This is a genomic window from Rhodospirillales bacterium, assembly GCA_023898805.1.
Taxonomy (GTDB): Bacteria; Pseudomonadota; Alphaproteobacteria; order Micavibrionales; family UBA1664; genus UBA6145.
In genome coordinates this window covers 1,709,181-1,819,185 of the sequence record CP060260.1, presented here as the reverse complement: position 1 = coordinate 1,819,185, position 110,005 = coordinate 1,709,181, and the positions used below count along the sequence as shown (strand labels likewise).

Below are 110,005 nucleotides of genomic sequence, written 5' to 3'. Positions count from 1 at the left end.
TTCATCAAGCCGGCTTTCATGGACCAGAAGGCGTTTGAGGCCGCAGCATATCTGGCCGTTATTGATGAATTTGGCGCCGTAAATCGCCTCGGCATTCGCCTGAACATCCGCATCCTCGCATACAATACCGGCATCGGACCCGCCGAGTTCCAGATGCGCCGGGATGAATTTTTCCGCCGCGATGCGATAAAGTTTTTTGCCCACCGCGCTGGAGCCCGTAAAGCAAATCAGGTCGATATCGGCACGGACCAGCGCCTCGCCCACCTCTCCGGCGCCGTAGACCATGTTGATCACGCCCTCCGGCATGCCGGATTCCCTGATCACCTCGTTCAGGCGGCGGTAAAACAGCGGCACTTCCTCGGACCCTTTCAGGACCACGGTGTTCCCGGCCAAAAGCGGCTGAAACGCCCCCATCACGAAATTGGAAAGCGGGAAATTCCACGGCACGATAACCGCCGCGACGCCATAAGGCTCGAACACCGTCTGGTGACGCTCGGTTTCGTTTTCAAAGGTGGTTTCCGGAGCAAGACACGCGGCCGCGTTGTCGAGATACCAGCGCATATGCCACATCGACCAGTCATGCGTGCCGCGCGCGCCCTTGACGGGCATACCCATTTCCTGCGCCGTTGCCTGAATCAGGTCTTCGGCATGGTTCTCGATCGCCGCAACCAGACGGCTTATGGCCTTGAGGCGGCCATCAACGCCCAGTGCCTGCCATCCGGGTTGGGCCGCGCGCGCCTTTTGCACGGCGGCGGCGATATCGGCGGGAGTGGAAACCGCGACCTCGCCCAGAACCGCGTAATCGCACGCGGGGTTGGTCGATACCAATGTCGCTTCGTTCCTGATTTTCTGTACCGGGTTTGCCATGGCGGACCTCGTGTGCTGGTATCCGTCTTTTTCGCATATTCCGGCCGTCGCCGTCAAAGCGGCAATTTACGGCTATTTCACCGCCGTAAAGCGCAAGTCGGGGTATTTGTCCTGCGTGTCGCCCAGATGCCACGCGTTGCGTGCCAGAAAGACCGGGTCGCCGTCGTGGTCGTCGGCCAGCGCCGACTGGTTTTTATCAAGAAACTCCTTGAGCTTTTTCGCATCGTCCGCCGCGACCCAGCGCGCGGTGTACAGGGCCACGTCCTCGAACTTTACCGGAATGTTGTATTCGGTGCGGATGCGGTCGGCGAGGATTTCAAATTGCAGCGCACCCACCACGCCCACGATCCAGCCGGAATCGAGTTTGGGTTTGAAGACGCGGGCCACGCCTTCCTCGGCCAGTTGGACGAGCGCGGATTCCAGATGCTTGGCCTTCATCGGGTCAATGGCGCGCACGCGTTGAAGCAGTTCGGGCGCGAAAGACGGGATGCCGGTAAAGACCAGTTCCTCGCCTTCCGTCAACGCATCACCGATGCGCAGGCCGCCATGGTTGGGCAGGCCCACGATATCGCCGGGAAACGCGGTTTCCGCCGTTTCGCGCTCGTTGGCGAAGAACATCAGCGGGGTATGGATGGTCAGTATCTTGCCGGTGCGCACGTGCTTGAGCTTCATGCCCTTTTTGAAAACGCCCGAAGCGATGCGCGCAAAGGCGATGCGGTCGCGGTGCTTGGGGTCCATGTTCGCCTGAATTTTAAAGACGAAGGCGGAAACGGATTTTTCGCCCGGATCGATACTGCGGTCCCTTGTCGGCTGCGCGCGCGGCGTGGGCGCAAGGTCGCGCACGCCGTTGAGCAGCTCGCGCACACCAAAATTGTTGACCGCCGAGCCAAAAAACACCGGGGTCATGTGGCCTTCGAGATAGCTTTGACGGTCGAAGGGCTTGCACGCGCCGCGCACCATCTCCACCTCCTCGCGCATCTGTTCGGCCAGATGCGCGGGAACCAGCGTGTCGATGCGCGGGTCGTCGAGGCCCTGCATCATCACGCCCGCGTCGGTGCCGCCGCGTTCAAACAATTGCAGGCGATCATGCGCCAGATCGTAGGTGCCCTTGAAATCGCGCCCGCCGCCGATCGGCCATGTGGCCGGGGTCACGTCCATGGCAAGGCGCTTTTCGATGTCGTCGATCAGGTCGAAGGGGCCCAGCGTGTCGCGATCCATCTTGTTGACGAACGTGATGATCGGAATGTCGCGCAGGCGGCAGACCTCGAACAGTTTCAGGGTCTGGCTTTCGATCCCCTTGGCCGCATCGAGGACCATGATGGCGGAATCCACGGCGGTCAGCGTGCGGTATGTATCTTCGGAAAAATCCTCGTGCCCCGGCGTATCAAGCAGGTTGAAGATCGTATCCGCGTATTCAAACGTCATCACCGAGGAGACGACGGAAATGCCGCGCTCCTGCTCCACCTTCATCCAGTCGGACTTGGCGCGGCGGGCATCGCCGCGCGCCTTGACCGCGCCGGCCATCTGGATCGCGCCCCCGAAAAGCAGCAGTTTTTCGGTCAGCGTCGTCTTGCCCGCGTCGGGGTGCGCGATAATGGCGAAAGTCCGCCTGCGGGCGATTTCCTGTTCCGGGGTCATGGTGTGGCGGTTTTACAGGCTTTGCTGGAAAAAGAAAACTACGTTATCGCGAGCGCCTCGCGGATGGAGGGCGCGGGCGCGGCGCTGGTTTTGCCTGCGTGCCAAAGCGCCAGATAAAGCGGCCCCCAGGCGGCCTTGGCCCCCTCCGGCGTGTGCAGGCGCGCGGTCAGCGCCGCCATTTCGCGGGCGGTCAGCAGCTCGCGCAAAACGGGCTGCCGGGGCAGAAAATCCGCTAGGTCGCGCGCCATATCCGCGATCCAGCCGCCTACCGGCACGGTAAAGCCGCGCTTGCGTTCAAAGGCACGGGCCTGCGGCAGGGCACCGTCAAGCCAGTGTCTGAGCAGGTATTTTCCATCCCGTCCGCGCAGTTTCAGGGCATCCGGCAGGCCGAAGGCGAATTCGGCCACGCGTTCGTCAAGAAAGGGCGTCCGCCCCTCCAGCCCGTGCGCCATCAAGCAGGTGTCCAGTTTGACCAGCAGGTCGCAAGGCAGGTAACCTGCGATGTCGCGGGCCTGCAGGCGTTGCAGGCGCGACCATGCGCGCGGCAGATCCACGCCGTCCTGCGCAAACCAACGCCGCCAGTCCTTCCACGGGCGGGAACGATAGCGGCCATAACCCGCGAAGAGTTCATCGCCGCCTTCGCCCGAAAGCACCACTTTTTGTTCGCGCGCGGCCACGGAGGCCAGTTTCCATGTCGGCAGGATCGCGTAATCGGTCACCGGATCGTCCATATAGGCGGCGATGGCCGGCAGCATGGCGTCGAAATCGGCGGCATCGAACAGCACGTCCACGCCTTGCGCGCCCACGGATTCGCGCACGGCGCGCGCGTAATCGCGTTCGTCGCCCGCGCCCGGCACGTCGAAATACGCCGTATAGGTGCGGATCTGCGCGACATCGCCGCGCAGCGCCAAGGCCGCCATGATCGCCGAGGAATCCACCCCGCCCGAAAGAAACACGCCATACCCCACGTCCGAACGGCAATGCAGATCGACGCTATCGCACAGAATGTCGTTGAGTTCGAGCAGTGCCTCGGCCCGGTCATCCGCGCGCGCAGGCTGGAGCGCCAGAAAGCTGCGGATCGACGACGATACCAGTTTCCCGTGTTCGTACAGGCGGCTTTCGCCGGGCTGCATACGCGCGATCGCGGGATAGGGCGTGAGCGTTCCGCCGATGAAATTGTGCCGCAGCACGGCGCGCAGGCGCATGACATCGATATCCGGCGCGGCGAAGCCGCCCGCAACCAGCGCCTTGGGTTCGGAAGCGAAGGCAATACCCGCGGCGGTTTCGGCCAGATATAGCGGCTTGATGCCGAACGGGTCGCGCGCGAGCAGCGTGCGCCCTGCGCCCGGGTCGTAAATCGCAAAGGCGTACATGCCGCGCAGGTGGTGCACGCAATCGACGCCGTGCGCGTCATAGGCGGCCAGAATGGTTTCGCTGTCGGAATTGGTGCGGAATGTATAACGGCCCGAAAGCGCCGCGCGCAATTCGCGGTAGTTATAGATTTCACCGTTAAAGACCAGAACGCGGCCCTTGTAATCCGCGATCGGCTGGGCCCCGCCCGCCAGATCGATGATCGAAAGGCGGGTATGGACCAGCCCCACCGCATCGTTTACGGCCATGCCGTTTCCATCCGGCCCGCGCGTGGCCAACGCATCGCGCATCGCCGCCAGCGCCGGTTTTTGCGGCGCGTTCCCCGCGTGCGCAATAAACCCGCCGATGCCGCACATTATTTTCCGCCTTTGATTTTGCGGCCGTACAGTTCCAGCGTGTGGTGGACCAGATCATAGCCCAGATCGCGGGCGATTTCGGCCTTGAGGCGTTCGAGATTTTCGTTCTGGAATTCGATCACCGCGCCGCTATCAAGATCGATCAGGTGGTGGTGATGGTCGGCATTTACCTCAAACCGCGCAAAATTCTGGCCGAATTCGCGGCGATCGACCAGATCCATTTCATCCAGCAGGTTGAGCGTGCGATACACCGTAGCCATGGAAATGGACGGGTCGATGGCACGGGCACGGTCAAGCACGGTTTCAACCGAGGGATGATCGGTCGCATCCGTCAGGACCTGCAGGACGGTGCGGCGCTGGCCGGTCATCTTGATTCCGGCGGCGGCGCATTTGGATTCGAGTTTTTCGAGCGTGTCGCGATTTACAGGCATGGCGGAAGATTAACGGGGAACCGGACAATGTTCAATCAGCACAGCATCAGCATAGAGGCAGGCGGCAGATGGCGGTGGTGCCTTTATCCTGCACCGAAGCCAGTTCAAACACTCCGCCCTGCAATTCGGTCATGGCGCGGGCCAGCGGCAGGCCAAGCCCCGTCCCCTGCCCCTTGGCCACGCGCGGATCGGCGACCTGTCCGAACGGCTCCATCACCGTGGCAAGCTTGTCTTGCGGAATGCCGATGCCTTCATCGACGACGGCGATGACCAGCATGTCGCCCTCGATCGCGGCGCGCAGGCGGACTTGCCCGTTCGCATGCGAAAACTTGACCGCGTTGGAAAGAAGATTGAGCAGAACCTGACGCAACATGCGCGGATCGACCGGCACGGGCGGCAGGCCGGGTGCGATATCGAGATCGATGCGCACGTTGCGTTCGGCGGCGTGGGGATGCATCAGGCGGGCCGCCTCCTCCAGCAGCGCCGGAATATCGGCGGGGCGTTTTTCGACCTTCATGTGCCCGGCTTCGATCTTCGACATATCCAGCACGTCGTTGATGATCGTCAGCAAATGGGTCGCGGAGAAATGGATGTCGCCCAAATATTCGCGGTACAGGTCGTTGTCGATACGCCCCAGCGTGCCTGAAAGCATCAAATCGGAAAAGCCGATGATGGCATTAAGGGGCGTGCGCAGTTCATGCGACATATTGGCCAAAAACGCGGATTTTGCCTGATTGGCGGTATCGGCTTGTTCCTTGGCGCGGCGCAAATCGCGTTCGACCTGTTTTAGCTGGGTGATATCGACCAGCGTCGAGATACGGAATTTGCGGCGGCCCGAAAGTTCGATCACGCCCGAAGTCGCGATGATGTTGGCCAGCCCGCCGTCGCCGCGCAGGATTTTGAGTTCGCGCGATTTTTCGACATTAACGTTATTTATAAAATCGTCGTGACGTTTGCGCGCGATATCATGTTCATCCTCGGGCACCATGACGGTAAATTCCTCGCCCACCAGATCGACCGCGCGCCAACCAAAGTTGCGGCAAAGCGTGTCGTTCACCCGCACGACGCGGCGGTTGTGGTCGGTGACCAGAATGCCGACGTCGCTGGCGTCGAAGATGCTGGTGAAGATGGAGAGCGCGTCGTCACGTTCGCGGCGCAGCGCGTCCTCGTTCGGCGACGGCAGGCGGGCGGTCATGTCGATCGCGATCACGCGGCCTTCGTCGTCTTTAAGCGGGTTTAGGAAGAAGGGACGCAGCTTGACGCCGTCGGGCGCCAGCGGAATGCACTGGACGGATACCGGCATGCCCGACGAAAAACACACGCCGAAGGACTGGATCACATGGGTCTTATTGGCGACTTCCAGCAGGTCGTCGATCAGCCGTCCGTCCAGCCCATCCTGTTTCTGGCCGAAATATTCGCAGGCCGAAGGGTTGGCGCGGTGGACACAGAAAAACCCGTCTTCGCGCCGCTCGATCAGCAGGCGCGGCTCAGGCCAGCCCGTGAACAGGCGCTCGTAAATGCTTTTATCCGGCATTTCAGTATTTTACGCGATTTTTGCCTTATTTCAAAGCGTGCCGAACATGCGGTCGCCCGCATCGCCCAACCCCGGCACGATGAACGCGTTGGCGTTCAAGTGGCTGTCGAGCGCCGCCGTATAAATCGGCAGGTCGGGATAAAGGCCGTGCACGTATTCGACGCCCTCGGGCGCGGAGATCAACGTCACCACCCGGATATCGGCCAGTTTCGCGCCAGCGTTCAGCAGGATTTCAACCGCCTTGGCCGTCGAATGGCCGGTCGCCAGCATCGGATCGACCAGAAAGATCGGACGGTCGAGTTCCCTTGGCAGGCGGATCAGGTATTCGACCGGCAGTTTCGTTTCCTCGTCCCGGTACAGGCCGATATGGCCCATATGGCAATCGGGGAACAACGCCTCGAACCCCGAAACCAGTCCCAGTCCCGCGCGCAGGATCGGCACCACCAGAACGGATTTTGCGGCGGCCAGCATGCGTCCCGGCGTTTTTTCCAGCGGGGTTTCGACCGTACATTCGCGGGTAGGCAGATCCGCCGAGGCCTCGTAAGCCAGCGCCATGGAAACCTCGTGCACATAGGCGCGGAAAGCGTGAACGGAGGCGTTTTTATCGCGCAGGCGCGCCAGACGGTCAGCGACTACGGGATGGGCGGAAACAATCAGGTTTTTCATGCCCTAACCAAGCCATTCCTTTTCGCAGGCGTCAAGCGTGTCGGTGCGGATGGCGGCGCGGATTTCGCGGAACAACTGCATCATCACCGCAACGTTGTGCATGGACAGAATGTGTTCGGCCAACGGCTCCTTGGCCTGCACCAGATGATGCAGGGTGCCGCGCGTGTATTGGCGTGAAATGTGGAATGCGCTGTCGGCATCCAGCGGCGTGGTATCGCCACGGTATTTCGCATTGCGCAGGTTGATGCGCATCCTTGGCTGGCCCTTGAGCAGCATCGTGCCATGTCCGGCCAGCCGCGTGGGTTCGACGCAATCAAACGTGTCGATGCCCGCGCGGACGCCGGCAAAAATATCCTCGACATGGCCTATTCCCAGCATGTGCACGGGACGGTCACGGCGCACGCATTCCATGGTCGGCGCGACGATGTCGTGCAATTCGTCCTTCGATTTGCCGAAATAGCCGCCGATCGCCATGCCGAAGAAATCCTGTTCGTTCACGCGGGCGGCGCTTTCCGTGCGCAGATCCATGTAGTTGCCGCCCTGAACGATGCCGTACAACGCCTGTTTGCCATCGCCTGTTTCGGCAAAGCGTTTGATGCAGCGATCACCCCAGCGCAGCGACATGCGCATCGATTGCGCGTGGTAATCCTTGCCATGGGCGGATGAGGTACATTCGTCGAGCTGGTAGATCAGGTCCGCGCCCAGCGCACGCTGGACATCCATGGATTTTTCCGGCGTCAGGTGCAATTTTTCGCCATTGAGGTAGGAATAAAACCATGCCCCTTCCTCGTCGATTTTGATCAGTGATTTGCGCGGGGCCTTTTTGCCGCGCATCTTGATTTCGTCGCTGCCGCCCTCGTAGCCCATGATGAAAATCTGAAAGCCGCCGGAATCGGTCATGATCGGTCCGTCCCAGACCATCATGCCATGCAGGCCGCCCAGTTTTTCCACCACCGCCGGCCCCGGACGGACCAGCATGTGATAAGTGTTGGCCAAAACGATTTCGGCGCCTGCAGCCTTCGCTTCCTCACCCGTCATGCAGCGCAGCCCCGCATGGGTGCCGCAGAAGATGAAATTGGGGGTTTCGATCGCGCCGTGCGGGGTGGTTAGACGACCAAGCCGCGCACGGGATTGCGTGCACGGCTTGAGAATGTCGAATTTGAAATTCGGGTAAAGCGACACTTAGCTGGCGGCTTTGGCCGCTTCCTTGACCTGTTCGCGGATTTTGCGCAGGCGCGCGTCGAGTTTCGAGGGCGTCTGTTTAAGCAGCCACGCATCCAGGCCGCCATTGTGTTCGATGGTGCGCAGGCCCGCCGCCGTGACCTTCAGCGATACAAAACGCTTCAGGCTTTCGGAATAGGCGCGCGCATCGCGGATATTGGGGTTGAAGCGGCGCTTGGTCTTGTTGTTGGCGTGGGACACGGCGTTCCCGACCTGGCGCATTTTTCCGGTAATCTGACAACGGCGCGTCATGGCGGCCTTCCTTTTCATTCAAAGCAAAATGTTCAATTCGGGGCGGACCTTAGGGGATTTGAGGCGAAAAGGTCAAGCCTTTTTACGCCCCATCCCGAGCCCTACCAGATGTTCGAGCGCGGGGTCGCCGCGATATCCCGGCACAACAGCCTGTAAATGGCGGATGACCGAGGCATCGTCGCCCCGGCGGGCGGCTTCCTCCAGCGTCGTGACGGAACGGCGGAGAAGCGCCGAATCTCCGGCTTGCGACACGGCGGCCAGAATTTCCGGCGAATCCGTACCCACGCGGCGTTCGGCGGCGTCGAACAGCTCCTCGTACATCTTCTCGCCGGGGCGAAGGCCGGTGAATTCAATTTTTATGTCCAAATCCGGACGCAACCCCGCCAGCCGGATCATCTGGTGCGCGACGTCGAGAATGCGCATCTGTTCCCCCATGTCGAGGACGAGAATGCGTCCGCGTTGGTCCGGCGCGCGCAGCGCGTGGGCGGAGGCCTGAAGGACCAGAGAAACCGCTTCGGAAATCGTCATGAAAAAGCGACGGATGTCCGGATGGGTCACGGTCAGCGGCCCGCCTGCGGCGATCTGTTTTTTAAACAGCGGTACAACCGAACCGGACGAGCCCAGCACGTTGCCAAAGCGCACCGTGATAAAGCGGGTGGTTCCACCCGCATCGTCCAGCGAACGGGCCAGCATTTCGCCCACGCGCTTGGTCGCGCCCATGACGTTGCACGGATTGACCGCTTTGTCGGTTGAAATCTGGACCATGGTGCCGACACCGAATTCGGCGCAGGATTCGGCAACGATACGGGTGCCGGAAATATTGGTCAGGACACCTTCAGACGGGTTCGCCTCAACCAGCGGGACATGTTTGAGGGCGGCGGCGTGAAAGACGATGTCGGGCTGGAATTCGGCGAAGACCTTGCGCACCTGTTCGGCCACGCGAACGTTGCACAACAGGCAGCGCCACGGAAAATCGAGGCGCAGATCCTTCATGTCGAGTTCAAGCGCGTACAAATTATATTCGCTGAAATCCAGCAAGGCCATCGCCGCCGGACCCAGCCGTGCGATCTGGCGCGAAAGCTCGCCCCCTATGGTGCCACCCGCACCGGTGATGGCGACGCGGCGGCCCGCAATGAGTTCACGCATCGAGTTAAGGTCCAGATTGGCCTGCGGACGGCCCAGCAGATCCTCGATCGCGATGGGGTTGATCGGCGGCGCTTCGTCCACGCTCTCAATCCCCTCGTGAAAGGCCGTCATGTCGCCAAGACGCGAAAGGCGCAAGCCGTATTTTTCCGGCGCTTCCAAAATCGCGGGCGGCACGTCCATCAGATCGGCCCCGCCGCCCGGCGCGTTTTCGGTAAAGACAAGGCGCTGGACCGGGCGTCCGTTGTCTGTCAGGTCCCGCAGGATGGTTTCAAGATGCTTGGGTTTGCCCAAAATCGGCACGCCGTGCAGCATTTCGCCGAACAGCGTGCGGGATTCATCGACCACGCCCGCGATATTGTAACCGAAATAGGGGTTGAGGCGCGACACCCGGATATAACGTTCAGCCAGCGGCCCCGCCCCCACCAGCACCACACGCGGGCGCGCGACGCCCGACGCCTCGGGGTGGCGGGTCGGCATCCCTTCGTACACCAGGCGGTGCAGCAGGCGCTGGCCCACCACCATGGCGCTTAACACCAGCCCTTGCACGACGATGAAGCTGGGCGCAAACAAAAAGGCGGGCCAGAGAAAATGCTGGAACAGGCCAAAGGCAAACAGGGTCGCCAGAACCGCACGCCCGATATCAAGAAGGTCGCGCATCGAGGTATAACGCCAGACATTGCGATGGGTGCCGAACACAGCCGAGGAAAAGACATAAAATATAGCGAATACCAACGCCTGCCGCACCAGTGCGTCGAGCGAACCAAGGTCGCCACGGTTATAAATCGCCACGGCCGCAGCGACCGATGCCATCGCGAGAATGGAATCGAACCCCAATTTGATGATTTTGCCTTTCAGTCGGCGCATGGTATCCCTTTAAGAACCGCGCAATCTTAGGGGCTATGGCCGGGCATGTCATCTGAAATCACCATCTTTCCCGCCGACATTCTGGCCGTTGTCGACGGACTGGCGCCACAGCCGCCAGGACCGGACAACCCGATCGAGGCCGCCATGACGCTGATGGACGCGCGGCCAGAACCGGCACAGTTGGTGCGCGTGGTGATCTACCGGTTCGACGACGGTCCCACAGCGGAAGCCGATCAATATCAGGCCGCATTGCAACAAGGCCGCCTGCCGCTGCACGGCGCCGCAGCCGCGCTGGATTGCGACTTACAGGTCATCGAGCTTGGCTCGGGCGGCGTGAACGCCACCGACAACGCCCGCGCCGCCGCCTTCGGCATGATGGCGGCGGAACAGGATACGGGTCTGCTGGCCGTCGCCGGGTTCGGCGCCGAGTCCGCCGCGCGCGCCGCATCTTGCGATCCGGCGCGATTTTTTGCCACCGCCACGCCGGAAACCGCGGCGATTTTTGGCGCGATCATCGCCGCCGCGCGCGCAGGCATTCCCATCATCGTCGAAGGTGCGCAAGGGCGTGCCGCCGTCCGCGCGCTACGCCAGATACGCCCGGATACCGCGCGGCATGTCTTTTTATGCGGCGTCGATGCCGACGAGGCCGGGGTCCATGTCTTCGGCGAAAACGAACCGAACGAAACCGGTTATGCCGCGGTGATGCTGGCCAGCGTCCTTCAGGGCGAACACCGACGCAGAAAGGCGGCGGTCTGATGTCCATCGACATTCACGCGCGGGTCAGCAACGTCGTCACCACGCCGATGATCATCCTGCGTTGGATCATTTCGGTCGCGCAGCTTCTTGTGGTTTTAGGGTCTGACGCGCTGTTCGGCATCCCCCTGCCAGCACCCGCGCTTTCCTGCCTGATCGGCGCCAGTTTCGCGATCAACATCTATGCGATGAAAAAGCAGCAGCGCCGCCAGCTCTCGGAAAACATCGTGTTGTGGTATTTCATTTTCGACATCTCGCAATTTTGCGGCTTTCTGTTCTTCACCGGAGGCACTGAAAATCCGTTCAGCGTGTTCCTGCTGGCGCCGCTGGCGATGGCGGCGTCGCTGCTTTCGCTGTTCAGCCTGTGTCTTTTGATCATGCTGACGGTGCTGGGGGTGAGCATTTTGTCCTTCGCCTACATCCCGCTGGAATGGCCGGATCCGCAGCCGGTATTTTCGCCCGCCTACCAGCACGGCACATGGGTCGCGCTGATGGTATCGCTGGTGTTCATCAGCTTTACCGTCTGGCGACTGGCCATGGAAACGCGCCGGGTGACCGAGGCTTTGGTGACCACACGTTCAATCCTTGAGCAAAAGCGCCGTATGTCCGCGCTTGGCGCGCTGGCGGCAGCGGCAGTGCACGAGCTGGGCAGCCCGCTTGGCACCATCGCGGTGGTTACGAAGGAAATGGAGATCGACCTTCTGCCGGACGATCCGCTGGCCGAGGATGTCGCGATTTTGCGCGACCAGACCGAGAAGTGTAAAAAAATCCTGGCCGACCTTGCCAGCAACCCGGACCGCACGCTGGCGGAAACCACCGCACCTATGCGGTTAGACCGAATGCTGATGGAAATCGCCAGCGCCTTCGACCCCGGCGACGGGCGGGTGCGTTGCACCGTCGTATCGCGCATCCCTGAAAACCTTCCGGTGATCGGCAAGACGCTGGCGCTGGAATACGGCATCGGCAATCTGATCGGCAATGCCATGTCCTATGCCCGCAGCGCGGTCGAGGTGGAGGTGGAGGGCGATGCCGATGCCATCACATTGAACGTGCGCGACGACGGGCCGGGGTTTGGCGCGCAAATCCTCCAGACCGTCGGCCAGCCTTATATCTCCACCCGCGACGACGACGGCACCGGGCATATGGGATTGGGCATCTTTATTTCCATCAACCTGCTGGAGGGGACCGGGGCGAAGTTGCGATTCAACAATGCGCTGCCGCCGAAAACCGGTGCAACGGTCCAGGTCATCTGGCCGCGATGGGTGCTTGAAGGCAACGAAGAGCAAGGATAAACTGGGCCGATGAGCGATCTGTCCGCCCCCGCCAGCAAGGGTCATTTATTGATCGTCGACGACGACATGGTACTTGCCGACCGCATGGGCAAGGCGATGGAGCGGCGCGGATTTCGCGTTACTGTTTTCTATGCCGTCGCGGACGCGCTTGAGTGGGTCGACGACCATGCGCCCGATTACGCGCTGGTCGATTTGCGGCTTGCGGATGGCAGCGGCCTCGACATCACCCAGAAAATCAAGGACACCGTGCCCGATTGCCGGGTGGTCATGATGACCGCGTACGGGAATATCGCAACGGCGGTGGCCGCGGTGAAGGCCGGGGCCGTCGATTACCTGACCAAGCCCGCCGACGCGGATGCGGTGGAAGCCGCGCTTTTGGCCGATGGCAGCGGCGGCGCCGCCCTGCCCCCGCCGCCATCCCGCCCGATGAGCGCTGAACGTGTGCGCTGGGAACATATCCAGCGAATTTACGAACAGTGCGAGCGCAACGTATCCGAAACCGCCCGGCGGCTGGGGATGCACCGGCGGACGCTGCAACGCATTCTTGCCAAATACGCGCCGCGCGAAAACGCGGATTCCTAGACTACAGCCAGCAGGAACAGAATCGTGCCGGTCAGCAACAGCGTGACCGCCTGAAGATAAAGCACACGCCCGATGTCGCGGCTTTCCAGCCGCGCAGTGCCACGATCCGGCCCGACCCACGGCGCCATGATGCCCGCGCCCGCACGATCCTGCCGCGGGCCGCCAAGGGCCAGACGCATCGCATAGGCCGCAACCAACAGCGGCAAACCGCCCTGAAGCAGCCTGGGCCAGCGCGTGACCCGGAAGAAACCGGGCAGTGCGCGAAAAAACGACGACCCGGCGGAAAAGAACAGCGCCACCAGCACGACCGGAAAAATCAGCAACGTAGGCACCAGCAGCAGCAAGGTCGCAAGGGCGTTGGTCACCGCGGCGAAAGCGCGCGAGGTGCCGTCCTGCCCGGTCGCGAGCGCGAGCGCCATGACCGGCCAGTACAGCGCCAGAACCTGCCATCCGAACAGGATAAACAGCACAAGCGGCGCGGCCAACCGTATGGCGAGCGAGCGGATCGCGGCGGTGCATGCGACGCGGATGATGCCGCTTTCGTCCAGCGAGATCATGTTGGTATAGGTCGCCCGCGCCAGCACCATATAAGGACGCGGCGCGCGGGAATCGGACAGGATGCGCGAAAGCGCGCGCAGCGGCGCGAACCATCCCACCGTGCCGGTGGATAACGCGACCAGAAGCGTCAGCGCCGCGCCCCCTTGTCCATAGCGGTGCGCGAAATGCAACAGCGCGGCGACACCACCGAAAAATGCCATACAGCCCAATGCCAGCACCATCACGCCGCGCAAGGTCAACGCGCCGTCTGGCCGCCCCGCGCGATTGAGGCGCGCGGCCATCGGGTAAAGCAGCATGTCGGCGAGTTTTTCCATCAACGGACGCGGGTCGGCACGGTGTCCAAAGGCAAGGCCGCGCCCCATATCGAATAAAAGCGCGAGCGCCAGACCCGCGAGCGCCAGAAAGGTGCGGTTCTGCAACTGGGATACGTAAACTGTCAGATCCATCCCGGCATTAGGACATGGCGGGCGTAAAAAGTCACAGACTTTTAAATGGTTTGAGGCTATATTAACCTTGGTTAACATCCATGGACGCCCTGCCATGCTTTATCATTTATACGATCTTTATCACGCCTCGATGACCCCTGCCCGCGCGACGGCGGAGATGATCCGCACCACGTTGCAAAACCCGTTCGTGCCGATGTCGTACACGCTGGCCGGACGCACCATGGCGGCGTCGGCCGAGTTGTTCGAGCGCGCGACGCGCAAATTCGGTCGCCCCGAATTCGGGCTGGGCAGCACCACGATCGACGGACGCAACGTCGAGGTGATGGAGGAAGACGTCATCGTCAAACCGTTCTGCACGCTGATGCATTTCCGGCGGCGGATCAAGCGCCGCGACCCCAAGGTGCTGGTGGTCGCGCCGATTTCAGGGCATTTCGCGACGCTTTTGCGCGGCACGGTCGAAGCGTTGCTGCCGCATCACGACGTCTATATCACCGACTGGGAGGATGCGCGTCAGGTGCCGCTGGCCGCCGGGCGTTTCAATCTGGACGATTATATCGCCTATGTCCTTGAATTCATCCGCCACCTTGGGCCGGACGTGCACGTCATCGCGGTGTGCCAGCCCGCCGTGCCGGTCTTCGTTTCGGCCTGCCTGATGAATAAATGGAAGGATGCGAAGGCACCACGCTCGATCATCCTGATGGGCGGACCGATCGACCCGCGCGTATCGAAAACCGCCGTGACGGAGCTGGCCGAACAACGTCCATTGAAATGGTTCGAGCAAACCGTCACCACTGACGTGCCGTTCTATTACCCCGGCGCGCATCGACGGGTTTATCCGGGCTTCCTGCAACTGGGCGGGTTCATGTCGATGAATCTGGACCGGCATATCGGATCGCATCTCAAATTCTTCCAGCATCTTGTGCAAAGCGACGGCGAAAGCGCCGATGCGCACCGCAGATTTTATAACGAGTATCTGGCGGTGATGGACCTGCCCGGCGAGTTTTATCTCCAGACCGTCGAAATCGTGTTCCAGAAACATCTGCTACCCAAACGGCAGATGAAATGGAAGGACCCCGAAGACGGCCGCCTGCACGACGTCGATCCGCACGACATCACTCATACCGCGATTTTGACCATCGAGGGCGAGCTGGACGACATTTCCGCACGCGGCCAGACAGAGGCCGCGCACGGCCTGACGCCCAACCTGCCGGCTGCAAAACATTACCATCATTTACAGGCGCAGGTCGGGCATTACGGCATTTTCAACGGGCGCAAATGGCGCGAGCAGATCATGCCGCGCGTACGCCATTTCATCCGCGCACAGGATCGCAGCGTCGATAAAATTCCTGCCGCGGACCTTGATGTCATTCCCGATCTACGCGCCGAGCACTGGCAGAGCGCGGCGCCAAAAAGTCCAAAACCGAAAAGCGCGAAGCCAAAAACCACAAAGCCGCGCAAGCGCCGCTGATCTTTTTTCAAGTGGTTGACGGGGGCAGGCTTGCGCCCGCACAGGTGTTGACGGAGGCGGGCTTGCGCCCGCACAGGTGTTGACGGAGGCGGGCTTGCGCCCGCACAATGAACGAACGTCATGTTTTTTCGTTCGACCACGCCCAAGCCGCCGCACATCCCGCCAGAGGGACTTGAAAACGTGCGCGTCGTGCGGTCCGGCACGGCACGGCGCGTGGCGCTGCGCGTCGACCCGGCGCGGGGGGAAATCTGTCTGGTCGTCCCCAAGCGCGCATCGGAAAAAACCGCGTGGCGTTTCGCCGATGCCAACCGCGAATGGATCGACGCGCATCTGGCGAAACTTGAAAAACCCGTTCCGTTGGCGCACGGTTCGGTCCTCCCCGTGTTCGGGCGGGACCGGTTGATCGTGGTCACACTAGGTACGGGCCGCGTTACGCATTGTACACTGAACGACACGACTCTTGCGGTGTCCACGCCACGTCCGGACCCGGCCAGCAATATCCGCCGTTATCTATACAGGATTCTTGAAACACGGTTACGTCCGCTGGCCGAAACCAAGTCGCAACGCATCGAACGCAGCGTACAGGGCATCCAGCTGCGGGACACGCGCGCGCGCTGGGGCAGCTGTTCGCCGGACGGACGTTTGATGTTCTGCTGGCGGCTGGTGTTCACGCCCGACCATGTCATCGATTACGTGGTCGCGCATGAATGCGCGCATCTGCGGTACATGAATCACTCGCAACGCTTCTGGGATTTGTGCCAGTCGCTTTGCGAGGATATGGACGGCGCGCGCGCGTGGCTTAGCGCGAACGGGGACCGGCTTCTGTGTTACGGTTCGCCGTCATGAAATCGAGCGCGGACTGAAGAATCGTCTGCGCGGCCAGCGCATCGACCGCCTGTTTGCGGCGGGCAAAGCTCAGGCCCATATCCTCGGCCATCAGGCGGTGTGCATCGGCGGTGGACAGGCGTTCGTCCCACACCGCCCACCATAAATCCAGTCTGGGGGCCAGCATCGCCATATAGTCGCGCACGGACTGGCAGCGTGGGCCTTCGGCGCCGTGCGCCTCCAGCGGCCAGCCGACGATCAAGCCCCGAACCCCGTAATCCGCGATCACGGTTTTCAGGGCGGCGACATCAGCCTCGAATTTGGCGCGGCGAATGGTCTTAAGCGGCGTTGCCAGCGTCTGGCCGGGGTCGCACAGGGCCAACCCCAGCGTCCGGGTGCCGTGATCGATGCCCAGAAGCCGCGCATCGCGCGGGCAATCGGGCCACGCATCTTCAAGATATTGCAGTGCGGGCGGTTTCATTATAGATGTTGTGGCGCATGAGCATCGACAACGCAACCGTGACCAAGATCGCCTCTCTCGCCCGCATCCGGGTGGCGGAGGACGAAAAAGCCAAATACGCCAATCAGATCAACGGCATCATGACATGGATCGAGCAGCTTAACGCCGTCCCCACCGACGGGATTGAGCCTTTGGCCAGCGTCAACAACATTCCCCTGCCTCTGCGCGCTGACGTCGTGACCGATGGCGATAAACAAGCGGACATTCTGGCCAACGCACCGGAAACGACCAGCGGCTTTTTCGCCGTGCCCAAGATCGTCGAATAAGCCGGTTTTTTCTTAAATCGTAGTACGGAACTTTTTTTCTCTCTGTCTGTTGGAAGCGGCACAACCAACAGGGGGTATTCCCATGAAACTGCAATCCATTCTTCTGGCCGGGATTTCGGCCCTTTGCCTGACCGTATTCGCCACCGGCGCTTTTGCCGCCGATAAGGCCATGCCGCACAGGATGCATCATTATCAACATAAAAACTGTGCACCCGGCATGGTCGTCGATCAGGAAGTCATCAAGGAAAACTATAACGTCATCGGCACGCGCAAGGTGGGCATGGTGGGCGATCGCCCCTATCCGATCATCGCGGCGCATGTGAATGGCGAGTTCGTGGGCGATTTTGCCGCGATGAAACATGGTCGTGTCAAGACGATGATCAAACACGAGCCGATTGATTACACCACCGGCGGCGGAAATTATTACACCAGCAGCGGAGGCGCCTATTATGCGGACAACGGCCTGAACATCCATGTCCACGACATGGGCAACTTCAACAACTAAGCACGGAACCGACCTTGCCGCGCCCCCGCCTGAAAAGCGGGGGCGTTCGCCATTGCCGTGAAATTTTCCCGGAACAAGTTACGGCCCACGCGCATTGGCAATGCGTAATTCAAACCGATCGCATGGAGATTTCATCATGAAACGCACAATGCTTTATTCCACCATTCTGGCCGGCGTCATGGGCGTTGGCACGCTGGTCCTGTTCAATCAGGGGACGCAAGCGATGAGCCTGTCCGACTTTTCGCGCGCAGACCAGAAAATCGTCACGCAGGACGGGCCCAAGGCGGGCGGCGCCGTGCTGGTGCGCGAAGATATCGTCTATCCACCCAGCGGCGGCGTAGCAAACGTTACGCCAGCGCAGGGCACGGCGCGCGCGGGCGATGTTGGTACACCGGGCGTGGGCATCGACGGACATGTCGATGTCACCACCATGCCGAACAATGCCTATAACCGCACCGAAGCGCAGATCGCGGATCCAGGCGCGCTTTCCCACCCGGCGACCCATGCGCGCGGTGACATGCTGCCCGCTTCGGAAACTGTTCGTGCGCGCGAATGGCCGGGCGGCGACACCTCTGCCACCTACACCTTCAATAACTGATCAGACGCCCCCTGAAACCCGCCCGGATCATGTATCGGGCGTGTTTTTTACGTGTTTTTTGCCGGCGGCACGTATTTTGCTATAGGCTTCAGGTATGAAGCATCCGACATTGTTGGCATTATTTGCCGTAATATTTGGCTTTGCGGCAGCGGCATGGCTTGATCATGCAAGCGTGGCGCGCGCCGGCGATGCGCAAGATACGCAGGAAAGCATGCCCTCGAGCGCGGCGATCGCGCGGTCGCAAGGATTTACCATCATGCCGAACGGCACGATTTTGTATGAAGAAATCCCGGCCGAGGGTGAAACCAGCCTTGAAAACATCGCCCCGGCGGCGGGCGGACCGGACGGCGAGGCCCCGCGTTTCATCTATGACCCGTTGACCCAGACTTATCGCCGCACCATCGTTGACAGGAACGGCAATTCCGGCCAAGACGTAATCAACACAAACACACGTTAAATTTCGCCGCCGGAAGGGCGTTTATGACCGAACTCACCGACCTTAGCATTGCCGAGGCCCTGAAAGGGCTTTCCAACAAGACTTTTTCCGCCGTCGAACTGACACAGGCCCATATCAAGGCCATGGAGGGCGCGCGGCATCTGAACGCCTTTATCACCGAAACGCCGGAGATCGCACTTGAACAGGCCGCCGCAAGCGACAAGCGCATTGCATCCGGACAAGCGGGCAAGCTGGAAGGCATCCCCCTCGGAATCAAGGACCTGTATTGCACCAAGGGCGTCCAGACCACGGCGTCGAGCAAGATCCTTGAAGGTTTCGTGCCGACCTATGAATCCACCGTGTCGCAAAACCTGCTGGATGCAGGGTCGGTGATGCTGGGCAAGCTGTCGTGCGACGAATTCGCGATGGGGTCTTCCAACACCACATCCGCCTTCGGCAACGTCATTTCCCCGTGGAAGCGCAATAACGGCGATGGCCGCGACCTCGTGCCCGGCGGATCGTCGGGCGGATCGTCGGCCGCCGTGTCCGCGCGGCTGTGCCTTGGCGCGACCGGCACCGACACCGGCGGCTCCATCCGCCAGCCCGCCGCGTTCACCGGCATTTGCGGCATCAAGCCGACCTATGGCCGCTGTTCGCGCTGGGGCATCGTGGCGTTCGCGTCGTCGCTCGATCAGGCCGGGCCGTTCGCCCGCACGGTCGAGGATTGCGCGCTGATGCTGGAAGTCATGGCCGGGCACGATGCGAAAGATTCCACCTCCGCCAATCTGCCGGTGCCGGATTTCCGCGCCGGCATGACCGGCGACATGAAGGGCCTGAAAGTCGGGATTCCCAAGGAATACCGGCCCGACGGGCTTTCGCCCGAAATCCTCAAATCATGGGATGACGGGATCGCGTGGCTTAAAGACGCGGGCGCAGAAATCGTCGACGTATCGCTGCCGCACACGCAATACGCCCTGCCCGCTTACTATATCATCGCGCCGGCCGAATGTTCGTCGAACCTTGCGCGGTATGACGGGGTGCGTTACGGCCTGCGCGTCGAGGGTCAGAATTTGAGCGACATGTACGAACTGAGCCGCGCCAAGGGTTTCGGCGCGGAGGTCAAGCGCCGGATCATGATCGGCACCTATGTGCTTTCGGCCGGATATTACGATGCGTATTACATCAAGGCGCAGAAAATCCGCCGCCTGATCGCCAACGATTTCGCCGAGGCCTATACGAAATGCGACGTGCTGCTGACCCCGGCCACGCCCTCGCCCGCCTTCGCGGTCGGCGAGAACGAGGACGACCCGGTCAAAATGTACCTGAACGACGTATTCACCGTGACTGTCAACCTTGCCGGCTTGCCCGGCATGGTGGTGCCCGCGGGTCTGTCGTCGGACGGTCTGCCGCTGGGCCTGCAGATCATCGGCAAGGCATGGGACGAAGCCACGGTGTTCCGCACCGCGCATGTCATCGAGCGCGCGGCCAAATTCACGGCCAAACCGCAAACAATCCTGAAGAAAGCAGCATGAACGATTTTACCGCTAAGAGCGCGAAGAACAGCTAAGTTTCGCTAAGTTATCCTTAGCGGCCCTCAGCCTTCCTTAGAGAACTTAGCGGTAAAAAAATGGAGTCAAACATGGCAGAATTGATCAAAGGTGAAACGGGTGCGTGGGAAATGGTCATCGGGCTGGAAGTCCATGCCCAGGTGATCGCCAATTCCAAACTGTTTTCCGGTGCCGCCACCAGTTTCGGGGCGGAGCCGAATTCCCAGGTTTCGCTGGTCGACGCGGCGATGCCGGGGATGTTGCCGGTTTTGAATACGCATTGCGTCGAACAGGCGGTGCGCACCGGTCTTGGCCTGAACGCCACGGTCAATATGACATCGGTGTTTGAGCGCAAAAACTATTTCTATCCCGACCTGCCGCAGGGCTATCAGATCAGCCAGTACCAGCATCCCATCATCGGCAAGGGTTTCATCGAAATCGACATGCCGGACAGCACGACGCGCACCATCGGCATCACGCGCCTGCACCTTGAACAGGACGCGGGCAAGTCGATGCACGACCAGCACCCGACCAAATCCTATGTCGATCTCAACCGTTCCGGCTGCGCGCTGATGGAGATCGTTTCGGAACCGGATATCCGCTCGGCCGACGAGGCGGCGGCGTATCTGACCAAGCTGCGCATGATTTTGCGCTATCTTGGCACCTGCGACGGCAATATGGAGGAAGGGTCGATGCGCTGCGACGTCAACCTGTCCGTCCGCCGCCCCGGTTCACCCTTCGGCACGCGGTGCGAGGTCAAGAACGTCAATTCGATCAAGGCCGTGACGCAGGCCATCGAATATGAATGCCAGCGCCAGATCGAACTGATCGAAGGCGGCGGCACGGTCAAGCAGGAAACGCGGCTGTGGGACCCGGTCAAGCTGGAAACGCGCTCGCTGCGATCAAAAGAAGACGCGCATGATTACCGCTATTTCCCCGATCCGGACCTTCTGCCGTTGACCCTGACCGACGATCTGGTCGCGCGCATCAAGGCGTCCCTGCCCGAATTGCCGGATCAGAAAAAGCACCGCTTTATCGACGATTACAAGCTTAGCCCCTATGACGCGGGCGTGCTGATCGCGGAAAGCGGGCGGGCCGCGTATTACGAAACCGTGGCCGCCGGGCATGACGCCAAGATCGCCGCGAACTGGGTTTTGAACGAGCTTCTGGGCCGGTTGAACAAGGACGGCATCGCGCTTGAAAACAGCCCGGTTTCCGCCGCGAAGCTGGGCGGGCTGATCGCATTGATCGCCGACAACACGATTTCGGGCAAGATCGCCAAGGACGTGTTCGCCGAGATGTTCACATCCGGCAAGGACGCCGCCGCGATCGTCGAGGAAAAAGGCCTGCGTCAGGTCACCGACACCGGCGCGATCGAAAAGATCGTCGACGAGGTCGTCGCCGCCAATCCGGACAATGTCGCGGCCTATAAGGGCGGCAAGGACAAATTGTTCGGATTCTTCGTCGGGCAGGTGATGAAGGCCTCGCAGGGCAAGGCCAACCCGGACATCGTGAACAAGCTGCTCAAGGATAAGCTGGGTTAAACCGCATGGGTTACGTCGATCAGGGGCTGGCAAACGGCGAGCACGTGCTGTATCGCGCGCGGATCGCGCTGGTCAGCATGATCGCCGGATTCATGTGGCTTGCGATCTTCGTGCTTGGCGGGTTGCTGTTCGCGTCGATCCACGGGATGGAAAATCTCGCCTATATATTCCTGATCGCCGGGCTGTTCGCCGCCGCGCATATCGCTATGGTCTATTACGGCACCGAGCTGGGCGTCACCTCGCGCCGCATCGTCGCCAAAACCGGCATTATCCGGCGCGATACCATCGACATCGCGCTGGAGCGCGTGGAAAGCATCCAGATCGCGCAAAGCCCGCTGGGCCGCCTGTTCAATTACGGCTCGGTCCGGATCACGGGTACCGGCACCTCGCACCCAATGATCCACGGCATCGCCGATCCACTGGCCTTCCGCCGCGCTTTCGCCGATGCCTGCGAACGCGGAAACGCCGATGCCGGAAAGAGTTGATTTGCCCCGCTGAACCGGTAATATCCACCCGCGCCCACGGGCGCGCCTTTTAAATGCGGAGACGTGGCCGAGAGGCTGAAGGCGACGGTTTGCTAAACCGTTATACGGCCCTAAAGCTGTATCGAGGGTTCGAATCCCTCCGTCTCCGCCATTTGCTTATCCAGACCTCTGGCGAGGTCTTTTTTATTGCCGAAAATATATGCTTCTCTTTTCGTCGCTGCCTGTCTTTTGCGGGATAAAGCTCGGCACAGCCATACACCTCTTTACAAATTTCTGGTCATAACGACGGGCTGCGCCGCTTTGTTCCACGATGGCGTCGATTTTTCCCGAATTGCGAGTGTCTTCATGAAAAGCAAAACCGCCCTTGCCAGTGTTTCCTTTTTTGCTGATCACTTATTTTCCGATACTTGACAGGCCGCGCATTTTGATGTAGGAATATAGTCACAAACAGGCGGAATCCGCATTTCGGGCGGAGTCCGCCTTTTGTTTTTCTACCATCCCATCCATGAAGGACATATCCATGAAAATCAACGTGACCTGCGGGCTGCACGGCACAAGGCGCACGGCGTGTCCGTCGCTGCAAAACGTCGTGCCTTCGACCGTGTTCGATATCGACGCCACGCGCATCGCCAGTTACGGCGGCGGCGGTGGAAAATGGTCCAACCTTGTCGCCGCACCCGCCGACGGCGCGGCGCAGGGCGCCTATGATTTCTATCTTGGCGTAGACGGCGCGGCATCGACCGACGACCCGGCGTTCAACGGAACGCCCGGCGCGCCCAGTGCATACTGGTCTTTCGACGGGGGCGATCTTTTTTCGCTTAAATCCGGTGTCAACACGTCATTCCTGAACGCCTTGCACAAGACCACCGGCGGCACGCCGTGGTGGTTGGCCGTTGCCTACAGGCCAATCGACGCGGCATCGTCAGACGCCTTATTCGCGACGCAAGGAACATCCAGTTCGAGCATTGGCATAAACCTGCTTCAGGGTAGCACGGAGCGCATCGCGTTGATCCAGCGCGGCGATACGAACCTTGTCGCCACGTCGTCGACGGCTTTCCCCGCCATCGTACCCGGCACGGATACGCTGGTGATCTTTTCCTATTCCGCCGGTGCCTGCCGATGTTGGATCAATACGCGCACGAAAATCGAAACCACGATCACACCAAACGCGTCGGCCAGCAATGCCGCCAACCCGGCACAAATCGGCGCACGCGGCGCGGGGCTATATCTTGAAAACGGCACAAGGATTTATGCGGTATCCATGGGAAATGCCTTTATCGACGACGCGCAGGCCGTGAAACTCATCAACGCTTACAACCTCCGCCACGCAAGGATTTACGCATGATAGAGCTAATTAAATGCGTAACGGCGACGACCTGTAAATCGTTGTAATCTTTATAGTGCGTATCGTATGCTCGAATACATTTTGATCTAATATTTTTAGATGATTTCATTGCCTATCTTTGTTTTTTGATTTTTTGCCATCAATAAAATCATTCACAAAAATTTTTTACAAAATTATATGCAATAGAGTTTTTAAATTAACCAGGAAAACAAGATTAAGATTTAAATGGCCCTCCGCTTAGCCTTATGCTTGCTGATAGCAGCTGTATTTATCCAGCCAGCTTACGCACAAACTGTTTTGATTCACGATGGAGACACTCTCACAATTGAGGGAATCAAAATCCGGTTATGGGGTATAGACGCACCAGAACTTGGGCAATATTGTCAAAAAAACGGAACTAACGTGCCATGTGGAAAAATGGCAAAGATTGTATTGCAAACCTTTATTGGAAATACAGGAAACATCGTCTGCAAAGTTATAGATATTGATCAATACAAAAGGAAAGTAGCACGGTGCAAGGTAGATGATGCCGATATAGGGGGCATGATGGTACTGGCTGGTTATGCTTTAGCGTACAGAAAATACAGTGGGGATTTTTATCTAGAGGAAGAAAAAGAGGCGCGTATAGAAAAACGCGGTCTATGGGGAATGAATTTTCGCGAACCTTGGGATTGGCGTAAAAATCACTAGTACCACCTTAAATCCCGCACAATGATTCCGTCGCTCGTATGTGTTTCCTGCATCCTGTGTGCGCCGCCTTTTCGTGCCTTATATTATGCCGCCCGCCCCAATCCTGCCATCGAAAGTCCCCGGCATCACCCTGTCTTGGCCCCTGTTTTGACGCAGGGTGCCGCCTAAATGGTTCCATGCCCGCCATGGGCAGGAAAGAGAGCTTATATGAAATCGACCATGAAAACCGGCGTAAAACTGGGTGCCCTGGCGCTGGCCGCAAGCACCATCATCGCGTTTGGCGCAACGCCCGCGCAGGCCGATCCGCACGGATATGACCACGGGCGCGGCAACTGGCATTCAGATCGCCATGAATGGCGTGGAGATTATCATTTTAACGACGATTCACGTTATCGCGGCGGTTCAGGTTTTTATTACTATGATCGCGCGCCTATGGTCGTCATCGGCGATAGCGACCGCATCATCATCGGCGATTATTTGAAGGCGCATTATCGCCCGCAGCCGCGCGGCTTTAACAGACCCTATCTGGTCGGCGCACCTTTACCACGCGATGTCATGTATCAGCCGTTACCACGCAACGTTCTGGTGCGGCTGCGGCCCGTACCGTCGGGGTATGAATATGTGCGCGTGGATAACGACATCCTGCTGATGGCGGTGGCGACGCATAAAATCGTCGATGCGGTTGCCATTTTAAGCCGACTTTAAGCCACAGGCCGCGACCCACAAAGGTCGCGGCTTTTTCTTGATGTCGCTTATTGATTACCCTGTAGGTACTTGTCGAGATCGTCAGAGGGCGCGGAGGACGGCGCGGGCGTCGTCCCTTTCGTGCCGTCGGCGGCAGGCGTTTCGACCGTGGTCGTGGTCGTCGTGGTGGAGGTTACGGCATCTTGCGGTGCGACGGACGGCGTAGCCGATGTCGCGGGCGTCGTCGGCGTTGCTGTATCCGTCGTCACCGTCGTCGTGGTCGTGGTGGTCGTCGCCGCATCGGATGCGGAAGGCGGGGTTTCCGTCGTTTCAGGCAGAGTCTGAACCGGTGTCTTGGCCGCCGCCTGTGCCTCGGCCTTTGCCTTGGCCGCTTTGGCTTTCGCCTCGAGAGCAGCGCGTTTTTTCGCCTCGGCATCCGCCTTCGCCTTGCGGGCCGCGTCTTCCTTGGCCTTGCGTTTCGCGGCTTCCTGCGCCTTGATCTTGGCCGGATCGGCGCCCATCGAATCCTCCGGCGAGAGGACGGGTTTCATCTTCGCCCCGGATGCGGTGGTGGTCGTGGTTTTCACGGTCGTCACAGCCATAGGCGCCGCGGCCGCGGGTTGCGGATTTTGTATCGGCAGGCTTACGGTATCGACTGTCTGGACCTTCGGCGCGGTTTCACGCGCTGTCAGAGCCGGGTTCAGATCACTGTCCATGATCGGCTGCATGCGCACCGGTTTCGGCGTCTGGATCTGCGCGGTGCCGACGCGGGCCGCATCGACCTGATTGTCAACATTCGCTGTGGGCCATTCCGGCTTCGCGCCTTCGCCGATTTCGCGGAAATCGACGATGATCGGATTGGGGTACCCCCACATCGCGCCGCTGGCCGCGTCATAGCTTGCGCCAGGAAGAATGCCGAACAGGGTATTGCCCCATGTGCCCTTGCCGGTCGTGCGCGACGGCACGATGAAGGTCACGTGCCGGTTCTGGGTGCCGTAGCAATCGGCCTGCAGGTCCTTGTGCGCGCGTTCGAGCACAACCGACCCTGGAAACTGGCCCGCGTTGCGGTATTCGCCGGTGGTGAATTCGCAATGCGCGGCGGGCGAGCCACGCACCACGACGTCGACCTTTTGCGTGCCGCCATCCATGATGGTGCCGCATCCAGCCAATGCCGCCGCAGATACCAGCGCCAGACCCGTCATCCAGTTTTTCGTGCCGTTTTTCGTGCGCGTCATTCCAATTCTCCCCGCGAAAATATATCGGGGCATTGTAGCGGCGCGCCGGTCGGCGGCAATCAGGCGGCTTTGGTTTTGCCCGATTTACCCACAGACGGCGTAAAGGTCAGCTCCCCCTTGGCCAGACCGATGGTCACACGCGCGCCGTCAAGGATTTCGCCCTTGAGCAGGCGTTCCGCCAACGGATTCTGGACATAAGTCTGGATCACGCGCTTGAGCGGGCGAGCGCCATAGGCCGGGTCGTAGCCGCGTTCGCCCAGAAATTCCCGCGCGTCCGGCGTGACGTCCAGCGTCACCTTGCGCCCCTCCAGCAGCTTTTGCAGGCGGGTGAGCTGGATGTCCACGATCGCGCCCATATGGGTACGGTCGAGCCTGCGGAAAAGCAGGATTTCATCCAGACGGTTCAGGAATTCGGGCCGGAAGCGGGTGCGGACTTCGTCCATCACGCCTTTTCTGGCTTTTTCCACGTCCTCGCCGTCCTTGAGGTTCACGAGCAGCTCGGCCCCGATATTCGAGGTCATAATCAGCAACGTGTTGGTGAAATCCACCGTGCGCCCCTGCCCGTCCGTCAGGCGCCCGTCGTCGAGCACTTGAAGCAGCACGTTGAACACATCGGGGTGCGCCTTTTCGACCTCGTCGAACAATATGACCTGATAGGGCCTTCTGCGCACCGCTTCGGTCAGCGCCCCGCCCTCGTCATATCCCACATAGCCCGGTGGTGCGCCGATCAGCCGCGCGACCGAATGTTTTTCCATGTATTCGGACATGTCGATGCGCACCATCGCGGTGTCGTCGTCGAACAGGAATTCGGCCAGCGCCTTGGTCAGTTCGGTCTTGCCCACGCCGGTGGGACCAAGGAACAGAAACGAACCGATGGGGCGGTTGGGGTCCTGCAACCCCGCGCGCGCGCGGCGCACCGCGTTGGCGACGGCGGTGATGGCCTGTTCCTGCCCGACCACGCGTTTGGAAAGCTGCGCTTCCAGCGCCAGAAGCTTGTCCTTTTCCCCCTCCAGCATCTTGGAAACGGGAATGCCGGTCCAGCGGCTGACCACCTCGGCCACGTCTTCCTCGCGCACCTCCTCGTTGATCATCGCCTGTTTGGACGCGCCCTCGGTCGCCTTGAGTTTCTTTTCAATGTCGGGAATCACGGAATAGGAAATCTCGCCCGCCTTGGCCCAGTCGCCGGAGCGTTGCGCCTGTTCAAGCGCGATGCGCGCCTTGTCCAGCGCCTCGGTCAATTTCTGGGCCTGACCCAGCTTGTCCTTTTCCGCCTTCCAGCGCGAGGTCAGGTCGGCCGATTGCTTTTCCAGCGCGGTCAGTTCCTTTTCCAGCGTTTGCAGACGGTCCTTCGACGCCTCGTCCTTTTCCTTGCCAAGCGCCGCCTGTTCGATCTTCATCTGCATCACGCGGCGGTCGATCTCGTCCAGCTCCTCCGGCTTCGAGTCGACCTGCATGCGCAGACGGGCCGCCGCCTCGTCGATCAAGTCGATCGCCTTGTCGGGCAAAAAGCGGTTGGTGATGTAGCGGTTGGAAAGCTGCGCCGCCGCGACGATGGCCGCGTCGGTCACGCGCACGCCGTGGTGGAGTTCGTATTTCTCCTTCAGGCCGCGCAGGATGGAGATGGTATCGGCCACCGTCGGCTCCTCGACAAACACGGGCTGGAAGCGCCTTGCCAGCGCCGCGTCCTTTTCGATGTGCTTGCGGTATTCGTCCAGCGTGGTCGCGCCGACCATGTGCAGTTCGCCGCGCGAAAGCGCGGGTTTGAGCATGTTGCCCGCGTCCATCGAGCCTTCGGCCTTGCCCGCGCCGACGATGGTGTGCATTTCGTCGAGGAACAGGATGATTTCGCCCGCCGCCTGTTTGATTTCATCCATCACGGCCTTGAGGCGTTCCTCGAACTCGCCGCGGAATTTCGCGCCAGCCAGCAATCCGCCGAGATCGAGCGCGAGCAGCCGTTTGTTCTTGAGCGATTCCGGCACGTCGCCGTTGACGATGCGCAGGGCCAGACCTTCGACGATCGCGGTCTTGCCGACGCCGGGTTCGCCGATCAGGACCGGGTTGTTCTTGGTGCGGCGGCTTAGGACCTGAATCGTGCGGCGGATCTCCTCGTCCCTGCCGATCACGGGGTCGAGTTTGCCGCTACGTGCAATTTCGGTCATGTCGCGCGCGTATTTTTTCAACGCGTCGAACTGGTCCTCGGCCCCCGCGCTGTCGGCGGTGCGGCCCTTGCGGCGGTCGTTGACGGCGGTGTTCAGCGCCTTGTCGTCCAGCCCCGCTTCCATCAGCAATTCGGCGACCGGCGCGGTGCGCGCCAGCAGCATCGCCTGCAACAGGCGTTCGGTGGTGATGAATTTGTCGCCGGATTTTTCGGCCAGCACCTGCGCGGAATCCGCGATCTTGTTCAGATCGGTCGAAAGGCGCAAGCCCGCGCCGCCGCCCGTCACCTGCGGAAATTTCGCCAGCGCGCGGTCAAGCGCGAATTTGAGTTTTTCCGGGCTTGCCCCGCCCCCGCGCAGCAGCGTGTCGACAAGACCGGTGTCGTCGTCCATCATCACGCGCAGCAGGTGTTCCGGCTCTAGGCTCTGGTGGTTTTTGCGAGTGGCAAGGGTTTGCGCGGCCTGGAAAAATCCGCGCACCTTTTCGGTCATTTTCTCAAAGTCCATTTCGGCACCTTTCTTTCAAGACCCCATGGTGGGCATCTCATAGGATTTGCAACCGCCTTTCAAGAAGCGCGATCGCCATGCGATTCAGTGTATAGGACTTTATTCCTTATCGCAAGGGTTTTGCCGCTGTCTGCCGGGTGGTGCTTATTCCACCGCCGCAAGCGGCGCGTTGCGGTGTTTCTGGACCCGGCGCAGAACGACGATGCCGAGGCCGGCGAGGATCAGGCCCGCGCCCTCGAACAACTGGCGGGTCAGCGGCGTACCCATGAAGATCACGCCCACGGCAATCGCGATCGGCGGCATCAAAAGCGTATAACAGGTGACGCGCGCGACTTCGTTACGCGCCAGCAGCTTTTGCCACAGGGAATGGGAAAAACTGACCAGCCCCACTTGATAGGCCAGCACGAAGCCGACGATGCGCCAATCCGCCGCCGGAGCGTGCGCCCAGCCCCGGTCGCCCGCGGCAAGGGTGAAGGATGCAAGCAACGCGAAGGGAAAGGACACGCCGTTGAGCACGGCGATCAAAGTCGGCCCGTGGACATGCGAAAGCTGGCGCATCCGGATATAGGCATAGGAAAGCACCAGCGACGACGCCATGGCGAGCGCGAAACCGCCAAGGCTTGCGGCGACATCGGGCACGCCAAGCATGACGACGAGGCCGAGCGCCCCCACCCCCAGCCCCAGCGCAGTGCGCCAGCCGAAACGTTCGCGCAGGATCATCCAGCCCATCAGGACCGCGAAAATCGTCTGCGATTGCATCAGGACCGCGACGCTGGCGCTGTCGAGGCGGCCAAGCGCGGCGAATAACAGCCCTTGATGGATGACGCCCATCAAAACGCCGACAATCGCCATGCGCCGGAACACGGGCCAGCCCGGCCAGCGCGCGAACGGCGCGAAGGCCAGCGCGGTCAGGCCGAAGCGCAGCGTCAGGCTGACGAAGGGCCCAAGCTGCGTCACACCCGCCTTGATGACCGCGAAATGCGCCCCCCAGATCAGGATGACAGCCAGTGCAAGCAGGGTATCGCGGCGGTCGAGGCTGGACATGTCTTGTTTTCTTGTCTGGTTTTCGGCGTCAAAAAGCCCCGGCGCGCACGCCGGGGCTTTTTTAAACATGAGGGGTAATTGTGTCTTTTGTCAGGCCCGCGACCTTTGCGGATCAGGTTTACGCTGACTCAAGCGCGGCGGGCGCGGCGGCGGGCTTGCCGAACAGGCTGGACGGCAGACCAAGGTCGTCGCGGCGCGTATCTTCACGCCGTTCGGCACGCGGGGCGGCCTGCTGCTGCGGCTGCGGGATGGCGGCGTCGATCGCGTTGCCGTCCATGTCGGCATCGTCGCCCGCCTGCGCGGCCTGGGCCTGCTGGGGCGTCCAGTTGCCACCCATCTGATCAGCGAAGGTGTTGATGATGCGCTGATAATGTTCGGCATGCTGCATATAGTTTTCGGCCATGATGCTGTCGCCGGACGCGGCAGCGTCCTTGGCCAGTGCCAGATATTTCTCATGCACCTGCCAAGCGGTGCCGCGGATGCGGACATCGGGGCCGTTGGAATCGAAAACCTGCATCCGGGGCGGCACGTTGTTGCCGCGACGGGGGCCGTTCGATCCGTTCTGGTTGCGGCCTTTCATGCGTCGGTTGTTGTGTCTCATGTTCCCTTTGTCCTGCTTTTATTTTTCGCCAAACCCCACACCGGGCGCGGATAATCACAAACTTATCCACATACTTAAAGCCTATGGTATTCGTTCGCCTTTGCAAGAAATTCGTGGCGAAAACATGGCATTGGCCAAAGCACGAGTCTTTTCAGGCGGTTAGATTTCCACAAACAAAGTATCCCTTTGCACTTTCGCGCAGCGGTAAACCCATATCGCGGAAAACAGAGGCGACCTTAATGCGGCGACGAAAGCAATCTCAAGTAGGAAAAACGGATTCTTTTCGCTTGCACGCGTTACGCCAGAACGACGACTCGTTCACGCCCGTCGAGGTCGCGCACGGTTTCGATCACCCGCAAGCCCGCCTGCGCGCCGAGTCGCGCGACATCACCCGCCTGCCCCGCCCCGCATTCAAAATACGCGCGAGCGTCGGGCGCAAGGCGCGCGCGAATCTGTGGAAAAACGATTCGATACGGATCCAGCCCGTCCGCCCCGCCGTCAAGGGCGAGCAGCGGGTCATGGAATCGCACGCCGTCATCAAGGCCCGCGATGTCGGCGGCGGGAATATAGGGCGGGTTGCAGGCAATGCAATCGAAGACGCCGTCGATACGATCAAGCCACGATGCCTGAACAAAGGTGGCGCGATTTTGCAGGTTCAGGCGGGCGGCGTTGCGTTTCGCGACATCCAGCGCGGCGGCGCTGATATCCGTGGCGGTGGCACGCGCGCCGGGGAACAACGTAAGAAGCGTAAGCGCGATGCAGCCGGACCCGGTGCACAGATCAAGGATGCGGGCATCGGGCGGCATGGCTTCGCGCGCCGCATCGATCAGCGCCTCGGTGTCCGGGCGCGGGTCGAGAACGTCCGGCGTGACCTCGAATTCCAGACCGTAAAAGCCACGGCGGCCGATGATTTTCGATACGGGTTCGCGCGCGATGCGGCGGGCGATCCATTCATCCAGCCGCGCGGAAGGCGTTACCGGCGCGTCGGGCTTGAGCAGCGTGTCGTCCGGCGCGCAGCCTGTCGCATGGGCGATCAGCAGGCGCGCGTCGAGGTCCGGGGTTTCAAGCCCGGCATCGCGCAGCCGCGCACGGATGGATTGGTATAAATCGCCAAGGCGCATGCGTATTTATAGGGTGGTTTCGAGCCGTCGGCCAAGCGGTCTGGGATAGGCTGTCACTGATTTTAAAAATGGCATGCCATTTTTGCGCGGGGCACCCGGTGCGTGAGCAGCCAGTGATTCACCAGTCTTCTTTGTTCGGGATTCATGACCTCTTGCAGAAAGTCCCGCAGTCTTTCCAGTTCAGGAGGATCAAGGCGATCCAGCAGCGAGAGATAAACCTGATCCGGGGAAAGATTTTCCCCGATAACACCATCCTGCTTATCGGCAAATACGCCGTCTGGGCCCCTTTCATGCGAGAGCTGACGAATTTTCCAGATATTCGCGCCGTAATGAATCTCGCATATGTCGTAGCGTTTCAAAGCGGGGCTTTCATCACTCTGGAACACATCGTCGATCTGCGCATTCAGGATAATGCCGCGTGGCTTGAAAAACACGGTCCTGAACGTGTCCGCCGCGCCGGACGCCATGCGGGTAAATATTTTTTTCATCGTTTGAACACCCTTAAACCGGGCTTTATCATAATATTTTACATAGAAAATATCAAATTTTGCGCTTTACCTGCCCAAAGCCGATCAAAGAAAGGCCGGCTATGCCCCGTTTTGAAGGCTGGCCATTTTTTCAGCCTGATCCTCGCGGGTCAGAGCATCGACGATGGTATCCAGGTCTTGCCCGTTCATCACCCGGTCGATGGCGTAAAGCGTCAGGTTGACGCGATGGTCGGTGACGCGCCCTTGGGGAAAATTATAGGTGCGGATGCGTTCTGACCGGTCGCCCGACCCCACTTGCGATTTGCGGTCGGCCGCGCGATCGGCGGCCAGTTTCTGACGCTCGGCGTCGAGAATCCGGCTTTTGAGGATCTTCATCGCCTTGGCGCGGTTTTTGTGCTGGGAGCGTTCCTCCTGCATGGCGACCACGGTGCCGGTGGGGATGTGGGTGATACGGATCGCGGAATCGGTGCGGTTGACGTGCTGGCCCCCGGCGCCGGACGCGCGATAGGTGTCGATACGCAGATCGTTTTCGTTGATGTGGATGTCGGCTTCCTCGGCCTCCGGCAGCACCGCGACCGTGGCGGCGGAGGTGTGGACGCGGCCCGACGCCTCGGTTTCCGGAACGCGCTGGACGCGGTGGACGCCGGATTCGTATTTCAGGCGCGCGAAGACGCCCGCGCCTTCGACCGACACCACCACGTCCTTGACGCCGCCAAGATCGCTTTCGCTGGCATCCATGATTTCAAAGCGCCAGTTGTGGATCGCGGCATAGGCCTTGTACATGCGCAGCAGGTCGCCCGCGAACAGCGCAGCCTCCTGCCCGCCGGTGCCGGCGCGGATTTCGAGAATGGCGCTGCGTTCATCGGCGGCATCGCGGGGCAGCAGGGCCAGGTGCAGCGCCTCCTCCAGCGCCGGAATCCTGTCCTTAAGGACGATCAACTCCTCTTGCGCGGCCGCCTTCATTTCCGGATCGTCGAGCAGCGCGTCGAGGTCCGCGCGCTCCTTCATCGCGGCGCGGTAAGCGGCAGCGGCATCGACCACGGGTTGCAGGTCCGCGTATTCCTTGGACAGTTTCGCAAAATCGCCCGCCCGCGCCGGGTCGGCCATCAGCGCGGCCAGTTCGCGGTGGCGGGATAAAATGGTTTCGATATGCGCTTCAAAGGCCATGATTTGGAAACTTAAATGACACCGGACGACGCGGCGAGGTGTTTTTTTATAGCCGCCATGCCCGCTTCACGTTCCTTCACATGCGCGATGCGCATACATAGTTCGCCCCAACGAAAATGACGCACGACCCGCCCGGCGTCGTCCTTATTCAATCCAAAATCACGAGCCATGCGAAAAATATCCTTGCCTTTTTTCGTGCGCGGCCCGTTCCGGACATCGTCAGCAAATATCCGGCTTACAATAGAAGCTTCCAGCAACTGCGTGTTTTCAGGCATCGGAAAAGCTGCCGCGCGCAAAGCAAAAGATAGTTTCAAACGCCCCTTGCGAAACCATCCTATATGCCGCAGATCAAAAATATCATCCGGTATCATGCTGCTTCCTTTCCGTTTGCGGCGGCTTCGATTTCGCGCGCGCGCGCCTCGACCAGCGACACGATGTGGTCGATCAAATCCTCTTTGCCTTCCTGAATGCGGTGGTGCTGCTCGCCGCCCAGATAAATCTGGTGCGTGCCACGGCCGCCGCCGGTCAGGCCGATATCGGTCATCAGCGCCTCGCCGGGACCGTTGACGACGCAGCCGATGATGCTCAGGGTCATCGGGGTCGTGACATGCGCAAGGCGCGATTCCAGAATCTCGACGGTTTTGATCACGTCGAATTGCTGGCGCGCGCAGGACGGACAGGCGACGACGTTGACGCCCCGATGGCGCAGGCCCAGCGATTTGAGGATGTCGAAACCGACCTTCACTTCCTCCACCGGGTCGGCGGAAAGCGATACGCGGATCGTATCGCCGATCCCCGCCCAAAGCAGGTTGCCGATGCCGATGGCCGATTTTACCGTGCCGGCGCGCAATCCCCCGGCCTCGGTAATGCCCAGATGCAGGGGATAATCGCAAGCGTCGGCCAAAAGCTGATAGGCGGCGACCGCCATGAACACGTCCGAAGCCTTGCAGGAAATCTTGAAGTTGAAAAAGTCGTTGTCTTCAAGAATCCGGATATGACGCAGCGCGCTTTCCAGCATCGCGTCGGGGCATGGTTCACCGTATTTTTCCAGCAGGTCGCGTTCAAGACTGCCCGCGTTGACGCCGATGCGAATGGCACAGTTGTTGTCTTTTGCCGCACGGATCAGTTCGCGCACGCGTTCGGGCGCGCCGATATTGCCCGGATTGATGCGCAGGCAGGCGGCACCGGCCTTCGCCGCCTCGATCCCGCGGCGGTAATGAAAATGGATATCCGCGACCAGCGGCACCTTCGCGGCCCTGACGATTTCAGGAAACGCGGCGGTCGATTCCTCGTCCGGGCAGGAAACGCGGATGATGTCGGCGCCCGCCGCCTCCATCGCGCGGATCTGGCGGATCGTCGCCTGCGCGTCCGAGGTGCGCGTGTTGGTCATGGTTTGGACCGTGATCGGCGCGTCGCCGCCCACCGGGACGTCACCCACCATGATGCGGCGCGATTTGCGGCGCGCGATGTGGCGCCAGGGGCGCAGCAGGGTCGGGTCGCCGCCGCTCATTGTCCCTTGCCTTTGGTTGCAGGCGCGGCCTTGTTGGCCACCAGCGCGCTGATCGGCAGGTTGCGCACGACGCCGCGCCGACCTTCCAGCACATCGACCGGCTTGCCATTCCAATCGAACGACACCGCCCCGGCATTGCCGGTGGAAAGCGTCAGATTGCCGGTCAACGGAATGGACGTGCTTTCACCCTTTTTGAGTACGCGCGAAAACAGGATCGCGTCGGGCTTGTCGGCGTCGCGGATTTCGACCCAGCTGGCATCGGCGGCGGTGATCTTCAACTTGCCCGCAGGCACGGCGGGCTGGGCCGACGTTTGATCCGGCGCGGACGCGCCTTCCGTCACCGGTGTCGCCGGTGCAGCCGGCGTTGTGCTTGCGGGGGTGTTTTCCGTCTTTGCGACGGCGGCGGGCATTTGCGGCTCCGGCTCCCCGCCGCCGCCGAGAATCCAGAACAGCAAACCGATGATCGCCAGCGTGCCCAGTGAAGCGCCGACCATCCACCATGCGGGCGAGCGGCTTTCGGTCACGGGAATGGGGAAATTCAGATCGCGGCTGGCGGTGTGGCCGATGACCTGCGATTTGAACAGATAGACCAGCTTGTCGGAATCAAGACGCAGATAGTCGGCATAGGTGCGCACGAAGCCGATCGCATAGACACGGCCCGGCAGACGGCTGATGTCCCCCGCCTCGATCGCGGCCAGATGTTCGGGCCGGATGTTGAGCTGCGCGCCGACATAGGGCAGTTCCAGACCGAATTGCACACGCGCACGGCGCAGCACCTCGCCCACCGGCAGATCGGTGTAGTGGTCCAGAATGTTCTGGTCGGCCATTCTAAGTTTGAGCATGGGACCTTATATAGCCGCCCCGCCCCCCGTTTGGAATGTAAAAAACGAGATTCCAAGCCTACGCGCCCCATACCCGAAAGGGTATCGGATGCCGTTTAAATGCGCTTTTTAAACATGTGCATGGCGTGGCCGGGTGGGTAATCGGGCAGGGTCGCGAAAACCGCATACCCAAGTTTTTCGTAGAACCCGCGCGCCTGAAACGACAGGGTGTTGGCCCGCATGCCGATGCACCCCAGTTCGCGGGCGCGGGTTTCCGCCGCCTGCATCAGCTTCGTTCCATCCCCTTGCCCGCGACGGGCATCGTCCACCCATAGATACTGGACATACATCCACCCGTAAAAGGCCTGCGCGACCAGCGCGGCGGCGATCTGTCCGGAACCGTCGCGTATCAGCGCCTGAAACAGCGTGCATTCGCCATGCGCCGTGAAGGCCGCGTCATGGGCCTGCAACCCGGCAAGCGCGGCCGCCACCGCATCCGGGTCGTTGCGGTCGGCGATTTCGATTTCAGCTTTCATGCAGCATGAAGGCGGCGTGAAGAACGCGGACGGCGGTATCGGCATCCTGTTCATCCAAAAGCACGCTGATCTTGATTTCCGAGGTCGCGATGGCCTTGATGTTGATCCCCTTTTCGGCCAGCGTTTCAAACATTTTCAGTACCACTTCGGGATGCGTGCGCATACCGATGCCGATGACCGAAACTTTGGCGATTTTGTCGTCCGAAATGATTTCCCGTCCTACGATGCCCGTGCCTTGCAGGCATTTCAGCGCGCGAGCCAGGTCGGCGCGCGGCACGGTAAAGGTAAAATCCGTCGTCTTTCCGTCCGGCGCGATATTCTGGACGATCATGTCGAGCGTGATGCCCGCATCGGCCAACGGCTTCACCGCGCGGGCCGCCATACCCGGCTGGTCGGCAACGCCGAGATAGGTGATCTTGGCCTCGTCCCTGGAACAGGTGATTCCCGATATGACGTGGGATTCGAGCATGTCTTCCTCCTTGACCAGCAGGGTGCCCGGCAGATCGCTGCCGATAGCGGATTCCAGACTGGATAAAACCTGTAATTTCATCGCGCATTTCATCGCCAGCTCGACCGAGCGGATCTGCAGCACCTTGGCCCCGACCGAGGCCATTTCAAGCATTTCTTCGAAGGAGACACGTTTGAGTTTGCGCGCTTCCTTCACCAGACGCGGGTCGGTGGTGTAGACGCCGTCGACATCGGTATAGATGTCGCAACGATCGGCCTTCAGCGCCGCGGCCAGCGCCACCGCCGAAGTGTCGGACCCGCCGCGGCCCAGCGTGGTGATGCGACCTTCGGCGCTTACGCCCTGAAAACCAGCGACCACCGGTACCTCGCCCCGGTCCAGCGCGGCGCGCAGGCCGCCCGATTCAATATCCTGAATACGGGCGCGTCCATGGGCGTGGGTGGAAACGATGCCTGCCTGCCAGCCTTGCCACGAGCGCGCGTCGATGCCGCGTTTTTGCAGCGCGATCGCCATCAGCCCCGCCGTCACCTGTTCGCCGGTCGCCACCACCGCGTCGTATTCGCGCGCGTCGTAATCCGGCGTCAGTTCGTTACACCATTGCACCAGCTGGTTGGTGACGCCCGCCATCGCCGAAACCACGACCGCGCAGCGGTTGCCGCGCGCGATTTCGGCCGCGACCTTGGCGGCCGCGTTTTCGATGCGTTCCAGATTGGCGACGGAAGTGCCGCCAAACTTCATGACAAGCGTGTCCATGTGGGGTAAAACCCGTTCCTATGCGATCTACGGCCAATGCTCAGGAGATTGATAACTTTACCGCCCTCGCCGCGCAATGGTGGAATGAGGACGGGCCGATGCAACCTTTGCATGCCCTGAACCCGGCGCGCATCGGCATCATCCGCGATTGGGCCGGACCTTTGAAAAACCAGCGTATTCTGGACGTCGGGTGCGGCGGCGGGCTGGTGTGCGAACCGCTTGCCCGGTTGGGCGCGCGCATGACCGGCATCGACGCCGGGGCGGAAAACGTCGCGGCGGCGCAGGCGCACGCACAAGAATCCGGGCTTAAAATCGATTATCACTGCACCACCGCCGAACGGTTTAAGGGATCATTCGACACCGTGCTGGCGCTGGAGATCATCGAGCATGTCGACCATCCGCAATTATTCATCGACTCGCTGCTGGCACTGACCCGTCCGGGCGGGAGCATCATCCTGTCGACACTCAACCGTACCGCCAAATCGCTGGCGCTGGGCAAGATCGCGGCGGAATACGTGCTGGGATGGGTGCCGCGCGGCACGCATGACTGGCGCAAATTCAAAAAGCCGTCGGAAATCGCGGCGATGATGGGCGCACGCGCCAAAATCGCCGATATCACCGGCCTTGTCTACGACCTGCGGCGCGGGGAATTCGTGCCCGACGCGCGGGACGTCGCGGTCAATTACTTCATCCACGCACGCAAGCACTGATCCCGCGCATTTCGCAACGCCGCAAAACCTTCCCGTTTAGGGGGCTGGCCCTTGGGCGTTTCGCGTTTATAATGTTTGCGAATAGAAGGGAAGCGCCATGAAAATTCTTGTCCCCGTCAAGCGGGTGGTCGATTACAACGTCAAGATCCGCGTCAAGGCGGACGGCACCGGCGTCGATCTGGCCAACGTCAAAATGTCGATGAACCCGTTCGACGAGATCGCGGTCGAGGAAGCGGTCAAGCTGAAGGAAGCCAAGATCGCGAGCGAAATCGTCGCCGTGTCGATCGGCCCCGCGCAAGCAGGCGACACCATCCGCGCGGCGATGGCGATGGGCGCGGATCGCGGCATCCTGATCAGCACGAACGAAACCGTCGAACCGCTGGCGGTCGCGAAAATCCTGCAAAAGCTGCTTGAAAAAGAGGCCCCGCAAATGGTGATCATGGGCAAGCAGGCGATCGACGACGATTCCAACCAGACCGGGCAGATGCTGGCGGCGCTGATGAACTGGCCGCAGGGGACGTTTGCCTCCAAGGTCGCGGTCGCGGACGGCAAGGTTTCGGTCACGCGGGAAATCGACGGCGGGCTTGAAACGCTGGCGCTGAAGCTGCCTTGCATCGTGACCACCGATCTGCGCCTCAATACCCCGCGTTACGCCGCCCTGCCCGCCATCATGCAGGCCAAGAAAAAGCCGATGGAAACGCTGGAGCCCGCCGCGCTGGGCGTCGATATCGCGCCGCGCCTCAAGACCCTTTCGGTCGCGGAGCCGCCCAAACGCAAGGGTGGGGTCAAGGTGCCGGACGTCGATACGCTGATCGAGAAACTGAAAAACGAAGCCAAGGTGATCGCATGACCATTCTTGTTGTTGCCGAACACGACAATGCGGCGTTGAAAAGCGCGACGCTGAACACCGTCGCCGCCGCCGCGAAAATCGGCGGGGACATTCATGTGCTGGTGGCCGGTTCGGGCTGCGACGGAGCCGCCAACGCCGCCGCGCAGATCGCGGGCGTGGCCAAGGTCATCAAAAGCGACGATCCCGCCTATGCGCACGGCATCGCGGAGAATCTGGCGCCGCTGGTCGCAAACCTGCCGGGTTACGCCTATATCCTTGCGCCCGCGACCAGTTTCGGGAAAAACCTGATGCCGCGCGTCGCCGCGCTTTTGGACGTGCAGCAGGTTTCGGACATTATCGCGGTGGCCGCCCCGGATACGTTCGTGCGGCCCATTTACGCGGGCAACGCCCTTGCCACGGTGCAATCGGGCGACAAGATCAAGGTCGTCACCGTGCGCGCGACCGGGTTCGACCCGGCCCCCGCCACCGGCGGCAGCGCCGCGATCGAGGCGCGGGATGGCACCGGCGATCAGGGGCTTGCGGCCTTTGTCGGCGCGGAAATCTCTAAATCCGCGCGGCCCGAACTGACCGCGGCGCGTATCGTCGTATCCGGCGGGCGCGGCGTGGGTTCGGCCGAAAACTTCAAGATCATCGAGGCGCTGGCCGACAAGCTGGGCGGTGCCGTCGGCGCATCGCGCGCCGCGGTCGATGCGGGGTATGTGCCCAACGATTATCAGGTGGGGCAAACCGGCAAGGTGGTCGCGCCCGACCTGTACATCGCGGCGGGGATTTCCGGCGCGATCCAGCATCTGGCGGGGATGAAGGATTCCAAGGTCATCGTCGCCATCAACAAGGACCCGGAAGCGCCGATCTTTCAGGTCGCGGATTACGGGCTGGTCGCTGATCTGTTCATGGCGGTGCCGGAGCTGACCGCCAAGGTTTAGTCCTTGTAATTTTACGTAAATATTAATTTTTATCCCTTAGACTTGGGCGCATATAGCTATGAATCCGGGCATGAGTCCGGTGGGGGTGTGCGTGATACGGGTCGGACAAGCGCAGGATTGCGGCAGTAAATACGGTGATGTCCAGCATGACGCGACGATATCCGGCTTTTTGCCGCCGGACATCACGGCCGTCGACGATGTCATGAAGTATATGACGCTCAATGTCTTCCGCACCGCCTGCGAAGCCGGGGAAAAGGCCGGAAAGGAAACGCAAAGCGGGTCCACCCTGACCACCGCCGTGATCACGCCGGACGGCCATCTGGTGCAAAACACGCTGGGCGACAGCCCGCTGATGATTTTTGCCGTCGATGCCCAGAACCGTGTCACCGGGCAGGGACTGATCAACACCCTGCACCACCCCAACCCTTACATGGGCAACGTGATCGACGAGGGGGCGTTGAAAAGCTCGTGGCAGAACATGCTGGGCGATGGCAGCGGCCGGTACATGACCGCGGCGCATCTGAGCGATTATGCGCAGCCGGGCGAACGCCTGATCATCGTGCCCGCCAGCGACGGCGTGTTCGACGGCATCGGCAACCCGCCGATGGAGCTGGATTTCGATCAGGCGGTGCAATGGGGCCACGACCAACGTCAGGCCCGCGTGAAAGCCTTTAGTTCCAGCGTGCAAGCCGCCATGATGACCGGCGGCGACCCGCGCAAACTGGCTGAAGGCATCATCGCGACGACGGAGGCACTGGCGGGAAAACAGGGCCGCGACAATATTTCGGTCAATGTCGCGATCGTCGATCCGAACGATTTGCCGGAGCGGGCCTTGCTGCTGGGTGTCGCGGACGGAAACGGACCGCAGGGCGGCACGGTTTCAAACGCGGTGGTCGCGTCGATGCAAAACCATGTCCAGTTGCTGATGGACGCCACCAAAAGAATGACCCACGAAGACAGTGCCAGAGCCGTCGCCGGCAGCCCATGGATGGAGGTTACGACGTCGCAGGGTTTTCCGGCCAAATATCTGGATGTCGGCGGCATGGACCGGCGCGAACGCGCGCGGATCGAAACCGCCCTGTCCATGCAAGACATCCGTTTTCAAGAAAAACGAAGCTCGCTGAACGGCGGCACCACGGTTCTGGCGGTGACGGGCGAGGATTACCTAAAGGTACATGGATTGCAAAACCCGCCTGCCCCTGCCCCTGCCGCCGCCGCTGCCGCCACCGATAAAGCCCCCGATGCCAAAGGCGGTGTTTTCAAGCGCACTTTGGGCAAGCTGGGTTTTTGATTATCTGAGCCCGGATGCCCGCAAAAGCCGGTCGATCGCGGCGCGGGATTCGGCGTCCGTCCAGTCGCGTTCACCGATCACGCGGGCGACGACCCGGCCCTGCGCATCCAGAAGATAGGTCATCGGCATCCCCACCGGGTTAAGCGCGGCATAGACCCGCCCATCCCGGTCCCAGTTTTGGGCGACCGGTCCGACATTCAGGCGGGCGGTCCGGGCGCGGAAAGCGTCCAGCGATTTTACTTCATCCAAAGATATAGCAATTACCTGTAAGTTTTTGTCTTTATATAAATCTTTTAGTTTTTGTAAGGTCGGCATTTCCTTGAGGCAAGGCGGGCACCATGTCGCCCAAAGGTTGACCAGGGCTGGCCCGCGCAGGCCTGCCAGATCGTCGTCATGGTCCAGATCGCGCAGAAAGGTCGCGGGCGGTAACGGTAATGGGGGATTGATGGGTAGAATCGCCCCGCCCGCTGCCGACGGACCGGCATCAGCGCCGCTGAGGGCCGGTGAAATGGGTGCGGAAGCGGCGGGTGCGAAACTGGGCGCGAAGCCGGGGCCGTGCAAACGGTATTGCCACAGCGCCATCACCACCCCGATCAACAGGGCGTTGGCGACCAGAATCCGGATGTAAAGGCGCGTTGCGTTTTTCATGCCGGGCACTACCATAGTCGAAGCAAGATATGAGGGCCACGATGAAGAAGGTTTTTGTGCTGGCGATGCTGGCGGCGGCGCTGGTTTCAGGCGCGACACTGGTTTCCGGCTGCGGCGTCAAGCCCGGTCAGGTCAAGGCGCCCGCCGGGGTGGTCGACACGTATCCGCGCGCCTATCCCGCGCCGGAATCTGGCGACGTGCCGCGATAAGGCCCGCCAAAGCCGCGAAAAACGGTTTATTACGAATTGTCCGCAACAAGGCGCAGGCGCAGATGCGCGCCCGCCGGAACGTCGGGCAGTTGTACGGAAAACGGCACGGATTCCTGAGCCGGGAGCGTATCCGCCTCCGGCCTTACGGTGCGGGCGGGCACGGTTTTGCCGTGGGTGGATTCAGCCGTGATTTCGACCGCCGGCACGGTGGCCGGGGCATCCGCCGCATTGAAAATACGCCCCGTCAGCACCACGCCATCGCCGTGCGCGCTGGCCTCAAGATCGCGGAATTCCAGCCCGGCGGCCGGCGCCGCCCCCTGCCCGCCCGGCATCAGCGGTGAAAGCGCGCGGGGCAACATATCACCCGCCGCAAGCGCATAGACCAGCGCCACGACCAGCGCCCAGCCAAGCACGAAGCCGCCCAGAACACGGCCGAGCGACGCCATGGGCAGGCCGGAAAGCACGCCTGGACGGATTTCATCGTCAGGCAAATCGCCGTGCGCGGGACGGACCGAGTCGGGAATCGGGTCGATCGGCGCGGCAATGTCGAACAGCGCGCTTTCCTGTTCCGGCATCTGGTGCCAGACATGGCCGCATTTGGGGCAGCGCATGCGCCGCCCGCCGGGGCCGATCAGGGCGGCGGGGATGTCAAAATGGGATGAACATTCTGGGCAGTTGAGTTTCATGGCCTTCCATTATCCAATGCCGCGATTATAAAGGTCAATCATGCACCTGCATCGTATCGCCGCCGCTTTTCCCGCGCTGTCCACATTCTTGTGGGGGCTCTTTTTTATGACAGGGAGCGCCCGCGCATGATCCGATTCGAGCATGTGGGCCTGCGCTATCACGTCGGGCCGGAGGTGCTGACCGATATCAGCTTTACGCTGGAACAGGGCGCGTTCCACTTTCTTTCGGGACCATCGGGCGCGGGCAAGACATCATTGATGCGGCTTTTGTACCTTGCCGGACTACCGACGCGCGGCACGATCGAGATGTTCGGACAGAACGTCGCCACCGCCAGCCGCGCCCAGCGCATGATGATCCGCCAGCGCATCGGCGTGGTGTTTCAGGATTTCCGCCTTTTGCCGCATCTTTCGGCGTTCGACAACGTGGCCTTGCCGCTGCGGATCATGGGGCGCAAGCCGCACGAGGTGCGCAACGCGGTGCGCGAGATACTGGAATGGGTCGGGCTGGCCGAGCATATGGAAGCAAAACCCGAAATCATGTCGGGCGGCCAGCAGCAGCGCGTGGCGATCGCCCGCGCGGTCATCGGCAAACCCCGGCTTTTGCTGGCGGACGAACCGACGGGCAGTCTGGACGATACCACGGGTTACCGGATCATGAGTTTGTTCGAGCAGCTGAACCGCATGGGCACAACCATCGTCATCGCCACGCACAACCAGCAGATGATGGAGCATTTCAACCACCCGCGCCTGACGCTGGACAAGGGGCATCTGAGCGTCTTGCCGCCCTTGCCGCGCGCACAACTGAAGGCGGCGCACTGATGGCCGGGCGGATGCGCACGAAAACGCAGGGCAGCGACATCGCGCTGGACCAGGACAGCGTCGGCACGCGGTTCGTGACGCTGGTTGTGGTGATGATGAGCATGCTGGCCACGCTGGCCATGGGCGGGGCCCTGGTGGTGCATTCGCTGCGCGCGTCGTGGGTCGCGGGCATTACCGGGCACATGACCATCGAAATCCCCGCTACCGCGCCGGACGGCAGCATCCGCGATGCGAACACCGAGGACGCGATCGCCGCACGCATCAACGACGCGCTGGCGCAGGCGCCGGACGTGCGCGCGCTGCGCATTCTGGACCGCCGGGAAGTCGAGCGCATGGTGCGCCCGTGGCTGGGGACCGACGCGGACAAGCAGGACCTGCCGCTACCGGTCCTGATCGCGGTGACGCTGAACGACGCGAACGCGCCGGGCGCGCAAGGGCGCGTCGCGCGCGCGGTCGCGGCGATCGACGCCAGCGCGGTAACCGAGGGGCATCAGGCATGGCTTTCCGATCTGCGGCGGTTTTCGCTGGCGCTTTTGATCGCGGCGTTCATGATGGCCGGGGCCACGGTCGCGTGTGCGATCCTGACCGTTGCGGGCGCGGTGCGCGCCCGGCTGGCCGCGCATCAGGCGGATATCGACCTTCTGCACCTGATGGGGGCGACGGACGATTACATCGCGGCCCAGTTCGTGCGCGTATTCGTGCGCCATGTCGGGCAGGCCGCCTTGATCGGCCTTGTCGGCGGGGCCGTGATCCTGAAGGCGGCGGGGATGATCGCGGGCAACCTGCAAAGCGCCGCGCTGCCCGAATTCCACTGGGGGCCGGGGGCTATATTGTGGCTTGCGGCCTGCCCCGCCCTGGTCATCGGGCTGGGCTGGCTGGCCGCGCGGGTGACGGTCTTGCGTTCGCTGCGCATCATGCCTTAATTTTCATCATGCCGAATCCGATCCGCCACCTGCCCAGTTTTCCGCGCCTGACCGCCGCCGTGGCCTTGGGCGCGCTGACGATGTTCGTATTTGGGTTCGTGGTTTTCTTTCTGGACGTCGTCACCATGCGTCCCGACACGCCAGAGTTGAACAGTGACGCCATCATCGTGCTGACCGGCGGGTCGAACCGCGTCGAGACCGGATTCGACCTGATGGCGCACGACCGGGCGCAGGCGATGCTGGTGACCGGGGTGCATCCGGACGTAACCCTGCCGCAGCTTCTGGCGCACTGGAACGCGGGCAGCGCGGCGGACCGCACCAGGCTGGCCGCGCATTGCTGCATCTTTCTTGAGCACAAGGCCGAAACCACCGAGGACAACGCAGCCGAGGCGCTGGGCTGGGTCAACCGCAACGGCGGGGCGCAGGGGATGAGCATCCGGCTGGTCACGTCCGATTACCACATGCCGCGCGCGATGCTTTTGTTCCGGCGCGCCATGCCCGAAGCCACGCTGGAGGCATGGCCCGTGGCCTCGCCCGAACGGACGGGGTACGCCTTCATCCGGCAGGTGTTCATCGAATACTGCAAGACCTTCGTGATGTGGTTGAAATGATCCGCGCCTTCGTCCGTTCCTTTACGTTCAACATCGCGTTCTATATCTACACGGCCGCGTGCTGCCTTGTTCTGGTGTTCGCGTTCCTTTTGCCGCGCAAGGCGGCGTTCACCTTCGTGCAGATGCTGTATTTCCGGGGCATCGCATGGGTGGAACGAATTTTTCTGGGGCTGGATTACCGCGTCGAAGGCCGCGAAAACCTGCCGCGCGAAGGGTCGTACATTCTGGCGGTCAAGCATTACTCGACCTATGAAACCCTGAAAATGCCGGTGATCTTCGGCGACATCGCCATCATCCTGAAGCGCGAGCTGACCTGGATACCGTTCTGGGGCTGGTACACGATCAAGACCGGCATGATCCCGGTCGATCGCGGCGGACGGCACAAGGCGCTGGAATCTTTGATCCGTGGCGGGCGGCGCGTGGTGGCGCAGGGACGCCCCATCCTGATCTTTCCGCAAGGCACGCGCGTGGCGGCCACCGACACGCCCGCGACCAAGCCTTATAAGATCGGCGGCGCGCGGATCGCCGAGGCGCTGAATCTGCCGATCGTCCCGGTCGCATGCAACAGCGGGGCGTTCTGGCCCAAGCACAGCTTCATGAAAAAGACCGGAATCGTCGATTTCCGTGTCCTGCCGGCCATTCCGGCGGGACTGCCCGCGACCGAGGCGCTGGCCCGGCTGGAGGACGTGCTGGAGCGGGAATCGAACGCGCTGATGCAAGCCCCCGCCTATGGCGCGCACACGCGGGCAACGCGGCTTTGGGGGTTGCGGCCCCTGCTGCGGCTTGCACTTGTGCTGGCGGCGTTGTGGTGCGTTTGGTGGCCTATCGCCGCGCACGGGGTGCGGGTAGAGCTGGATGCGCAACAAGCCGCGATACTGACGGCATCACCAGAGCCCGCAAAAATCAGCGGCTTTCCCGGCCCCTTGCGCATCGAATGGCGCGTCGCGTCCTATAACACGCCGGAGATGCAGATCACCGCGCCGCTGGTGCGGGCGTGCTTTTGGCCCCTGCCCGGCGCAAGCCTTCGGATCACCGCGCCTGAGGGGGCAAGGCTGCTTGCCCGCCATGCCGGGCGCACGGTGGATTTCATGGTGCAGGATTTTTCGCTGGGCGCGCGGTTGCCGCTTTTTGCACCTTCCATCAGTCTGCGCTCGCTGGATCTGGCCAGCGGCGATTCTCGTCTTGCGGCCCTGGGCGACATTGCCGTGCCGCTGAACGGCCAGCCGGTGAACGGAAAAATCGAGGCCGCCCTTTTCGGTTACGACGCCTTTCTCGACCGGTTGGTGCAAGACGGGCTGGTGCGCGCGCAATCGGCGCGGATGGCGCGGTCCATCCTTGGCGCGATGGCGGCGGCGCAGGACGATGGCAGCGTACATGTGCCGGCCGCTGTACATGATGACGTGGTTTATGTCAGCGTGGTGCGGCTGTTCTCTCTGGCAGACTGGCGGCGGCCAGCTGACGAATCCGGGATGCCACCGCAAAAAATCCGTTCCGGCGATTAGGCGAAAGATGTCCGGCCAGCGCCAGCGGGCCGAACACCGTGTGCGGATCGGCATCCGGAGCCATGATTTCGACAGCGGTAAGGCCGTTGTAACGCGCCATCAGCACCGCCAGCAGCCCCTTGACCAGCAAGGCGTCGGAATCGACGTCCATCATCAGGCGGTCGCCCCGCGGGCTTTTTTCCCAGTGATGGGTCATCCAAACCTGCGCAGTGCAGCCGGGGACCAGATGCGCGGCGTCGCGGGCGGCATCCGGATAGGCCGGCAAATGGCGGCCAAGGTCGATCAGATAGGCGTACCTATCTTCCCAATCCCCCATCAGGTCGAAAGCCTCGCGCACGGCGTCGAAAGCGGCGTTTTGTTCCATTTTCCCCCTTTAGCACAGTTTCGCGGATGCGAAAGCGTTAAGACTCCTTTAATAACCCTCATGCGAGATTGGGCCATATAGGCCTTTGCAAGCCAGAACGGCTTGTCTAAAGTGGAGCATGGAATGATTCACTCGTTCAACACACTCCCGTTACCCGCAGGACGCCTCCCATGAGTAAAACGACCGACAGCGACAGCAAGAACACGCTTTACTGCTCCTTTTGCGGTAAGAGCCAGCACGAGGTGCGCAAACTGATCGCGGGCCCCAACGTCTTCATCTGCAACGAATGCGTGGAGCTGTGCACCGACATCATCCGCGAGGAGGACAAGACCCAGCTGGTCAAAACCGGCGGCGGCATCCCCACCCCGCTGGAAATCAAGACCGTACTGGACGATTACGTCATCGGTCAGGAACGCGCCAAGCGCATCCTGTCGGTGGCTGTCCACAACCACTACAAACGCCTCGAACACGGGCAAAAAGGCGCGGATGTCGAGATTTCAAAATCCAACATCCTGCTGGTCGGTCCCACAGGTTCGGGCAAGACGCTGCTGGCGCAAACGCTGGCCCGGTTGCTTGACGTGCCGTTTACAACGTCGGATGCGACAACCCTGACCGAAGCCGGTTATGTGGGCGAGGACGTCGAGAACATCGTGCTGAAACTGTTACAGGCCGCCGATTACAACGTCGAACGCGCGCAGCGCGGCATCGTGTATATCGACGAGATCGACAAAATCAGCCGTAAATCCGACAACCCTTCCATCACCCGCGACGTATCGGGCGAAGGCGTGCAACAGGCGCTTTTGAAACTGATGGAAGGCACCATCGCCAGCGTGCCGCCGCAGGGCGGGCGCAAGCATCCGCAGCAGGAGTTTTTGCAGGTCGATACCTCGAACATCCTGTTCATCTGCGGCGGGGCCTTCGCGGGGATCGAGCGCATCATCGCCGATCGCGGGCGCGGCACGGCCATCGGCTTCGGCGCCGACCCGCAAGCCAAGGACGAAAAGAAAACCGGCGAATTGCTGAAGGTGCTGGAGACCGAGGACCTTCTGAAATTCGGGCTGATCCCCGAATTCGTCGGGCGCCTGCCCGTCGTCGCCACGCTGGAAGACCTTGACGTTCCGGCCCTCGTCCAGATTTTGACCGAGCCGAAAAACGCGCTGGTCAAGCAGTACCAGAAACTGTTCGAGATCGAGAACGTCAAACTGACCTATACCCAGGACGCGCTGGAGGCCATCGCCAAGAAGGCCATCGAACGCAAGACCGGGGCGCGCGGCCTGCGCTCGATCATGGAAGGCTTGCTGCTCGATACCATGTTCGATCTGCCGGGCATGGAAGGGGTGGAGGAAGTCGTCGTCGACGAGGACGTGGTTCTGGGCAAAAAACCGCCGATGATCGTCCACACCACCGGCGAGAAGAAAAAATCCAAGAAATCGGACGACAAGGCGGAACTGACCGCCGCGTCGTAAGGTTCCTGCTTCATGACAAAACGGCGCCTTCGGGCGCCGTTTTCATTGCGGGAAAAAGCGCAGGCGCATGGACGCCTCAAGCGCGGGCGCGACGAAGCAATCCTTGAGGCCATGTGGCCATGAGGCACAGATTTTTGCCGTATGGATTGCCGTGTCGGGCCGTCGGCCCTTTTTGTAACGACAAGTCTTCAGGGCGCGAGGCGCGGCATATCCATAAAGCCGGTAGCGATGCGGGGTGCGTGCACCTTGAGAAAATCCGGCGTCACGCCATGCAGGTACAGACTGTAATTTTGGCCTGCTTCATGGACCACGACCACCTCGCAGACGATCGCGGAATTTTCAAAGCTGATGCCTTCCCATAGCGCCAAATCACGGCGGGCGAAGCTCAGGCGCGTGAAGATGCCGCTTAAATGTTCCGCCTGTTCCTGCGCGATCACGGCAGGCGGGCGGTAGTTTTCAAAATCCACGATTGCGGGCGGAACCTCGCCTTTATCGCGGCTAAACAACCCGATGCGATATGGGTCGTCATGGGACAGGCTGGCAAAGAAATAGGGATGGCCCGCGCGTTCCATGAACGTATTCAGATTCCTGACGCAGGCGGCCGCTTCCTCGAAACTGCCGCGGCACACCGGTTCGTCGGCTTTCTGCGGTCGCGGCAAATAAATAACGCGCGCGGCACCACTTCTTCTGCCCATGACACACCTTCTTCGCCGATGTCTTTTCCCATGCCTTTACGGCGCGGGGCGCATCGTAATCCGTTGATCGGGATGACCGTCCTACGCCCGCGCAAAACGGGGCGCAACCCTTAAAATTATCCGGGCATGGTCCTAAAGCGCGGCCAGCGCACAGGCGATTTCGGCGGCAAGCCTTGCATTCGCGCGGATCAGGGCCTTGTTGGGTTCGATGGTGCGGCCCTGCGTCGCCGCCGCGATATAACGGAGGATAAAGGGGGTCAATGCCTTGCCCGATACGCCTTCGCGCGATGCCGCGTCCTGCGCCGCGGCGATATGGCGTTCCATTTCATCGGCGGGCAGCGCAAGATTTTCCGCGATGGGCTGGACGATCAGCAGCCCGCCGGGCAGGCCCAGCGCGCGGTGCGCGGCGACCACCGCCGCCGCCTCGGCCGGCGTATCGACGCGGGCGGTCAGTTTGATGCCGGAGGTGCGCGAATAAAAAGCCGGGAATTCGTCGGTGCCGAAGCCGATCACCGGCACGCCAAGGGTTTCCAGCACCTCCAGCGTCTTGGGCAGGTCGAGCAGCGATTTCGCCCCGGCGCTGACCACGCAAACCGGGCTGCGTGAGAGTTCGGTCAGATCCGCCGAGATGTCCCAGCTTTCAGACACGCCGCGATGCACGCCGCCGATCCCGCCGGTGGCGAACAGCGCGATGCCCGCCTGCGCCGCCAGACGCATGGTCGCGGCCACGGTCGTGCCCGCGCTTTGCCCCCGCGCCGCGCACACCGCCAGATCGCGCACCGACGCCTTGACCACCTGCGCACCGGGTGCCGCCAGCGCGGCAAGCTGTGCCTCATCAAGCCCTATCTGCGGGCGGCCACCAACCAGCGCAATGGTAGCGGGCACCGCACCGCCCGCACGGATTGCCTGTTCGGATTCCCGTGCGATCGCCAAATTTTCGGGATGCGGAAAACCGTGCGTCACCAGCGTGGATTCCAACGCCACAACGGGCGCGCCTTCCTTCAGGGCATCCAGAATTTCAGGGCTAAAGCGCAGGGTCATAAAACGACAATTTTCTGTTTTGTTTTCAATGCCTTGCATTCTTTACCAATTCCTAACCGGACCAAGGCATACTGATAGAAAGGTTATATAACGGAGATATCAATGGTCAACGTCCACGATATTTTTGCAGGGGCCGCTGTCGTAGGCGAGAAACCCAGAGGTCGTCGTTTTAAAGCGTATCCCGAAGGTGATGCCGTCCGAACTCGTATTATTGCGTATGACGGTATAGTGCCAACTTCTCAAAGTGACACCGCTCCAGCACGCCTATTTACCAAATCGGCATTGGATTTTTAAGCTTTTCTCTCTAGTACCTCCCTGTCTCAACTCAACGCGCCGCCCTCAAAAGCGGCGTTTTTTTTGGCTGTTTTCGGCAAATTTGACAGGGGTTGGCCAAGTCTGGTCTAGTGCGCTGCCTATTCAGTCACAGGACGGATACCATGGAAATCTTCAACATATCGCATGCAAAAACCCATCTTTCGGCGCTGGTCGCACGGGTCGAGGCGGGCGAGGAAATCGTCATCGGTCGCGCCGACAAGCCTTTGTGCAAACTGGTCCCTTACATTCCGGCGGACAAACCCTGTTTTGTCGGCGCGGGCGCGGGGCGCATCGCCGTGCCGCCGGTCGAGGCGTTCAATCTGTGGGATGACGAGATCGCCGAGGCGTTGACCATGGATCTGTTTCAAGAAGCGGCCTAGAGCAAGAACATGAACTATCTGCTTGATACCCATATCCTTCTGAGCGCGCTGTACGACGACGCGCAGCTTTCGTCCGATGTGCGCGCGGCGCTGACCAGCCCGGACCACCGGTTTTTCGTCAGCCACGCCAGTTTGTGGGAGATCAGCTTGCAACAGCAGCAGGGGCGGCTCGATTACGACCCCGATTTCTATGCGCTGCTGGAGCGAACCAACCTGAACCAGTTGCCCATCGATTTGCGCCATATCGCCGGGACCGCCGCCCTGCCCCCGATGCACAAGGACCCGTTCGACCGGATGCTGGTCGCGCAGGCTGCCGCCGAAGGCATGGTCATCGTTACCGACGACGTGCGCCTGTCGCTTTACGATGTGCCGCTTTTGCGCAATTAAGCCGCTTGTCTTTTTGTGGGTTTCGCCCAATGTCAGTACATGGGCAAACCTGTCATCTGGTGGCTGCGGCAGGATCTGCGGCTGACTGATAATCCCGCGCTTGTTGCCGCAGCCGAATCCGGCGCGGTCATTCCCTTATACATTCTTGAAGAGCCATGCCAGATCGGCGGCGCCTCGCGCTGGTGGCTGCATCACGCGCTGGCGGCGCTGGGCGCGCCGGTGGTCACGCGCCGAGGCGCGGTGCTGGATGTGCTTTGCGAGGTGATGCGTGAAACGGGGGCTACGTCAGTCTACTGGAACCGGGCATACGAACCGACGGCCATTTCACGCGACAAGAATATCAAGGCGGCGCTTAAAGACGCCGGACACACGGCCCAGAGTTTCAAGGGCAACATCCTGATCGAACCGTGGGAGATGCCAAAGCCGTACAAAATATTCACGCCGTTTTACAAGGCGATTTTGGGCATGGAGGCGCAGTTCGGCGTGCCCCTGCCCGCCCCGAAAAATCCGCGCTGGTCCGGCGCGACAAGCGAGAGGCTTGGCCTGTTGCCCGACATTCCGTGGGACCGTGAATTTCTCGATCACTGGGCGCCGGGCGAAGACGGGGCAAGGGCGCGCACGATGGATTTCATCGACGGCGCAATGGAAGATTACGGACACAGGCGCGACATTCCCGGCGTCGACGGCACCTCGCGCCTGTCGCCGTATCTGCATTACGGTGAAATCTCGGCACGCGACCTATGGCAAACGGCATTGCCGCACAGGGGCGCCGCGCCTTTTCTGCGCGAGGTCGCGTGGCGTGAGTTTTCGATGCATCTGCTGTTCCAGCATCCCCATTTACCAACGCAGCCCCTGCAGGAAAAATTCGCGCGCATGCCGTGGCGAAAAAATGAAAAAGATTTGCGGACATGGCAGAGGGGCATGACCGGGTTTCCCATCGTCGATGCCGGCATGCGGCAGCTGTGGCGCACGGGATGGATGCATAACCGTGTGCGGATGATCGTCGCATCGTTTCTGGTCAAACACCTTTTGATCCACTGGCATGAAGGGGAAAAATGGTTCTGGGACACGCTGGTCGACGCTGATCTGGCCAACAACGCCGCAAGCTGGCAATGGGTGGCCGGATGCGGTGCCGACGCCGCACCGTATTTCCGCGTCTTCAATCCGATTTTACAAGGCGAGAAATTCGACCCCAAGGGCGATTACGTGCGCGCCTTCGTGCCGGAACTGGCGGATGTACCGGACAAATTCATCCACAAGCCGTGGGAAAGCGGCATGACGCTCGATTACCCCGCGCCAATCGTCGACCATGCCGCGGGGCGGGGACGCGCGCTGGATGCGTTTGCGTACATCCGCAATTCATAGGACAATGGGCGCATGACCCGTCCGGCGCGCCTTGCGCCCTGCCCTCTGCCCGCTGGCGGCACGATCGGCATCTGCGCCCCGTCCTCGCGCGGGGCGCCGGACGCCGCGGGTATGCATATTCTTGAAGATTGCGGATACCGCGTATTCATCCACCCGCAAAACGGATTGACGCACCATCAATCGGCAGGCAGCGCAGCCGAACGCGCGCAAGCGATCAACGATTTGTTCGCCGACACGGGCATCGACGCGATCATGGCCGCGCGCGGCGGCAACCGGGTGATGCACGCGCTGCCGCATCTCGACTTCGCGGCGATTGTCGCCAACCCCAAGCCGCTGATCGCGTTTTCGGACGGCACGGCGCTGATCAACGCGATTTACGCGCGCACGGGATTATGCGGGTATCACGGCCCGACGCTTTCACGGCTGGGCCGCGCGCAACCGCATGAAATCATCCAGATGACCCGCGCGCTGGGCGGCATGGAAACGACGCTGAACTGGCCCGACGCCAAGATCCTGAAGGACGGACGGGTGCAGGGCCCGATGATCGGCGGCAATCTGTCGATGATGGCGGCGCTGACGGGGACCCCGTACATGCCGGATACCACCGGCGCGATTTTATTTCTTGAGGACGTGGGCGACCAGTTGAGCCGTTATGACCGCATGTTCGTGCAATTGCGGCTTTCGGGCGCGTTTGAAAAGCTGGCGGGGCTGGTGATCGGGCAAATCGGTACCGATGGAGATTCCTCGGTCACGCCGTTCGGTTTCACGCCCGACGAAATCATCGCCGAGCATATCGCCGGGCTGGACATCCCGGTCATCGTCAATGCCCCTTTCGGACATTCCGGGCCTTTATGCACGCTTCCCATTGGCGGGGTCGCGCATCTGGATGCCGGGAATCTAACCCTGACGTTTTAAAAGCCGCGCCAGCAGGCCGCGCGGCGCGGGCGGCGGCGGCACGCCGTCCCAGTATTCGACGATGGATGCGATCTTGCCGGTCATGTCGATCATTGCCTCGCTGACGCCGGAAAGACTGTATTTCACGCCATCGGCGCGGGTCACCAGACGGTCCCAGCGCAGGTAAGCGGTATGCCCGTTCAGGCCGGATGCGCGGTCGGTGACCTTCATACGCAGCGCGGATACGCCATCGAACAGGGCGGCATGGATCACGATTGCGGCATCGACCCCCGCGCCCTCGCGCTCCGGCGTGCGGTAACGCACGTCGCGGGCCACGAATTGCGCGACCCGGTGGACACCCTGCGGTGCCAGCGTTTCCAGCCAAGCGACGTAACGGTCGATCAACGGCGTTTCGTGCGGTAACATTTCATCCTCGGCCCTGTTTTTGCCGTAATGAGTCGGATAATCTTATACGCCATGCCAGTCTATCTTCCTATCGCGGAAATGTCGGTGTCGGCCGGCGCAGTCGTCCTTCTGGGTATCGTCGTCGGCTTTTTTTCAGGCCTGTTCGGGATCGGCGGCGGTGCGCTGACCACGCCGCTTTTGATCTTTTTCGGGATTCCGCCGGTGGTCGCGGTCGCGACCCAGACCTGCCAGATCATCGCATCCTCTACCGCCGGGTTCATCAGCCAGTTGCAGCGACGCGGCATCGATTTCAAGATCGCGGGACATATGATGACCGGCGGCGCGATCGGCGCGGTCATCGGGCTTGGCATCTTTCAGCTTTTACGCATGCTGGGCCAGATTGATCTGGCCATCAAGGCGCTGTACATGGTCCTTCTGGGCGGGATCGGGGTTTCGATGATCGTCGAGATTACGCGGTCCTATCTGCGCCGCGACGCAGGCGGCGCGCCAACCGAAAACCGGGTGCATCGCTGGCTCAAGACCCTGCCGATGCAGACGGAATATCCGGTATCCGGCATCACGATCAGCCGCTACGGCCCGATGGGTATCGGCTTCGTTTCCGGCATATTGCTGGCCATTCTGGGCACCGGGGCGGGGTTCATGGTGGTGCCGGCCATGATCTATTTTCTGGGCATGCCCGCGTTGATGGTCACCGGCACGTCGATGCTGCAATTGCTGGTCCTGACATCCCTGGCCGCGATGATGCACGCGTTGACCACGCATGCGATCGACCTGATTTTGGGCGCGCTGCTGATTTTCGGCAGCGTCATCGGCACGATTCTGGGTCTGCGTTCGACCAAATACGTGCACGGGCGCCCCGCGCGGTTGCTTTTGGCCGCGATCATCGTCGTGGTCGCGATCCGCATGGGATTCGAGCTGGTCATTCCGCCGCACGACCCGTACACGCTGTCGATCGGGCATTAGACGATGCGCCGGATAATCCTGACAATCCTTCTTTTGGGCGCCTTTAGCGGCAGCGCGCACGGCATGGCGGTCGACATCTCGGACGACATCATCCACGTCACGACCGGGTTCAACGGCGCGGGCATCACCGTATTCGGCACGCAGGACGAACCGGGCGCGGTCGTACTGGTGATCGAGGGGCCGCCACACCCCATGACCGTGCGGCGCAAGTCGCGGGTGATGGGGCTGTGGACCAACACGTCGTGGCGCGATTACAGTGATGTGCCCTCGTTTTATGAAGTGGCGGCCAGCAGCCCGCTTTCAATGGTCGCCGCGCCGGACGTTTTGCGCGAACATCATATCGGGCTGGACAGCCTGCACGTCGCGCCGGAGGACGGCGAGAACACCGTGCAGGACGACGCGTTCACGCGCGAATTGTTCACGCGCATGGAGCAGCGGCGACTGTTCGTGCCCACCGTCACCCCGCTGGCCTATCCCGGCCCCAAGCTGTTCAAGGCGCATTTCGCCATGCCGCCGATCGTGACCCCCGGCGAATACAAGGTTTCGGCCTATCTGTTCGCGGATGGCAAAGTGATCGAACAGGACAGCACCAGTTTCAACGTCGTGCCAGAGGGGTTGAGCGCCGATATACGGCGCTTTGCCCTTGAGGACGGGGTGTTGTATGGTTTATGCGCCATCGCCATGGCGATGGCGGCCGGATGGCTGGCCACGGTGCTGCTGAAACGGGAATGACGCGGGAAGAGCATGAACGCAAAAGGTGAAAAGCGGCGCGGCGGCGATGGCGGCACCTATCTGGTGATCGCGGACGACACGCCGGAATTCCGCGTCGCATTGCATTACGCGGTGCGCAAGGCGCGGGCGCGGCGCGGGCATCTGGCCATGGCGCGGATCATCGAACCCGTGGCCTTTACCGAATGGATGGGCGTCGAATCCGCCGCCCGGGCCGAGGCGCGCGCCAAGGCCGAGGGGGAGATGGAGGCGCTGGCGGGCAGCGTGGCCGCCGAACACGGGATCACCCCGTCGCTGATCCTGCGCGAGGGCAAACGGATCGACGAAATCATCGCGATCACGAACGGCAATCCCGGCCTGGTCGCGCTGGTGCTGGGCGCAAGCACGCAAAAGGGCACGCCGGGACCGCTGGTCAGTTACTTCACCGCCAAGGGGATTTCGCAATTGCGTGTGCCGGTCATCATCGTACCGGGGCATCTGAAGCCGGAAGACCTTGGCAGGCTTGTGTAAAATCCGAATCCGGGCGTCATCCAATCTCTGCAACGATCCGCGCGGGCGCGGCATCGGCTTCGTACTTTACCGGATATGCGTGGACGCGGAATTCCCGGTTTTCCAGCGCGGAAAGATTGGTCAGATTTTCAGCAATTAAAATACCGGCGGCCAGCAGGATTTTGTGGACCGGGAACGGGTCGTAATCAGGCGATGGAGTATCCAGACCGACCATTGCGACTCCTGCCTTTACAAGTCCGTGGGCAAACCTCTCATCCAGCATTGGATAGGCTTTATAGTAATCGTCTTCACGAAACCGTGCGGACCAGCCGGTATACACCAGAACAACATCCCCCGCCCGCAAATCAGTCCCCTCCAGACATTCTGCCGTAATAACGGGCGAAAGACCGCGCGCATCAATCAGACGACCACGTCCTGTGCAATGCGCGAGTGGTACGTCGCATATGCGTGCGCCACCCGCGATCATGTGCAACGGCGCATCGATATGCGTACCAACATGCATACAGGTTTCAACTTTGTGATCTGAAAACCCGTCTTTCTCGACAAACATCGTCTGATACAGGCGCGCACATGGATCGCCGGGATAGACCGGCATATCGCCGGTAAAAATATGGGTCAAGTCGACGAGCGACTTCATTTCGCCTTGCGGCCGGATTTGCGGCGCTTGCCAAGGCCGATATTCTTGGCCAGCTTGCTGCGCTTGGCGGCGTAGTTGGGGGCGACCATCGGATAATCGCTGGGCAGGCCCCAGCGTTCGCGGTAAGCCTCCGGCGTCAGGTTGTAGGCGCTTTTGAGGTGGCGTTTGAGCATTTTCAGCTTCCTGCCATCCTCAAGGCACACGATGTAATCGGGCTGGACCGATTTTTTGATCGAAACGGCCGGGTGCGGGCGTTCAGCCGAAACACCCCCGGAGCCGCCAGCGCCGACATTGGCAAGCGTTTTGTGCACGCGGTCGATCAACGCGGGAATATCCGCCGCCGGAACGGTGTTACCGGAAAGATAGCTGGCGACGATCTGGGCGGTCAGGGCCAGAATATCGCCCGTATTGACGGCGTTTGAGGACGCGGGCTGGGACATCGTTTTCTTGCCTTTATCTTTGATTATTATCGATTACCCGTTTTATTTAGGTAATAACGCCGCATAATACAAGGATAAATCAGAAAAAACAGGGTCCTGACCCTAGGGTCAGGACCCATTAATCTCATGAGAGTGCGTGACATGGGAAAGGGATGGATGCAAGGAAAAGGGCCGAAGGCGGGGTGGTTCCCCCGTCGAAGCCCTTTGACGCGGCAGACGCCCTTTTCCCATGTCACCCGCAAGGGCGCGGCCAAACCACACCCCGGCGGCTTCAAAAGCCTTGGTCGCAGGAACCGCTGCGCCCTTCGGCTTTTTCATGGCCGGATGCGCGGTTTGGCTTCGCGCGCAATCCATGACATTAATGAGTCCTGACCCTAGACAATCCGCGCAGGTTTGCGGCGGGCGGACGAAACATCGGCCCCGCGCAGATAAACGGGTTCCGGCAGGGCGGGCGATGCGCCCGCATGATCGCGCGCACGCGAAAGCGTAAACGAAAGCGCACCGGCCACCAACGCGTCCAGCGGCAGAAAGGCCAGTTCATGCGCGGGGTTAGACAGGCCCAGTTCGGCGCGGGCGCGGGCAACCGCGTCGCCCGCAAGCGTCCAGTCGGGACGGATGATCGCCTTCAATTCCTCGCCGGACATACAGGCATCGTCACAGCCGGGGGCGCGGACGTAATAATCGCTGCGCTTGGTTTCGATCAGGATACATAAAGGTCTGTCCGGCAACGCGCGGGCAATCGCGTCGAAGCTGCCGATTCCATAGGCGGGTTTGCCCGATATTTGCGCAAGGGCGCGGATCGTGGCCAATCCCACGCGCAGGCCGGTAAACGTGCCGGGGCCGTTGGCAACCGCATAGGCGTCGATATCGCGCAAGGTCAGGCCCGCCGCGTCCAGCCGTTCCATGATCATCGGCATCAGGCGTTCGGCCTGTCCACGTTCCATTGGCTCGGTTTCGGCGAACAGCGTGCCGTCGGCGCGGCGCACCGCGACGCCGCAGGCGCTTAAGGCCGTATCGACGGCGAGAATATTCAGATCACCTGACATGCGTCGTCGAAGGTCAGGCGCGGGCCGCGCGGCGCCAGTTTGGCCGCATCGCCATGCCCCATTAGGCACAGGAAATTGGATTTCCACCCCGTACCGGCGAAAAAGGCGGCGTCGATGCCGTTATTGTCGAACCCGGACATCGGCAGGCAATCAAGGCCGAGGGCACGCGCGGCCAGCATCAGATACGCGCCCTGCAGGCTGGAATTGCGCAGCAGCATCGCCACGTTGTCGGCATCGCGGTATTTCGCCGCGCGCTCGGCATCCAGCGTTTCATAAAAAGCCGTGTCAAAGGCAATGATGGCGCATACGGGCGCGGCTTGCGCCTTGGCGACGTTGCCGGAATCGAGAAGCGGGAAAAGTTTTTCCCGCGCATCGTGCGATTTTATGAAGGCCACGCGCATCGGCTGGAGGTTGGAGGCGGTCGGGCCCAGCTTGGCCAGTTCGTAAACCGCCTGAAGCAGCGCATCGCTGACCGGTGCGGGCGTGAAGCTGCGATGGCTGCGCGCCTGGCGGAAGATGAGGTCCAGCGCCTCGTCGGACAGGATCATCGTACCACCCTATGCCGGTCTGACTTCGCGCACTTCGGGGACGAAGTGGCGGAGCATGTTTTCGATGCCGTTTTTCAAGGTCGCGGTCGCGGACGGGCAGCCGGAGCACGCGCCGCGCATGTGCAAGTAGACCACCCCGTCCTCGAACCGGTCGAAGACGATGTCGCCGCCATCCATCGCCACGGCCGGGCGCACGCGTTCATCCAGAATGTCGCGGATTTGTGCGACTACTTCGCCATCTTCCGCGTTTTGGGTGGCGGCGGGCGTACTTACGCCCTCCACCGTCGGCAGGCCGGAAAGCGCGTGATCCATGATCGCGGCCAGAATACGCGGCTTGAGCACCGCCCAATCGTCATCCGCAGCCTTGGTCACGCTGACGAAATCGTGGCCCAGATACACGCCATCGACCCCCGCGATCTTGAACAGGCGCCGGGCCAATGGCGACTTGTCCGCATCGGCGGCCATGCGGTAATCGAACGATCCGCCCGGCGCGACGGGCGTACCGGGGATGAATTTGATCGCGTCGGGGTTGGGCGTGGCTTCGGTCTGGATGAACATGAGATTTATCTAGGCCGCCGCCTTCGGCTTTGCAAGGACGGTGACGCCCGGCAAGTCCTTGCCTTCCAGCCATTCCAGAAACGCGCCGCCGGCGGTGGAGATATAGGTGAAGTCGTCAAGCACCCCTGCCTGCGCCAACGCCGAAACCGTGTCGCCGCCGCCCGCGACGCTGACGCAGCGCCCTTCCCCCGTGCGTGCGGCCACGTATTTCGCCAGCGCGGTGGTGCCAATGGCAAAGGCCGGCATTTCAAACACGCCCATCGGGCCGTTCCAGACGATGGTGCGGCAGGGCTCCAGCGCCTCCTGCACCAGTTTCACGGTTTCGGGGCCGATATCCATGACTTCCCAATCCTTGGGCATGTCGGGGCGGGCGCAGGTGACGTGCTTCGCATCCGGGGCGAAGGTTTCGGCGGCGATGCAATCGACCGGCAGGACGATGCGGCAGCCTTGTTCCTCGGCCCGCGCGGAAATCGCGCGCGCGGTGTCCAGCATGTCCGGTTCGTAAAGCGATTTCTGGGGGTTCCAGCCGCGCGAAGCCAGAAAGGTGTTGGCCATGCCGCCGCCCAGCACCAGCACGTCCATCTTCGATACAAGATTGCCGAGCAGGTCGAGCTTGGTCGACACCTTGGCGCCGCCGACGATGGCGGCAACGGGTTTTTTTGGGCTGGCAACGGCGGCATCGAGCGCCGCGAGTTCGGCGCGCATCGAAAGGCCCGGTTCGGCGGGCAGGATTTTGGCCAGCGCATGGACCGAGGCATGAGCGCGGTGCGAAACGGAGAACGCATCGTTGACGTAGTAATCGCCCAGTTTGGCAAGTTGCGCGGCAAAGGCAGGGTCGTCTTTTTCCTCGCCCGGATCAAAGCGCAGATTTTCCTTCAGCACTACATCGCCCTGCCCTTCAAAGGATACGGGCGCGCCCCAGCGTTCGCTTAGGACAGGGGCCAGAAACTTCAGGGAATATTTATCGTCCGGCTTGCCCTTGGGCCGCCCGAAATGCGAAAGGATCACGATTTTCGCGCCGCGTTCGCGCAGGGCCAGTACCGTCGGTTTGACGCGGTCGATGCGCGTGAAATCGGTGACGTTGTGCGCGTCGTCGACCGGGACATTAAGGTCGAGGCGCAGCAGAACGGTTTTTCCCTTAAGGTCGGTTTTGTCAAACATGTCGCATCCTTATCTGATGGAACGGGCGTTGTCGGTGGCGGCAATCAGGCGGTCGCGGATGGCAGGGTCCATCGCGGAATGCCCCCCGTCGGGCACGACCACATAATCGGCCTCGGGCCATACTGTATGCAGATCGTGCGCGATTTTCAAAGGGGTGATCATGTCATAACGTCCGTGAATGATCACCGCCGGGATATGGCGGAAGGCATCGACGCGCTTGAGGATGCTATCCGCATCGGTGCGCACGTGGTTTTTAAAATAATGCGCCTCCAGCCGCGCCATGGCCACGGCGCGTTTGCGCTGGTCGTCGGTGTAAATGGTCTGGTAATGCGGATACAGCGTGGCGCAGGCGGATTCATAACCGACCCATTGCATGGCGGCGGCGGTCTTCGCCGCCTCGTCATCCCCGAACAGGCGGGCGTGATAGGCGGACAGCAGGTCGCCGCGTTCGGTTTCGGGGATGAAGCGGGCGAAACGCTCCCACACTTCGGGGAACACGGTGCGGATACCTTCAAGCCACCATTTGTTTTCGTCGCCGGTCATCAGCCAGATGCCGCGCAAAATCAGGCTTGCGCAGGCATCCGGGTGGTCGGCGGCGTACAGCATGGCCAGGGTCGAACCCCATGACCCGCCGAAGACATGCCATTTGCCGATGCGCAGATGCTGGCGCAGCGCCTCGATATCCGCGACCAGATGCGCGGGGGAATTGTCGCGCACCTCGCCCAGCGGTTCGGAACGGCCGCTGCCGCGCTGGTCGAACAGGACGATGCGGTAAAAATGCGGGTCGAAAAAGCGGCGGTATTCGGGCGTCGTGCCCGCGCCCGGCCCGCCATGCAAAAACAGAACCGGCACGCCGTCGGGGTTGCCGGATTGTTCCCAGTACAAGGTATGGATGTCGTCAACAGCCAGAAAGCCGGTCGAATACGGGCGGATCGCGGGGTAAAGTTTGCGGAAGGCCATGCGATAATCCCTTGTTTCTATCCGTGATCCTCCAGCACCTCGATCTGTTCGGGGTGCGAGATTTCGATCAACGCGCCGTTGACGTTGCGGATAAAGCCGCGCACGCGCAAGGCCTTGCCGTTCAGGCCCATCAGGTTCACGCCTTCGCGCGCGAATTCCAGCCGTTTGGTCGATGGCACAGCAACCGTGAAATCGGTGCGCCAGTCGCGCCCGAAATTGATGAAGAAGGTGTTGTCGCGCAAGGCGGTTGAATAAACCTTACCTTCGACGATGCGGTATTCGTTGACGTAGTCCTTCGCCTCGTCCGGCGCAAGCACGCGCCAGCGGTCGTCGCCCCACAATCCCGCACGGCGGCGGCGGGCGTCGGCCTCGACCTCGTACATGCGCGGAGCCATTTCGGGGTTGCTTTCACTGGTCATCACGCTGGCCAGTCCTTCGTACAGCAAAATACCCTGAAGCCACATGCCGTCGTCGCGTTCGACCTGCGCCAGCGTCTGGCCCATGCGGTTGGTGCGTCCGACATTTCCATCTTTGGTCTGGTATAGGCGGACATAGCGGCCCTGCGCCACTTTTTTCAGCAGCGCGGCGGCGCGGCGCACGGTTTCGCCCGGGTCGTCGGCGGATTCCCACGGCACCCAGATGCCGGTCAGGCGCACTTTGGTCTTGTTGTCGGTTTCGATGGTCACGCCGTCGAGGACGTCGGTCACACGCGCCTTTGGCACCGTCATACGGAAACGGCGGAAATCGCCCATGATCTTGGGCATAAGCGGCCCGGTTTTTGCGCCGGAATCGGCCGAAAGTTCGGTATCAAAGCCGCCATTGGGCGCATCCTGCGCAAAAGCGCCCCGCCCCCATGGACAGGCCAGCGCCAGTACCGCAATAATGATCCATACCCATAACCGGACAATCATAGACCGTTACTTAGGACGCCATGCCCATGATCCGCAAGTCTTTCGCCGTGATAGGCGTGTGCCTTTTGCTTGCCGCGTGTTCAACCAACGAGGCGACGGGCCGTTCGCAGTTCACGGGACTTATGAACACCGCGCAGGAAAACGCGCAAGGGGCCGAGGCCGAAACCGCCATCCAGAAACAGTACGGCGTGGTCGAGGACCCCAAGATCACCGCCTTTGTCAACACTATCTGCGCCCGCCTGACGCCGGGGCTGGAGCGGCGCGACGTCGCCTATCGCTGCACGGTGCTTGATTCCCCGGTGGTCAACGCCTTCGCCCTGCCCGGCGGGTATATCAACGTCAATCGCGGGCTTTTGGCCTATGCCGAAAACGAGGCCGAGGTCGCGGGCGTGCTGGCGCATGAAATGGGGCACGTCACCGCGCGGCATATTTCCGAACGCTATTCGCAAAGCGCGCTGACCCAACTGGGCGGGAGCATCGCCTCGGCCGCGCTTGGCAGTTCGGCGGCAAACAGTTTGATCAGTCTAGGGTCCAATCTTTACTTGTCGTCCTATTCGCGCGGACAGGAATCGGAGGCCGACGACCTGGGCATACGGTACATGTCGCGCGCCGGGTACGATCCGCGCGCGATGGCCAGTTTTCTGGCCACGCTGCAACGCGAATCCGCGCTTTCCGCCGCAGAACAGGGCGAACAGTACAAGGAAATGCGCGGTTTCATGGCTACGCACCCGATGACCGGCGACCGCGTCGCGCGCGCGGTTTCGATCGCGGCCAACACGCCAAATCCGGGCACGTATCTGGGCGAGGATACCTATTTCAACGCGGTGAACGGGCTGGTGTACGGGGATTCGCCCAAGGACGGGTACGTGCGCGGGCAGGAATTCGTGCATCCGACCCTTGGCTTCGCGTTCATGGCGCCCGCCAGTTTCGTCATCAAAAACGCGCCCGACCAAGTCATCGGACAGGCGCGCAGCAATTCCGGCGCGACGTTCGTATTCAACGCCGCCGCCAAGCCCGCGGGCATGGACCCCGCCAGCTATATCACGCAGGTCTGGATGAAAGGCCGCGGCACACCCGGCAAAATGGAGTCGATTACCGTAAACGGGATGCGCGCCGCCACCGCGCAGATACAGGGCACGATCAACGGCACACCGGCCCTGATGCGGCTGGTCGCCATCGAATGGGCGCCGGACACGGCATACCGGTTCCAGTTCGCGATGCCGCAGGCGACAAAACCCGGCGAAATCGACACGTTCAAGCGCATGACCTATAGCCTACGCCGGATGAATCAGGCCGAGGCCGGAAACACGCGTCCGAAACGCATCGCGGTGGTGACCGCCGGGGCCGGGCAAACCGTGGCCGGCATGGCCAAGCGCATGGCGTTCGACGACGGGCTGAACGAACAGCGGTTCCGCGCGCTCAACGCGCTGGGCCCCGGCGATGCGCTTTTGCCCGGTCGCCAGTATAAAATCATTGTTCAGTAAGCGGGGACTGCCCGGTCTAGGCCTTGCCGTTGATGATCGAGTCCGCGAGGATCGAGGCCGCAAGATCGGCACTGAGCGCGTCGTAATATTTGATCGCCTTGCGCAGTTCCAGCGCGTCGACGGCGATGTCGCCACGCGCAAGCGAACGTGAAAGCAGGAAGATCGACACGAAGTTTTCCTTCTTGACCTCCATCGCCTTGCAGGCGACGGCCATCCCCTGCCCGCCGATCTGTCGCATGATTTCCTGAACGATATCCGTTTTCAGGCCCGAACGCTGGGCCATCAGCGCGACGAAAAACCGAATCTGGCCGCGACGCAAGGTCTGAACCAGTATGGCATCGGTAATGCGGTCCTTTTCGCCGTACTGGTGCGCCAGATCCTGCATCAACGCCGACGGCCGCGGATTTTGCACGCCGTGCGCCGTGTCCTGAAAATCCTCGATCGCGTCGGCGAAGGCCAGATCGATTTTTGCCTTCTGCGCGCCAAAGCGTTCGGTGATCTTCTGACGCAAGGGGCCGGAAACGTGCCAGTACAGCTCCATCGCCAGACGCTGCGGCAGTTCCTTGCGGCGCAGCAGCGGCTCGGCAATCTGGTCGGAATATTTCGAGAGTTCGGAGAAAGCCTCGACCGCACGTGTACGCAATGCGATTTTGTCGTTCAGGATCAGGTTGAGCGCGGTGGCTTCATCGTTTCGGTCGACCAGCGCGTCGACAACGCAATCGTCCAGCAGTTTACGCTGGGCGATACTTTGCCAGTACTCGCACGGCTTGGATTGAATAATGTAAAGCAGGTCCTGCGCGGTCAGCACCGGCGAATGGCGCAGCACGGGCTTGGCCACGTTGATAACGTCGTGCGCGAGAAAGAGGATCAAATCCTCCGGCACGCCTTCCATCATGCACAAACGCTCGGAAAGGCTTTCGCGCAGATCCTTTTCCGCCTGACGGACCAGCGAGAGTAGGATGTCGGCGACCATTTCGCGGTCACGTTCACTGACGTCGCTTTCAAGGATCTGGCCCACGGTCTGGACCACGCGCTGGCGTGTCAGCCCGGCATGCTCCGCATCCGCTGTGGCGTATTTGCGCTGGGCGTCATGCAGGTCGACGAGCATTTCGTCGAGCGACGCCACGCGCTTTCCGGTACGGACGCCGGCATGATTGATTGTATCGATCCCCATATACTTAGTACCCAAGCCCCTGAATTCCCATCACATTTTAAACGATTCGGGCTGCGACGGTTTGTCGCCCTACATTCTTAACATAAGCAATAAGCGTGAAAATTTAGTAAATTTGTATGAATTTCATACGAGAGATTCTGCGCGAATCCGCTGATATTGGGCGTGTGTAAAGATTTTCTTAATCCTTGAACGCTACACTGATAATGGGACATAATATTTTGGGGTGTCATCATGGTTTCTAGTGTTTCCAATTCTCTTGGCGCAGCCGCCTATCTGAAGAACGCTTCGCCCGTGCAGCGGCGCGAAGCGCAGCAGGAGGCGCAGGCGCGCGCCGCCGAAGACACGAGCGCACCGCGCGAAACCAAGCGCACCGCGCCAAGCGAGGAAACAAACGATAGCCGCCAGACCGCACGCAGCGAAGCCACCGAACTGGAGTCGCGCAACGACAATACGACGCTGAACACGGAACAGACACGCGGCAATCTGCTGGATATCGCGGTCTGACCTCGATTACCTTAAATCGAATCTTCACCAGCGGGCGCCGGACAAACGGCGCCCTTTTTCCTTATCTTCGATTTTTCCCGATTTTTCTTTGATTCGCCCGTGGGTTGGTGCTAATCCCATCGCACCAAGCTTACGAGGGCAAGCCATGATGCGTGAAAAAATCATAGACGACCTGACCGGCATGATGGGCGGCGCCGCCGGCATCCTTTCGGACATTCGCGACCATGTGCGCGGCGACATGCGCGACCGCATGAAGGTGATGGCCGACCGCATCGACCTTGCCAGCCGCGACGACCTGAGCGCGCTGGAGGCCCGGGTCGCCGCACTGGAAACCGCGCTGGCCGCGCTGGGCACGAAGCCCGCCGCCAAGACAGGCATGGCGAAACAAAAGCCCAAGGCCAAAGCCGTACCGAAAAAGAAAAAGCAAGCGGCACGATGAAAGATTCACTGGCCAAGGACGGCTACGAAAGCGGCCTTAACCCGCTGGACGGGTATGAGCGGTTTTTGAAAAGCCGCAAGGCGCGCTTCCAGCGCCTTGATTCCGATTCACTGGCCGTGGAGATCGACGGGTACGGTTTCGAGCTGTACTGGAACGAGGAGGACGAGGCGCTGTCCTGTTCGTGCGCGATGGATTACGAAATGGCGCCGGGCGTGCGCGATCTGGCCGCGCCGGTCATCATGCATATCAACCGCCGCCAGTGGCTGGGCCATTTCGAGATCAGCGAGGACGGGTTCCCCTGTTTCCGCTATACGATGCTGTTCCACGGCGCGGTATCGGCCGCAGACAACGACGTGATCGAGGAAATGGTCGAGATCGCTTCCCGCTCCTGCGACCAGCACGCACCGGCCTTCGCCTTGATGGCGCAGGCAAAGACGCCGGACGAATTCCCCCGCCTGTTCGACACAGACGGGCGGTGCGCGCCTCTGGGCCTTGCGCTTTTGGATGCAGGCGGCCAAAGCTGATCCCCAAGGAATAAGAAAAAATTTGACGGCCAACCCCCCGGCCGGTTTATAGTCGACGCATGACGCGCGTAGGCATCATTATCATCGCCATTATCCGCGGTCAGGGCTAAGACCCCTGACCATCCAGGCGGATGTCGCCACGCGCACATTCCAAAAAATAAAAGCCGAACAAGACACCAATTTTGGGATGGACATGCCTATGCAACGCGTAACCCTTTTCGACACCACCCTGCGCGACGGCGCGCAAACAAGCGGCGTAGATTTTTCGCCCGGCGACAAACTGCGGCTGGCGGCCCTGCTGGACGATTTCGGCCTTCATTACATCGAAGGCGGATGGCCCGGCGCCAACGATACGGACAATATCTTTTTTACCGAAGTTCCGGCATTTAAAAAGGCAAAACTGACCGCGTTCGGCATGACTCGGCGCGTGGGCAAATCCGCGTCGAACGACGAAGGCCTGTCCATGGTGCTTGATACCAGCGCACCGGTCGTCTGTCTTGTAGGCAAGACATGGGGGCCGCACATCACCACAGCCCTGAACACCACGGTCGAGGAAAACCTGCGCGCGATCCGCGAAAGCGTGGCGCGGGCCAAAAGCATGAAGTCCGAAGTCGTTTACGACCTCGAACATTTTTTTGACGCTTACAAGCACGATCCGGACTACGCCCTTGCGTGCATGCGCGCGGCCAAGGGCGCCGGCGCGGACTGGCTGGTGATGTGCGACACCAATGGCGGTACATTTCCGCATGAAGTGCGCGATATCGTCGGGGCTGTCATGAACGCCGGGTTCAGCGGCGGCGAATTGGGCATCCATACACATGACGACATGAGCTGCGCCGTCGCCAATACGCTGGAGGCAGTGCGGCTTGGCGTTGAAATGGTACAAGGCACGTTGAACGGGCTGGGTGAACGGTGCGGCAATGCAAACCTGATCACGTTGATCCCGATGTTCGCCAAAATGGGAATCGATTGCGGCATTTCTCCGGAAAAAATGCGCGACCTTACCGCGCTTTCGCGCGCGCTTGACGACATTCTCGACCGATCTTCGGACGACAGTGCACCTTATGTAGGCGCACGGGCCTTCACCCATAAGGGCGGATTGCACGGATCCGCGGTTGCCAAGGCCCCATCACTTTACGAACACACGCGACCCGAAAGCGTGGGCAACCGCCGGATTTTGCCGATGTCCGACCAGGGCGGGCTTGCCAACCTGATGGCCCGGCTGGAGGATTACGGCATGGCGGTCCGGCGCGACGATCCACGTCTGGGGTCCGTCGTCGAGCGCATCAAGATGCTGGAGGCGGAAGGCTATGCCTATGATCGGGCTGATGCGAGCTTTGAGCTGCTGCTGCGGCACATGCTGGGCGGGTACGAGCATTATTTTTATGCCCTTAACGTCAACACCAACACCAAGATGCAGCCCATTGTGAACGAAGCGCGGCGCGAATTTGGCCGCGCCAGCATGGGCAGCGTGCCCGAGGCTTCGGTCAAGCTGATCGTCGGCAACGAACGCCTGATGCACGCCGCTGAAGGCGTGGGACCCGTCGATGCTATCGACGCCGCGATGCGCAAGGCGCTTATACCTTATTACCCTGTTCTGGCGAACATGACGCTGAGCGATTTTAAGGTGCGCATCATCAAGCCGCGCGAAGGAACCGCCGCAACCACCGTCGTGCGCATCGAAAGCACGGGGCCGGTGGCCGGGAAGACGTGCACATGGTCAACCATCGGCGTTTCCCACAACGTGATTGATGCCGCGCTTGAAGCGCTGATCGACTCGCATTTGTGGTATCTGCACAAGACCGGCACGCCCGCTATCGTTCCAAACCCGGCCCTGTGCAAGGATGAAGGGGTTTCGTCCAAGCGCTCGCCGTTTGCTACTGGAACGCAACCTCGTTGAAGGAACGCAACTTGCGCGAGTGGAGCTTTTCAGGCCCGACGCCGCGCAGGATGGCCATGGCCAGCAGGCCGATCTGAAGGTGCTGGTTGACGCGGTTTCTATAGAACGCGTCGGCCATGCCGGGCAGCTTCAATTGGCCGTGCAAGGGTTTGTCGGAAATGCACAACAGCGTGCCGTAAGGCACGCGGAAACGGAATCCGTTGGCCGCGATGGTGCCGGATTCCATATCCAGCGCGATGGCGCGCGAGCGTGAAAGCGGCAGGTTTTGCTGGGCCGTGGGCTGCAATTCCCAGTTGCGGTCATCAACCGTTGCCACCGTGCCGGTACGCATGATTTTCTTGAGATCGTAACCTTTCAGCCCCGTGACCTCGCCCACCGCCTGTTCGAGCGCGAGCTGGATTTCAGAAAGCGCGGGCAGCGGAATCTGCGGCGGCAGATCGTGGTCGAGAATATGGTCAAGGCGCAGATAGGCGTGCGCCAGCGCGTAATCGCCAAGGGACTGGGAGTTGCGCAGGCCCGCGCAATGCCCCAGCATCATCCATGCGTGCGGGCGCAGCACCGCGACGTGGTCGGTGATCGTCTTGGCGTTGGAGGGCCCCACGCCGATATTGATCATGGTGATGCCCGACCCGTCGGCGCGTTTGAGGTGATAGCCCGGCATCTGGGGCAGACGCGGCGGCGGCGCGCCCTGCGGCCAATGCGCATCGGGGTTGTTTGCAATGCGCCGGTTCAGTGTGACGATGTCACCGGGTTCGACGAAGGCTGTGTATTCGTCTTGCGCGTGGGCAAGGCTTCCTTCCGTCGTCCCGTTCATCAGGTCGTGGCAGATGCGCACGAATTCATCGACATAAAACTGGTAGTTGGTGAAGATCACGTAATTTTGAAAATGCGCGGCCGAGGTGCCGGTATAATGCCGCAACCGCATGACCGACAAATCGGTGCGCGGCGCCGGGAACAGGCCCAGCGGCCATGCCTGCCCCGCTTGCGGTTGCCAGATGCCGTTGGCGATGGTGTCGTCCATTACGCTTAAGTCCGGCTGGTCGAAAAATTCCGGCGCGCGGGCCAGGAGTTCCGGCGTCAGGTCCTTTTCGACGTGAAAATTGTCGCCCAGCGCGAAATGGACCGGGATGGGCGTATCGCTGAGCGAAATTTCCACCGGGCCACCATGGTTCTTCAAAAGCAGGCGGATCTGTTCGGCGTAGTAATAACCGAAAATGTCGGGACGGGTCAGCGTCTGGGCATACACGCCCGGACGGTTGACGAAGCCATAGGCGAAACGCGAATCCGGGCGGCGGATATTGTCCACGGTGATGCGGATTTGCGGGTAAAAGGCGCGCACGCGCGTGGGCGGAATTTCACCTTTGGAAAAGGCCCGGAAATGTTCGCGTAAATGCGCGATGCCCGCATCGTATATCCCGCGCAACGCGGCCAAGGCGTCATCAGGATTGTCGAAGTTTCGGGGCGGGATATTTTGCGGGGTTGCTTCCATGGTTTATTATACACGATTTCAGTCTGTTACGCCAGAATCAGCGCGCAAGGAAAACCAAAAACCGGCGCTTAGGATCAGTTCAGCCCCACCAGCGAGCGGGCGTAGTCGCGGGCGGTGAAGGGTTGAAGGTCCTCGACCCCCTCGCCCACGCCGACGGCGTGGACCGGCAGGCCGAATTTATCCGCAAGGCCGACCACCACACCGCCCTTGGCCGAGCCGTCGAGCTTGGTGACCACAAGGCCGGTGATTTTGGCGACGTCGCGGAACGCCTCGACCTGCGCGAAGGCGTTCTGGCCGGTGGTGGCGTCGAGCACCAGCAGCGTCGCGTGCGGCGCGGTTTCGTCCGTCTTGCCCAGCACGCGCACGATCTTGCCCAGTTCGGCCATCAGGTCGCCCTTGTTGTGCAGTCGCCCAGCGGTATCGACGATCAGCACGTCATAGCCTTCGGCCTTTGCCTTTTCATACGCCTCGAACGCGACGGCGGCGGCATCGGCGCCAATGTCCTTCGATACCACCGGCGCGTGCAGGCGCTTGCCCCAGATCTGGATCTGTTCCACCGCCGCGGCGCGGAACGTATCGGCGGCGGCCAGCATGACCCGGTGGCCCTGACGCTGAAGCGCGTAACCAAGCTTGCCGATCGTCGTCGTCTTGCCGACACCATTGACGCCGGTGACCAGAAGGACAAACGGGCCTTTTTCCGGTTTTTGCACGGCCAGAGGTTTGGCGACAGGCGCGAGAATGGCTTCGATTTCACGGGCAAGCACGGTGCGCACCGCATCGGCGCCTGCGTCCGCATCGCGTTCAAATTTATACGCTGAAAAGGATTTGACGATCCGCGAGGCGGTCTGCGGCCCCAGATCGCCGGCGATCAATACGTCCTCAAGCCCGCGCAGATCTTTGGGATCGAGATGCGATTTGGTAAACAGATCGCCCAGCCCCTGCGTCAGGCGCGCGGTCGAACGCGAAAGCCCGGAACTCAAGCGTGAAAGCCACCCGCCCTCGTTCGTATGGTCCTTCAGATCCTCGGCCTCCAGCGCGTCGTCGGTCGGGGTATGGCGGGGTACGGGCGCAACATTCAGCCCTTCGACGATTTCCGTTTCGTTCCCTTCCAACCTGTGACGCGTGTCGTCGTCCACGTCGGCATCGTATTCAATCGACGGTTCAAGAGCCGGGTCGTTTTTGTGATGCATCATGCGTTCGTCTTCGCGTTCCTGCTTGGAAGCGGCTTCGTTTTTTTTCGTGCGCCAAAACACCATGACTACCTTCTTCTTTTTTCGATTTTTCGACTCAATTCAGGCTCGGACGAGCCTTATTTCCTATATAGACCCCATGCGGCAAGGTGTAAAAGCATCTGCTTTGAATACATTGACATAATCTTCGGTCCTGCCTATTCTTTTTCTCTATGCTTTGCCGCGAAGCTTTTTTAGGAGTCATGCCATGAGCACGCAAGTACAGCCCACAGAGGACACAGCGCATCTTTCTGCCCGTGCCAGCCACTGGATAAAGAGTGTCTTCAAGCGCATCGTGACGCCACGTCCTGAACCGACGGTCGAGGACATCCGGGCTTGCTGGAGTGTCATCAACGAAACCCGGTCTGCCGTGGCGAAGCTGACCGAAAGTCTATGCCCCCAATTTGGCTTTAGCGGCCATTCAGGTTCCTGCGTCCGCGGAACCCTGAAGACCATCGAAGGGCACAAAAGCGGAAATGCATTCCGCATCACTTACTCTGAAGGGGGGGGAGAAGCAGAGCCCGAGTGGACGTTTGAACTTTCCTATGATCCTTTAGCCAGCAAGAAGAGACCTGTCCGCCTGTCTTGTAACAATCGCAAATATGCCGACTACCCGCTGGATGTATCAGTTGATACTTTGAAGGCGCGATTTGCCTCCATACTAAGGATGTTTCCCAATTTCTCCGATCCGCTGATGGCCCGGGCACTGATCACAGAATTCGAAAAACCGGGAAGCACGACAGCTGCACCGGGCGCCAAAGCCGCCGCGCCCATCTGATCATATATATCTGATCAAACCTGCGGTCACCCAGTGATGTGCCCGGTCAGGCGGTTGTCAGCGACGCCGGTTAGGGTCATCGTCTGGAGGCTGCCGACCGGGTAGACTTTATCCAGTGCGACCTCGGCGAAATGCTCGGTCCTCCCTAGCCCACCCTTTTCAACGATCACCTGCCGCGTCGTTCCGACATGACGGGTAAGAAAGGCCTGCATCCGTTCCTGCCCCAGCGCGCGCAGGGCCGAAGCGCGCGCCTTGCGCGCCGGCACCGGGACCTGCCCCGGGATTTTGGCGGCGGGCGTGCCCGCTCGTTCCGAGTACGGAAACACATGCAGGAAGGTGATGTCGCAATCGCGCACGATGCGCATTGTATTTTCAAACATCGCGTCGGTTTCGGTCGGGAAACCCGCGATGATGTCGGCACCGAAGGCGATATCAGGCCGCAGCGCACGGGCGCGTTCGCACAGGCGACGGACGTCATCGGAAAGGTGGCGGCGCTTCATGCGTTTTAAAATCATGTCGTCGCCTGATTGAAGAGAGAGATGCAGATGCGGCATCAAACGCGGTTCGGCTTCGATCAGCCGCCAAAGGTCGTCGTCGATTTCCGCAGGGTCGAGGGAAGACAGGCGCAGGCGCGGCAATTCCGGCACCGCCGCCAAAATACGCCGGATCATCTGGCCAAGCGTCGGCGTACCCGGCAGGTCACGGCCATAGGAGGTCACATCGACCCCCGTGAACACCATTTCCTTGTACCCTGCCGCCGCCAGCGCGCGGACCTGATCCGCAATCGCGCCCATGGGGACCGAACGTGAATTGCCGCGCCCATACGGTATGATGCAAAAGGTGCAGCGATGGTCGCAGCCGTTCTGGACCTGCAGGAAGGCGCGGGTATGATCATCGAAGCCGGAAACCAGATGGCTTGCCGTTTCCTTTACCGCCATGATGTCGTTGACGATGACTCTTTCCGAAGCGGGCATGACGGTCCCGGCTGCGCCAGACCACGTTTCCGCCTTGAGCTTCGCGTCATTGCCGATGACCTGGCTTACTTCCGGCATGGCGGCATATTTTTCCGGGGCGATCTGCGCCGCGCAGCCGGTGACGATGATGCGGGCATCCGGGTTTTCGCGCCGGGCGCGGCGGATGGCCTGCCGGGCCTGACGCTCGGCCTCACCCGTCACGGCACAAGTATTGACGATGATCGTGTCCTTCAGCCCCGCATCGCGGGCATGAGTCTTCATCACTTCCGACTCATAGGCGTTGAGGCGGCAGCCAAAAGTTAAAACCTGTGGATCTGCATGCGATGTCATTTCGGGAAAAGATATGCCTGTCGCGGCGCGGTATGTCCAATTTGAAAACAGGAAAGCAAAAAAAGCGTGTCCCTTGAACGTGCTAACCCAATGGTTAAGATTATTGGAATTCCTGCGTCACGCGGACGCAGCATTTCCGCCACTTTTTATTAGGTTCGGACTTGGTTCGCATGTTAGCGTTCCTATATTACCAAGAATTCTTCTGAAACCGTAACAACGTATGGGGGCACAGATGTTGTTGAACCATCCGTATGTTCACGATGCAAATATCGTGAACAACGCTCAGCCAGACGGGTCGGAAGAGAGGGTCCTTGTCGTTAAGACGCGCATGTGGTGGGCATCGGAATATTCGGTGTCCAACGACAACCGGCTTTTGCTGGAATTGTCGGAACAGGTGCGTCGTCTGGAACGATTGGCGCAGTTCGGTATCATGGACTTCGACCGTATCGATGTCGTACCTGCCGATCTGACCTGAAACCTTGGACGAGAACCGCCCTAACGGGCGGTTCCCATCCCCTTTGATATTTGACTTCTAATATTTGACATTGCCTGCTTTCTGGCTTAGAAAGCGGGCGAAATTATCCGTATCACTGCTTTTTGCCAGTGCCTATCGGTACCCCGCTGTCGGCGATTACGCTCACAGCGGCGGTCATGTTTTGAGGTTTGTTTTGTTTGAATCATTGAGTGAAAGACTAGGACAGGTTTTCGACAAGCTGCGCGGACGCGACAAGCTGCAGGAGGAAGACGTCGATCTGGCCTTGGGTGAGATCCGCACAGCGCTTCTGGAAGCCGACGTCGCCCTGCCGGTCGTCACCGAATTCCTCGATCGCGTGCGCAGCCACGCCATCGGCCAGTCGGTCATCAAGTCGGTCAGCCCGACGCAACAGATGGTCAAGATCGTCAACGACGCGATCGTCGCCATGCTGGGCGGCGCGGGGGAGGCCCCCCTCGCCCTTGAGGTGGCGCCGCCGGCGGTGATCCTGATGGTCGGGTTGCAAGGGTCGGGCAAGACCACGACCACCGGCAAGCTTGGCAAATATTTGAGCACGAAGGCGCGCAAAAAAGTGCTGATGGCGTCGCTGGACACGCAGCGTCCGGCGGCACAGGACCAGTTGAAGGTTCTGGGCGAACAGACGGGCGTCGCCACCCTGCCCATCGTCGCAGGGCAAACTCCGGTCGAAATCGCGCGGCGCGCGCTGGATTCCGCGAGGCTGGAATCGTATGACGTCCTGATCCTCGACACCGCCGGACGGCTTGCGATCGACGACGCGCTGATGGACGAGGTCGCGCAGGTGCGCGATATTTCAAAACCTGCCGAAACCTTGCTGGTTGTCGACGCGATGACCGGGCAGGACGCGGTGACCATCGCGCAGGAATTCACCCGCCGCATCGGAATCACCGGCACGGTTTTGACCCGCGTCGACGGCGACGCGCGCGGCGGGGCGGCGATGTCGATGCGCGGCATCACCGGCCAGCCGATCAAGTTCATCGGCACCGGCGAAAAATCGGACGCGATCGAACCGTTCCACCCCGAACGTATCGCCAGCCGCATTCTGGGCATGGGCGACGTCGTTTCGCTGGTCGAAAAGGCGGTCGATACCATGGACCGCGCCAAGGCCGAGGAAGCGGCGCGCAAATTCCAGGAAGGCAAGTTCGACCTTGACGATTTCCGCAGCCATCTCGACCAGATGAAGAAAATGGGCGGCATGGGCGCGATGATGAAAATGATGCCCGGCATCTCGCGCATGGCGCCGCAGATCGATCAGGCGCGGCTGGACGAAACCGTCTTGAAAAAACAGGAGGCGATTTTATCCTCCATGACCGCGCGGGAACGCGCGCGGCCGGACCTGATCACCGCGTCCGGTTCCCGGCGCCGCCGCATCGCCGAAGGGTCGGGTGTGAGCGTGCAGGACGTCAACCGTCTGCTCAAGCAGTTCGACCAGATGCAGACGATGATGAAGAAAATCCGCAAAATGGGCATGGGCGGGCTGATGGGCCTTGCCAAAGGCATGCTGGGCGGAAACGCCTTTGAAAAGATGATGGCCGATATGGGCGGCATGCCCGATATGGGCCAGCAGTCGGGCGGCGGCGCCCCGCAATCCGGCCTTGATCTGGGGCCGAACCCGTTTGCGAATTTTCAACTGCCGCCGTTGGGAGGAAAGAAGAAGTAGAAAGTTTTTTACCACTAAGGACACCAAGAGCGCGAAGCTCATTTTTCTTGGTGATCTTAGTGGTGAGAAATTCAATTTTTTAATTTTAGGAGATTATAAATGGCACTGAAACTTCGTTTGTCCCGCGGCGGCCGCCGCAACCTGCCCTATTACCGCATCGTCGTGACCGACTCGCGCTCGCCGCGCGATTCCTCGTTCATCGAGCGTCTGGGCACCTATAACCCGCTTTTGGCCGCGAACGACCCGAACCGCGTCACCCTGAACGCCGAACGCATCAAGCACTGGCTTTCGATGGGCGCGCAACCTTCGGATCGCGTCGCGCTGTTTTTGGGCCGCGCGGGCATCATCGCCGCGCCGAAATTCCAGGCCGGGCCGAAAAAATCCGCGCCCAAAGCCAAAGCGCAGGAGCGCATGAAGGAGCAGGAAGAAGCCGCCAAGGCCAAGGCCGAAGCCGAAGCCACCGCGAAAGCGGAAGCCGATGCCGCTGCCGCCGCACCGGCTGAAGCTCCCGTTGAAGCACAGGCCGAAGCCGCCGCCGAAACGCCTGCAGCCGAAGACGCAAAGGCCGAGTAACCTTTCATGGATCGCCGCATCCTGATCGGCAAGGTTGTCAGCGCGCATGGCATCAAGGGCGACGTTAAAATCGCCTGCTATGCCGACGACGCGAAACTGCTGTTTCAGGATGCGGGCATTTATACCGACACAACCACGCAAGCGCGCGTGGTTGTGTCTTTCCGGGCCGAACCGAAACCCGGTCTGTTCATCGCCCGCATCGATGGTATCGCCGACCGCAACGCAGCGGAAGCCGCGCGCGGCATGGCGTTTTATATCCCGCGCGACTCCCTGCCCGCTCTTGATGAAAGTGAAATCTATCATTCCGACCTTGAAGGCATGGCGGTGGTCGGCGCGGACGGCAAGGCGATGGGGCATGTCCTGCGCGTGCAGAATTTCGGCGCGGGCGACCTGCTGGAGATTCAGGGCAAGAAGGAAAGCTATTACATCCCCTTCGCGCCGCCCTTCCTGATCCGCGTCGAGCGCGAGAACAAAACCGTGGTCGTGCAGGAGCCGGAGGTGCTGGGCTGATGCATTTCAACCTGCTGACCCTGTTTCCGGAAATGTTTCCCGGTTTTCTTGGCCACTCGCTGGCCGGACGCGCGCGGGAAGACGGAAAATGGTCGTATACGGCCATCAATATCCGCGATTTCGCGCAAGACAGGCACAAGACCGTGGACGATACGCCCTTCGGCGGCGGCGCAGGCATGGTGATGCGCCCGGACGTGATCGAGGCCGCGTTGCTGTCCATCCCCAAGCCGGGCCGGGTTTTGTATATGAGCCCGCGCGGGCGGGTACTGGATCAAGCCTTGACGCGCGAACTGGCCGCGACCCCGGCCCTGACCATTCTGTGCGGTCGGTATGAAGGCGTGGACCAGCGCGTGCTGGACGCGCACGGGTTTGAGGAAATCAGCGTCGGCGATTACGTGCTTTCTGGGGGCGAACCGGCGGCGCTGGTTCTTATGGATTCCTGCATCCGCCTGCTGGACGGCGTGATGGGCAATGCCGAAACGGTATCCGAGGAAAGTTTCGAAGGCGGTCTTTTGGAATACCCGCATTATACGCGGCCCGCGGAATGGGTGGATGCGAAGGGCATCGCGCACGCGGTGCCGGACGTTTTGCGCGGCGGAAACCACGCAGAAGTCGCCAAATGGCGGCGCGCACAGGCCGAGGCGATCACCAAAACCCGCCGCCCCGATTTACTGAAAAATTGAAGCCCGGTTCAAAGCCGGGTTATGCTTGGCAGCCTTCAACCCCGCGTCCTTAAACCCTGCTGATTAAAAGCGGTTGAATGCGTAGCGATAGCCTTGCGCGGTGGTATCCACCCGCTCGCCCTTGATCAGTACGCGCTCGTAACGATCGACATACCCCATCAGTTGCGCGCGCAGATCGGCGGGAACGTTGGCATACGAAACGGCATTGCGCGTCAGATTCAGCACCACGCGCATATCTTCGACCCCTGTCTTGACCGCCAGTGAGTATTCCTTGCCGATATTGGTGTTCATCAATAACGGGTTGTCCGACCCAAGACAGACAGGAATACCCGCAGCGATAAAATCCGGCAGCGGATGCCTGGCGATGTCGTTGAAATAATGCCTGCGGTTCCGGTCGAGGACGACGGTATCCTGAGAGCTCCGACCGCTGATGGTTTCGCCGACCTCATGAATACGGCCACCTAACGGCAGACTGATGCGCTTGTTGGCGGACAGGCAGACCTCCATGCAAATTGCACGCTCGGTAAACATCTGCATCAGGCGGGAGGATTGGTGGATCAACGTGCCATGCCCCACGCGCAGACGGCGATCGTCACCTGTCGGTCTTGGTTCCAGCGCCTCGGCCGGGACAGCATGAAAAAAATCGACCGCGTTGTGCAGATATTGCTCGGCAACGTGGGGCGCCAGACCCAGCCCGGCTTCATGCCAGGCAATCAACATGGCGCGGCTGTAATCGGTTATCGCGTCGATGTCTTCTTCGCCGGCAAGGCCAAAGGCGGTGACATATGCGGGGCGCGTTTTCGCCAGATGCCGCGCTGCCTGTTCCGCCATATCCGGTCCCATGCGCCGGTCGCGGATCGCGGTGGTGACGATACGCGCATGAATGCCGGTATTGGCATTGGCGGCCTTGATGCCTTCGGTGATGGCCGCGACCTGACGGTCATATTGGTCGGGATCGCCGCGAAAGGAATTCGAGATTTCGGCGTAAATCGCACCTTCTTTCGCGATACGCTCCAGATAGATCTGCGTCGCCTGGGCCAGTTCGTGGTCTGTGGCAGTGATATGCCGCATCCCTTCATACGTGGCATGGAACCGCGCCAGCGTTTCGTAATAACGTTTTTCACGGCTGATCAGAAAATCGGCCTGGATGTCGGTCCGGCGCTTTTGGATTCGGCGCAGGAATATCTCGACCGAAAGCGCCAGCGCGATATGCACATGCATTTCCGCCTTGGGCAGGGCATGGTGCACCAACGGGGCCTTGTCGCGGATTTCAGGCGCGGCATGGGCCCCAACATGGGCACTGAAAGAGGCCGAGGGGGGTTGATCGCTCACTTTTGAATTTCTATGGAAACCGTTTGTTTATGTCAACATGCCCGGTTGCCGCACGCCCCGGTCTGGTCTTTCACGGCTTTTTTCTTGCTTTTTGCCGACCAGAACGGTAGTTAAGGCGCACGAAAAAGATAAGCGGCCTGCCGGCGCCCCATGGGGGGCGTTCGATTTCGAGGCCGGATAACGCAAGTGAAAGGATCCGTGCCATGAACACGATCGAAAAATTCGAAGCGCAACAACTCAAGCGCCTGTCCGAACAGAAAAAAATCCCCGTCTTCTCGCCCGGCGACACGCTTAAGGTGAACGTCAACATCAAGGAAGGCGACCGCAGCCGTATTCAGGCCTATGAGGGCGTTTGCATCTCGCGCACCGGCGGGGGCATCAACGAAAGCTTTACCGTGCGCAAAATCTCGTATGGCGAGGGCGTCGAGCGGGTCTTCCCGCTGTACAGCCCGGTGATCGATTCCATCGAACTGGTGCGCCGCGGTTCGGTGCGCCGCGCCAAGCTGTATTACATGCGCGGACGTTCGGGCAAATCGGCCCGTATCACCGAGCGCACGACCGGCCACGGCCTGAACGAGGGCACGGCGGACGATGCCGCCCCGGCGGAAGCCGCCGAGGCCGCGCCGACCCCGAAAAAAGAGAAAAAAGCCGCCAAGGCCTAAGATCACTTTTCCCCGATAAAGCAAAAACCCCGGCGATTTTCCGGGGTTTTGTTTTCTTGGACCGATTTCAGTGCAGCGTGCAGACCGGCGCGGTCAGCACGATGTCATGACCAAGCGGATGCGGCGCGGTCAAAATCACCGCTTCGTGCCGCATCGCGGCCTGCGCCAGCGGCAGCGGCGCGACACCGATGACGAAATGGACATGGCCGATCAGGCCCGAAACCTCACCCGATTCCGGCTCGATGAAAATCACGTCGGCACGGGCAAAGGCCGCATCGTCGAGGGCGATGCGGACATGGCCCTGAGGCGTGCGGGAAAAGCTGGCATTTTGAACCGACAACATGGCGATTGACCTGTATATGGGTTGTTGGGTCTATTATCAGGCTGTAGTCGTTAATTTTCCCGTAATGCGGTGCACAAAAACATGAGCCATCCCCGTACCCTGTACCAGAAAATCTGGGACCAGCATGTCGTCAAACGGCACGATGACGGCACCTGCATTCTTTATATCGACCGGCATCTGGTGCATGAAGTCACCAGCCCGCAGGCGTTCGAGGGACTGCGCGCCGCGGGGCGTCCGGTGCGCCGTCCCGACGCCACACTGGCCGTAGCCGACCACAACGTGCCGACATCGGACCGGGCGCTGGGCATACGGGAAGCGGAATCCCGGATTCAAATTGAAACGCTGGAGGCCAACGTCAAGGAATTCGGTATCGAATATTTCGGGATGCGCGACCGGCGGCAGGGCATCGTGCATATCATCGGCCCGGAACAAGGCCTGACCCAACCGGGCATGACCATCGTGTGCGGGGATTCCCACACATCGACGCACGGCGCGTTCGGGGCGCTGGCCTTCGGCATCGGCACGTCGGAGGTCGAACACGTGCTGGCGACGCAGACGTTGCTGCTCAAGCCCGCGAAAACCATGCGCATCGCCATCGAGGGCGATCTTTCCCACGGCGTCACCGCCAAGGATATGGTTCTGGCCGTCATCGGGCATATCGGCACCGCGGGCGGCACCGGGCATGTGATCGAATTCGCGGGGTCGGCCGTGCGCGCCCTGTCGATGGAAGGGCGCATGACCATGTGCAACATGTCGATCGAGGGCGGCGCACGCGCCGGGCTGGTCGCGCCGGACGACACCACCTTCGCCTATATCAAGGGGCGGCCCAAGGCCCCCAAAGGCGCGGATTGGGACAAGGCGGTCGCGTACTGGCGCAGTCTGCCCTCGGATCCGGGAGCGGCGTATGATTGCGAAATCACGCTTCGGGCCGAAGACATCGCGCCGCAGGTCACATGGGGCACCAGCCCGCAGGACGTCGCGCCGATCACCGGTTGCGTGCCCGTGCCGGCCAATCCCGCGATGGAGCGCGCGCTGGAATACATGGGCCTGACGCCCGGCATGAAAATGACCGACATTGCCATCGACAAGGTGTTTATCGGGTCGTGCACCAACGCGCGGATCGAGGATCTGCGCGAGGTGGCACGCGTGGCCGAAGGCAAAAAGGTCGCGGCCGGCGTTTACGCGATGGTGGTGCCGGGATCGGGCCTCGTGAAGGCGCAGGCCGAGGCAGAAGGCATCGCGCAGATTTTAAAAGACGCCGGGTTCGACTGGCGCGAACCGGGCTGTTCGATGTGTCTGGGCATGAACGAGGACCGGCTCAACCCCGGCGAGCGCTGCGCCAGCACCTCGAACCGGAATTTCGAGGGGCGGCAGGGCTACAAGGGCCGCACGCATCTTTTATCGCCCGCCATGGCGGCGGCGGCGGCAATCACGGGAAGGTTGAGCGATGTCCGGACCCTACGCTGATTTCATCACGCGCGAACTGGCCGCGCTGGAAGCCTATGACAACGGGCGTCCGCCGGGACATCCCTATGCGTTCCATTTGCATGTGCGGCGCGTGGCCGAGGACATGCGCGCGCTGGCGCTGGCGATGGGCATGGACGCGGCGCGGGCGGCGGAACTGCATCTCGCCACGCTCGCGCACGACGCGGGCAAGCGGATGCTGCCCGTCGGCATCTGGGACATATCCGGCAAGCCGGACGACAAGACCCGGCACATGCGGCGCGACCATACGTGGCTGGGCGCGAAGCTGGTGGACGATGCCTTCGGGGCGGCGGACCAGGCCCCCTTCCCCGCGCTGTTGCGCGATCTGATGCAGCACCATCACGAGGCGATGGACGGCAGCGGCTTTCTGGGCATGAAAGGCGACGAGCTGTCGCTTGAGGCGCGGATGCTGTGCGTGTGCGACGCGTTCGACGGATATTCGGCCTGGCGGCCGCATTTCGGTGAACGCGACCTTAGCCCCAATGGCGTCCTGAACCGGATGCGCGTTGAAAAGTCGGGGCAGTTCGATGCGGAGATACTGGCGATTTTCAGCAAAATAAAAAACGTGGTTAAAAATCATGCAGCCGTTTAAATCCCTAAACGCCGTGGCGGCGCCCATGCCGATGGTCAATGTCGATACCGACATGATCATCCCCAAGCAGTTTTTGCGCACGATCAAGCGCACCGGGCTGGGCAAGCACTTGTTCAGCGAAATGCGGTACGAGGCCGACGGGGCGGAAAAACCGGATTTCGTTTTGAACAAGCCCGCCTACCGGAACGCACAGATTTTAATCGCGGATGACAATTTCGGCTGCGGGTCGAGCCGCGAGCACGCGCCGTGGGCGCTGGCCGATTTCGGCATACGCTGCGTCATCGCGCCATCCTTCGCCGATATTTTCCATGGCAATGCGTTCAAAAACGGCATGTGCCCCGTGGTCCTGCCGCGCGAGCAGGTACAGGCGCTGATGCAGCGCGCAACCGATTACCCGGACCAGGCCGTCGCCGTGGACCTTGAAAAACAGGAAGTGCGCGCGGGCAATCTTGTCTTTTCCTTTGAAATCGACCCGTTCCGGCGGCATTGCCTGCTCAACGGCCTTGACGATATCGGCCTGACGCTTGAACACGAGAGCGATATCGCCGCGTATGAATCCAATCTCAGGAAAAACCAACCCTGGAACTTCGCATGACCAAGCATTTTGTCTTACTGCCCGGCGACGGGATCGGCCCCGAAGTGATGCGCGAGGCGGTCAAGATCATCGACGCGCTGGGGCTTGGCATCACCTATACCGAAAAGCCCGTGGGAGGCGCGGCGATCGACGCCGCCGGCACGCCCCTGCCCGCCGACACGCTGGAAGCGTGCCACACGGCAGACGCGGTGCTGCTGGCCTGCGTCGGCGGGCTGAAATGGGCGGGCGCGGCGTATGACAAACGCCCCGAAGCCGGGTTGCTGGGGCTGCGCAAGGAACTCGACCTGTTCGCCAATCTGCGCCCGGCCATCGTGTTCGACGCATTGATCGATGCCTCGACGCTCAAACCGGAAATCGTGCGCGGGCTCGACATCCTGATCGTGCGGGAGCTGACGGGCGGGGTGTATTTCGGACAACCGCGCGGGATTACGGATTTAGGCAATGGCCAGCGCCGCGGCGTCAATACGCAGGTCTACACCACCGCCGAGGTCCGGCGCGTGGCCAAAATCGCCTTCGACTTGGCGCGGGCGCGCGGGCGCAGGGTGTGCTCGGTCGAAAAATCCAACGTCATGGAATCCGGCCTGATGTGGCGCGAGGACGTCACCGCCCTGCATGAAGAAGGATATGCCGACATCGCGCTTTCCCACATGTATGCCGATAACTGCGCGATGCAATTGCTGCGCAACCCTTCGCAGTTCGACGTCATCGTCACCGACAATCTGTTCGGCGACATTCTTTCGGACGAGGCGGCGATGCTGACCGGTTCGCTCGGCATGTTGCCCTCGGCCTCTTTGGGTGCCGCGGACGAAACGGGACGGCGGGCGGCTTTGTACGAACCCGTGCACGGATCGGCCCCCGATATCGCGGGCCAGAACAAGGCCAACCCGTTGGCGATGATTCTGTCGCTGGCCATGGCGCTGCGTTATTCGCTGGGCGACGGCGCAAGCGCGGACCGGGTCGAAAACGCGGTCAAGCGCACGCTGGCCGACGGCATCCGGACGCAGGACATCGCCGCGCCGGGCACAAGCCCCGTCACCACCGCCGCGATGGGCGACGCGGTTGCCGCGCGGCTGGCGGCGGGTTAAAGTGGTCGTCATGTCCGCAGACCTGACCATTGTCGTGCTTTTGATCATGGGCCTTGCCCTGATGGGGCTGGAGGCGTTCGTGCCGTCCTTCGGCATACTTGGGCTGGGCGGTGCGGCTTCGTTCATCGCGGCGCTGGTCATGGCTTATGACGCGCGCAGCATCTATGGCATGGAAGTCGATATTCCCACGCTGGTGGCGCTGGGGCTGATCGGGCTGGTGGTTTTGAAAATCAGCCTGTATTTCACATGGAAGTCATTGCGCGTGCGACTGTTCGCCGGATCGGAAACCCTGCCCGGCATGTCGGCGCGCGTGATTTCGTGGGAAGACGGGCGCGGGCGCGTGCATGTGGAGGGCGAGGAATGGGCGGCGGCCAGCGCCGATGCACTTGCCTCCGGCGACGCGGTGCGGATTCTTTCGCGCGACCATCTGGTGTTAATCGTTGAAAAAGAGGCAGGAACCAAATCATGATTCAGCTGTTCATCATCATCCTTTTCGCGCTGGCGCTGTTCGTCGCGACGTCGGTGCGCATCATGCGCGAATACGAGCGCGCGGTAATCTTTACGCTGGGCCGATATACGCATACCGCCGGCCCCGGCCTAATCATTCTGATTCCCTTTATTCAAAGCATGGTGCGTGTCGATATCCGCGTGCGCACGCAGGACGTGCCCAGCCAGGATGTAATTTCCAAGGATAACGTATCGGTGCGCGTGTCGGCGGTCGTGTATTACCGCGTGGTCGATCCGTCATCGGCGATCATCAAGGTCGAGGATTTCATGCAGGCGACGTCGGAAGTCGCGCAGACGACCCTGCGCTCGATCCTTGGCAAGCACGAACTGGACGACATGCTTTCCAACCGCGACCAATTGAACGCCGACCTTCAGGGCATCCTCGACACCACCACCGAGGGCTGGGGCGTCAAGGTCACGCAGGTCGCGATCAAGCATGTCGACATCGACCCCAGCATGATCCGCGCCATCGCCCGGCAGGCCGAGGCCGAGCGCGAACGCCGCGCCAAGATCATCAACGCGGAAGGCGAATTGCAGGCCGCCAAGCAACTGGACGAGGCCGCGACCATTCTGGCGCAGCGTCCGGAATCGATGCAGCTGCGCTATCTTTCGGCGCTGACCGACATTGCGGGCGACAAAACCAACACCATCGTCATGCCGCTGCCCGATCTGGTCAGCGCGATGATGGCGAAAAAAGCCTGAAGGTAAAAAAGCGGAGCCGAAAGGCTCCGTTTTTATATCATCCATCCGATCAGGGCGACAAACACGCCAAACCCCAGCTCGATCAGCGGGTAGCGCGCGGGGATGCGCGTGCCGCAATGGCGGCAGCGCCCGCGTAAAAACAGCCATGAAAAGACCGGCACAAGGTCGGGCACGCCCAGCGCGTGGCCGCAGGACGGGCAGCGCGAGCGTTCGGTGGTCCAGTTGAGGCCACGCGGCAGGCGGTAAACCAGAGCGGTCGCAAAACTGCCCAGACACAGGCCGAGGCAAAAAAACACTCCGGCGCGGAACGCCGGAGCGTGATGAAACAGGTCGATCAGGCCTTGCGGCAGCATTACTGCCGAGCGCGGATCGCGCCAATGTGGTCGTAGACCATGCCGCGATCGATGGATTTTCCGTCGCCGTAAATCGCATCGGCCTCCAGCGCCTTTTGATAAAGGGTAAGCGCCGTGGAAAGATTGCCAGATTTTTCGGCCGCCATCGCCTGCGCCACCAATGCGGATGCATCACCACCCGTAGCAGACGAAGGTGCCGGCGTGGGTGCTGGCGTGGGGGACGGCATGACCATCCGCGCCGGTGCGGTGTCGTCCGTCGTTTCCGGCAATTCGGCATAGGCGCGGGCCTCAACCTTCGATCCCGGAGGTACGACCGTACCCGGCGGCATGCTGCGGCCATTATTGATGGCCAACGGAACGGTACGCAGCGGCGGGACAGATTCCGGCGTCGCAATGGCGCGACTGGACGATGCCAGAGGCCTTGCGAGCGCGGGTGCGGGCGTGGCGGCAGAAACCGCGCCGCTTGAATTTTCGAGATCGATACGCCCGCCGCCTTGCGCGACCATCGCGGCAGTCGCGCCGGTCGCGGCGGTTTTATCCTCGATATTCAGGTTCACGTTGCCTTCGGTATCGCGGCGCGTGCCCGTCGATTTCGCGGCCCGGATCGCCAGATACGGCGGCGGCAACGCGGCATCGGCGCCGGATGAAACAGCCTTGGCCGGTGTCGTGGCCTTTGGTGCCGCTGCCTTGGGGGTCGTAGTCTTGGGCGCGGAAACGGTTTTCACCGGCACCGGTGCGGCCTTGACGATGCTTGGCGCAGGCGCGGCGGATTTTTTGGTCACAGGCGGCTTGGCCTTGATTACCTCCACCGTTTTTTCCGGCAGAAGCGCAGCGGTATTGCCCGCGCCATCGGGTCCAGGCATGGCGGGCTTGATCGTATCTGCATCCTTGCCGGAGGCCCAGGCATCGACAGCCTGCGCGGCACCCGTGTCGCCTGCGGAAAGCGGCGGCAATTTTTCCGCCGGTGCGGCGGCGGCAGGCGCGGGTTCCAATTGCGGGATGGATTGCGTTTCGAGTTGCGGCGCAGGCACGTTCACGACATCCGCGCCGGGCACCGGCGTTTCAGTCGACGTCATTTCCGGCGCGGCGGCGGTCGCATCGGGTGCGGCGGCCTCGTTCATGATCGGCATCGGCTGGGCCGGGGCCGCAGGCATGACAGGCGTCGCGTTGTCATTGGCCACATTGTCATTGGCCGGGCCTTCATCGGTGTCAGGCGTGTTGGCCGCAATCGCGGGGGGCGGCATCGCGACATCGTCGTTCGTACCGCTGAACCCGCCCATAATCGTGGTCATACCGCTATCGCGGTTGAGGTACATATAGGCCCCCGCCCCTGCCGCGCCAAAGGCCGCGACGATCAGCGCCATCGTCAGCAGCCCGCCGCCACGGCGGCGTGGCTGACCTTGTTCGGCCAGAACCTTTTCGCTTTCTTCCTCGGCGGATTCGTCCTCGGGCTCATAGATTTCCTCGTCCTCCTCGCCATCGCTTTCCTTAAGGAAATCGTCGATATCCTTATCCTTGACGTCCTGCGCGTACTCCTCCAGCAGGTCGTTAATGGATTTTTCGTCGGCGCTTTTGGCTGCCATTTTGGGGGCGTTTTCAGGAAGCGGTTTTTTCTCGTCGGCCATGGTGCTGTCTTACCCGGTTTATGAAATTCCGAGGAATTATAGGGTATTCGCCCCCAAGGTCAAAGGCCGGAAAAAACGCGGACATGCTCGATCCAAGCCTACCGCAGGGCGTAGCCTTGGCGAGGCAGGGCGTTCCCGGCGTGACTCGAACACCGGCGCGCGCCCAGCATGGAAGGACGGGCGTTCCCGGCGTGACTCGAACACCAGCGCGCGCCCAGCGCGCCTGCCTTTGCGTTTAGCGTGTTCGAGACACGCATTAGCGCATCCAGCTTGGAAGGACGGGCGTTCCCGGCGTGACTCGAACACGCGACCCCCGGTTTAGGAAACCAGTGCTCTATCCAGCTGAGCTACGGGAACAACCCGCCAATCCCTTAACGCGAAGCCGGGACACGGGCAAGAAAAACACGTCGCGCCCAAACCACCACGGCCAATGCCGCCAGCAGGTTGGCCGCGCCGATGCCGATAGCAAAGCCAGTGAAACCGCCGTAAAAAGTGCCCGCCACCGCGAAGGCCAGCAGCGTGGCCACCCGGAACAGGTTGACCACAAGATAGAAATGCCCGCGGCCGGTGCCGTTGAGCGCCGCGCCGATCACCCCGGTCGCGCCGAACCCGACATAACTGACCGGTACGATGCGCAGATAGACCGTAGCCAGCGCCAGTGTCGCCGGCACCTGCGAGAACAACCCGACGATAGGCTTAGCAAACACCCACATCGCCAGCGCGAAGGCGATGCAGAACAGGCCGTTGACGATGCTGGCCAGTTCGATGGTGCGCACCACCCGGTCGTATTTGCGCGCGGCCCAGTTCTGTCCGGTCAGCGGGGTCACCGCGCCCCACAGGGCCATCAGCATGATCAGGGCGATGCCCTCGATCCGGCTGGCGACACCGAAAGCCGCCACCGCATCCAGCCCGGCACGCGCAACGATGGCGGTCAGAATACCCGCCGCGAAGGGTTCGATCGCATAGGCGACGGCGGCGGGTATTACGACCTTGAACCACGTCGCCAGCGCACGGCGTGTCTTTGGCCCATTGCGCAGGGTCGCGAACCGGATCAGGTGCATGTGCCGCCCGGCCACCACCAACGCGGCCACCATGCCGCAGACATAGGCCAGAAGAGTCGCCAATGCCGCACCGGTCATGCCCATGCGCGGCAGACCGAACAGGCCGTAAATCAGCACCGGGTCGAGCGCCAGATTGACCGCCGCGATCAGCAGCATCACATAGGCGGGCAGACGGCTTTCACCCATGCCGCGCCCACCCGCGTTGGCGACGATCAGCACCGAAAGAAACGGCAGGCCGCACAGCCATACGCGCATGAAGGGTTCGATCACCGGCATCATCGCGCCGGGTACGCCCATCGCGGGAAACGCCACTCCCATCAGCATATACGCGACGGCGCCCATCAACACACCGATCAAACCGCCCGCGATGATCCCGGCACTTACCGTGCGCGCGGCATGTTCGTGCCGACGGCCCCCCGACGCGCGCGCGATGGCCGAGGTCATGCCGCTGGACATCGCCAGCACCAGATAGAACAGCAGCATGGTCGCCGGCAGGGTGAAGGACACCGCCGCCAGCGCATCATGGCCAAGCCGCGCGATGAACCACATATCGGTAAACTGGACCGCGTTCTGAGCCAGTATCCCCCAGCCCATGGCCGAAGACAGACGCCAGATATGGGTGCCCAGGCGTCCGTCCGTCAGATCGTAGCGGGGCCGGTTCATGACGGACTTGCCGCCGCGAGCACACCCGCGAGATCCTGCGTCACGCGTTGCGCCAACGCCTTGCGCCCGGCGAAGGCAGCGGGATCGAGGGCGGGCAGGAAATCGAGCGTCACATCCGCCCCGCCCGCGCGGGCGAAGCGCCAGAGATGCGGGGCCAGCGTATCCTCGGCCCGCCACCAGGCATACAGATCGCGCGCGGCCTGATCGGCCATGCCATGCCCGCCCGCGCGTTCCAGAACGATCGCGACCGGCTGGACGCTGGCGGCAACGCCTTCGTCATACAAAACCTCAAGCAGCGAAGGTTTGATCGGGCGGACGGCCCGACCGTCGGTCGATGTACCCTCGCCGAACAGGATGATGTTCCTTCCGGCGCGCAGCGCATCGGCCACGGCGCGGCGTCCGGCCTCAAGCCCGTGGGCACGGCGGACCAGAAAGATCGTGTCTTGTGTTTTCGCCAGAAAGCCGAAACCGGGCCAGCCCGCGACCTCCGACTTGGCGACGAAAACACCGTCGAGATGCGCGCCCAGTACGACGATATCCAGATAGGAAAGATGGTTGCAGACAAACACACGCGCGCGCGCGGCACCGCCGGTGGGCGCGCCCAGCAACGTGACACGAATAGAAAAGACAGCGCAGGTGAATGCGTGCCAGACGCGCGTAAGCGCCAGCGAGCCGAAAAACGCGCGCGCAAGCAGGTGCGGCGGCAGCAGGAGCAGCGTGCCCGCAAGAAACAGCGTCAGGCGCAAAACGGCCAATACGGAGCGCATGGGAATCCGCAGTTTATATGATTTCGGAATGCGCGCCGATATTTTCGACGCCGCCACCGAAGCCTTCGACCTTGCGCTGGTAATGGCGGCGATACCGGTCGGAGACAAGTTGCGTCCTGACGATGACGCACACGTCGATGGTGTTGAACTGCCGGTCGATCACCGCGCCGTCGCCCACCATTCCGCCGAGGCGCAGATACCCCTTGATCAGCGGCGGCAGGTCGTGCAGCGCCTCCCTCGGGTTGATGGCGGATTTCTGGACCAGATTCATATCGACATATTGGTCGGGCAGCGCGCGCGGGCAAAAATCGTCCGGCGCGCGGTGATAATGGTGCAGATAGCTGAGCATGGCGGCATGGGCGGCGACATCGGTGCCGTGAAACGAAGCGACCCCGAACAGCACGCCAATATCGTGCCAATGGATATATTCGGCGATACCCTGCCAAAGGAGTTGCAGAACGTTGCGGGTACGGTGATCGGGATGGACGCAGGAGCGCCCGACCTCCACCATTTTCGCGCCGGATCCGGTCAGCGGCGCGATGTCGTACTCGCCACCCGAATAAAACCGTCCGAGTTTCACTGCCACATTGTCGCGGAGCAGACGATAAGTACCGATCACGCGTTCGGGCAGGGTTTCGATGCGGCGGTCGATAACGATCAAATGGTCGGCATGGGGGTCAAAATCGTCGTAATCCAATCCCCGCGCTTCCATGTCGCCGACGGGCTTCGCACCGTATTCGCGGTAAAAGACATTGTAGCGCAGTTTTTGCGCCGCTTCGATCTCGGCCGCGGTGCGGGCAAGACGCACGGCGATCGGCCCCATCGACACCCCCGCCCCGGCGAGGCTGAATTCGTCGGGCTGGCGGGTTGCGGCGTCAGGCATCAATTACCGTATGTAAAGCTGGACTTCGTTGGTCTGGGCGTTGTCGTTGGTCATCGCCGAGAGGTCGATACGCTCGGCCGGCAGACCCATCTGGGTCAGGGTACGCAACACCTTTTCAGCGTTGCGACGCGAACGCGTCGATTCAATCGCCTTGCGCGCCGGGTTGCCGGCACCCGGCGCCACCGCGACCAGTTCAAACCGGGCGTTGGGGTATCTTTCCAACGCCTCGGACACCGATTGATATACCGCCTGCTGGAAATCGACATCAGGGCGGTCAAAGCGAATGACCACAAGCGGGCGCGGACTGGAAAGCGCGGCCTGGGCCTGCGGCGTGGGGCCGCCAAGCGACGCGGGCTGCGCCATGCCAAGCGATGCTGGCTGCGCCGCAAGGCCCCGATTGGCGGCAGCCATGTCGGCGGCGACAGTCGATTGCGCGACTGAGAGGAACGGCCGGTTGGCCAGCGAGCGGCCATACAGGTCGCCGTTGGCGATCGCCAGCGAAAGCGTGCGCAGGTTGGAACGTTCGGACGAAAGATAGGCCGCCGAGCGCGTGATGTCGTCGTTGACGTTGTTGAGCAGGCGCTCGATCAGCACCGAAGTGTTGGAGATCGAGTCTTCAAGCTGGGCCAGACGGGCGTAATCTTCCTCCACCGATCCGGTCAGGCCATAGGCGGCGCGGGCCGATTCCTGCAGATAGCCCGACATCGCGGCGGCGTCGGAAATCTGAAGCGCCAGCGCGTTGAGGTCCGCGACGTTGCCCGAAAGGGTTTCAAGCGCGTCCTGCGCCGCGCTCAGGCGTTCGACAAGGCGCGGGTTGCCCGGCGTCGTGCCCGATTGCAACTGGGTGTTGATGGTCGCGACCGAGGCGTAGTAATTCGCGGCCAGTTCCTGACCGACCTGCTGGATGCCGCCAAGACGGTCGGACAGGTCGGAAACGCGGGACTGGAGTTTGAACATCTCCTCGCGCAGTTCGTTGATCTTTTTCGCGGCCGTGGTGTCGGCGGGGCTGAAATATTCCTTGCCCAGCACGGTGTCGGCGTTGATCGACGGCGCCTCGGTCATCATGTCCTTGTACACGCCATCGCCCGATGTCGATACCAGACCCGCGACATGCGGTTTAAGGCGCGGACCGCGCGATAAGTCGGCAATGCCTGCATCCGTGTTGGCGACGGCGGCATCGGCCCCGGCCAGCGCGGCGGCCGTATCCGCATTGGCGGCGGCGGCATCGGCATTGGTCGCGGCGGCGTCCGCGGAATCAACAGGCAAAACCTGCGACATCGGCTTGTTGGTGACCAGCAGGGTCGGAACATCGGTCGGCGCCCCCGCGACATTCGCGGCAGGAATCGTACCCAGCGTCTTGCCCGCGGCCAGAGCGCCGTTCGCACCCGGAAACGCACAAGCCAGCACCGCCAGCAGCGATACGCCAAGATATGCCTTGGATTTCATTATCCTGGATTTCGTCATCGTTCCCTTCCGCCCGTCCCTCGCCGGGTTCATCATTCCGATCAGGGTCCGAAAGCGTTTTTCGTAACCCTAAAAATTTGAGTCTTCAGATGGCATTATACGGGATGTTGAGTCAAGAACAACAGCCCGTTCCACCAGCGGAAGCGACAACCCCCAGAAAAAACAAAAAGAACTTGAAAGCCCCGTGGGGGTCGGGGTATGGTCCGCCCCGGTTCGGAAGGGGTTGCTTTCATCCTCTTCCAGCTCGCAGGCGCCCGTAGCTCAACTGGATAGAGCATCTGACTACGGATCAGAAGGTTTGAGGTTCGAATCCTCACGGGCGCGCCATTCCTATCGGGAATGGGCCGCCCTTGCATGACGATAGGTTCGAACTTTGTTCGAACCGGCGCGCCAGTATCCTTTTTTCATCCGCTCTCTCTATACAATTCGCCGGATTGCGCTACACCGTGGCTGATGAAGATTTTCAGCGGCCAGGCCAAAGCCACCAAAACCATACCTGACGCGGTATTTGCCGAAGGGGTCGCGCAAATGCTGGCTGACCGGCTGCGCGACGTCACGCGCCGGGATTTCGCCGACGCGCTGTGGGTCGGCGCCGATACGCCGATGGACAAAAACATCGCCCGGCTGGACCGGCGGGATATCGCGTTTGAAGGCGAGAATGAACGGTTCCCGTTCCCCGAAGCCTCTTTGGACTTGATCGTCGTCAACGGCGCGCTGCATACGCTCAACGATCTACCGGGGGCCTTGGTCCAGATGCGCCGGGCGCTGAAACCCGACGGGCTGTTTCTGGCCGCGCTGCCGGGGGGTGAAACCCATCACGCTCTGCGCGAAAGCCTGATGCGGGTGGAGGCAGCGGGCGGCAAGGGCGCCGCCGCGCGGATGCACCCGACCATCGACCTTCAAAGCTGGGCCGCGCTGTTGCAACGGGCGGGGTTCGCCCTGCCGGTCGCGGACACTGAAGCAAAAACGATTTTTTACAAAGATTTCAAAAGAATGTTGCGTGACATTAAAAATTCAGGCGAAGGGTTGCGGCTGGCACAAAGCCCCCCCTATCCCGGACATGATTTCTGGGACGCGGTCGCGGCGGATTACCAGGAACGACACCAGACCCCCGACGGCTTGTTGCCCGCGCGAATCGAGATTCTGTTCGGCATCGGCTGGGGCCCCGCCGAAAGCCAGCAAAAGCCGCAACGCCCCGGCACCGCCCAACAACGTCTGGCCGATGCGCTGCAGGCACGGGGCCATTGACCATGTTACCGCGCCGCAGCGCCGCCAGCGGCGGGGCTGATGCGGCTGAGTTCCAGCGCGCGATCCGCAAGCCGGTCGGCCTCGACTCTGATGTCGTCAAGACGCGCCACACGTTCGCGCTCGCCATGCAAATCCATGATCGCCGATACCGCCAGATAGCCCGCAAGCATGACCGCGCAGGCATAAACCACCGCCGCCAGACGAAAATACCCGTTCATCATCGTGCCTCCCGTTATTGCTTTATTATTATGGAAATGCAAAATGCGTGCCAAAGCCTGTGGCCTTCACGTCATGAATTGGTTAGGGTGCGTCGCGCGCCTTCCCGCCTTGCGTCGGGCCTGTAGCTCAGTTGGTTAGAGCGGACCGCTCATAACGGTTTGGTCGCAGGTTCAAGTCCTGCCGGGCCCACCATTTATCAAGCATATCGCCGGTTTTACGCCCGGCAGGTCTTGGACCTGCAAAACCTATAAGCTGTTCGCGCGATGCCGCGCGAACGGGGTTCAAGTCCTGCCGGGCCCACCATTTATCAAGCATATCGCCGGTTCAGCGGTTAAATGTCACCAGCGGGACAAGACATCACCATATTTCGCGGCTACCATTACCGACAAACTGGAACACAAAAAAACAGGAGCGATCATGACGCGCAAGAGCGTTTCCCGGCTGGCCGTCGCGATTCTGGCGGTTGTGGCGATGGCCGCCGGCTATATGGCGATGGCCTATAAAAAATCGGAACGCGCGGATACTTACAATACCGCGGCCATCGCGCGCGGCAGCATCGAATCGATCGTCACCGCGCAGGGCAAGCTGGAACCCAAGAATTACGTCGATGTCGGCGCCGAGGTGTCGGGCCAGATCAAAAAATTGTATGTCGATTACGGAACCGTGGTCAAAGCGGGCGACCTTCTGGCCGAGATCGACCCGACCACGTTCGAGGCGACGGTCAAGGGCGACGAAGCGCGGATCAAGCAGCTGGAGGCCCAGATCCGGCAACAGGACGCAAGCGTCGCTCAGGCCAAGCAAAAGGCCCAGCGATACAAGGATTTGTACAACAACAAGGCCGCGGCGCTGGAAACGTATCAGGACGCGCAGACAGCGCTGAAGGTCGCGCGGGACCAATCGCTGTCGCTGGAAGCGCAACTGGAGGAAGCGCAATCGACGCTGGACGGCGATCAGGCCGACCTTGAGCGCACGCGCATCTTTTCACCCATCGACGGCACGGTCGTGTCGCTGTCGGTCAAAGAGGGCCAGACCATCAACGCCAACCAGACCGCGCCAGTGATCGGAGAGGTCGCCAAGCTGGACGTCATGACCGTGCGCGCGCAGGTGGCAGAAGCCGACATCACCAAACTTTCGACCGGGATGCCGGTTTATTTCACCACGCTGGGCAATCAGGACCGCAAATGGCACGGAACGGTGCGGCAGATCCTGCCCTCGCCCGAAACGGTCAACGACGTGGTTTTGTACGACGTGCTTTCGGACGTCGACAACACGGACGGGCAATTGATGACCGGCATGACGACGCAGACCTTTTTCGTGCTGGGGTCCGCCAAGGACGTGCCGACCATTCCCGCCGCCGCGTTGCTTGAGCGCAAGCCGGACGCCGACACCAAGGACGGCAGGGCGTACGAGGTCAAAGTGCTGGAAGGCGGCAAGCCCGTCCCGCGTACCATCATCGTCGGACTGAACGATCGGAGCACGGCGCAGGTCGTTTCCGGCCTGAAGGAAGGCGACCGGATCGTCCTGCCGTCCACGGTCGCCCCATCAGGCAGCGGTACCGGCGGCGGGCCGGGCCGGATGCCGCGCCTGTAGATCTTATAAATATAGCGCCGAAAGGACTTTCCTTGGCCGAGACTTTACCCCCCCTTCTTGATCTTGCGCATGTCAGCCGCCATTACCGCGCGGGCGACACGGTGGTCAGGGCGCTGGACGACGTCACCTTGCGCGTCTATCCGGGCGAATTCGTCGCGATCATGGGTCAGTCCGGTTCGGGCAAATCGACGCTGATGAACATCATCGGCTGCCTGGACCGGGCAACGGCGGGCGATTACCGCGTGCGGGGGCACGACGTTTCGCAACTTTCGGGGGACGACCTGGCGGCCCTGCGGCGCGAAACATTCGGATTTATCTTTCAACGCTACAACCTGCTGGCGACGTCAAGCGCGCAAGAAAACGTCGAAATCCCCGCAGTCTATGCCGGGATGACGCGCGCGAAGCGGGCCGAGCGCGCAAAATCGCTTCTGACCACGCTTGGCCTTGACGACCGCACCGGGCACCGACCCGGCGCGCTGTCGGGCGGGCAACAGCAGCGCGTGGCGATCGCGCGCGCGTTGATGAACGACCCACCGCTGATTCTGGCGGACGAGCCGACCGGCGCGCTTGATTCACGTTCCGGGCAGGAAGTCATCGCGCTTTTGAAAGACCTCAACGCGCAGGGGCGGACCGTCGTACTGATCACGCACGACGAACAGGTGGCGGCCCATGCGCGGCGCATCGTGCGCATCGCCGACGGCAAAATCGTCGAAGACAGCGGCGCGCAGGAATCCACCGTCCCTGCCCCCGTTCCGGACGAAGCGCCCGTCGCGCATGGCGGGCGGCTGATCACCGATGCGGGCGAGGCGATGTTCACCGCGATACGCGCGCTTCGGGTCAATCTGTTCCGCACGGCGCTTACGCTTTTGGGCATCGTCATCGGCGTCGCGGCGGTCATCACCATGCTGGCGGTCGGCAACGGGTCGAAGCAAAGCGTTCTGGACCAGATATCGTCGCTGGGAACCAATCTTCTTTCGATTCGGCCCGGCGCGCCGGGGGTGCGACCTTCGGGCGACGTCGCCACATTGACCGTGGACGACACGCGGGCCATCGCGAATTTGGCCAACGTCGTCAGCGTCCTGCCCGAACGGACGGGCGGAAAGACCGTGCGTTTCGGCGACACGGATTACGCCACGCAAATTCAGGGCACGGGATACGCGTTTCCCGCAGCGCGCGACTGGCCGCTGGCGCAGGGCACGTTTTTCACGCAGGACGACCAGAACGGCTATGCCGCCGTCGCGGTGCTGGGCAAGACCGTCGCCGACATCCTGTTCCCACTGAACGACGGGGTCGGGAAATACGTCCTGATCGGCAACATTCCGTTCGAGGTGATCGGCGTGATGACGCCCAAGGGCGCGGCGCCATGGGGGCAGGATCAGGATAATGTCGCGATGGTGCCGATCACCACCGCCCTGACCCGCCTGTTCGGGCAGAACTACCTTAGCAACGTCACCGTCAAGGTCGCCGACACCAAGACCATCACGCAGACCGAGGACGCGATCACCGCGCTTTTGAAAGGCCGCCACCACATCGAGGATTTTCAGGTGCGCAACACAGCGTCCTTCCTGCAGATGGCGACGCAGACGCAGAACACGCTGACCATCCTTTTGGGCGCGGTCGCGGCGATTTCGCTTTTGGTCGGCGGGATCGGCGTGATGAACATCATGCTGGTGTCGGTGACCGAGCGCACGCGCGAGATCGGCATCCGCATGGCGACCGGCGCGCGGATGCGCGACATCATGATCCAGTTCAACACCGAGGCCGCAGTGGTGTGCACCATCGGCGGGGTGCTGGGCGTGGCGTTGGGCCTTGGCGCGGGGTGGGTGCTTTCGATGTTCGGGGTCAACATCCTGTTCACCCTCCCGCCCGTTGTCATCGCGTTCACCTGCGCGGTCGCCACCGGCCTTGTTTTCGGTTACCTGCCGGCGGCCAAGGCCGCGCGGCTTGATCCCGTTATCGCTTTAAGCACGGAGTAACAAACATGCGTCCCAACATCCCCCTTCTGGCCTTGATGCTGGCCACCACCTTTCTGAGCGCGTGCGCGGCCACACCCGCCTTCAAGCGCCCGGACGTGGCCGCGCCCGCCGCGTTCACCGGCACGCAGGGCCAGACGCCGACGGCCATCAACGCCGCGTGGTGGCAAAATTTCGGCAGCGACGAGCTGGATCAGCTGATGACCGAGGCGCTGGCGCAGAACACCGATATCCGCGCGGGCGTCCACCGCGTCGAACAGGCGCGGGCCGACCTTAAAATCGCCGGGGCGAATCTTTTGCCCAGCATCGGGGCCAGCGCGGGCGCGGGGCGCAACTTCCAGAACAATCCATCGGCGCAATCGACCAATCTTTCGCTTGGAGCCAATATTTCATACGAACTCGACCTGTTCGGCGGGAACAAAGCGGGAGTCAGCGCCGCGCGGGCCAACCTCGCGCAGACGCAGTACGGCGAGGACGCGCTGAAACTGGTGGTCATGGGCGACGTGGCCAAAGGGTATTTCACCTTCGTCAATCTGCGCGAACGGCTGGCCATCGCCGACGACAACCTGAAGAACGCGCGCGAGGTCATGCGCATCGTGCAGGCCCGGTACGACGCCGGCGCGGTATCGGCGCTGGACGTGGCCGAACAGAAAACCGTCGTGTCCTCGCGCGAGGCGTCGCGCGCCGCGCTGCAAAGCCAGTTGACGCAGGCGGGCGACGCGCTGGCCGTGCTTTTGGGCCGCGCGCCGCAAGATCTGAGCGTTCGGGGTTCGGTATTGCGCGATATCGACGTGCCGAAAATCGCTGCGGGGCAGCCTTCGTCGCTGCTTGAACGGCGGCCCGACATTCAGGCGGCGGAAGCCGGGCTGGTGGCCGCCAACGCCAATATCGGCGTCGCGCGCGCGGCGCTGTTCCCGCAGGTCACACTGGGCACCAACTGGTCGCTGGCCGCCGCCGGGTTCACCAATCCCGCCACCACCGCGCTGGCGCTGGCCGCGTCGCTGTCGGCCCCGATATTCGAGGGCGGGCGGCTTGAAGGCGGAGTCGAAAAAGCGAGCGCGAAACAGGCCGAGTTGGCGGAAGACTATCGCAAGACGGTGTTGACCGCGTTTCAGGAGGTGGAAGACGCCATCGCCGCCCTGCGCGCCGCGCATGAACGCGAAGTCGCGCTGGGTGCCGCCGTCACCGATGCGCAGCGCGCCTATGGCCTGTCGCGCGACCAGTACAATGCGGGCGCCATCGACTTTCAGCAGATGCTTTCGACACAGGATACGTTGCTTTCGACGCAGGACAGCCATGCACAGACGCGACTTGAATCCCTGTCGGCAGCGATCGATCTGTACAAGGCACTGGGTGGCGGATGGAATCCATGATCGTCATATGGGTGCTGAGCATCGCGCTGGTCGTCGGCGTGGTGATGCTGCACTTTGAAGGGTTGACCCTGATCAACCGCTTTGCCCTTTCACGGGCGGCGGTGGAACGGATGCACCTGATGCTGGTGATCGTGTCCCTTTTGCTTCTGCACGTTCTTGAAATCTGCGTCTTCGCCTTCGGCATCTATATCGCGCACCATCTGTTCCATCTTGGGAATTTCGCGGGCGAACGGGAATTCGTGGCCAGCGATTATTTTCACTTTTCGGCCGAAACCTTCACCACCGTGGGGTACGGAGATCTTTACCCCATCGGCAGCTTGCGGGTGCTGGCGTCAATGGAAAGCCTGACCGGCGTGTTGTTGATCGCGTGGTCGGGCGCTTTTTCTTATTTCACCGTGCAGCGCCTGTGGGATGCCGCCGCCCATGAAAAAGCCATGCGGCCGGCGCGGCGGGCACGCAAAGATTGACTTTATGCGGGAAATCCTTATAAAAGCGCCATTCCGGTGAAAGTGGAACGCTGTTCCCGCCCATTGACTTGGGACTAGCCGGACAACAAAAGAGAAAAGGAAAACGACGATGAGCGACAAGCGTCCTCAATCCAAACACAAACTTGACCGCCGCCTGGGGCTGAACCTGTGGGGCCGTCCGAAATCCCCCGTCAACAAGCGCGAATACGGCCCCGGCCAGCACGGTCCGAACAAAAACCGCAAGCTGTCCGATTACGGCAAGCAGCTGATGGCGAAACAAAAACTCAAAGGCTATTACGGCAACATCGGCGAACGCGCCTTCCGCCGTTACTATCAGGAAGCCATGCGCCTGCGCGGCGACAACTCGGAAAACCTGGTCGGGCTTTTGGAATCGCGTCTTGATTCCGTCGTCTACCGCATGAAATTCGCTGCCACGCCGTTCGCCGCGCGCCAATATATCAGCCACGGCCACATTCAGGTCAACGGCAAGCGCGTGACCATTTCGTCGTACAAGGTGTCGGAAGGCGATGAAATCTCGCTGGCCACCAAGGCGCAGAACATGGCTCAGATCCATATTTCCATGGAATCGGCCGAACGCGACGTACCGGAATATGTCGAAGTCGACGCGAAGGCCAAAAAGGGCAAATTCATCCGCGTTCCCAAAAAGGACGAGATCCCCTATCCCGTCCAGATGGAGCCCAATCTGGTCATCGAATTCTATTCGCGCTGATTTCGCGCGATACACCAAAAAAACCCGGCCTTCGCGCCGGGTTTTTTATTTTTCACAAGGATGGGAACTTTTCGGGGACAATGTGCATTTGCATGAGGAATCCAATCAACGACAGTAAGCGTTTACGATGCCCTATCTCGCCCCAAATCAAGGCCCGGATTTCGGATCCGGGATCATTACCGGCATTCTGGTCGCTGCGGCTTTCGCCATCGGCTCGTACGCCTATGTGCAGTACGAGCACGATGCCTATGAATTCATGCCCCAGCCCACGCCCATCGGCGCCACCGACATTTCCGCGAAATAAAGCGGTTCAGGCCGCCGTCTTCGTGCCCTGCGATTCCAGAAAACCGGCATAGGCCGCATAGATTTTTTCAGCATCGAAATGCCTTGAATAAGCCGCGCGCGCCCCGGCGCGCAGCGCCGCCAGATCGACCGTTCCGTCCGCCAGCGCCGCGAGGATTTGTGCGCAGGATTCCACATCGCCCTCGCGATAGACGATGCCGCAGTTTTCCGTTTCTATCAGGCGTCCGACCTCGCCGCCCAGCGGGGTTATGACCGGCAGGCCTGCGCCGGTGTATTCGCCGATCTTGTTGGGAAAGCTCATCAAAAAATCGGGCGTGTTGCGATAGGGCAGCAGCCCCGCCGCCGCACGCGCCAGCAGGGCCGCGATCTCGGCCCGGTTGCGCCAGCCTGCGAACAGGATTTCCGGCATGTCGGCGGCGCGGAATTTGAGTGCGTCCTCCACCTCGCCCCTGCCGCAAAACACCATGCGCAGGCGCGCGCGCTTTTCTGGCGGCAGGCGCCGAAAAGCGTCGATCAGGGTGGTAAAATCGTGACGCGGGCTGATCATGCCCGCGAAAGCAAGGTTGACGGTATCGGCGGCAATCCCGCGCGCGTCCCAATACGCCGCTGAGGCATTCAGGCTTTCGGCATCGACGGGTTGCGGGTCGGCGGCCAGATGGAACACCCGGTCGTTCGGCCCATGCGCGCGGCCAGTTTTTTTCAAACCCCAGTCGAGATAGGGCCCGGCAAAGCCGACAAGGCCGCTGGCCGCGCGCATGGATTTGCGCGCGCTTTTATACCACGGCGCCATCAGCAGCCGAGCCAGCCAGCGCAAGGGTTTTGGCGCGACCTCGGCAATCATGTCGGGCCACAGATCGCGCAGGTCGAGGATGAAGGGGATGTCGCGCGCGCGCGCATATTCAGCCACCGCAGCGGCCAGTTCGATGGTGGGATAGGAACAGGCGATGACATCGGGCGCGGGCAGTTTGGGCGCGATTTCGGCAAAGGCCCGCGCGCCGTCGATATGGTTCGCGATGCGCGGCAGGCTGACATGCCCGGCATAAGGCCGGCCGTGCAGGAAGATCAGCGTCGTGCCGTCGGCATCGGTCTGGATCGTCGTCTGGTTGAAGCGTTCGGTCTTGGTCGCGTGGTCGAACGTGCCGTTAAACCATGTGACGTCGTGCCCGCGCGCGCGCAGGCAGCGGGTCAGAAGCCCGGTGCGCAGCAGGCGCGTATCGGAGCCGTCCACCGGGCTGGGTTCGCCGACGACAATGGTCCATATCTTCATGGCCCGCATCCTTCCAGAGCCGGGCCGCTTCGTCAAACCTGTTGCAAAACCGGGCGCAGCGCGGTTTGTTAGCGTCCATGACCGATCAGCCCCCCGCCCCTATGCCGCCTGCCCCTACGCCACCCGCTATCGTGCTGGTCAATCCGCAGCTTGGCGAAAATATCGGCATGTGCGCCCGCGCGATGTTCAATTGCGGACTTGCCGATCTGCGCATCGTCAACCCGCGCGACGGGTGGCCGTCCGAAAAGGCCGTGGCCGCGTCGTCGGGCGCGCTGGAAAAGGGCGTCGTCGCGCGCGTCTATGCCGATACGGCGGCGGCGGTCGCGGATTGCACCTATATTCTGGCCACCACTGCGCGGCCGCGCGACATGGTGAAGGAGGTGCTGACCCCGCGCGCCGCGGGCGCCGCGTTGCGCGCCGCGGGCGGACAATGCGCCGTTTTGTTCGGGGCGGAGCGTACCGGACTTGTCAACGAGGACGTGGCGCTGGCGAATGCGGTCGTTACCATTCCGCTTAATCCCGCGTTTACGTCGCTAAACATCGCGCAGGCGGTTTTGCTGGTGGCTTACGAGTGGTTCACGGCGGGCGATTCAACCGCGCCCGCGCAGCTTTTATGTGGGGATTCCGACATCGCGCCCGCCGCCGAGATCGCGACGCTGGTCGCGCGGCTGGAGGGCGAGATGGAAGCGGGCGGATTTTTCCGGTCGGCGGAATTGCGGCCGACGCTGGTGCGCAACCTGCAGGCCCTGTTCGCGCGCACGCGCATGACCAGCCAAGAAGCCAGCACGTTTCACGGCATCATTTCGGCGCTGATCGGATTGCGCACGGGGCCGCGGCAAAGCGGGGCTTGACTTTGTTCTTGTTTTGTTCTTTTGATGGGGCATGTTCTCCCCGCCTCCCGATACCGGCGTTTCGTGGCTGTTGCTTGACCTCAACAGCTATTTCGCGAGCGTCGAGCAGCAACTGAACCCTGCCCTGCGCGGGCGGCCCGTCGTCGTGGCACCGACGATGACCGATTACACCTGCGCCATCGCCGCGTCGTACGAGGCCAAGGCGATGGGCATCAAAACCGGCACCCAGATCGCCGAGGCCAGACGTCTGTGCCCTGATCTGGCCTGCGTGCCGGCGCGGCACGACGTGTATGTGGAATTTCACCACAAGGTGGTGAACGAAATGGCGCGGCACACACCGATCGACAAAATCTGGTCGATCGACGAGATGAATTCGCGCCTGACCCCGCGCCACCGCACACGCGCCGCCGTCACCGCGCTTGCGATGCGCATCAAGGCGGGGTTGCGCGAGAATGTCGGGGTGTGCATCCGCGCCTCGATCGGCGTTGCCACCAACGCCTTTCTGGCCAAGACCGCGAGCGACATGCAAAAGCCGGACGGGCTGGTGATTCTGGAAGGGCGCGACCTGCCCGCGCGATTGCTGCCGCTTGGGATCGGTGATCTGTGCGGTATCGGACCCAACATGCGCGCGCGGCTCAACCGCGCGGGAATCTGGACCATGGCCGACCTGTGGGCCAGCGCGCCGCGGCAGTTGCGCGGCATCTGGGGCAGTGTGGAGGGGGAGAAATTCTGGTACCGGCTGCACGGATACGACGTGCCGGATTTACCGGAAGGGCCGAAGCGCGTGATCGGACACAGCCGTGTCCTCGACCCGGATTCCCGCAGACCCGACATCGCCATGGCGGTGTGCCGCCGCCTGAGCGTCAAGGCGTGCCAGCGCCTGCGCCGCCACGGGCTTTACGCCACACATTTCGCCCTTTCGGCGCGACTGGCCGACGGGCGGCGCTGGAGCGGAGAGGCGCGGCTGGCGCCGGCCTGCGACACGCTGGTTTTCGTCCGGCTGACCCATGCGTTGTGGGCACAGATGATCGCGGCGCTGCGTCCCGATATGACGACAGGCGCGGTCAAGAAAGTTTCGATCTCGCTTTCCGGTTTGCAGACGGGCGCGGAAACCACGGGCGATCTGTTCGCCGCCGCCTCGCCGCAAGCACCGCACAGGCGGGTGGCGCAATTGCGCGCGAACGCGTTGTCGGCGGCGATGGACAAGATCGCGCGCGCCTATGGCCCCCATGCCGTGCATTTCGGCATCCAGCCGCATACGCAAGCCGGTTACGTGGGCACAAAGATCGCGTTTTCGCGCGTGCCCGACCTTGCGGAGTTCATGGAGTAGGCAGCACGATTATCCGCACTGGGCCTTGTGGCGCAGGAAATGGTCGGCCAGAACACAGGCCATCATTGCCTCGCCCACCGGCACGGCGCGAATACCCACGCAAGGGTCGTGGCGGCCCTTGGTGACGATGTCTGTTTCCTGCCCGTCTTTCGTGATGGTGTGTTTGGGCGTAAGGATGGAACTTGTCGGTTTGACGGCAAAGCGCAGCACGACATCCTGCCCGGTCGAGATACCGCCCAGAATACCGCCCGCGTGGTTGGACATGAATTCGGGTTTGCCGTCCTTCATGCGGATGTCGTCGCCGTTTTTTTCGCCGCCCCATTCCACGCAATCGAACCCCGCGCCGATTTCGACGCCCTTGACCGCGTTGATGGACATCATGGCCTTTGCCAGATCGGCGTCCAGCTTGTCATACACGGGCGCGCCCCAGCCTGCGGGCACACCGGACGCCACGATTTCGACCACCGCGCCGATGGACGAACCGTTCTTGCGCACGGTATCAAGGTATTCGGCCCAGAGGCTTGCGGCCGCCGCATCCGGCGAAAAGAAGTCGTTGTTATCGACCTGCGACCAGTCCCAGTTATCGCGGTTGATTTTATGCGGGCCAATTTGCACGACCGCGCCGCGTATTTGTACGCCAGAAAGTATCTTTCTGGCGATGGCACCAGCGGCCACGCGGCACGCGGTTTCACGCGCGGAGCTGCGGCCCCCGCCTCTATAATCGCGGATGCCGTATTTGGCCTGATAGGTGTAATCGGCATGGCCGGGGCGGAATTTTTCGGCAATGTCGCCGTAGTCCTTCGACTTCGCATCCACGTTTTCGATGACGAGGCTGATGGGCGTGCCCGTCGTTTGCCCCTCAAACGTGCCGGAAAGGATTTTGACCGCGTCCGGTTCCTGCCGCTGTGTCGTATGGCGGGAGAGGCCGGGGCGGCGTTTATCGAGCCACGGCTGGATATCGGCCTCGGTCAGCGCCAGACGCGGCGGCACGCCATCCACCACCACGCCGATGGCGGGGCCGTGGCTTTCGCCCCATGTCTGATACTGGAAAAGTGTGCCGAACCGATTGCCGCTCATACCGCCATCCTTGATCTTTTACGTGTCGCCGGCGGTCGGAATGTTCAAAACCGCGCCGCAATGTTTGCAGTGCACCGCATCGCTTTCATGCAGGAACAGCCCGCATTCCTTGCAAACATAGCGGATTTTCTGCGGGCGAAACAGGGTCTGGACCAGACGCAAAAACAGCGAGACGCCAAAGATCATGATAATGATCGACAAAAGGCGGCCGGAAAGGCCGTGCAGCGTTACGTCGCCGAAGCCCGTGGTGGTCAGCGCAGCAATGGTGAAATACAGCGCGTCGAGAAAGTTTTTAACGTCGGGGTTTTTCCCGACTTCGGAAACAAAGACCATTTCGGTCATGATGAAGATAAAGACGAACAGGTTGGTGGCGCTGATGATCACGTCCTCGTTGCGGCGGAAATAATCGAAATCCTGCCGCAGCTTGTTCTGCAAGCGGTAGGAGCGCAACAGCCGCAGAATGCGCAACCCGCGCAGGAACGCAAAACTTTCGCCCAGAAGCGGCACCAGAAAGGACAGCAACGCGACGAAATCGGCCAAATTGAGCGGATGGATCAAAAAAGAGAGTTTTTTGGGCGCGATCCACAGCCGTGCGCCATAATCGAACAGCAGATAAAGACCGAAGACGACATCCAGAATTTCCGCTGTTTTCGTGCCGTAAAAATAGGTCGACACGACCAGAAACAGAATGGTCAGGATATCCAGACCCAGAAGGATATAGCGAAAGCGGTGGGCGGCCTGCGTGTCGCCCTCGTACAGAAGCTTGATGGATTTCTTGACCCTTTGAACGCCACTCATTGCCGTATGCCGCCCTTACCGCTGACCGATCGTAATTTTTTCTTTTTGCGCCGACAGGGTGCCGTGATCGATGATGGCGACGGTCAGGCGGCTGATGGCCACGCGCTTGCCCGTCGCCTCCTCGGTCATATCGGTCTGCCAGACCTGCGTGCGTTTGCCGATATGCAGCGGCGTCGTGGTGCCGACGACATGGCCGGATGTCACCGCGCGGATGTGGTTGGCGTTGATTTCGATACCCACCGCGCGAAAATGTTCCGGGTCTATCGTCATCCACGCGGCGACGGAACCCAGACTTTCCGCCAGCACGCAAGACGCGCCGCCGTGGAAAATACCGAAAGGCTGGGTCGTGCGGTGATCGACCGGCAGACGCCCGCGCAGGAAATCCGGACCGAGTTCAAGAAACTCGAATCCCAGATGCTCGGTCATGTTGGTGTTGCGCACCGCGCGCAGGTCATCAAGCGTGTAGGGTTTGAACCAGATCATGTGATTATGGCGTGCCAAGCGTTTCGCGGAAGAAGTCGATCATCGCCCGCCATGAGCGTTTGTCGGCCTTTTCGTTATAGGCCGCGCCGGTGGACGGATCGTCGCCCGCGCCCTTTTGCGTGAAGGCGTGGACGGCGTATGCGTATTCGGTGAAGGACCAGTCGGCGCCGGCCGCGTTCATTTCCTGTTTGAAGGCCTCGATCTCCGCCCGCGATTCCAGCGGGTCGTCGGCACCGTGCTGGATGTTGATCGCGGCTTTGATCGTGCCCGGTTTTTTCACCGGCTGCGGCGTCGTCAGAAGGCCGTGAAAGCTGACCACGGCCTTGAGTTCGGGCAGGCCCGTGCGCGCCAATTCAAGCGCCATGGTGCCGCCGAAGCAAAAACCGATCGCACCCAGCCGCGTCAGATCCATGCCGGACAGACCGCGGATGCAGCCCAGCGCGCCATCGAAGCGGCGGCGCGCCAGTTTCAGGTCGTTCTTGTAGATGCCACTTGTTTTTGCCGCCACGGCGACATTTTCCGGACGGACTCCCTTGCCGAACATATCGATGGCGAAGGCGTTATAGCCTTCCTGCGCCAGACGTTCGGCGCGTTCCTTTTCATGATCCGTGATCCCCATCCACTGGTGGAACACCAGCACCATCGGCGCGTCCGGATTTCCGGCGTGGGCGAGATAGCCTTCCAGCAGCGTTTCGCCGTCTTTATAGAGCACCGATTCACCAGCCATGGCAGTTTCCCTCCCGGCTTGTTGGAAAAAGCGTATATCCTACGCCGCGTCCTTGGAGGACGAGGCAGAAACACCCGCCATCTGCTGAAGCAGTTCGGCCGTCGCGCCTGCGGCTTCGGGCTGGACCATGCCCACCGTGTGATAGCCGGAATCGACGTGCAGAACCTCGCCAGTCACGCCGGAGCCGAGATCGGAAAGCAGATACAGGCCGGATTTGCCCACGTCCTCGATCGATACGTTGCGTTTTAAGGGCGCGTTCAGCTCGTTCCATTTCAGGATGAAGCGGAAATCGCCGATGCCGCTGGCCGCCAGCGTCTTGATCGGCCCCGCCGAAATCGCGTTGACGCGGATGCCACGCGCGCCCAGATCGGTCGCCAGATAGCGCACCGACGCCTCAAGCCCCGCCTTGGCGACACCCATGACATTGTAATGCGGCATCACGCGCTCTGCGCCGTAATAGGTCAGGGTGAGAAGGCTTCCCCCCTCGCCCATCAGTTTCGCGGCGCGCTGGGCCACCGCCGTGAAGGAGTAGATGGAGATATCCATCGTGCGCTTGAAATTCTCGCGCGTCGTATCGAGGTACAGGCCGTCGAGTTCCTTTTTGTCGGAGAACGCAATGGCGTGGACGACGAAATCGACCCGGCCCCACGCCTTTTCAACGGCGGCGAAAGCGGCGTCCAGGCTGGCATCGTCGGTCACGTCGCAGGGCACCACCACGCTGGCGTTCACGCTTTCGGCCAGCGGGCGCACGCGTTTTTCCAACGCCTCACCCTGAAACGTAAAGGCCAGTTCCGCACCCTCGGCCGCGCAGGCGCTGGCGATACCCCAGGCAATCGAGCGGTCGTTGGCGACACCCATGATCAGGCCTTTTTTGCCGGCCATCAGGCCCTTGCGTTCGGTCATTTCGTACCCTTCTTGCTATAAACAGGATTTTCTAGACCCGATCCCGGCAAAAGGAAAGGCCCATGGGGTGCCCCGCACACAGGTAAATCGCCTAAAAAAGGCCGGATGCGGAAGCAACCGGCCTTTTTGGGGTTTTTGGAGGAACCAAATCGCCCGTTTTACGTCAGTTGACGATTTTCCAGGTTCCGTCCGGGTTCTGGCAAGCGGTGCCGGTCGCGGTCTGCTGTTGGCCGCCGACATAGATCGTCTGCTGGTATTCGCGGCAGTACGAACCGGAGGACGAGCGCCCGTCGCGGATCGGCGTATAGGTGCCGGAATTGCCGCTTTGCGGGTTGTTCCACGAAATCGTCTGGCCGATCGGCGCGGTGTAGGCGCGATCCTGCGCCTGTTGGGCATAGGCCAAATCGGCCTTGTCGAGCGAGGCACCGACCGACGAACCGACCAACGCGCCAAGCAGGACGCCGACGCCGGTGCCGACCAGCTGGCCGTCGCCTTTACCGAATCTGGATCCGGCCAGACCGCCGACAACGGCGCCAAGGCCGGTGCCGATTTGCTGTTTGTTCAGGCCGGCATCACCGCCGCCGTATCCTTCGTTAAAACCAGACTGCGCGCAGGCCGAAAGCGCGGTGGCGCCGATCAAACCGGCGGTAAGTGCGAATTTGCGAAGCGACATGTGGTAACCCTTTCCTGTCAGATTAAACCGTTTAAATTACGCAGTGACTTTAGGGCAAAAGGATGACCGTTCAATGACCTTCTTGAAACCCGCAGATAACTGCGACCCCGTTGCGCTGTTCCATCAATGGTTCGATGACGCGCAAAAAACCGAGATCAACGACCCCGATGCCGCCTGCCTAGCCACGGCGGACGCCCAAGGCCGCCCCAGCGCGCGCATGGTGCTGGTGCGGCAGGTGGATGCGCGGGGATTCGTGTTCTTCACCAACGGGCACAGCATAAAAGGCCGACAGATGATGGAAAATCCCCATGCGGCGCTATGCTATCACTGGAAATCACTGCGCCGGTCGGTGCGCGTTGAAGGCCATGTCGAAACCATCGCCGAGGCCGAATCCGATTCGTATTTCACCGGCCGTCCGCGCGGCAGCCGTATCGGCGCATGGGCGTCGCAGCAATCGGAACCGCTGGAGAGCCGTGAGGCGCTGGTTGCGCGTGTCGCCGCGTTGACGGCGGAATACGGCGAAAATGCGGATGTGCCGCGCCCGCCGCATTGGCATGGATACCGCATCGTGTCCACGCGGATCGAATTCTGGCAGGACGGGGAATTCCGCCTGCATGACCGGTTCGCCTTTACACGCATGGCCGAGCAGGATCGCTGGACCATCCAACGACTATATCCGTGAGCACACTTCCCACACATATCCTGCAGGCACTGGAATCGCTGGCATCGGCGCATCAGCGCACGCAGCTGGCGCGCGCGGCTGAGGCCGTGTCGTCACGTTACCGGCGCGCGCAGAATGACGCCGACACTTTGCAAATACGCGACGAGGTCGAGGCCGCCGCCTATGCCTGCGCCCGGATGCCCGCGACCTATGCCGCCATCACGCGGGTTCTGGAAGCGGTTGGCATGACTGTGCCCCCGCGCAGCATGCTGGATTACGGCGCAGGCCCCGGAACGGCGACGCTGGCTGCGCGCGCGCTGTGGCCGGATGTCGCGGCACAGATGGTGGAGCCGAACGCCGCGATGCGGCGCGTGGCGAAGCATCTGATCGGGGACGCGGATTTTCGCGACACGCCCACGCAGGCTGATACCGTTTCGCCACACAGGTTTCGCGCTATCGCGCGGAGTTGCGGTGACACCCCTGACACCGATTCTCATTTAATGAATGAGAATCGGTATGAGCTGGTGGTCGCGGCCTACGTCCTGAACGAGGTGGGCGATCCGGCCGCGCTTGCCGAAAAGTTGTGGGGCGCGTGCGGGCGAATACTAGTGCTGGTCGATTCCGGCACGCCCGCGGCGCAGGCGATGATGATGCAGGTGCGCGCGCAGCTTTTGGCGGCGGGGGCGCATCTGCACGCGCCGTGCCCGCACGACCTTGCGTGTCCGTTCGCCGGGCCAGAGGGATGGTGCCATTTTTCGACGCGGCTTTCGCGCACGCGGCTGCACAAGGCGCTTAAGGGCGGGGCACTGGGGTACGAGGACGAAACGTTTACCTATCTGGTGTTCGGGCGGATGCCCGCCCCATCACGGCAGGCGCGGATTATCGGCCATCCACGCGCGCGCAAGGTGATCGAGACGATGGTCTGTACACCGGCGGGCGCGATCGAAACGCTTGGAATCGCGAAAAGCGACGCGCGTTACAAGGCCGCGCGCAAGGCCCGCTGGGGCGACGTATTGTAACAGCCCGAAGGTCTATGCGCCCGCGTTGTCGCCTACCGGCACGCCGGGTTCAAGCTTGGCCGTGCGGATCGCGATCGATGAACGAACGGCCGCCACGTTTTCGGTGGCCAGAAGCCCGGTGGTCAGAAATTGCTGGTATGCCTCCCAGTCGCGTGCGACGACCTTGAGCAGGACATCGGTTTCGCCCGAAAGCAAATGCGCCTCGCGAACATGGGACCAGTCGCGGACCTTTTGTTCAAATTTCTTTAGATCGACGTCGCTGTGCGAGGACAGCGACACATGCGCGAACACGGTGATGCCATAGCCCAGTTTGGATGGGTCGAGAAAGGCATGGTAGCTGCGGATATAGCCCGCCTCCTCCAGCGCACGGACCCGGCGCAGGCAGGGCGGCGCGGAAATCCCCGCCTCTTTGGCCAGATCGACGTTGGTGATACGGCCCTGCGCCTGCAGGGTGGTGAGGATCTTGCGGTCGATTTTATCAAGCTTGCTGCGCTTCATACTGGCCTGTTCGGTATTTTTCATGCGGTTCAAACCCGCTGAGGGTTATATTCTTGCGCATAAGGATGCAAGTTATTTCGGTGCCGGACCGGGTGACATTCCCGCAGGCACCGCCATCGCTTCCAGCATCGCGGGCGCGGCGGCATAGGATTCGGGCGTGCCGATATCCAAAAACGGCCCCGGCGCCACAACCGCGCCCAGTTGCCCGCGCGCGACCAAGACCGGCGCGATGTCATGTTCAAAGGAACACGGACCGGGCGGAAAATCCTTCAGGACGGCATGGGTAAACGCATAAAGCCCCGCATTGATCACGCCGGGGCGCGGCATGGTGGCGGGCTGTTTTTCGCGGTAGGCCGCAACCCTGCCGCCGTCGATTTCAAGCGTGCCGAAAGCGCGGGAATCGGGCACCGCAACCGCCGCCATCGCCGCACCGCGTTCGCGGGCGGCGCGCGCCAGCGCACCGGCATCAAGCGCGAAACAGACATCGCCGTTCAAGACCAGAAACGGATCGCCGGGTGCGGCCTGACCAACCATGGACAGGATCGCACCGCCGGTCCCAATTGGCGAATTTTCCTCAATAATAACAAGGTCTTTTTGTAATTTCTTTATGTGATCTGAGAGCGCGGCGCGGAACATCGCCGCCTGCCCTGCGCGGGCGGATACGATGATAC

General features: G+C 61.4%; 121 protein-coding genes and 4 tRNA genes (2 of these 125 only partly in view). 64 read left to right on the top strand and 61 right to left on the bottom strand.

Annotated elements, in window-relative coordinates; all coding sequences use genetic code 11:
* The 9 genes from H6866_09015 to H6866_08975 form a co-directional block, all read right to left on the bottom strand.
* Positions 1-867, bottom strand: the 5' portion of a protein-coding gene (locus tag H6866_09015; GenBank protein ID USO07538.1) for an aldehyde dehydrogenase. 546 nt of this gene lie to the left of the window's left edge; the window shows 867 of its 1,413 coding nt (coding positions 1-867); the start codon lies at positions 865-867; its stop codon lies beyond the left edge, outside the window.
* 72 nt (positions 868-939) lie between these two features.
* Positions 940-2,505, bottom strand: coding sequence for a peptide chain release factor 3 (locus tag H6866_09010; protein USO07537.1), 1,566 nt, complete (start codon positions 2,503-2,505; stop codon positions 940-942).
* A 38-nt stretch (positions 2,506-2,543) separates the two neighbouring features.
* Complete coding sequence (gene asnB / locus H6866_09005) at positions 2,544-4,232, bottom strand: asparagine synthase (glutamine-hydrolyzing) (GenBank protein ID USO07536.1); 1,689 nt, start codon at positions 4,230-4,232, stop codon at positions 2,544-2,546.
* Entirely contained in the window at positions 4,232-4,600 is a 369-nt protein-coding gene (locus H6866_09000; GenBank protein USO08645.1) for a transcriptional repressor, read from the bottom strand. Before H6866_09000 ends, asnB begins: the two co-directional genes overlap by 1 nt.
* 109 nt (positions 4,601-4,709) lie before the next feature.
* Entirely contained in the window at positions 4,710-6,197 is a 1,488-nt protein-coding gene (locus H6866_08995) for a PAS domain S-box protein (protein ID USO07535.1), read from the bottom strand.
* 30 nt (positions 6,198-6,227) lie between these two features.
* A complete protein-coding gene (gene upp, locus H6866_08990; protein ID USO07534.1) occupies positions 6,228-6,863 on the bottom strand; it encodes a uracil phosphoribosyltransferase in 636 nt (211 codons plus the stop codon).
* A 3-nt stretch (positions 6,864-6,866) separates the two neighbouring features.
* Entirely contained in the window at positions 6,867-8,045 is a 1,179-nt protein-coding gene (gene tgt, locus H6866_08985; GenBank protein ID USO07533.1) for a tRNA guanosine(34) transglycosylase Tgt, read from the bottom strand.
* Entirely contained in the window at positions 8,046-8,336 is a 291-nt protein-coding gene (gene rpmB / locus H6866_08980; protein ID USO07532.1) for a 50S ribosomal protein L28, read from the bottom strand.
* 72 nt (positions 8,337-8,408) lie between these two features.
* Positions 8,409-10,346 carry a polysaccharide biosynthesis protein gene (locus H6866_08975; GenBank protein ID USO07531.1) on the bottom strand — a complete coding sequence of 646 codons (1,938 nt, stop codon included), beginning with the start codon at positions 10,344-10,346 and terminating at the stop codon, positions 8,409-8,411.
* A gap of 45 nt (positions 10,347-10,391) precedes the next feature.
* On the opposite strand from H6866_08975, the gene H6866_08970 reads away from it, so the two are divergent.
* The 3 genes from H6866_08970 to H6866_08960 are packed head-to-tail and all read left to right on the top strand — an operon-like array spanning position 10,392 to position 12,973.
* A complete protein-coding gene (locus H6866_08970; GenBank protein USO07530.1) occupies positions 10,392-11,102 on the top strand; it encodes a hypothetical protein in 711 nt (236 codons plus the stop codon).
* Complete coding sequence (locus tag H6866_08965) at positions 11,102-12,391, top strand: ActS/PrrB/RegB family redox-sensitive histidine kinase (GenBank protein USO07529.1); 1,290 nt, start codon at positions 11,102-11,104, stop codon at positions 12,389-12,391. Before H6866_08970 ends, H6866_08965 begins: the two co-directional genes overlap by 1 nt.
* 9 nt (positions 12,392-12,400) lie before the next feature.
* Positions 12,401-12,973, top strand: coding sequence for an ActR/PrrA/RegA family redox response regulator transcription factor (locus H6866_08960; protein USO07528.1), 573 nt, complete (start codon positions 12,401-12,403; stop codon positions 12,971-12,973).
* On the opposite strand, the gene H6866_08955 is transcribed toward H6866_08960, so the two are convergent.
* Positions 12,970-13,977: a hypothetical protein gene (locus H6866_08955; GenBank protein USO07527.1), complete on the bottom strand. Its 1,008-nt coding sequence runs from the start codon at positions 13,975-13,977 to the stop codon at positions 12,970-12,972. The two genes, H6866_08960 and H6866_08955, sit on opposite strands and share 4 nt — an antisense overlap.
* 94 nt (positions 13,978-14,071) lie before the next feature.
* Here H6866_08955 and H6866_08950 point away from each other — a divergent pair, with 94 nt between their 5' ends.
* On the top strand, positions 14,072-15,445 hold the full coding sequence (locus H6866_08950; protein USO07526.1) for a polyhydroxyalkanoate depolymerase: 1,374 nt from the start codon (positions 14,072-14,074) through the stop codon (positions 15,443-15,445).
* Between the two features lie 120 nt (positions 15,446-15,565).
* Positions 15,566-16,291, top strand: coding sequence for a M48 family metallopeptidase (locus tag H6866_08945; GenBank protein ID USO07525.1), 726 nt, complete (start codon positions 15,566-15,568; stop codon positions 16,289-16,291).
* On the opposite strand, the gene ruvX is transcribed toward H6866_08945, so the two are convergent.
* On the bottom strand, positions 16,245-16,751 hold the full coding sequence (ruvX, locus tag H6866_08940; GenBank protein ID USO07524.1) for a Holliday junction resolvase RuvX: 507 nt from the start codon (positions 16,749-16,751) through the stop codon (positions 16,245-16,247). The genes H6866_08945 and ruvX overlap by 47 nt on opposite strands.
* 17 nt (positions 16,752-16,768) lie before the next feature.
* On the opposite strand from ruvX, the gene gatC reads away from it, so the two are divergent.
* The 8 genes from gatC to H6866_08900 all read left to right on the top strand — a co-directional run bounded on the left by gatC (position 16,769) and on the right by H6866_08900 (position 22,322).
* Complete coding sequence (gene gatC / locus H6866_08935) at positions 16,769-17,056, top strand: Asp-tRNA(Asn)/Glu-tRNA(Gln) amidotransferase subunit GatC (GenBank protein ID USO07523.1); 288 nt, start codon at positions 16,769-16,771, stop codon at positions 17,054-17,056.
* A gap of 82 nt (positions 17,057-17,138) precedes the next feature.
* Positions 17,139-17,561 carry a hypothetical protein gene (locus H6866_08930; protein ID USO07522.1) on the top strand — a complete coding sequence of 141 codons (423 nt, stop codon included), beginning with the start codon at positions 17,139-17,141 and terminating at the stop codon, positions 17,559-17,561.
* Between the two features lie 136 nt (positions 17,562-17,697).
* Positions 17,698-18,159, top strand: coding sequence for a hypothetical protein (locus H6866_08925; protein ID USO07521.1), 462 nt, complete (start codon positions 17,698-17,700; stop codon positions 18,157-18,159).
* A gap of 94 nt (positions 18,160-18,253) precedes the next feature.
* Complete coding sequence (locus tag H6866_08920) at positions 18,254-18,616, top strand: hypothetical protein (protein ID USO07520.1); 363 nt, start codon at positions 18,254-18,256, stop codon at positions 18,614-18,616.
* 23 nt (positions 18,617-18,639) lie between these two features.
* The gene (gene gatA, locus H6866_08915; GenBank protein USO07519.1) at positions 18,640-20,127 is read left to right on the top strand and encodes an Asp-tRNA(Asn)/Glu-tRNA(Gln) amidotransferase subunit GatA; all 1,488 of its coding nucleotides are present in this window, start codon (positions 18,640-18,642) and stop codon (positions 20,125-20,127) included.
* A 107-nt stretch (positions 20,128-20,234) separates the two neighbouring features.
* The gene (gatB, locus tag H6866_08910) at positions 20,235-21,686 is read left to right on the top strand and encodes an Asp-tRNA(Asn)/Glu-tRNA(Gln) amidotransferase subunit GatB (protein USO07518.1); all 1,452 of its coding nucleotides are present in this window, start codon (positions 20,235-20,237) and stop codon (positions 21,684-21,686) included.
* A gap of 5 nt (positions 21,687-21,691) precedes the next feature.
* Positions 21,692-22,171, top strand: coding sequence for a PH domain-containing protein (locus tag H6866_08905; protein ID USO07517.1), 480 nt, complete (start codon positions 21,692-21,694; stop codon positions 22,169-22,171).
* A 57-nt stretch (positions 22,172-22,228) separates the two neighbouring features.
* Positions 22,229-22,322 (top strand) — tRNA-Ser (locus H6866_08900).
* A 32-nt stretch (positions 22,323-22,354) separates the two neighbouring features.
* On the opposite strand, the gene H6866_08895 is transcribed toward H6866_08900, so the two are convergent.
* Positions 22,355-22,564 carry a hypothetical protein gene (locus H6866_08895; GenBank protein ID USO07516.1) on the bottom strand — a complete coding sequence of 70 codons (210 nt, stop codon included), beginning with the start codon at positions 22,562-22,564 and terminating at the stop codon, positions 22,355-22,357.
* 127 nt (positions 22,565-22,691) lie between these two features.
* On the opposite strand from H6866_08895, the gene H6866_08890 reads away from it, so the two are divergent.
* The 3 genes from H6866_08890 (at position 22,692) to H6866_08880 (ending at position 24,911) form a co-directional block, all read left to right on the top strand.
* On the top strand, positions 22,692-23,516 hold the full coding sequence (locus H6866_08890) for a hypothetical protein (protein USO07515.1): 825 nt from the start codon (positions 22,692-22,694) through the stop codon (positions 23,514-23,516).
* A 225-nt stretch (positions 23,517-23,741) separates the two neighbouring features.
* The gene (locus H6866_08885; protein ID USO07514.1) at positions 23,742-24,206 is read left to right on the top strand and encodes a thermonuclease family protein; all 465 of its coding nucleotides are present in this window, start codon (positions 23,742-23,744) and stop codon (positions 24,204-24,206) included.
* 219 nt (positions 24,207-24,425) lie between these two features.
* Positions 24,426-24,911, top strand: coding sequence for a DUF1236 domain-containing protein (locus H6866_08880; GenBank protein ID USO07513.1), 486 nt, complete (start codon positions 24,426-24,428; stop codon positions 24,909-24,911).
* Positions 24,912-24,958: 47 nt separating this feature from the next.
* Here H6866_08880 and H6866_08875 read toward each other — a convergent pair whose 3' ends face one another.
* The 12 genes from H6866_08875 to H6866_08820 all read right to left on the bottom strand — a co-directional run bounded on the left by H6866_08875 (position 24,959) and on the right by H6866_08820 (position 37,295).
* Complete coding sequence (locus H6866_08875; GenBank protein ID USO07512.1) at positions 24,959-26,125, bottom strand: hypothetical protein; 1,167 nt, start codon at positions 26,123-26,125, stop codon at positions 24,959-24,961.
* Positions 26,126-26,184: 59 nt separating this feature from the next.
* Positions 26,185-28,788 (bottom strand): ATP-dependent chaperone ClpB, encoded by a 2,604-nt coding sequence (gene clpB, locus H6866_08870; protein ID USO07511.1) that lies wholly within the window; start codon positions 28,786-28,788, stop codon positions 26,185-26,187.
* 144 nt (positions 28,789-28,932) lie between these two features.
* Positions 28,933-29,832 (bottom strand): DMT family transporter, encoded by a 900-nt coding sequence (locus H6866_08865; protein USO07510.1) that lies wholly within the window; start codon positions 29,830-29,832, stop codon positions 28,933-28,935.
* Positions 29,833-29,950: 118 nt separating this feature from the next.
* Positions 29,951-30,433: a DUF4167 domain-containing protein gene (locus H6866_08860; GenBank protein USO07509.1), complete on the bottom strand. Its 483-nt coding sequence runs from the start codon at positions 30,431-30,433 to the stop codon at positions 29,951-29,953.
* A gap of 296 nt (positions 30,434-30,729) precedes the next feature.
* Positions 30,730-31,554: a peptide chain release factor N(5)-glutamine methyltransferase gene (gene prmC / locus H6866_08855; GenBank protein ID USO07508.1), complete on the bottom strand. Its 825-nt coding sequence runs from the start codon at positions 31,552-31,554 to the stop codon at positions 30,730-30,732.
* A 62-nt stretch (positions 31,555-31,616) separates the two neighbouring features.
* Positions 31,617-32,042 carry a hypothetical protein gene (locus H6866_08850; protein USO07507.1) on the bottom strand — a complete coding sequence of 142 codons (426 nt, stop codon included), beginning with the start codon at positions 32,040-32,042 and terminating at the stop codon, positions 31,617-31,619.
* 99 nt (positions 32,043-32,141) lie between these two features.
* Positions 32,142-33,209: a peptide chain release factor 1 gene (gene prfA / locus H6866_08845; protein USO07506.1), complete on the bottom strand. Its 1,068-nt coding sequence runs from the start codon at positions 33,207-33,209 to the stop codon at positions 32,142-32,144.
* 11 nt (positions 33,210-33,220) lie between these two features.
* A complete protein-coding gene (locus H6866_08840; GenBank protein USO07505.1) occupies positions 33,221-33,580 on the bottom strand; it encodes a hypothetical protein in 360 nt (119 codons plus the stop codon).
* Positions 33,577-34,719 carry a flavodoxin-dependent (E)-4-hydroxy-3-methylbut-2-enyl-diphosphate synthase gene (gene ispG, locus H6866_08835; GenBank protein ID USO07504.1) on the bottom strand — a complete coding sequence of 381 codons (1,143 nt, stop codon included), beginning with the start codon at positions 34,717-34,719 and terminating at the stop codon, positions 33,577-33,579. Before ispG ends, H6866_08840 begins: the two co-directional genes overlap by 4 nt.
* Entirely contained in the window at positions 34,716-35,561 is an 846-nt protein-coding gene (locus H6866_08830; GenBank protein USO07503.1) for a helix-turn-helix domain-containing protein, read from the bottom strand. The genes ispG and H6866_08830 overlap by 4 nt, the downstream gene beginning before the upstream one ends.
* A gap of 95 nt (positions 35,562-35,656) precedes the next feature.
* Positions 35,657-36,076 carry a GNAT family N-acetyltransferase gene (locus H6866_08825; protein ID USO07502.1) on the bottom strand — a complete coding sequence of 140 codons (420 nt, stop codon included), beginning with the start codon at positions 36,074-36,076 and terminating at the stop codon, positions 35,657-35,659.
* Entirely contained in the window at positions 36,066-37,295 is a 1,230-nt protein-coding gene (locus H6866_08820) for an aspartate kinase (protein USO07501.1), read from the bottom strand. The genes H6866_08825 and H6866_08820 overlap by 11 nt, the downstream gene beginning before the upstream one ends.
* 20 nt (positions 37,296-37,315) lie before the next feature.
* Between H6866_08820 and ubiG the strand changes: the two genes are divergently transcribed.
* The 4 genes from ubiG (at position 37,316) to H6866_08800 (ending at position 41,069) form a co-directional block, all read left to right on the top strand.
* On the top strand, positions 37,316-38,005 hold the full coding sequence (gene ubiG, locus H6866_08815) for a bifunctional 2-polyprenyl-6-hydroxyphenol methylase/3-demethylubiquinol 3-O-methyltransferase UbiG (GenBank protein USO07500.1): 690 nt from the start codon (positions 37,316-37,318) through the stop codon (positions 38,003-38,005).
* Positions 38,006-38,102: 97 nt separating this feature from the next.
* Positions 38,103-38,855: an electron transfer flavoprotein subunit beta/FixA family protein gene (locus tag H6866_08810; GenBank protein USO07499.1), complete on the top strand. Its 753-nt coding sequence runs from the start codon at positions 38,103-38,105 to the stop codon at positions 38,853-38,855.
* Positions 38,852-39,778 (top strand): electron transfer flavoprotein subunit alpha/FixB family protein, encoded by a 927-nt coding sequence (locus H6866_08805; protein ID USO07498.1) that lies wholly within the window; start codon positions 38,852-38,854, stop codon positions 39,776-39,778. The genes H6866_08810 and H6866_08805 overlap by 4 nt, the downstream gene beginning before the upstream one ends.
* A gap of 70 nt (positions 39,779-39,848) precedes the next feature.
* Positions 39,849-41,069, top strand: a complete 1,221-nt coding sequence (locus H6866_08800) for a protein phosphatase 2C family protein (GenBank protein USO07497.1) — start codon at positions 39,849-39,851, stop codon at positions 41,067-41,069.
* Here the strand turns inward: H6866_08800 and H6866_08795 are convergent, their stop codons facing one another.
* Positions 41,070-41,717, bottom strand: coding sequence for a TlpA family protein disulfide reductase (locus H6866_08795; protein USO07496.1), 648 nt, complete (start codon positions 41,715-41,717; stop codon positions 41,070-41,072). It lies immediately after the preceding gene.
* A 41-nt stretch (positions 41,718-41,758) separates the two neighbouring features.
* Here H6866_08795 and H6866_08790 point away from each other — a divergent pair, with 41 nt between their 5' ends.
* The gene (locus H6866_08790; protein ID USO07495.1) at positions 41,759-41,926 is read left to right on the top strand and encodes a hypothetical protein; all 168 of its coding nucleotides are present in this window, start codon (positions 41,759-41,761) and stop codon (positions 41,924-41,926) included.
* A gap of 29 nt (positions 41,927-41,955) precedes the next feature.
* On the opposite strand, the gene H6866_08785 is transcribed toward H6866_08790, so the two are convergent.
* Entirely contained in the window at positions 41,956-42,612 is a 657-nt protein-coding gene (locus H6866_08785) for a zinc-ribbon domain-containing protein (GenBank protein ID USO07494.1), read from the bottom strand.
* A 126-nt stretch (positions 42,613-42,738) separates the two neighbouring features.
* Between H6866_08785 and ftsE the strand changes: the two genes are divergently transcribed.
* From ftsE to H6866_08765, 4 genes are read left to right on the top strand one after another with little or no spacing between them, the layout of a single operon-like run.
* Positions 42,739-43,431: a cell division ATP-binding protein FtsE gene (gene ftsE, locus H6866_08780; GenBank protein ID USO07493.1), complete on the top strand. Its 693-nt coding sequence runs from the start codon at positions 42,739-42,741 to the stop codon at positions 43,429-43,431.
* The gene (locus tag H6866_08775) at positions 43,431-44,354 is read left to right on the top strand and encodes a hypothetical protein (GenBank protein USO07492.1); all 924 of its coding nucleotides are present in this window, start codon (positions 43,431-43,433) and stop codon (positions 44,352-44,354) included. The genes ftsE and H6866_08775 overlap by 1 nt, the downstream gene beginning before the upstream one ends.
* A gap of 8 nt (positions 44,355-44,362) precedes the next feature.
* A complete protein-coding gene (locus H6866_08770) occupies positions 44,363-44,965 on the top strand; it encodes a YdcF family protein (GenBank protein USO07491.1) in 603 nt (200 codons plus the stop codon).
* Positions 44,953-46,467: a 1-acyl-sn-glycerol-3-phosphate acyltransferase gene (locus H6866_08765; protein USO07490.1), complete on the top strand. Its 1,515-nt coding sequence runs from the start codon at positions 44,953-44,955 to the stop codon at positions 46,465-46,467. The genes H6866_08770 and H6866_08765 overlap by 13 nt, the downstream gene beginning before the upstream one ends.
* Here the strand turns inward: H6866_08765 and H6866_08760 are convergent.
* Positions 46,376-46,831: a SufE family protein gene (locus H6866_08760; protein ID USO07489.1), complete on the bottom strand. Its 456-nt coding sequence runs from the start codon at positions 46,829-46,831 to the stop codon at positions 46,376-46,378. The two genes, H6866_08765 and H6866_08760, sit on opposite strands and share 92 nt — an antisense overlap.
* A 170-nt stretch (positions 46,832-47,001) precedes the next feature.
* On the opposite strand from H6866_08760, the gene clpX reads away from it, so the two are divergent.
* Positions 47,002-48,297: an ATP-dependent Clp protease ATP-binding subunit ClpX gene (clpX, locus tag H6866_08755; GenBank protein ID USO07488.1), complete on the top strand. Its 1,296-nt coding sequence runs from the start codon at positions 47,002-47,004 to the stop codon at positions 48,295-48,297.
* A gap of 188 nt (positions 48,298-48,485) precedes the next feature.
* Here clpX and H6866_08750 read toward each other — a convergent pair whose 3' ends face one another.
* Both H6866_08750 and H6866_08745 read right to left on the bottom strand, forming a co-directional pair.
* Positions 48,486-48,992, bottom strand: a complete 507-nt coding sequence (locus tag H6866_08750; GenBank protein USO07487.1) for a hypothetical protein — start codon at positions 48,990-48,992, stop codon at positions 48,486-48,488.
* A gap of 132 nt (positions 48,993-49,124) precedes the next feature.
* Complete coding sequence (locus H6866_08745; protein USO07486.1) at positions 49,125-50,033, bottom strand: pseudouridine-5'-phosphate glycosidase; 909 nt, start codon at positions 50,031-50,033, stop codon at positions 49,125-49,127.
* Between the two features lie 437 nt (positions 50,034-50,470).
* Between H6866_08745 and H6866_08740 the strand changes: the two genes are divergently transcribed.
* Genes H6866_08740 through H6866_08725 form a run of 4 tightly spaced genes read left to right on the top strand, consistent with a single transcriptional unit; the run spans position 50,471 to position 53,395 of the window.
* On the top strand, positions 50,471-50,728 hold the full coding sequence (locus tag H6866_08740) for a type II toxin-antitoxin system Phd/YefM family antitoxin (GenBank protein ID USO07485.1): 258 nt from the start codon (positions 50,471-50,473) through the stop codon (positions 50,726-50,728).
* 9 nt (positions 50,729-50,737) lie between these two features.
* Positions 50,738-51,115: a type II toxin-antitoxin system VapC family toxin gene (locus tag H6866_08735; GenBank protein USO07484.1), complete on the top strand. Its 378-nt coding sequence runs from the start codon at positions 50,738-50,740 to the stop codon at positions 51,113-51,115.
* Positions 51,116-51,154: 39 nt separating this feature from the next.
* Positions 51,155-52,480 carry a deoxyribodipyrimidine photo-lyase gene (locus H6866_08730; protein USO07483.1) on the top strand — a complete coding sequence of 442 codons (1,326 nt, stop codon included), beginning with the start codon at positions 51,155-51,157 and terminating at the stop codon, positions 52,478-52,480.
* Between the two features lie 12 nt (positions 52,481-52,492).
* Complete coding sequence (locus H6866_08725) at positions 52,493-53,395, top strand: LD-carboxypeptidase (protein ID USO07482.1); 903 nt, start codon at positions 52,493-52,495, stop codon at positions 53,393-53,395.
* Here H6866_08725 and H6866_08720 read toward each other — a convergent pair.
* The gene (locus H6866_08720; GenBank protein ID USO07481.1) at positions 53,378-53,800 is read right to left on the bottom strand and encodes a nuclear transport factor 2 family protein; all 423 of its coding nucleotides are present in this window, start codon (positions 53,798-53,800) and stop codon (positions 53,378-53,380) included. The genes H6866_08725 and H6866_08720 overlap by 18 nt on opposite strands.
* Positions 53,801-53,827: 27 nt before the next feature.
* On the opposite strand from H6866_08720, the gene H6866_08715 reads away from it, so the two are divergent.
* The 3 genes from H6866_08715 to H6866_08705 are packed head-to-tail and all read left to right on the top strand — an operon-like array spanning position 53,828 to position 56,002.
* Positions 53,828-54,763 carry a sulfite exporter TauE/SafE family protein gene (locus H6866_08715; protein USO07480.1) on the top strand — a complete coding sequence of 312 codons (936 nt, stop codon included), beginning with the start codon at positions 53,828-53,830 and terminating at the stop codon, positions 54,761-54,763.
* Positions 54,764-54,766: 3 nt separating this feature from the next.
* Complete coding sequence (locus H6866_08710) at positions 54,767-55,495, top strand: TIGR02186 family protein (GenBank protein USO07479.1); 729 nt, start codon at positions 54,767-54,769, stop codon at positions 55,493-55,495.
* A 12-nt stretch (positions 55,496-55,507) separates the two neighbouring features.
* On the top strand, positions 55,508-56,002 hold the full coding sequence (locus H6866_08705; GenBank protein ID USO07478.1) for a universal stress protein: 495 nt from the start codon (positions 55,508-55,510) through the stop codon (positions 56,000-56,002).
* A 16-nt stretch (positions 56,003-56,018) separates the two neighbouring features.
* On the opposite strand, the gene H6866_08700 is transcribed toward H6866_08705, so the two are convergent.
* The 8 genes from H6866_08700 to H6866_08665 form a co-directional block, all read right to left on the bottom strand.
* Positions 56,019-56,639: a cyclase family protein gene (locus H6866_08700; protein USO07477.1), complete on the bottom strand. Its 621-nt coding sequence runs from the start codon at positions 56,637-56,639 to the stop codon at positions 56,019-56,021.
* A complete protein-coding gene (locus tag H6866_08695) occupies positions 56,636-57,079 on the bottom strand; it encodes a MucR family transcriptional regulator (protein USO07476.1) in 444 nt (147 codons plus the stop codon). Before H6866_08695 ends, H6866_08700 begins: the two co-directional genes overlap by 4 nt.
* Positions 57,080-57,453: 374 nt before the next feature.
* Positions 57,454-58,125, bottom strand: coding sequence for a tRNA (adenosine(37)-N6)-threonylcarbamoyltransferase complex dimerization subunit type 1 TsaB (gene tsaB / locus H6866_08690; protein USO07475.1), 672 nt, complete (start codon positions 58,123-58,125; stop codon positions 57,454-57,456).
* Positions 58,110-58,673, bottom strand: a complete 564-nt coding sequence (locus H6866_08685) for a malonic semialdehyde reductase (GenBank protein ID USO07474.1) — start codon at positions 58,671-58,673, stop codon at positions 58,110-58,112. The genes tsaB and H6866_08685 overlap by 16 nt, the downstream gene beginning before the upstream one ends.
* A gap of 9 nt (positions 58,674-58,682) precedes the next feature.
* A complete protein-coding gene (locus tag H6866_08680) occupies positions 58,683-59,231 on the bottom strand; it encodes a NifU family protein (GenBank protein USO07473.1) in 549 nt (182 codons plus the stop codon).
* A gap of 9 nt (positions 59,232-59,240) precedes the next feature.
* A complete protein-coding gene (locus H6866_08675; GenBank protein USO07472.1) occupies positions 59,241-60,392 on the bottom strand; it encodes a phosphoglycerate kinase in 1,152 nt (383 codons plus the stop codon).
* A gap of 9 nt (positions 60,393-60,401) precedes the next feature.
* Positions 60,402-61,352 carry a prolyl aminopeptidase gene (gene pip / locus H6866_08670; GenBank protein ID USO07471.1) on the bottom strand — a complete coding sequence of 317 codons (951 nt, stop codon included), beginning with the start codon at positions 61,350-61,352 and terminating at the stop codon, positions 60,402-60,404.
* 17 nt (positions 61,353-61,369) lie between these two features.
* Complete coding sequence (locus H6866_08665; GenBank protein USO07470.1) at positions 61,370-62,263, bottom strand: thermonuclease family protein; 894 nt, start codon at positions 62,261-62,263, stop codon at positions 61,370-61,372.
* A gap of 26 nt (positions 62,264-62,289) precedes the next feature.
* On the opposite strand from H6866_08665, the gene H6866_08660 reads away from it, so the two are divergent.
* The gene (locus H6866_08660) at positions 62,290-63,747 is read left to right on the top strand and encodes a M48 family metalloprotease (GenBank protein ID USO07469.1); all 1,458 of its coding nucleotides are present in this window, start codon (positions 62,290-62,292) and stop codon (positions 63,745-63,747) included.
* Between the two features lie 16 nt (positions 63,748-63,763).
* Here the strand turns inward: H6866_08660 and H6866_08655 are convergent, their stop codons facing one another.
* On the bottom strand, positions 63,764-64,921 hold the full coding sequence (locus H6866_08655) for a DUF2336 domain-containing protein (protein USO07468.1): 1,158 nt from the start codon (positions 64,919-64,921) through the stop codon (positions 63,764-63,766).
* Between the two features lie 231 nt (positions 64,922-65,152).
* Between H6866_08655 and H6866_08650 the strand changes: the two genes are divergently transcribed.
* From H6866_08650 to H6866_08635, 4 genes are all read left to right on the top strand, one after another.
* Positions 65,153-65,425, top strand: a complete 273-nt coding sequence (locus H6866_08650) for a hypothetical protein (protein ID USO07467.1) — start codon at positions 65,153-65,155, stop codon at positions 65,423-65,425.
* A 145-nt stretch (positions 65,426-65,570) separates the two neighbouring features.
* Positions 65,571-65,864, top strand: coding sequence for a hypothetical protein (locus H6866_08645; protein USO07466.1), 294 nt, complete (start codon positions 65,571-65,573; stop codon positions 65,862-65,864).
* Positions 65,861-66,388: a YbjN domain-containing protein gene (locus H6866_08640; protein USO07465.1), complete on the top strand. Its 528-nt coding sequence runs from the start codon at positions 65,861-65,863 to the stop codon at positions 66,386-66,388. Before H6866_08645 ends, H6866_08640 begins: the two co-directional genes overlap by 4 nt.
* Positions 66,389-66,581: 193 nt before the next feature.
* The gene (locus H6866_08635; protein USO07464.1) at positions 66,582-68,288 is read left to right on the top strand and encodes a citramalate synthase; all 1,707 of its coding nucleotides are present in this window, start codon (positions 66,582-66,584) and stop codon (positions 68,286-68,288) included.
* Here H6866_08635 and H6866_08630 read toward each other — a convergent pair.
* Both H6866_08630 and ftsY read right to left on the bottom strand, forming a co-directional pair.
* On the bottom strand, positions 68,266-69,777 hold the full coding sequence (locus tag H6866_08630; GenBank protein USO07463.1) for an AMP nucleosidase: 1,512 nt from the start codon (positions 69,775-69,777) through the stop codon (positions 68,266-68,268). The two genes, H6866_08635 and H6866_08630, sit on opposite strands and share 23 nt — an antisense overlap.
* A 74-nt stretch (positions 69,778-69,851) precedes the next feature.
* Positions 69,852-70,967 (bottom strand): signal recognition particle-docking protein FtsY, encoded by a 1,116-nt coding sequence (ftsY, locus tag H6866_08625; protein ID USO08644.1) that lies wholly within the window; start codon positions 70,965-70,967, stop codon positions 69,852-69,854.
* Positions 70,968-71,214: 247 nt separating this feature from the next.
* On the opposite strand from ftsY, the gene H6866_08620 reads away from it, so the two are divergent.
* Entirely contained in the window at positions 71,215-71,784 is a 570-nt protein-coding gene (locus H6866_08620) for a hypothetical protein (protein ID USO07462.1), read from the top strand.
* Positions 71,785-71,810: 26 nt separating this feature from the next.
* Here H6866_08620 and mtaB read toward each other — a convergent pair whose 3' ends face one another.
* Positions 71,811-73,088, bottom strand: coding sequence for a tRNA (N(6)-L-threonylcarbamoyladenosine(37)-C(2))-methylthiotransferase MtaB (mtaB, locus tag H6866_08615; protein USO07461.1), 1,278 nt, complete (start codon positions 73,086-73,088; stop codon positions 71,811-71,813).
* 328 nt (positions 73,089-73,416) lie between these two features.
* On the opposite strand from mtaB, the gene H6866_08610 reads away from it, so the two are divergent.
* The 5 genes from H6866_08610 (at position 73,417) to trmD (ending at position 77,025) form a co-directional block, all read left to right on the top strand.
* On the top strand, positions 73,417-73,563 hold the full coding sequence (locus tag H6866_08610; protein ID USO07460.1) for a hypothetical protein: 147 nt from the start codon (positions 73,417-73,419) through the stop codon (positions 73,561-73,563).
* 193 nt (positions 73,564-73,756) lie between these two features.
* Positions 73,757-75,259, top strand: coding sequence for a signal recognition particle protein (gene ffh, locus H6866_08605; protein ID USO07459.1), 1,503 nt, complete (start codon positions 73,757-73,759; stop codon positions 75,257-75,259).
* A gap of 99 nt (positions 75,260-75,358) precedes the next feature.
* Complete coding sequence (gene rpsP / locus H6866_08600) at positions 75,359-75,832, top strand: 30S ribosomal protein S16 (protein USO07458.1); 474 nt, start codon at positions 75,359-75,361, stop codon at positions 75,830-75,832.
* A gap of 6 nt (positions 75,833-75,838) precedes the next feature.
* Entirely contained in the window at positions 75,839-76,342 is a 504-nt protein-coding gene (gene rimM / locus H6866_08595) for a 16S rRNA processing protein RimM (protein ID USO07457.1), read from the top strand.
* Entirely contained in the window at positions 76,342-77,025 is a 684-nt protein-coding gene (gene trmD / locus H6866_08590; GenBank protein ID USO07456.1) for a tRNA (guanosine(37)-N1)-methyltransferase TrmD, read from the top strand. Before rimM ends, trmD begins: the two co-directional genes overlap by 1 nt.
* A 63-nt stretch (positions 77,026-77,088) precedes the next feature.
* Here trmD and H6866_08585 read toward each other — a convergent pair whose 3' ends face one another.
* Entirely contained in the window at positions 77,089-78,357 is a 1,269-nt protein-coding gene (locus H6866_08585) for a hypothetical protein (protein ID USO07455.1), read from the bottom strand.
* A gap of 203 nt (positions 78,358-78,560) precedes the next feature.
* On the opposite strand from H6866_08585, the gene rplS reads away from it, so the two are divergent.
* Complete coding sequence (gene rplS / locus H6866_08580) at positions 78,561-79,019, top strand: 50S ribosomal protein L19 (GenBank protein ID USO07454.1); 459 nt, start codon at positions 78,561-78,563, stop codon at positions 79,017-79,019.
* A 67-nt stretch (positions 79,020-79,086) separates the two neighbouring features.
* Here rplS and H6866_08575 read toward each other — a convergent pair whose 3' ends face one another.
* The gene (locus H6866_08575; GenBank protein ID USO07453.1) at positions 79,087-79,362 is read right to left on the bottom strand and encodes a hypothetical protein; all 276 of its coding nucleotides are present in this window, start codon (positions 79,360-79,362) and stop codon (positions 79,087-79,089) included.
* 81 nt (positions 79,363-79,443) lie between these two features.
* On the opposite strand from H6866_08575, the gene leuC reads away from it, so the two are divergent.
* The 6 genes from leuC to H6866_08545 are packed head-to-tail and all read left to right on the top strand — an operon-like array spanning position 79,444 to position 84,328.
* Positions 79,444-80,829: a 3-isopropylmalate dehydratase large subunit gene (leuC, locus tag H6866_08570; protein USO07452.1), complete on the top strand. Its 1,386-nt coding sequence runs from the start codon at positions 79,444-79,446 to the stop codon at positions 80,827-80,829.
* A complete protein-coding gene (locus H6866_08565; GenBank protein ID USO07451.1) occupies positions 80,810-81,439 on the top strand; it encodes an HD domain-containing protein in 630 nt (209 codons plus the stop codon). The genes leuC and H6866_08565 overlap by 20 nt, the downstream gene beginning before the upstream one ends.
* Positions 81,426-82,034: a 3-isopropylmalate dehydratase small subunit gene (leuD, locus tag H6866_08560; protein USO07450.1), complete on the top strand. Its 609-nt coding sequence runs from the start codon at positions 81,426-81,428 to the stop codon at positions 82,032-82,034. The genes H6866_08565 and leuD overlap by 14 nt, the downstream gene beginning before the upstream one ends.
* Positions 82,031-83,119 carry a 3-isopropylmalate dehydrogenase gene (leuB, locus tag H6866_08555; protein USO07449.1) on the top strand — a complete coding sequence of 363 codons (1,089 nt, stop codon included), beginning with the start codon at positions 82,031-82,033 and terminating at the stop codon, positions 83,117-83,119. Before leuD ends, leuB begins: the two co-directional genes overlap by 4 nt.
* A gap of 10 nt (positions 83,120-83,129) precedes the next feature.
* Entirely contained in the window at positions 83,130-83,588 is a 459-nt protein-coding gene (locus tag H6866_08550; GenBank protein USO07448.1) for a hypothetical protein, read from the top strand.
* Positions 83,585-84,328, top strand: coding sequence for a slipin family protein (locus H6866_08545; GenBank protein ID USO07447.1), 744 nt, complete (start codon positions 83,585-83,587; stop codon positions 84,326-84,328). The genes H6866_08550 and H6866_08545 overlap by 4 nt, the downstream gene beginning before the upstream one ends.
* Before the next feature lie 32 nt (positions 84,329-84,360).
* Here the strand turns inward: H6866_08545 and H6866_08540 are convergent, their stop codons facing one another.
* The 7 genes from H6866_08540 to H6866_08510 form a co-directional block, all read right to left on the bottom strand.
* Positions 84,361-84,681 carry a prepilin peptidase gene (locus H6866_08540; protein ID USO07446.1) on the bottom strand — a complete coding sequence of 107 codons (321 nt, stop codon included), beginning with the start codon at positions 84,679-84,681 and terminating at the stop codon, positions 84,361-84,363.
* The gene (locus H6866_08535; protein ID USO07445.1) at positions 84,681-86,306 is read right to left on the bottom strand and encodes a hypothetical protein; all 1,626 of its coding nucleotides are present in this window, start codon (positions 86,304-86,306) and stop codon (positions 84,681-84,683) included. Before H6866_08535 ends, H6866_08540 begins: the two co-directional genes overlap by 1 nt.
* Positions 86,307-86,589: 283 nt before the next feature.
* A tRNA-Arg gene (locus H6866_08530) sits at positions 86,590-86,663 on the bottom strand.
* A gap of 14 nt (positions 86,664-86,677) precedes the next feature.
* Positions 86,678-88,030: an MATE family efflux transporter gene (locus H6866_08525; GenBank protein USO07444.1), complete on the bottom strand. Its 1,353-nt coding sequence runs from the start codon at positions 88,028-88,030 to the stop codon at positions 86,678-86,680.
* On the bottom strand, positions 88,027-88,797 hold the full coding sequence (locus H6866_08520) for a 1-acyl-sn-glycerol-3-phosphate acyltransferase (GenBank protein ID USO07443.1): 771 nt from the start codon (positions 88,795-88,797) through the stop codon (positions 88,027-88,029). Before H6866_08520 ends, H6866_08525 begins: the two co-directional genes overlap by 4 nt.
* Positions 88,798-88,810: 13 nt before the next feature.
* The gene (locus H6866_08515; protein USO07442.1) at positions 88,811-89,680 is read right to left on the bottom strand and encodes a GNAT family N-acetyltransferase; all 870 of its coding nucleotides are present in this window, start codon (positions 89,678-89,680) and stop codon (positions 88,811-88,813) included.
* Between the two features lie 3 nt (positions 89,681-89,683).
* Positions 89,684-91,126, bottom strand: a complete 1,443-nt coding sequence (locus tag H6866_08510; protein ID USO07441.1) for a hypothetical protein — start codon at positions 91,124-91,126, stop codon at positions 89,684-89,686.
* Between the two features lie 268 nt (positions 91,127-91,394).
* On the opposite strand from H6866_08510, the gene H6866_08505 reads away from it, so the two are divergent.
* Together H6866_08505 and H6866_08500 are read left to right on the top strand one after the other, a co-directional pair.
* Positions 91,395-91,471: transfer RNA gene (locus tag H6866_08505), tRNA-Arg, on the top strand.
* Positions 91,472-91,597: 126 nt separating this feature from the next.
* The gene (locus H6866_08500) at positions 91,598-92,392 is read left to right on the top strand and encodes a methyltransferase domain-containing protein (GenBank protein ID USO07440.1); all 795 of its coding nucleotides are present in this window, start codon (positions 91,598-91,600) and stop codon (positions 92,390-92,392) included.
* 5 nt (positions 92,393-92,397) lie between these two features.
* Here the strand turns inward: H6866_08500 and H6866_08495 are convergent, their stop codons facing one another.
* Positions 92,398-92,613 (bottom strand): hypothetical protein, encoded by a 216-nt coding sequence (locus tag H6866_08495; GenBank protein ID USO07439.1) that lies wholly within the window; start codon positions 92,611-92,613, stop codon positions 92,398-92,400.
* A 113-nt stretch (positions 92,614-92,726) separates the two neighbouring features.
* Here H6866_08495 and H6866_08490 point away from each other — a divergent pair.
* From H6866_08490 to H6866_08460, 7 genes are all read left to right on the top strand, one after another.
* Positions 92,727-92,803, top strand: a tRNA-Ile gene (locus H6866_08490).
* 225 nt (positions 92,804-93,028) lie between these two features.
* Positions 93,029-94,201, top strand: a complete 1,173-nt coding sequence (locus H6866_08485; protein USO07438.1) for an efflux RND transporter periplasmic adaptor subunit — start codon at positions 93,029-93,031, stop codon at positions 94,199-94,201.
* Positions 94,202-94,212: 11 nt separating this feature from the next.
* Positions 94,213-96,177, top strand: coding sequence for a MacB family efflux pump subunit (gene macB / locus H6866_08480; GenBank protein USO08643.1), 1,965 nt, complete (start codon positions 94,213-94,215; stop codon positions 96,175-96,177).
* A gap of 35 nt (positions 96,178-96,212) precedes the next feature.
* A complete protein-coding gene (locus tag H6866_08475) occupies positions 96,213-97,547 on the top strand; it encodes an efflux transporter outer membrane subunit (GenBank protein USO08642.1) in 1,335 nt (444 codons plus the stop codon).
* Positions 97,544-98,014, top strand: coding sequence for a two pore domain potassium channel family protein (locus H6866_08470; protein USO07437.1), 471 nt, complete (start codon positions 97,544-97,546; stop codon positions 98,012-98,014). The genes H6866_08475 and H6866_08470 overlap by 4 nt, the downstream gene beginning before the upstream one ends.
* A gap of 109 nt (positions 98,015-98,123) precedes the next feature.
* Positions 98,124-98,744 (top strand): 30S ribosomal protein S4, encoded by a 621-nt coding sequence (gene rpsD / locus H6866_08465; GenBank protein USO07436.1) that lies wholly within the window; start codon positions 98,124-98,126, stop codon positions 98,742-98,744.
* Between the two features lie 127 nt (positions 98,745-98,871).
* Positions 98,872-99,048, top strand: a complete 177-nt coding sequence (locus tag H6866_08460) for a hypothetical protein (GenBank protein ID USO07435.1) — start codon at positions 98,872-98,874, stop codon at positions 99,046-99,048.
* 6 nt (positions 99,049-99,054) lie between these two features.
* On the opposite strand, the gene H6866_08455 is transcribed toward H6866_08460, so the two are convergent.
* A complete protein-coding gene (locus H6866_08455; protein USO07434.1) occupies positions 99,055-100,314 on the bottom strand; it encodes a glycosyltransferase in 1,260 nt (419 codons plus the stop codon).
* Between the two features lie 77 nt (positions 100,315-100,391).
* On the opposite strand from H6866_08455, the gene H6866_08450 reads away from it, so the two are divergent.
* On the top strand, positions 100,392-101,165 hold the full coding sequence (locus H6866_08450) for an RNA methyltransferase (protein USO07433.1): 774 nt from the start codon (positions 100,392-100,394) through the stop codon (positions 101,163-101,165).
* Between the two features lie 31 nt (positions 101,166-101,196).
* Positions 101,197-102,495, top strand: a complete 1,299-nt coding sequence (locus H6866_08445) for an impB/mucB/samB family protein (protein USO07432.1) — start codon at positions 101,197-101,199, stop codon at positions 102,493-102,495.
* A 9-nt stretch (positions 102,496-102,504) separates the two neighbouring features.
* Here the strand turns inward: H6866_08445 and aroC are convergent, their stop codons facing one another.
* From aroC to H6866_08415, 6 genes are all read right to left on the bottom strand, one after another.
* Complete coding sequence (aroC, locus tag H6866_08440) at positions 102,505-103,572, bottom strand: chorismate synthase (protein USO07431.1); 1,068 nt, start codon at positions 103,570-103,572, stop codon at positions 102,505-102,507.
* 18 nt (positions 103,573-103,590) lie between these two features.
* Complete coding sequence (locus tag H6866_08435) at positions 103,591-104,370, bottom strand: ion transporter (protein ID USO07430.1); 780 nt, start codon at positions 104,368-104,370, stop codon at positions 103,591-103,593.
* A gap of 15 nt (positions 104,371-104,385) precedes the next feature.
* Positions 104,386-104,853 carry a hotdog fold thioesterase gene (locus tag H6866_08430; protein USO07429.1) on the bottom strand — a complete coding sequence of 156 codons (468 nt, stop codon included), beginning with the start codon at positions 104,851-104,853 and terminating at the stop codon, positions 104,386-104,388.
* A 4-nt stretch (positions 104,854-104,857) separates the two neighbouring features.
* On the bottom strand, positions 104,858-105,580 hold the full coding sequence (locus H6866_08425; protein ID USO07428.1) for a dienelactone hydrolase family protein: 723 nt from the start codon (positions 105,578-105,580) through the stop codon (positions 104,858-104,860).
* Positions 105,581-105,619: 39 nt separating this feature from the next.
* Entirely contained in the window at positions 105,620-106,483 is an 864-nt protein-coding gene (gene fabI / locus H6866_08420) for an enoyl-ACP reductase FabI (GenBank protein ID USO07427.1), read from the bottom strand.
* A 163-nt stretch (positions 106,484-106,646) separates the two neighbouring features.
* Entirely contained in the window at positions 106,647-107,156 is a 510-nt protein-coding gene (locus H6866_08415; protein ID USO07426.1) for a glycine zipper 2TM domain-containing protein, read from the bottom strand.
* A gap of 73 nt (positions 107,157-107,229) precedes the next feature.
* On the opposite strand from H6866_08415, the gene pdxH reads away from it, so the two are divergent.
* Positions 107,230-107,838 carry a pyridoxamine 5'-phosphate oxidase gene (gene pdxH, locus H6866_08410; GenBank protein USO07425.1) on the top strand — a complete coding sequence of 203 codons (609 nt, stop codon included), beginning with the start codon at positions 107,230-107,232 and terminating at the stop codon, positions 107,836-107,838.
* On the top strand, positions 107,835-108,836 hold the full coding sequence (locus H6866_08405) for an rRNA methyltransferase (GenBank protein USO07424.1): 1,002 nt from the start codon (positions 107,835-107,837) through the stop codon (positions 108,834-108,836). The genes pdxH and H6866_08405 overlap by 4 nt, the downstream gene beginning before the upstream one ends.
* A 12-nt stretch (positions 108,837-108,848) precedes the next feature.
* On the opposite strand, the gene H6866_08400 is transcribed toward H6866_08405, so the two are convergent.
* The gene (locus tag H6866_08400; GenBank protein ID USO08641.1) at positions 108,849-109,334 is read right to left on the bottom strand and encodes an Lrp/AsnC family transcriptional regulator; all 486 of its coding nucleotides are present in this window, start codon (positions 109,332-109,334) and stop codon (positions 108,849-108,851) included.
* A gap of 72 nt (positions 109,335-109,406) precedes the next feature.
* A protein-coding gene (locus tag H6866_08395) for an NTP transferase domain-containing protein (protein USO07423.1) crosses the window boundary here: on the bottom strand, positions 109,407-110,005 show its 3' portion. 166 nt of this gene lie beyond the right edge of the window; 599 of the gene's 765 nt are visible here — the last part of the coding sequence; the start codon falls outside the window, past its right edge; it ends in the stop codon at positions 109,407-109,409.

What these genes read in the sequence shown, in the direction of transcription:
- H6866_09010 (USO07537.1), bottom strand. Translation starts at nt 2,505, where the DNA reads ATGACCCCGGAACAGGAAATCGCCCGCAGGCGGACTTTCGCCATTATC.
- asnB (USO07536.1), bottom strand. Translation starts at nt 4,232, where the DNA reads ATGTGCGGCATCGGCGGGTTTATTGCGCACGCGGGGAACGCGCCGCAA.
- H6866_09000 (USO08645.1), bottom strand. Translation starts at nt 4,600, where the DNA reads ATGACCGGCCAGCGCCGCACCGTCCTGCAGGTCCTGACGGATGCGACC.
- H6866_08995 (USO07535.1), bottom strand. Translation starts at nt 6,197, where the DNA reads ATGCCGGATAAAAGCATTTACGAGCGCCTGTTCACGGGCTGGCCTGAG.
- upp (USO07534.1), bottom strand. Translation starts at nt 6,863, where the DNA reads ATGAAAAACCTGATTGTTTCCGCCCATCCCGTAGTCGCTGACCGTCTG.
- rpmB (USO07532.1), bottom strand. Translation starts at nt 8,336, where the DNA reads ATGACGCGCCGTTGTCAGATTACCGGAAAAATGCGCCAGGTCGGGAAC.
- H6866_08975 (USO07531.1), bottom strand. Translation starts at nt 10,346, where the DNA reads ATGCGCCGACTGAAAGGCAAAATCATCAAATTGGGGTTCGATTCCATT.
- H6866_08970 (USO07530.1), top strand. Translation starts at nt 10,392, where the DNA reads ATGTCATCTGAAATCACCATCTTTCCCGCCGACATTCTGGCCGTTGTC.
- H6866_08965 (USO07529.1), top strand. Translation starts at nt 11,102, where the DNA reads ATGTCCATCGACATTCACGCGCGGGTCAGCAACGTCGTCACCACGCCG.
- H6866_08960 (USO07528.1), top strand. Translation starts at nt 12,401, where the DNA reads ATGAGCGATCTGTCCGCCCCCGCCAGCAAGGGTCATTTATTGATCGTC.
- H6866_08955 (USO07527.1), bottom strand. Translation starts at nt 13,977, where the DNA reads ATGGATCTGACAGTTTACGTATCCCAGTTGCAGAACCGCACCTTTCTG.
- H6866_08950 (USO07526.1), top strand. Translation starts at nt 14,072, where the DNA reads ATGCTTTATCATTTATACGATCTTTATCACGCCTCGATGACCCCTGCC.
- H6866_08945 (USO07525.1), top strand. Translation starts at nt 15,566, where the DNA reads ATGTTTTTTCGTTCGACCACGCCCAAGCCGCCGCACATCCCGCCAGAG.
- ruvX (USO07524.1), bottom strand. Translation starts at nt 16,751, where the DNA reads ATGAAACCGCCCGCACTGCAATATCTTGAAGATGCGTGGCCCGATTGC.
- gatC (USO07523.1), top strand. Translation starts at nt 16,769, where the DNA reads ATGAGCATCGACAACGCAACCGTGACCAAGATCGCCTCTCTCGCCCGC.
- H6866_08930 (USO07522.1), top strand. Translation starts at nt 17,139, where the DNA reads ATGAAACTGCAATCCATTCTTCTGGCCGGGATTTCGGCCCTTTGCCTG.
- H6866_08925 (USO07521.1), top strand. Translation starts at nt 17,698, where the DNA reads ATGAAACGCACAATGCTTTATTCCACCATTCTGGCCGGCGTCATGGGC.
- H6866_08920 (USO07520.1), top strand. Translation starts at nt 18,254, where the DNA reads ATGAAGCATCCGACATTGTTGGCATTATTTGCCGTAATATTTGGCTTT.
- gatA (USO07519.1), top strand. Translation starts at nt 18,640, where the DNA reads ATGACCGAACTCACCGACCTTAGCATTGCCGAGGCCCTGAAAGGGCTT.
- gatB (USO07518.1), top strand. Translation starts at nt 20,235, where the DNA reads ATGGCAGAATTGATCAAAGGTGAAACGGGTGCGTGGGAAATGGTCATC.
- H6866_08905 (USO07517.1), top strand. Translation starts at nt 21,692, where the DNA reads ATGGGTTACGTCGATCAGGGGCTGGCAAACGGCGAGCACGTGCTGTAT.
- H6866_08890 (USO07515.1), top strand. Translation starts at nt 22,692, where the DNA reads ATGAAAATCAACGTGACCTGCGGGCTGCACGGCACAAGGCGCACGGCG.
- H6866_08885 (USO07514.1), top strand. Translation starts at nt 23,742, where the DNA reads ATGGCCCTCCGCTTAGCCTTATGCTTGCTGATAGCAGCTGTATTTATC.
- H6866_08880 (USO07513.1), top strand. Translation starts at nt 24,426, where the DNA reads ATGAAAACCGGCGTAAAACTGGGTGCCCTGGCGCTGGCCGCAAGCACC.
- H6866_08875 (USO07512.1), bottom strand. Translation starts at nt 26,125, where the DNA reads ATGACGCGCACGAAAAACGGCACGAAAAACTGGATGACGGGTCTGGCG.
- clpB (USO07511.1), bottom strand. Translation starts at nt 28,788, where the DNA reads ATGGACTTTGAGAAAATGACCGAAAAGGTGCGCGGATTTTTCCAGGCC.
- H6866_08865 (USO07510.1), bottom strand. Translation starts at nt 29,832, where the DNA reads ATGTCCAGCCTCGACCGCCGCGATACCCTGCTTGCACTGGCTGTCATC.
- H6866_08860 (USO07509.1), bottom strand. Translation starts at nt 30,433, where the DNA reads ATGAGACACAACAACCGACGCATGAAAGGCCGCAACCAGAACGGATCG.
- prmC (USO07508.1), bottom strand. Translation starts at nt 31,554, where the DNA reads ATGCGCCTTGGCGATTTATACCAATCCATCCGTGCGCGGCTGCGCGAT.
- H6866_08850 (USO07507.1), bottom strand. Translation starts at nt 32,042, where the DNA reads ATGAAAAAAATATTTACCCGCATGGCGTCCGGCGCGGCGGACACGTTC.
- prfA (USO07506.1), bottom strand. Translation starts at nt 33,209, where the DNA reads ATGGCCTTTGAAGCGCATATCGAAACCATTTTATCCCGCCACCGCGAA.
- H6866_08840 (USO07505.1), bottom strand. Translation starts at nt 33,580, where the DNA reads ATGATACCGGATGATATTTTTGATCTGCGGCATATAGGATGGTTTCGC.
- ispG (USO07504.1), bottom strand. Translation starts at nt 34,719, where the DNA reads ATGAGCGGCGGCGACCCGACCCTGCTGCGCCCCTGGCGCCACATCGCG.
- H6866_08830 (USO07503.1), bottom strand. Translation starts at nt 35,561, where the DNA reads ATGCTCAAACTTAGAATGGCCGACCAGAACATTCTGGACCACTACACC.
- H6866_08825 (USO07502.1), bottom strand. Translation starts at nt 36,076, where the DNA reads ATGAAAGCTGAAATCGAAATCGCCGACCGCAACGACCCGGATGCGGTG.
- H6866_08820 (USO07501.1), bottom strand. Translation starts at nt 37,295, where the DNA reads ATGGACACGCTTGTCATGAAGTTTGGCGGCACTTCCGTCGCCAATCTG.
- ubiG (USO07500.1), top strand. Translation starts at nt 37,316, where the DNA reads ATGCGATCTACGGCCAATGCTCAGGAGATTGATAACTTTACCGCCCTC.
- H6866_08810 (USO07499.1), top strand. Translation starts at nt 38,103, where the DNA reads ATGAAAATTCTTGTCCCCGTCAAGCGGGTGGTCGATTACAACGTCAAG.
- H6866_08805 (USO07498.1), top strand. Translation starts at nt 38,852, where the DNA reads ATGACCATTCTTGTTGTTGCCGAACACGACAATGCGGCGTTGAAAAGC.
- H6866_08800 (USO07497.1), top strand. Translation starts at nt 39,849, where the DNA reads ATGAGTCCGGTGGGGGTGTGCGTGATACGGGTCGGACAAGCGCAGGAT.
- H6866_08795 (USO07496.1), bottom strand. Translation starts at nt 41,717, where the DNA reads ATGAAAAACGCAACGCGCCTTTACATCCGGATTCTGGTCGCCAACGCC.
- H6866_08790 (USO07495.1), top strand. Translation starts at nt 41,759, where the DNA reads ATGAAGAAGGTTTTTGTGCTGGCGATGCTGGCGGCGGCGCTGGTTTCA.
- H6866_08785 (USO07494.1), bottom strand. Translation starts at nt 42,612, where the DNA reads ATGAAACTCAACTGCCCAGAATGTTCATCCCATTTTGACATCCCCGCC.
- ftsE (USO07493.1), top strand. Translation starts at nt 42,739, where the DNA reads ATGATCCGATTCGAGCATGTGGGCCTGCGCTATCACGTCGGGCCGGAG.
- H6866_08775 (USO07492.1), top strand. Translation starts at nt 43,431, where the DNA reads ATGGCCGGGCGGATGCGCACGAAAACGCAGGGCAGCGACATCGCGCTG.
- H6866_08770 (USO07491.1), top strand. Translation starts at nt 44,363, where the DNA reads ATGCCGAATCCGATCCGCCACCTGCCCAGTTTTCCGCGCCTGACCGCC.
- H6866_08760 (USO07489.1), bottom strand. Translation starts at nt 46,831, where the DNA reads ATGGAACAAAACGCCGCTTTCGACGCCGTGCGCGAGGCTTTCGACCTG.
- clpX (USO07488.1), top strand. Translation starts at nt 47,002, where the DNA reads ATGAGTAAAACGACCGACAGCGACAGCAAGAACACGCTTTACTGCTCC.
- H6866_08750 (USO07487.1), bottom strand. Translation starts at nt 48,992, where the DNA reads ATGGGCAGAAGAAGTGGTGCCGCGCGCGTTATTTATTTGCCGCGACCG.
- H6866_08745 (USO07486.1), bottom strand. Translation starts at nt 50,033, where the DNA reads ATGACCCTGCGCTTTAGCCCTGAAATTCTGGATGCCCTGAAGGAAGGC.
- H6866_08740 (USO07485.1), top strand. Translation starts at nt 50,471, where the DNA reads ATGGAAATCTTCAACATATCGCATGCAAAAACCCATCTTTCGGCGCTG.
- H6866_08735 (USO07484.1), top strand. Translation starts at nt 50,738, where the DNA reads ATGAACTATCTGCTTGATACCCATATCCTTCTGAGCGCGCTGTACGAC.
- H6866_08730 (USO07483.1), top strand. Translation starts at nt 51,155, where the DNA reads ATGGGCAAACCTGTCATCTGGTGGCTGCGGCAGGATCTGCGGCTGACT.
- H6866_08725 (USO07482.1), top strand. Translation starts at nt 52,493, where the DNA reads ATGACCCGTCCGGCGCGCCTTGCGCCCTGCCCTCTGCCCGCTGGCGGC.
- H6866_08720 (USO07481.1), bottom strand. Translation starts at nt 53,800, where the DNA reads ATGTTACCGCACGAAACGCCGTTGATCGACCGTTACGTCGCTTGGCTG.
- H6866_08715 (USO07480.1), top strand. Translation starts at nt 53,828, where the DNA reads ATGAGTCGGATAATCTTATACGCCATGCCAGTCTATCTTCCTATCGCG.
- H6866_08710 (USO07479.1), top strand. Translation starts at nt 54,767, where the DNA reads ATGCGCCGGATAATCCTGACAATCCTTCTTTTGGGCGCCTTTAGCGGC.
- H6866_08705 (USO07478.1), top strand. Translation starts at nt 55,508, where the DNA reads ATGAACGCAAAAGGTGAAAAGCGGCGCGGCGGCGATGGCGGCACCTAT.
- H6866_08700 (USO07477.1), bottom strand. Translation starts at nt 56,639, where the DNA reads ATGAAGTCGCTCGTCGACTTGACCCATATTTTTACCGGCGATATGCCG.
- H6866_08695 (USO07476.1), bottom strand. Translation starts at nt 57,079, where the DNA reads ATGTCCCAGCCCGCGTCCTCAAACGCCGTCAATACGGGCGATATTCTG.
- tsaB (USO07475.1), bottom strand. Translation starts at nt 58,125, where the DNA reads ATGTCAGGTGATCTGAATATTCTCGCCGTCGATACGGCCTTAAGCGCC.
- H6866_08685 (USO07474.1), bottom strand. Translation starts at nt 58,673, where the DNA reads ATGATCCTGTCCGACGAGGCGCTGGACCTCATCTTCCGCCAGGCGCGC.
- H6866_08680 (USO07473.1), bottom strand. Translation starts at nt 59,231, where the DNA reads ATGTTCATCCAGACCGAAGCCACGCCCAACCCCGACGCGATCAAATTC.
- H6866_08675 (USO07472.1), bottom strand. Translation starts at nt 60,392, where the DNA reads ATGTTTGACAAAACCGACCTTAAGGGAAAAACCGTTCTGCTGCGCCTC.
- pip (USO07471.1), bottom strand. Translation starts at nt 61,352, where the DNA reads ATGGCCTTCCGCAAACTTTACCCCGCGATCCGCCCGTATTCGACCGGC.
- H6866_08665 (USO07470.1), bottom strand. Translation starts at nt 62,263, where the DNA reads ATGATTGTCCGGTTATGGGTATGGATCATTATTGCGGTACTGGCGCTG.
- H6866_08660 (USO07469.1), top strand. Translation starts at nt 62,290, where the DNA reads ATGATCCGCAAGTCTTTCGCCGTGATAGGCGTGTGCCTTTTGCTTGCC.
- H6866_08655 (USO07468.1), bottom strand. Translation starts at nt 64,921, where the DNA reads ATGGGGATCGATACAATCAATCATGCCGGCGTCCGTACCGGAAAGCGC.
- H6866_08650 (USO07467.1), top strand. Translation starts at nt 65,153, where the DNA reads ATGGTTTCTAGTGTTTCCAATTCTCTTGGCGCAGCCGCCTATCTGAAG.
- H6866_08645 (USO07466.1), top strand. Translation starts at nt 65,571, where the DNA reads ATGATGCGTGAAAAAATCATAGACGACCTGACCGGCATGATGGGCGGC.
- H6866_08640 (USO07465.1), top strand. Translation starts at nt 65,861, where the DNA reads ATGAAAGATTCACTGGCCAAGGACGGCTACGAAAGCGGCCTTAACCCG.
- H6866_08635 (USO07464.1), top strand. Translation starts at nt 66,582, where the DNA reads ATGCCTATGCAACGCGTAACCCTTTTCGACACCACCCTGCGCGACGGC.
- H6866_08630 (USO07463.1), bottom strand. Translation starts at nt 69,777, where the DNA reads ATGGAAGCAACCCCGCAAAATATCCCGCCCCGAAACTTCGACAATCCT.
- ftsY (USO08644.1), bottom strand. Translation starts at nt 70,967, where the DNA reads ATGCATCACAAAAACGACCCGGCTCTTGAACCGTCGATTGAATACGAT.
- H6866_08620 (USO07462.1), top strand. Translation starts at nt 71,215, where the DNA reads ATGAGCACGCAAGTACAGCCCACAGAGGACACAGCGCATCTTTCTGCC.
- mtaB (USO07461.1), bottom strand. Translation starts at nt 73,088, where the DNA reads ATGACATCGCATGCAGATCCACAGGTTTTAACTTTTGGCTGCCGCCTC.
- H6866_08610 (USO07460.1), top strand. Translation starts at nt 73,417, where the DNA reads ATGTGGTGGGCATCGGAATATTCGGTGTCCAACGACAACCGGCTTTTG.
- rpsP (USO07458.1), top strand. Translation starts at nt 75,359, where the DNA reads ATGGCACTGAAACTTCGTTTGTCCCGCGGCGGCCGCCGCAACCTGCCC.
- rimM (USO07457.1), top strand. Translation starts at nt 75,839, where the DNA reads ATGGATCGCCGCATCCTGATCGGCAAGGTTGTCAGCGCGCATGGCATC.
- trmD (USO07456.1), top strand. Translation starts at nt 76,342, where the DNA reads ATGCATTTCAACCTGCTGACCCTGTTTCCGGAAATGTTTCCCGGTTTT.
- rplS (USO07454.1), top strand. Translation starts at nt 78,561, where the DNA reads ATGAACACGATCGAAAAATTCGAAGCGCAACAACTCAAGCGCCTGTCC.
- H6866_08575 (USO07453.1), bottom strand. Translation starts at nt 79,362, where the DNA reads ATGTTGTCGGTTCAAAATGCCAGCTTTTCCCGCACGCCTCAGGGCCAT.
- leuC (USO07452.1), top strand. Translation starts at nt 79,444, where the DNA reads ATGAGCCATCCCCGTACCCTGTACCAGAAAATCTGGGACCAGCATGTC.
- H6866_08565 (USO07451.1), top strand. Translation starts at nt 80,810, where the DNA reads ATGTCCGGACCCTACGCTGATTTCATCACGCGCGAACTGGCCGCGCTG.
- leuD (USO07450.1), top strand. Translation starts at nt 81,426, where the DNA reads ATGCAGCCGTTTAAATCCCTAAACGCCGTGGCGGCGCCCATGCCGATG.
- leuB (USO07449.1), top strand. Translation starts at nt 82,031, where the DNA reads ATGACCAAGCATTTTGTCTTACTGCCCGGCGACGGGATCGGCCCCGAA.
- H6866_08550 (USO07448.1), top strand. Translation starts at nt 83,130, where the DNA reads ATGTCCGCAGACCTGACCATTGTCGTGCTTTTGATCATGGGCCTTGCC.
- H6866_08545 (USO07447.1), top strand. Translation starts at nt 83,585, where the DNA reads ATGATTCAGCTGTTCATCATCATCCTTTTCGCGCTGGCGCTGTTCGTC.
- H6866_08540 (USO07446.1), bottom strand. Translation starts at nt 84,681, where the DNA reads ATGCTGCCGCAAGGCCTGATCGACCTGTTTCATCACGCTCCGGCGTTC.
- H6866_08535 (USO07445.1), bottom strand. Translation starts at nt 86,306, where the DNA reads ATGGCCGACGAGAAAAAACCGCTTCCTGAAAACGCCCCCAAAATGGCA.
- H6866_08525 (USO07444.1), bottom strand. Translation starts at nt 88,030, where the DNA reads ATGAACCGGCCCCGCTACGATCTGACGGACGGACGCCTGGGCACCCAT.
- H6866_08520 (USO07443.1), bottom strand. Translation starts at nt 88,797, where the DNA reads ATGCGCTCCGTATTGGCCGTTTTGCGCCTGACGCTGTTTCTTGCGGGC.
- H6866_08515 (USO07442.1), bottom strand. Translation starts at nt 89,680, where the DNA reads ATGCCTGACGCCGCAACCCGCCAGCCCGACGAATTCAGCCTCGCCGGG.
- H6866_08510 (USO07441.1), bottom strand. Translation starts at nt 91,126, where the DNA reads ATGAAATCCAAGGCATATCTTGGCGTATCGCTGCTGGCGGTGCTGGCT.
- H6866_08500 (USO07440.1), top strand. Translation starts at nt 91,598, where the DNA reads ATGAAGATTTTCAGCGGCCAGGCCAAAGCCACCAAAACCATACCTGAC.
- H6866_08495 (USO07439.1), bottom strand. Translation starts at nt 92,613, where the DNA reads ATGATGAACGGGTATTTTCGTCTGGCGGCGGTGGTTTATGCCTGCGCG.
- H6866_08485 (USO07438.1), top strand. Translation starts at nt 93,029, where the DNA reads ATGACGCGCAAGAGCGTTTCCCGGCTGGCCGTCGCGATTCTGGCGGTT.
- H6866_08475 (USO08642.1), top strand. Translation starts at nt 96,213, where the DNA reads ATGCTGGCCACCACCTTTCTGAGCGCGTGCGCGGCCACACCCGCCTTC.
- H6866_08470 (USO07437.1), top strand. Translation starts at nt 97,544, where the DNA reads ATGATCGTCATATGGGTGCTGAGCATCGCGCTGGTCGTCGGCGTGGTG.
- rpsD (USO07436.1), top strand. Translation starts at nt 98,124, where the DNA reads ATGAGCGACAAGCGTCCTCAATCCAAACACAAACTTGACCGCCGCCTG.
- H6866_08460 (USO07435.1), top strand. Translation starts at nt 98,872, where the DNA reads ATGCCCTATCTCGCCCCAAATCAAGGCCCGGATTTCGGATCCGGGATC.
- H6866_08455 (USO07434.1), bottom strand. Translation starts at nt 100,314, where the DNA reads ATGAAGATATGGACCATTGTCGTCGGCGAACCCAGCCCGGTGGACGGC.
- H6866_08450 (USO07433.1), top strand. Translation starts at nt 100,392, where the DNA reads ATGACCGATCAGCCCCCCGCCCCTATGCCGCCTGCCCCTACGCCACCC.
- H6866_08445 (USO07432.1), top strand. Translation starts at nt 101,197, where the DNA reads ATGTTCTCCCCGCCTCCCGATACCGGCGTTTCGTGGCTGTTGCTTGAC.
- aroC (USO07431.1), bottom strand. Translation starts at nt 103,572, where the DNA reads ATGAGCGGCAATCGGTTCGGCACACTTTTCCAGTATCAGACATGGGGC.
- H6866_08435 (USO07430.1), bottom strand. Translation starts at nt 104,370, where the DNA reads ATGAGTGGCGTTCAAAGGGTCAAGAAATCCATCAAGCTTCTGTACGAG.
- H6866_08430 (USO07429.1), bottom strand. Translation starts at nt 104,853, where the DNA reads ATGATCTGGTTCAAACCCTACACGCTTGATGACCTGCGCGCGGTGCGC.
- H6866_08425 (USO07428.1), bottom strand. Translation starts at nt 105,580, where the DNA reads ATGGCTGGTGAATCGGTGCTCTATAAAGACGGCGAAACGCTGCTGGAA.
- fabI (USO07427.1), bottom strand. Translation starts at nt 106,483, where the DNA reads ATGACCGAACGCAAGGGCCTGATGGCCGGCAAAAAAGGCCTGATCATG.
- H6866_08415 (USO07426.1), bottom strand. Translation starts at nt 107,156, where the DNA reads ATGTCGCTTCGCAAATTCGCACTTACCGCCGGTTTGATCGGCGCCACC.
- pdxH (USO07425.1), top strand. Translation starts at nt 107,230, where the DNA reads ATGACCTTCTTGAAACCCGCAGATAACTGCGACCCCGTTGCGCTGTTC.
- H6866_08400 (USO08641.1), bottom strand. Translation starts at nt 109,334, where the DNA reads ATGAAGCGCAGCAAGCTTGATAAAATCGACCGCAAGATCCTCACCACC.